This is a genomic window from Pseudomonas sp. WAC2, assembly GCF_030403525.1.
In the GTDB taxonomy this organism is placed as follows: domain Bacteria; phylum Pseudomonadota; class Gammaproteobacteria; order Pseudomonadales; family Pseudomonadaceae; genus Chryseomonas; species Chryseomonas luteola.
This window is the reverse complement of the sequence record NZ_JAUEPD010000011.1, coordinates 57,672-173,014: the sequence shown is the minus strand read 5'-3', so window position 1 is coordinate 173,014 and position 115,343 is coordinate 57,672. Positions and strand designations below refer to the sequence as shown.

Genomic DNA, 115,343 nt, shown 5'->3' with positions numbered 1-115,343 from the left:
GCAGGTTGCTCGAAATGACCTGCAGGACATTATTGAAGTCATGTGCAACGCCTCCGGTCAGTCCGCCAATCGCCTCCAGCTTTTGTGATTGCCGGAGCTGCTCTTCCGCCAACGAGCGGGCCTGCACTTCAGCAGCGACCCGCTGCTCCAGATTGCGCGTCAATTGATACAGAGCTTCTTCCGCCATTTTGCGTTCATGAATATCAATCAGGACGCCAGGGAAGCGAAACGGCTCTCCACGCTCGTCAAACTCGCACAGACCACTCGCCAAAACCCAGCGGAAAAGGCCGTTCGGGCGGCGGATACGACATTCAGCATTGAAAGCGCCGCCCTGATCAAAGGTCTGCCTGATATGCATCCGGATCTTTTCCAGGTCATCCGGATGAATGAAGCCACTGGCGATCTGAATGGGGATGCCTGCCGCCGCTTCGTCTACAGGATATGAAAAGGTTCGAGCGAAGCGCTCATCCCCGGTCAGGAACCGGGCTTTGATATCCCAGACGAACAGCCCCAAGAGCGCGCCAGAGTTCAATGCCAGTTGTAGTCGCTCATTCGTTGCCCGGAAGGAACGCTCAGCCTCCTGACGTCGCCGCTCCGACAGTACGTGTTGAGTGGTTTCGATAACGATGGCCATGACGCCGGCCGGCACGCCGTCATCCTCGGGCACCGGGCTGTAGTAAAGGTCCATCGAGACGTCTTCCGGGCGCCCATTACGAAACAACACGAGTTCTTTGTTTCGATAAGAGAGCGTACCGCCAGCCAGACAGGTATCAACTACATTCCGATTGAATTCGGCAACTTCCGGCCAACCGATCTCGACTGGCGAGCCGAGAAGAAAAGGATGACGCCCTCCCGCAAACACGGCATAGGCATCGTTATAAATCATATAACCAGGCCGTCCCCACAACATGACGAGGGGTACGGGAGAGGCCAGTAGAAACTGGACGGCAGCGCTCAGACTTTTGGACCACTGTTCAATAGGGCCGAGATCCGTACGGGACCAGTCGAAAGACCGGATACGCTCGGCCATTTCACCGCTCCAGCCCAAGCAACCATGATCGTCTCTTAGGAAAAGGGCCTGTTCAGTATGTTGGTGTCCAGATACGACCACAGCAACCAACAACAATTCTAAACAAACGAAGCGGCGGCCAGGTCGGTCTATCCGGCAACGATAGCAGCCTTTTCAAGTAGACATCCGTTCACGGTGAAAAACCGTCAAGTAAAACACACCGGTAAGCGCTACCCTCTATAGGTCCTGGGCGCGGCCAAGCAAGTGGCAATGCGCTACACGGGTAATCAATAACAAAAGCTATAAGGAGATTACATGTCCGTTCATATTGAAGAGCGATTTTCTGCTCGTCTGGCGTTACGTTGTGCGCAATGGGCCGAGCGCTGGTTTCCTGATTCATGGGTCTTTGCCGCTGTCGCCGTGGTGGTGGTGGCGCTCGCCGCTACCCTGCTCGGCACGCCGGCTTCAGGGACAGCCAAGGCATTTGGCGACGGTTTCTGGAGCCTGATTCCCTTCACCATGCAAATGGCGTTTGTAGTGATCGGCGGCTACGTCGTGGCCAGCTCAGCGCCTGCGGCCCGTCTGATCGACTGGCTGGCTCGCATCCCACGCAATGGTCGGTCGGCTGTCTGCTGGGTAGCGCTTATTTCGATGCTGGCTTCTCTGCTCAACTGGGGGCTCAGCCTGGTTTTTGGAGGGCTCCTGGTAAGAGCCCTTGCCCGACGTGCCGATTTGAAAATGGATTACCGGGCCGCAGGTGCAGCGGCCTATCTCGGGCTGGGCGCCGTATGGGCCTTGGGTCTGTCGTCCTCAGCGGCCCAGTTGCAGGCAAATCCGGGGAGCCTGCCCCCGTCTGTTCTGGCGATTACCGGTGTCATCCCCTTTACGGAAACCATTTTCCTCTGGCAGTCAGGCATCATGCTGCTTGCGCTGATCGTGCTGTCGCTGATCATTGCATATGCTACTGCGCCTGGAGAATTGACTGCTCGTACTGCGCGTGAGTGTGGAGTCGACCCCGTACTGGAAACACCGGCTCGGCTAGTGCGAACACGCCCAGGCGAATGGCTGGAGCATAGCCCGCTTCTGACCATTATCATTGTGCTGCTAGCGCTGGGGTGGCTTTGGCAGGAGTTTGCTTCCAAGCCTGCCATTGAGGCCATTTCAGGACTCAACACCTACAACCTGTTATTTCTGACGCTTGGTGCGCTTCTGCATTGGCGTCCTCGTCATTTTCTCGATGCAGTGGCGCGTGCTGTGCCGACCACTACTGGTGTCCTGATCCAGTTTCCCCTCTATGGCTCCATTGCTGCGATCATGACAAAGGCGACAGGAAGTGATGGTCAGACGCTTGCCCACCATATTTCCGCCTTTTTCGTTCAACTGGCCTCACACGATACATTTGCGGTCCTGATGGGCGTCTATTCAGCTATCCTGGGTTTCTTTATTCCTTCAGGCGGGGGTAAATGGATCATCGAGGCGCCTTACGTCATGCAGGTTGCCAATGACTTGCACTACCACCTGGGCTGGGCAGTCCAGATCTACAACGCAGCTGAAGCGCTACCCAATTTGATAAACCCCTTTTATATGCTGCCTTTACTAGGCGTTCTGGGGCTCAAGGCGCGCGACCTTATCGGTTTTACCTTCATGCAGATGCTGGCGCATATTCCGTTGGTGCTGATTCTTTTATGGGCATTGGGGGCCACCCTGACGTATCTGCCACCAGTCATGCCTTGAAGAATCCACCACAGATGATGAACGGTCGTTTGAACAGACGAGACAGCTGTACAGATTAAGTCCACCAATGTCATATTGATATCAAGTTTGCTAGCCACTTCTCATTTTGTGGCTAGCCCCCCCTTACGCTCAAGAGCGCTATCTTCAAGTAGGTCCAGCTCTGGCTCCAGCATGTCTTTTAGAGGTAAATAAGGTTGTTGTACTGCCTCGGCCTATTCTTCACGGCAGTGGGTGTAATGTGTCTGCTTTACAAGCCCAATGACACGATGCTCCAGTTCGAAGGATACGGTCTCATCATCGTTTCTGTGTTTATTCTTCGAGAAGCCTTCCTGAGCAAAAAGCCTCCCAAGAATTGAGCTTGTCATAACGCCTCTGCCCGTCTGGCGCTTGCATGACACACTTGTAAACGCTTACCCCAAAGTCCATGCGACTTTTGAGCCTTTGAGCTTTGCTGCCGCCATTGATATCATCACGACATCAGTCATAGGGGCCAGGCGCGGTCGTTGCGCAGCATGAACCTACCCATAACCGATACGGAATGAGTCTGGTCACGCGTGAGGTTACTGTTACTCACCATGCCGGAATAGGAATGGCTTTCTCTTCGCCTTTTAGAAAGCAAAAAGCAGGATGCTGGATATGGACTTCTTTACTAACCTCACCACCCTTTGTACAACTCAGGTGTTAACGCCGGGCCGCCCTATTGCCTGCCTGGCCATAATAGGCCTCGTGGCTACAGGGGTTGCGATTCACACTGAGCTTAGACGGCATAAGGATGAATAATCTGATCGCTTCCGTCCTGAATGCTTCATCCAGCTACCTACGTCCCAACGACGACCACTAGCATGAGTGAATGGGATCCTGTGGACCTGCTGCTGATGGCTATTAGCGGATTTTGCCTTCTGTCAGCGTTTGGCTTGATGGTGTTCTGGCACTGATGATCTGGCACGCCGGTTGCTGCAGGCAACAGTGTAATGACCGTTGCGTCAAATAATCTGTCAGCCTGGAAACCACGATGAATGCTCTTCAAGTACTCGACGCCTCCATCCATATATTGGATACCCGTGAGGACGTCACCAATCTGGCCAAATGCTTTGATTTGCAAGGGTTGCAGTATCTTGAAATCCAGGCTGTACAAAACTTCCAGTTAGCTATGGCACATTGGCCATTGTTGATGGAAACCCTTCAGCCGTCGCTAGTCGGTTACGAGACGATCATCAATCCGCTTCCAGTCTATCTTTCACAAGGCTGAAGCGGATCCGCATGGCATAGAAAAGAGCAGTACGGTGGATACATCGGCAGGAATAGCCTCTTCTGGATATTATTCAGAAGGCGTTAGCAAGTGAGTGGCCTGAAGTCTTCAGGCCACTCCCAAGGAAAGGTCAGAGCAGTTTGTACCCGATCACCATCAGCATGACGGCAAGGCACGGACGCAATATTCCATCGGGAATTCGACCGGAAAGGTGACTGCCTATAAAGATGCCTGGCAGTGAGCCCATCAGTAGATAGCCTAGAATAGGCCAATCCATGTTGCCCATGCTGGCATGGCCCAGTCCTGCAATCAGCGTCAAAGGTACGGCATGTGCGATCTCTGTACCTACCAGGCGTCGGGTAGCCAGGAAGGGATACAGCATGAATAGCGCCACGGTACCTAAAGCGCCTGCGCCAATGGACGTCAGCGTCACCATGGCGCCAAGCACAACACCTGTGATGAATGTCAGCGTATTGAGCTTTTTCGGGCTCAAGTGAAAGCTGTCATTGGCATGCCGGCCTACAAAGGCAAACAGCTGTTTCTTAAAAAGAATGGCAAAGGCTGTCATGAACAGAACAATACCCAAACCATGCTTGATGATCGCATTTAGCGCCTGCGGATCGGAGTGCAAGCGACTCAACAACCACAGTGTGAATGCAGCAGCCGGCAGACTTCCCAGCGCCAGCCAGCCTGTCACAGACCAGTCGATATTTTTGTTGCGCTGATGCACCCAGACACCGCCCGCCTTTGTTACCGCGGCATACAGCAGGTCGGTTCCTACGGCAGCGGCCGGATTGATGCCAAACCACAATAGGATAGGAGTCATCAGGGAACCACCGCCTACGCCTGTCATCCCAACAATAAAGCCGACCACCAAGCCTGCGACAACAAAACCTCCAGCGCCGAAATCCATCATCACTTCCTAAAGACACATGTTCTGCAAAAACTGGCACGCAGCATAACGACTTATAAAGAGCTCGCTTATATAAATATGATCTTGCTTATAACCATTTAATTTAAAAAAAGCCCAGCCATCCTCCATTAATCGCACGGAACGTCCATTTTCCTACGTAGTCATACACGTTAGTATATGGAACATATACATTTCATATAGGGTGAGTGGATGGGTATTGTCAAAGTCTCGGAAGGTATGCATGAGAACCTGCGTATCGCCAGTAATGCACTTTGCCGCTCCATCAATGCTCAGGCGGAGCACTGGCTACGGGTAGGCATGCTGGCGGAACTCTATCCTGAGCTGAACCATCGGGATATCTGCAAGCTGCTGATCAGTCTGGAGCAACAAGGCGGTTTTGACCTGAACTGCCTGAGCGCGATGGAAGATGCCCCACACGTCCAAGCAACGATCAAACAGGCGGGAGCCGGACGATGAGAAAAGCGGTTTCGATAAAGACACCTGAAGAAATTGCCATGGCGCGCAAGGCAGGCAAGCTGGCAGCCGATGTGCTAGCGATGATTGCCGAGCATGTGAAACCTGGCGTAACGACCGAAGAACTAGACCGCTTGTGTCATGACTACATCGTCAATGTACAAAAAGCCGTTCCGGCCAATATTGGTTATCATGGATTTCCGAAAACGGTCTGCACCTCAGTCAATCATGTGATCTGCCACGGTATTCCTTCTTCTGAGGCGCTGAAGGATGGCGATATCGTCAATATCGATGTAGCGGTCATCAAGGATGGCTGGTACGGCGATACCAGTCGCATGTACTTTGTAGGGGAGCCCTCTGCTCAGGCACGCCGCCTAGTGGAAACGACTTACGAAGCCATGTGTGCAGGTATTCGTGAGGTCAAGCCCGGCGCAACGTTGGGAGACATCGGTCATGCGATCCAGACCGTCGCGCACCGTGACGGCTTTAGTGTCGTTCGTGAATACTGCGGGCACGGGATCGGTAAGGTTTATCACGACGAGCCTCAGGTGTTGCATTTTGGCAACCGTGGCGAAGGAATGAAGTTGCGCACAGGAATGATGTTTACCATCGAGCCTATGCTCAATGCCGGCAAGCACCAGACCAAGACACTCGGTGATGGCTGGACGGTCATTACTAAGGATCGTTCGCTCTCGGCACAATGGGAGCATATGGTTGTCGTGACAGAGAGCGGGTTTGAAGTGCTAACGCCATGGCCAGATAGCCCCAGCGGTTATACCCCCATCGTCTAATCGGCGATGACACGGTCGGCAGGGCTGCGATGGGCGCCCTGCCAAGATGATTATTGTGCCTGGGTACGGGTTGCTTTGTCTGGATGTGTCGAGCCTACCGCTGACTCATTAGACAACGCCGCATCTGCCTTCTGCTGATCTTCAACCGCTTCTTGCTTCTGCTCCTGCGCAGCGTTGGTATGTGTCTGTCGCTCGGCAGGATTCTCAGCTGCTGCTGCTTTTTCCTGATGTTCCTGGGCATTCTGCGTATGCTGGGCAGCGTCCTGTGCCTTCTGCTCGGAAGGTTTGTCACAGCCCGCCAAGGGAAGTAGAAGGGCAGTCATTACGGCAACGGATAGATACTTCAACATGGATAACTCAACTTATCAGCTAAAACGTCATCCGCTTGGAATACCGATCAATCGTTGAGTTTCTTCCTAACCGTAACAATTTATTGATTAGCTAACTAATTTCCTTACAGGCGAAACCGCTGGACCGTCCGGTTAAGCTCCGAGGCCAATGCAAGCAACTCTATACTGGAGTGACTGGTTTGCATTGCACCTGTCGCCGTCTGGGTAGACAACGTTCGAATACTGGCCAGGGCGCTATCGACAATATGCGCAATCTGAACCTGCTCATTAGCGCCTGCTGCAATGGTTCTATTCTGCTCACGAATAGCCTCGCTGGCAGTCGTAATCTCAAGCAGTGCCCGGTCAGTCGCTTCCGCCTGCTGCAAGGTATGACAGGCGTGCTCTGCAGAGGATTGAAGACTGGCAACGTTCTGTTGAGTACCTTGATTCACGTCATGGACCAACGCTTCGATTTCGTTGGTGGAGGCTCGCGTACGTAGTGCCAGGGCACGCACTTCATCGGCTACCACAGCAAAGCCTCTGCCCTGCTCACCGGCGCGTGCAGCCTCAATGGCCGCGTTCAATGCAAGCAGGTTGGTCTGTTCCGAAACAGATCGAATGACATCCAGTATTCGGGTAACGCTCTGCGTCTTTTCAGCCAGCCCGGCCGCCTGCTCGGAAGCCCCTAATACACTGCCTGCCAATTGCTTGATGGAGGCAATGGTGTCGGTAAGCTCGCGTTTGCCCAATATAGCGGCCTCGCTGGAGGCAAGCGAATTCTGTGAGGTATTGGCAGCGCTAAGCGCAACCTCTTCTACAGCCTGGCTCATTTGCGCCATAGCCTCAACGGCCTGGCTTACCTCATGGTTTTGCTGTTGCAGATGACAAGCGCTGCTTTCCATGACAGCACTCATCTCATGCGCGGCAGTAGTAAGCTGTGAAGACGCCGATTCGATATGTGACAGCGTCTCGTGCAGACTACCCTGCATGCGCGCCAGTGCCTGCAACAGCCGAGCCGCCTCGTCTTTACCTTGCGACTGAATAGACTGACTCAGATCTCCCTCAGCGATGACTTCGGTGATCGCCACAGCCTGTCGCAAGGGCACCAGTATGCTGACACTCAGCCGCCAGGCCAAGATCATCATGAGTACCAGCACTGTCCCAATAGTGACAAGGGCAATCAAGCGCGTCTGTTGATAATGCGCCTGTGCCGAGGTGATGGATTGGGCAGCACTCTGCTTATTCAACTCTCTCAACAACTGCACCTGCATATCCATCAGATCGCCCTGCATGCTCAAGGTCGTATCAGAAAGCATATGCGCATCCTGGGCCCTGCCCTGTTCAATCAGCCCCATCTCATCTCGCAGACCCGAAAGAAAAACCTGGTAGGCGTCCTGAAGCGCCTTGATCGAGTCGCGCTGGGTAGCATCCGAAGCCTGCTGCGAATAGAGTTGGAAGTTCTGCTCAAGTTGTCCCGTTAGCTGCTCGACAGCAATTTTCCCATTGATCAATACCGATGGATCTTCCGTACTGGTCAGAAATCGCTGGGATTCTGTGCGTAGTTTGCCCAGATCAATTGCAATGGCATCCGCCAGTGCAATGTTGGCAAGCGCTCCGCTTTCGATCATCTCGCCCTGCTGACGAACCTCGTGCATCTGTATAAGACAGAAGCTGCCCAACCCTACGAACAACGCGGCCGTAACCCCAAAGCAGACAATCAGGCGATTCCTAATGCCCATACGGCGCAGAAGTGGAAGGGATGCAGAAGACTTGAAAAAGCGCAGGACACTTAATGGCATGTTCACGGAACAACGACAACCATGGCAATAAAGACTGCCCCGCTTATATCAGCCGATCATGATAGCTTAATGACAGCCCATCTCCCTGCCTGGCTGTCGTCGGCCTGCCTATAATAAAGAAAGCCTACAGACCTGCACTGCCAGGCCTTTCAACCCAGCAATGCTGGCAGAGAGCAAATGCTTGAACCCTTCCTGATCAGTGTTGGGTCAACGTAGCTGTATTGCTCAGCCCGGTCTGCATCAAGGTTGCCTGATTACCCTGCCCGGTGCGCTCTAACGTAACAGACAGGCCTGACCCTTGCTGGGTTAGCTGGAAGTTGTCATTGATGGTCTGGCGTTGTGTGAGGCTCATGTAGTTGTCATCGCCTATCTGCGATACATCCAGGGAGCTATTCTCAACGCCGGCCTGCACCAGATCCATGGTGTTTCCATTGCCATCTTGTGTAGCAATGATGCTGTTTGAACCGCTGGTGGCAGATTGGCTGACCGTCATGATGTTGTCATCACCCAACTGATTGGTAGTCAGGCTTGCACCGGCGGAACCAAAGTAAATACTAGCACGCCCTCCCTGATCAACCGTGACGCTATTATTATTACCGTTCTGGGTAAGCCGTGCTGTAGCGTTCAGAGACTGCTCGACTGTCGCCGTGTTGCCGTCGCCATACTGAGTTACCCGCGCAAAAATACTGCCCACATCAACATCTTTGGGACTGACGCCATACTGCTGGAGCTGGACACTGTTTGCGTTGCCTTGCTGTTCGACAGCACTGGATACATTCATATCTCGCTGTATAGCGGTGATCTGGTTAGTATCACCCGTCTGGGTAGCAGTAAATCCACTCAGGAAGCCATCCGTCCCCTGCTCCAGGTTAATGATATTGTTGTTACCAATGGACGTTGTGTTAATTGTTGCAGCACCAGAGGTGGTACGTGTCAAGGTATGAATGTTCCCTGTACCATTTTGCTCTCCTGTCACAGAGCCGCTGCCATAATACGTTGTATCATTTAACGTGTACTGGTTAGCACTGCCCGCTTGCGTCAGGGTTACTTCGTTCTCACCGCTTTGGTAGATGTTGGCAACCTGGTTATCTCCTCCTTGCGTTACTGTTACTCTAGCATCCTCAGTCGCTTCGTCCTGATAGACCGTGGCGGAATGGCCGGTCCCATCCTGTTCGATACGCTGATAGCTGTTGTTACCCAACTGAGTTTGCTGCGCCTGATGGGACGTACCGGTTTGAACCAGCTCTGCCGTATTGCCATCACCAGCCTGGTTAATTTCCGATACATGCATTTGAGCAACAGCAGAGGCAGAGATAAAGGCCATGGAAATGGCCGCAAGCATGTTGAAACGACGCATATCGAATTCCTTATAAGCATGCCCAGTTAGATCGACCTCTCTTTATAGAGAGGTCGGCGACCAAACGAAACAACAGGCTTTCCGTTTGCTCTTTAGCTTTCCAGTAAATACTGGTAGTACAAGCGTAGCTGTCGGTAAGTCTATTACCATACAGCCCGACGAAAGGATTTACTTAGCACTTTAGCAATCTTTTTTATTTGCCTTACTGTTGCACAAAGGCGGCTTGAATATAGCCAGCTGTTGGAATAATGAACTTAGGTCTGCCCGCTGGCGGGCTCCTTGCTGCAGCGCGAAACCTGATTAAACCTGGCTTTAAGCACAGGAGTTGGCCATATGGCTCCTGCTGCACTAGGGATCACTCAAATGAACCCATATTATCCAACATACTTATTTCTAATGTCAGCGCTAAATTGGTCAATCAGCTAAAAATAACGATAATTCAGAGCAGCAGTGGCGTTAACTTTATTAACTAACAACAACAGCTATCAGTTATGCTTAGGCATTAACATGTCATTTCATCAACAGACTGAAACAATCAAACACGGTCATCCCGGGTGATAACCCAGTCATCTTTAGCCGCTCTGAACCTAGTATTTAACAGGTGCTTAATACCCGTCAATTAACAATTGACTTATAAGTAATAATGAGTTCAATGCACAAGGCATGTATAAATCGCATTGCTCTATATTAAATGAGCGGACGTTTTTATTAAGCCAGGCTTTTCCAAGATTGATGAAGTAGAGAACTATAATTATATGAGCAACCCATGAGTTTTACCTTGAGTGCAAGGCGATTCACGAGCAAGCAGGCAGGAGGGAATTCAACTCAAGCGAAAGCCTTTCTTGCAGGCATGAAAAAAGGGCTTGTATTTCTACAAGCCCTTTTAGGAGATGGCGCGCTCGAGAGGATTCGAACCTCTGACCGCTCGGTTCGTAGCCGAGTACTCTATCCAGCTGAGCTACGAGCGCGCTGTGGGTGCCAGTATAGGGATATTTCTATAGTTGTAAAGCTATTTTTTCAATAAAATCAGCGAGATAGAAAATAGCATCTCCAAAAGAGGCATATGCATAGGCCTATTGCCCCTTTCCTCTCCAGCAAACCAAACCTGATAAGCGGCTGTGACGCGCCTGGCTCCACGCTGCTGGCCAGCGTTCTTCTAACGCTTATCTGGTGTATTTAGGCGAAGGAACCGCCCATTCGTTGGCTGATCGCCTCGGCGGTTTCAAGCAACCGTTGTGCAGCCAAACTACCGGGCTCGGCAGAAAAGCTTTGTGCCGCCCCTACGATGGTCAATACACCTACAAGCCGATTCCTCGCGGCAAACACCGGTGCCGAAAGCGCATTGACTCCCTCCATGAGCAGGCCATGAATTGAGTGCAGTCGATGAGCACGGATAGACGCCATAGTGTCAGCCAGCACTTTTTGAGTGGGTGCGCCTGCCTGACGTAGCGCCTGCTTTCTTAACGGAGCCGTTTCGCTATCCGGCAGGAACGCATTAAAGACCAGCCCCGTAGAAGAACTCAGCAATGGAAGTACGGAGCCCACCTGCGTTACCAACGTTACTGCACGGACGGCCTGCTCCACATGCACCACTGCCGGACCGTGGTTGCCCCACACCGCTAGAAAGCATGTTTCGTTGACAGCATCACGCAGTGTGGCCAGCCTTGGAACACTTACTTTCACGACATCCAGACGCCCCAGGGCTGCCATGCCAACGTACAACGCCGCCGGGCCGAGACCATAATGATTGGTAGCCTCGTCCTGCTCGGCAAACCCACTGGCAATCAGTGCCTGCAAGTAGCGGTGCACCTTGCTGGCGGGCATCTCAAGATGCTCTGCGAGTTTGGATAACGATGTCGCTGGCGCCAGATCAGCCAGACCCTTGAGAATATCGGTGCCGACTTCAGCCGACTGAACCTTTTGGCGTCGGGACGACTCAGGAGCCTTCGATTCGTTTGCCATGTCTACAACCGCTACTGTGGGGAGGCGGTGTTATAGCGTGACCGCCTTCAGGATTCAATTTGCAAGCAAGCAACGCTTACAGAATCCTTGATGTACAAGGCAATCCTTTGGTCATGAATGTCTGCCTGGCTTGACAAGCCACAAGGTCTTGGCGCACATTCCACTAAACGTAACTGATTTACGCATTATAAAAGACTCATAGGAGTCGCTAATAAAAGCGGTGTAAGTCATGGATCTCTTTACCTATTACCGTTCCACTTCGTCCTATCGCGTGCGCATTGCCCTGGCGCTCAAGGGGCTGCCTTACGAGGCGATACCGGTAAACCTCATCAAGGATGGCGGTGAACATCGGCGTTCGGACTACCTTGCGCTCAATCCACAAGGTCGTGTCCCGCTGCTGCGCACGGATGAAGACACACTGATTCCTCAATCGCCCGCTATCCTGGAATACCTGGAAGAGCGCTACCCTGAAACGCCTCTGCTGCCAGAAGACATACTCGCACGCGCCCGACATCGGAGCGTAGCGGCCATTATTGGCTGCGATATCCATCCCCTGCATAACGTGTCGGTACTGAACCGCCTGCGCCAGTTGAACATTGCCGAGGCAGACGTATCCGCCTGGATTGCGCATTGGATCAGTGAGGGACTTAGCGCTGTAGAGGCGTTGATAGGCGATGAAGGCTTCTGCTTTGGTGAAGTAGGCCTTGCCGATGTATATCTGCTGCCACAGCTTTATGCTGCGCACCGTTTCAACGTGGCGCTGGAATCGTTGCCTCGAATTGCCCGGATTGAACGCCTGGCGTTAGAACATCCGGCGTTCCAGCAGGCTCACCCCGACGCTCAGGCGGATCGACCGCTATGAAATCCTTTGGCTTCAAGCTTCTGATGGGCGACCACCTGGCTCGCAGCACCCGTGGCCTTTCCTGCGCGCCGCCATGGTCTGGGTACTGATTTTCCTTACCTAATCCATTTGTTTATGCAGGAGCCTGTCATGGCCGATCTATTTGAAAACCCCATGGGCCTCATGGGTTTCGAGTTCATTGAATTCGCCTCCCCGACCCCTAATGTCATCGAGCCTGTACTGGAAAGTATTGGTTTTACCCACGTAGCCAACCACCGTTCCAAGGACGTTGCGCTGTATCGTCAGGGTGATATCAATGCCATTGTCAACCGTGAACCCAAAAGCCATGCGGCCTATTTTGCTGCTGAACATGGCCCTTCCGTGTGCGGTATGGCCTTTCGTGTGCGTGATGCTCACCAGGCTTACTACAAGGCACTGGAAATCGGCGCTCAAGCCGTAGACATTCCTACCGGTCCGATGGAGCTTCGCTTGCCAGCCATCAAGGGCATCGGTGGCGCACCGCTGTACCTGATCGATCGTTTCGAGGAGGGCAGTTCAATCTATGACATCGACTTCGTTTTCCTCGACGGTGTTGATCGCAAGCCGGTCGGGGCTGGTTTAAAGATCATCGACCACCTAACCCATAACGTGTATCGGGGCCGTATGGCCTATTGGGCAGACTTCTACGAGAAGCTGTTCAACTTCCGCGAGATTCGTTACTTCGACATCAAGGGTGAATACACGGGTCTGACCTCCAAGGCCATGACTGCGCCAGACGGCATGGTACGGATTCCGCTGAACGAGGAATCTTCCAAGGGGGCGGGTCAGATCGAGGAGTTTCTCATGCAGTTCAACGGCGAAGGTATCCAGCATGTTGCCTTTCTGACCGATGATCTCATCAAGACCTGGGATGCGCTCAAGGCCTGCGGCACCCGCTTCATGACAGCACCACCAGAGACCTACTACGAGATGCTTGAAGGCCGCGTGCCCAACCATGGCGAGCCAACTGAAGAGCTTCGCTCGCGGGGCATCCTACTGGATGGTACCTCCGAAGGGGGTGAGCGTCGCCTGCTGCTGCAGATCTTCTCCGAGACCCTGCTGGGTCCGGTGTTCTTCGAATTTATCCAGCGCAAGGGTGACAGTGGTTTTGGCGAGGGCAATTTCAAGGCACTGTTCGAATCGATCGAGCGCGACCAGATCCGCCGTGGCGTGCTAGCCACCGAGTAAGGTCACGGGCGGCCGGTACGCCGGCTGCCCTGTCGGACATGCCCAGAATGAGAATCAAGCCATGAACGTACATGCACAGGGCCTGGATACCCTTCCCTATCAGTCCGGCTTTGGAAACGAATTTGCCAGCGAAGCGCTTCCAGGAGCACTGCCGGTTGGGCAGAACTCACCTCAAAAGGTCCCGTACGGTCTTTATACCGAACTGTTGTCAGGAACTGCCTTTACCGTTCCGCGCACGGAAGCCCGGCGTACCTGGCTCTACCGGATTCGCCCGTCGGCTAACCATTCAAAATACAAGCGCCTTGACCGGCAGCTGGCGCATGGCGGCCTCGGTGAAGTAACACCCAATCGCCTACGCTGGAATCCAATCACCCAGCCGCAGATCCAGACCGATTTCATCGACGGGCTGGAATGCCTGACGGCTACTCACGATGCGGTGCAGACTACGGGCGTAAGCGTCTACCGCTATGCAGCCAACAGCTCAATGTCCCGGGTCTTCTTCAATGCCGATGGCGAGTGGTTGGTGGTTCCCCAGGCCGGGCGACTGCGCCTGGCAACCGAGCTGGGCATTCTACAGATCGGACCGCTGGAGATTGCGGTTATACCTCGGGGCATGCGCTTTCGCGTCGAACTGCTCGATGGCGCGGCCAGCGGGTATGTCTGTGAAAACCATGGGCAGGCGCTTCGTCTGCCGGACCTGGGGCCTATTGGCAGTAATGGTCTGGCCAATCCACGCGATTTTATGGCTCCAGTCGCCTCTTACGAAGAACGTGATGAGGCAACCGAACTGGTACAGAAATACCTGGGCGAACTGTGGTCGACCACGCTGGATCACTCACCTCTGGACGTTGTGGCTTGGCACGGCAACAACGTACCCTACAAGTATGATCTACGCCGCTTCAATACCATCGGTACCGTCAGTTTCGATCACCCCGATCCGTCCATTTTTACAGTCCTGACCTCACCGAGCAGCACTCACGGAATGGCAAATATCGATTTCGTGATTTTCCCGCCACGCTGGATGGTGGCCGAAAACACCTTCCGGCCACCCTGGTTCCATCGCAACCTGATGAATGAACTCATGGGACTTATCCAGGGTGCCTATGATGCAAAGGCCGACGGCTTCTCACCAGGCGGAGCCTCCTTGCACAGCTGCATGAGTGCTCATGGGCCGGATCATGTATCGACGACCCAGGCGATCAACGCCGAGCTGAAGCCACACAAAATCGATAACACCATGGCCTTCATGTTTGAGACCGGGCCGGTATTAAGACCCACCCGCCATGCTCTGGAAACCGCAACCTTACAGGCTGACTATGACGCGTGCTGGTCAGGGTTGGGCAAGACGTTTCACCGGGAGGACCCTCTATGAGAACCGAGAATCCACGTCTGAGTTGGGTAGCCTCTGCCAACAGCCATATCGATTTTCCCTTGCAGAATCTGCCCCACGGCGTGTTCAGCCCTCTTGGCGAGACGCCCAGGGGCGGTGTCGCGATTGGGGACTATATTCTGGACATGCGTGTTGCCTGCGAGGCGGGTCTATTCAGCAGCGCGGCGCAGTGTGCCGCCGAATACGCAGCAGGTACCACGCTAAACGCCTTTTTCGCGTTGGATGCAACCGAGCGCCGTGCTTTACGCGAAGAGCTACTGGCATTACTGGACGAATCGAGCCTGCACCGCACGCGCATGCACGCGCTGGGCGATACGTTATTGCACCCGATGAAGAGCTGCCAGTTGCATATGCCAGCCAAGGTCGGTGACTACACCGATTTTTATGTAGGAATCCATCACGCCACGAACGTGGGCAAACTGTTTCGTCCGGACAATCCACTGCTCCCCAATTACAAATATGTTCCCATCGGCTATCACGGGCGGGCATCCACCATTGACGTATCCGGAGCGCCGGTCATAAGGCCGAAAGGACAAACACTTCCACCAGGGCAGAGCGAGCCGGTGTTCGGTCCCTGCAAGCGCCTGGACTACGAGTTGGAGCTCGGCGTCTGGATAGGCCGAGGCAATGCTCGGGGCGAGGCCATCTCAATTAGCAATGCCAAGAACCATATTGCCGGGCTATGCCTGCTCAATGACTGGTCGGCTCGTGATATCCAGGCGTGGGAATACCAACCGCTGGGCCCGTTCCTGTCCAAAAGTTTTGCTACGACGGTTTCCCCCTGGGTGGTTACCGCCGAAGCCCTGGATCCGTTCCGCTGCGCGCAACCGCCCCGGCCAGCTGGTGATCCTCAGCCGCTTTCCTATCTGCTTGATCCAACCGACCAGGAAACGGGCGCGCTGAACATTGAGCTGGAAGTATTACTGCGTACAGCAGCCATGCGTGAGCAGAATCTACCGGCTCAGCGTGTGGCCTTGAGCAATAGCCTGAACATGTACTGGACCCTGTCGCAGCTTGTTACTCACCATACCGTAAATGGATGTAGCTTGCAGCCGGGGGATCTTTTCGGTTCCGGTACCCTTTCAGGGGAACATCCAGACAGCTATGGAAGCCTGCTGGAAACAACCGTAGGAGGCAAGCAGCCGCTAACGCTACCCAACGGTGAAACCCGCACGTTCTTGGAGGATGGTGACGAGGTTATCCTGCGGGCCCGTTGCCACCGTGAAGGTTATGCCTCGATCGGATTTGGCGAGTGCTCCGGTATCATTCAACCGGCATGCTGAGACCAAAGGGCACTATACGGTGCCCTTCTTTTCCTAAAGCAGAGAATCCATCAGGGCCTTCAGCGCCTCGATTCGCATCGGACGAGCAAGGTAGTAACCCTGCGCCTGGTTACACTTCAACCGGGCCAGTACGTCCATCTGCCGTTGGGTTTCCACCCCCTCAGCCGTGACAGTCAATGACAATGCACGACCCAATCCGATAATGGCCTCGATAACCGCTTCCCCATTTGACGAGGTATCCAACCCGGCGATAAAGCTGCGGTCGATCTTGATTCCATCGAAGGGATAGGTATGCAGATAGCTCAGGGATGAATAGCCGGTTCCAAAGTCATCCATGGCCAGGCGAACACCCAGGGCCTTGAGTCGATGCATGACTTCGCGCGCCGAATTGGCATTATCCAAGACGACGCCTTCGGTGATTTCCAGCTCAAGCTGATGAGGCGGCAGCCCCGTTTCCTTCAGAACGGCCATAACCCGGGCGACCACATCGCTGCGCTTGAACTCCAGGGGAGAAAGATTCACCGAGACAAATGTATCCGGCGCCCACTCCAGTGCCTCAAGGCAGGCTTTGCGCATCACCCAGTCACTCAAGAAGACAATCAGGCCGGTCTCCTCCGCAACAGTAATGAAATGGTAAGGCCCCAGGTAGCCCCGAATGGGATGTTCCCAACGCACCAGAGCCTCAGCTCCAACCATGCGCTTTTGCGCCGTGTCGAAGCGGGGCTGAAACTCCAGGCGTAGCTCATCCCGTTGCAAAGCCAGCTTCAGATCACTTTCTATTCGGCGGCGGGCCAGAATACGGGTATTCATCTCCTCGGAATAGAATTGCCAGGTGTTCCGGCCGGCAGCCTTGGCTTCATACAAGGCGATATCGCCAAGCCTGAGCAGTTCATCGGTCCGTTGACCATCCTGTGGCGCGCACACGATACCGATACTGCTGCCGATGATGACCTCCTGATCGCCAATCTGCACAGGCTCGATAATAGCGGCCAGAATTCTTTCACAGAGCTGCTCGATAGCGGAGCGTCCGGTCACTCCTCGCAGGAGGATAACGAACTCATCTCCTCCCATGCGCGCAACGAATGTTTCACGTCCCAGACTGCTCTTTAATCGATGCGCGATTTCCATAAGGACCCGATCACCGGCCGCATGACCCAGCGTGTCGTTTACCGGCTTGAAATTATCAAGGTCCATGCAGAGCAGTAAGAGGGGATTGGCCAGCGTAGGCTTGGCGCCAAGCTGACTTTTCAATCGTTTGTACAAGGCACGCCGGTTTGGTAGCCCCGTCAGGCTGTCCTCCAGCGCTTCGCGTTCCCGGCGCTCCTGCTCGGCTCGGCGTTCAGAGATGTCATGCAGAAAAGCGCTGTAAAGCTTATGGTCTAGAGCATCAACAGCTGTCACCTTGAGCTCTACAGGGATACGTGCGCCGTTACGGTGGTGCACCATGATTTCAAGTGCAGCCCCCTCGCCCAGGTCCATTTCCCCCGAAAGATAACGGCTAAGACCGGCTTGGTAGTGATCACCGATGGATGAGGTCATGATGAGCCGGTCTACCGGCTGCCCGACGGCATCCTCACGGCTCCAGCCGAACAGTGCCTCCGCCTTGCGGTTCCAGTCTACGATACGGCCGGCTTCGTTCATGCTGACATAGGCATCACTGCTATTCTCAAGCACTGCACTCAGCTCGGCTTCACGCTTGCGAAGGGCCTGCTCGGACTGCTCCCTCTGTTCGAGTGTTTCGGTCAGTCGCTCATTGGCCTGCTGAAGATCCTGGGTTCGGACATTGATACGCTGCTCCAGATCATGGTGCAGTGCCGCCAGCGACAACTCAGCCTCCTTGCGGGCTTGAATATCCTGTCCAACACGGACGTAATAATCCAGCTCACCCTGCTCATTGACATGCCGGGTACATGTTAACCGTACCCAACGGTGCTCTCCGTTCTTGTGCCGGTAACGCTTCTCGATTTCGTACCGGTCGATCTCTCCGTTACGCAACTGATTCAGCAGCTCAAGGTCTTGAGCCATGTCATCAGCATGGCTGAGCTCGGCAAAATTCATGCTCAGCACTTCATCACGCTGGAATCCCAGCATGGCGCAAAACGTCTCGTTGATATCGAGCCACTGCCCTGTCGGCGTCAATAGCGAGATCCCCACGCCTGCCCGCTCGAAGATCGTGCGAAACCTGGCCTCGCTGGCCTTGAGTTGGGCAGTAGACTGCTGTAGTTGCTGCCAGGTCTGAACAGCCGTTTCACGCCGCTGAATTTCTCGACTGATGACTCCGGCCAGGGCCTCAAGGGTTTCCAGCTGCTGGTCCGTCAAGACTCGCGGATAGGTATCAATCGCGCAGAGCGTACCCAGTGGATGACCGTCGATACTGTTGACCGGAACGCCTGCATAGAACCGAATATAAGGCTCTCCGATGACCAGGGGATTGTGGGAAAAGCGAGGATCTTCCAGCGCATTGTTTACAACAAGCGGGCCGCGCCGCTGGATGGCATAGGAGCAAAAGGCCCTCTCGCGAGGCATTTCGTTAATGGAAACGCCCAGCTTGGATTTGAACCATAGCCGCTCCGCATCTACCAGCGAAACAAGCGTAATGGGCAGATCAAGCGCATCAGAGAGCAGCTGCGTTACCTGATCGAATACAGCTTCGGCCTCGGTATCGAGTATTCCAAGCGCTTTGAGAACGGCGATTCGCTCAGCCTCGGCCATCAAGTCGCTGGTGTATAAATCACTCATGAGCCAATTACTCTCATCAGACGGCAAGCTCGTAGTCAGCAGCAACAGCGGCGCATTGAGCCGGAGGTATTGCTAGCGAAGTCACCACTTGGCGGTACAAATAGAAGATAGGATTGCGTCAGGTTATCGACCGCCACCGTGATAGCTTTATGCCATTCGTCCGCAAACGTCCGGCTTCTATCCATACAGGGGGTTATGACCGTGAACTTATGCCTTAAGTCCAACACAGGCGACAGATTGCAGCCACTCTAATTTAATTATCGCGATAATAGTAAATTGAGATAAGGTTCACGTATTAGTAGGTGCAATAAGTACTGGGACAATCATAGGCTATAGCAAAGCGCATCCTAAAGCTCTTCTATAGGGGCTTTGCATGGTATGGCTTGACCAGCAGTCTGATCGCACTGAGATCAGATCAGCTCACTGTTATGCTCATGAAAGCGGCTCTAAGGATATGGCTCGCTCACGTAGCGCTTTATCCCGCTCTCCTTACCACCGATCTTTCTTTGCGTGTTTTTCACATACAACGTGTCAAATTAAACGTTTGTTTTAGGAGGCTCTCGTCTGTGAGTGAGTCGTACCAGTCCGTATCCGAGGGTATGGATCTAAGCGTCTGTGAACGTGAACCTATCCATATCCCTGGCTCTATTCAGCCACATGGATTTCTTTTGGGATGCAGCCTGCCGGATTGGAAAATCATTCAGGCCTCAGCCAATACGGCTGACTACCTCAAAGGATACTCACCCGACTACCTGCTCGGGCTTGATCTTGAGCAGGTACTGCCCCTGGAAGCCGTTCACTCGCTACGTAATCTTCTGCAGACGACGATGCTGTCTGGCACGGCAGAGCGCCTTAATCGCATATCGCTTGACAACAGCGACGTACCTTACGATATGGCCGTTCATGTCTCGGGCGGGATAGCCATCATCGAGGGCACGCCAAGTCTAGATAACACCGCGGCGGCTGACCCTGTCACGCTCGTCAAAGGCCTGATCGGGCGGCTCAAACGCGCTCCGACCCTTGACCGCTTCCTGAAACAGGCGGCTCAGCAGATCAGGGCATTCACCGGCTACGACCGGGTCATGATCTACAAGTTTTTACACGATAACTCCGGCCAGGTCATTGCCGAGGCGGTAAGGCCCGGCATGGATGCTTTTCTCGGGCTGCATTATCCCGCCTCGGATATTCCGGCTCAGGCCCGAGCGCTCTACAAGCGTCAATGGCTACGTGTAATTACCGATACAGCTTATGTACCTGTTCCATTGGTACCAGGCTTCGGGCCGGATGGCCTGCCCCTGGACCTCAGCCTTGCTACCTTGCGTAGCGTCTCGCCCGTACACGTCGAGTATCTGCACAACATGAACGTGCGAGCCACGATGACCGTTTCCATTATGCGGGGGGAAGAGCTATGGGGCTTGATTGCCTGCCACCATAACGAGCCTTATCGCTTGAGCGGTCCCATGAGCGCTGCCGCGGAACTGTTTGGGCAGGTGCTGTCGCTTCAGCTGGAAGCGAGGGAGCATCAGGATGAGCTGCGCCTGGTCAGCAGCGCGCATGAGGCGCATGACCGGCTGATCGCCAGCATGTCACCCCGTGAGACCTTATTCGATAATCTGGCTGCCTATGCCGGAAACTTGAATGACATCATCCCCTGTGACGGCATCGGGGTATGGTCGGACAGCCGTTTCACCGGCTTTGGTATCACGCCTCCACCTGAGATGGTAGAGCCGCTGATTCAGTTTCTGAGTATGGGCAGTTCCAATGCGGTACTCGCCACCCACGAACTAAGCAAACTTTTTCCTCCCGCACGGGCTTATGCGCAGGCCGTCAGCGGGGTACTGGCGATACCCTTCTCTCGCTCCCCCCGAGACTATTTGCTGTTTTTCCGTCGTGAATTCGTGCAGACCATCACCTGGGGTGGCAATCCAGACAAACTGGTTACGCCGGGCGAGCGCATCAGCCCACGTAAAAGCTTTGAGGCATGGAAACAAACAGTTGGGGGGCAGTCACTACCCTGGCGCTCCGATGAAAAACAGATTGCCGAGACCTTGCGCATCTCGCTTCTGGAAGTGATTCTTCGGCGTGCCGAATTGATTGCGCAGGAGCGGCAGGTTGCCCAGGAAAGCCAATCGCTGCTCATTGCCGAGCTCAACCATCGGGTCAAGAATATTCTTAGCCTGATTCGGGCAGTGGTCCGTCAGAGTGGTCAGCAGACCACATCCGTCAAAGACTTTACTGCAGATCTTGAGCATCGCATCAACGCCCTCGCTCAGGCGCATGACCAGATGAATCAGGTCGGTTGGGCCTCGGCGCCATTGCTCCACTTGGTGGAAGCCGAAGCACAGGCTTGGGCTTACGGTGCGCAGGATCGTGTGATGTTTTCCGGTCCCTCGGTCATCCTGGATGCACGGGCCTATCAGACGCTGGCACTGGTTTTCCATGAAATGATGACCAATGCGGTCAAGTATGGCGCCTTAAGCCGCCCGACCGGGCATTTGCTGGTGTCCTGGTTCCTGGTAAGTGATCAGGATCTTCGGATCGAGTGGTGTGAAAGCGGAGGGCCGATAGTAAGCGCGCCTTCCCGCCGAGGATTTGGATCGGTCGTTATCGAGCGGACTATTCCCTTCGAGCTGCAAGGTGAGGCCCGGATCGAATACCGAATCGAAGGTGTCCAGGGCAGTTTTTTGATCCCGGCACGCCATGTGAGTGTGGGGAATGTTACTGAGCTGAAAACGGCGCCTACGCTAGTCACGGCTCAATCGTTGGCAGAGAAAAAACTGTTGCTGGTAGAAGACAGTATGATGATCGCGCTGGATGCACAGGCAATGCTCCAGGAAGCTGGCGCTGATGTTGAGATTGCCGGAACGGTCAACGAAGCACGCCGCGCCTTGGGCTTTACTCATTTCGACGTAGTCGTACTGGATGTGAATCTATCGGGGGAGACCAGTCTGGCCATTGCAGACGAGTTGGCTGATGCCAAACATCCCTTCATTTTCGCGACAGGCTATGGCGAAAACACGGTAATTCCTGATCGCTTCAAGGATATCCCCCTCATTTCCAAGCCTTACAGCGCCGGGTCGCTTACCCATGCGATCAATCGGTTTGATATCACCCCAGAGCTTGATCGCTTGTAATGACCAGCGCTGCGTAAGCAGGCCCCAACGTTACGGAGCCTGCTTACATCATTTAGTGATGCGGCCTGGTTGCGCTTGCAGTCAAAGCGGTTTCGATCAGATCCACCTCCCTTACCAGCTTTTGTAGCGTACTGTCATTGATATGGTGACGGCTACGCAGCTTGTAGTATTCAGTGCGCTCCGCCTTGAGCGCCTGCAGACGCGTTTCCCGCTCAAGATCGCGTCGCGCTTCGAGAAGCGGGGTCGGCAGCTCGTGGTTATTGATCTCCATGCGTTTGTGGTAGTAGTCCATCAGATGGAGGGTGATCTCGTTGAACGCGACGATAATCTCTTCATCCCCTTGGTGGTCCGCCAGTACCTTCGCTTTTTCTTGGTGATAGTTTTCAATGTGCCGGATTGCCGCCTCGGCCCCACGAATACGCGCATGGCGCTCCTCTTCATATTCGCGGCTGTCTTCAGGCAGATCCAGCCCGCGCAACACCAGAGGAAGACCTACGCTTCCGGTAATCAAGGTGAACAGAATGACGCCGGTCGCCAGGAAGATCAGCAATTCACGGGCCGGAAACGGTGTACCGTCATTCAGCACTTCAGGCAGCGATAGGGCAGCGGCCAAGGTGATGGTGCCTCGAATACCGGCCAGTGTCCCGGCCAACAAGACGCGGGCGGAGACAGACCGTGCTGGCTTGCGCCGCAACAGCCGAGGCATATGTACAGCGCTGAAGATCCAGAGAAACCGCATTCCCAGAAGCGCAATCGAAATCAACGCCACGAAGCCTAGCAACTCAATAAACGGTAGCGTGGTGCCTGCACTGGTCGTCGCATTAAGCGCACCGCCAATGATTTCGGGCAATTGGAAACCGAGCAGTAGAAAGACCAATGCGTTAAGCACAAACTCCAGCATTTCCCAGACACTGCGCGTCTGGATACGGGACGTAGTCTGATCCTGGCGCTTGAGGTCAAGCCGGTTGATGACCATACCCGCTGACACAGCGGAGAGAATACCGGACAGATGAAAATGCTCCGCCAGCAGAAACGCCGCAAAGGGTAGCAGCAGGAGCAGCAGCACGATCTGAATCGTCGAAGCTTCGCCAAGGTGCCGCTCGATCAGACGGGTCCGCACCACATTAAAGGCCAGCGCCAGTAAGGCGCCCACCAGTAGCCCACCCAGGGAAATCAGCAGAAATCCTACTGTTGCCTGTGCCAGAGAAAACGCACCGGTCAGGGCTGCGGCTACCGCGAACTTGAATGCCACAAGACCGGACGCATCATTCATGAGCGACTCGCCCTCAAGAATGTGCATCAGCCTCGGTGGTACAGGAAGTCGACCGGAAATAGCCGATACCGCGACGGCATCTGTAGGTGAAAGAATCGCCGTCAGTGCAAAGCAGACAGGCAAAGGCAAACCGGGGAATAACCAGTGAACCACATATCCCACACCAATTACGGTTACCAGTACAAGGCCCAGCGCCAATGCCAGAATAGGCCCACGAAGCAGCATAAATTCGCGCTGCGGGAACCGTCGCGCATCGGCAAATAGAAGCGGGGCAATGAATAGGAGCATGAACAGCTCAGGCTGAAGCTCCACATGCAGCCCGCTGGCAGGCCAGGCCAGTAGCGCGCCAAAAGCAATCTGTACCAGCGGTGTGGGCAATGATGGTAGAAAGCGAGCCGCCACCCCAGTAGCCGAGGCGACAAGTAAAAGCATTAAAACAAGATAAACCGTATCCATGAATCTTTAGAAAAATCCCTGTCAATGAAGAACCATAAAGCGCTTGGCGCTATGGAATAAGCGTTGCCGACCCCCTCAGGCGTGTCTTCCGATGTTCCTCGGATAATCGTGTTGATTTAGCTTCTGAGGCATTTTCAGCGTAGGTGATATGAGAGTTGGCACCCGTGGCATAATCGCGACCAAGCGCTGTTACAGCGGTGCACTCAGTCATCAACCTATCTGCCTGAGTCAACCTGAAAGCATGAAGAATTCGAGCACAGGCTTGAATTACCAACATGTGTAAAAATGTTTCTGAAAAGACTGGGAAATCAGCAGAAGCAGTTAGCCCTCCATGCAGTTTGATAGAAAATGCTTTATGTGCCATTCGTCTTATTAAAGCCGATTGTTTTTCTTACGACTGGATCATCTCTAGCACGGTAAGCCATTACAAAGCTAAGTGACTCTAAATGATCACTTATAGTGACAAGGCACCCATGTTGTCAGCCATAGGCTTTTTACCAAGTTACAGCGATAGCGATGCCCATTTGTAAACAAGCTGTTCTTGGCTGGCGCTACGAACCTTTTCCTGGCGACCCTGACTGTTATAAGTCCCTGTTGTGTCTTGAAACGTGGTGCAGTCCTCTTTTCCGGTCATTCATTGGCAGTTGACCGAACTATCACGCTCCGTGCGTCGTCCATTCTGCGTCGAGGCAAAACGCCATGCTCTGAACGAGCGAGCCGGTCATGCATCGGATCAAGCGCAGCAGTCTGCCTCTCTATGGGCTGACCGTTGATGAGCACCTTGCGTATGTCCAGTTGAACTCGTCGTGGCTGCCATACTGAGCGCTGTAAATGACCTTCTGAGAGAAGTCATCCCGTAATCGATTGCCGATTACCTCAGCTCAGGTCGCTCTTGCAGTAAGACGACCATTATTTCCCCAGCTGAGCAAACGGCGTGACCACGGGTGCCTTTTTTCACATCCATCTGGGCTAAGCACATGGTTGAGTTACTGCCCGAGCGATTTTCCGATAAGTACTCTAAAGTAGTCCTGTAACTATAGTCCGCTCTCCATTAGCCCTGATTTATCCCCCGCCTGCACTCAACAAGGAGAACATGCATGGCCCGTCTTACCGCAAAAGATTTCGCGCCCGAACTGCTTGAGCTGTATGACTATTACGTGCATGGGCGAATCAATCGTCGAGAGTTTCTCGACCGTGCAGGTAAGTTCGCCGTAGGCGGATTGGCCGCCACGACACTCCTTGCTGCCTTGAGCCCAGATTACGCTCTGGCGCAGCAAGTCGAATTTACCGATCCTGAAATCGTCCCTGAATACATTTCCTACCCCTCGCCTAAAGGGCATGGGCACGTGCGTGGCTATCTCGTACGACCTGCGCAGGCCAAGGGAAAGGTTCCGGGTATTGTCGTCGCTCATGAAAACCGTGGACTCAACCCCTACATTGAGGACGTTGCGCGACGCTTGGCAAAGGCTGGATTCGTGGCGCTGGCCCCTGATGGCTTGAGTTCCGTAGGCGGCTACCCGGGAAATGACGACAAAGGGCGCGAGCTTCAGCAAACCGTTAATCCCGAAAAGCTGATGAACGATTTTTTTGCTGCCGTCGAATGGCTCATGGGGCATGAGCTTACAACTGGCAAGGTAGGAATCACCGGTTTCTGCTATGGCGGAGGCGTAGCCAATGCGGCAGCTGTCGCCTATCCTGAACTCGGCGCGGCCGTACCGTTTTATGGCCGGCAACCCAGAGTCGAAGACGTCCCACGCATCAAGGCACCGTTACTCATTCATTATGCCGAGCGGGATGAGCGTATCAATGAAGGTTGGCCTGCCTATGAGAGCGCCTTGAAAGCCGCTGGCAAAACCTATGAAGCCTATATCTATCCCGGCACCAACCACGGATTTCATAATGACTCAACGCCACGTTATGACGAGGCCGCCGCAACGCTGGCCTGGGAGCGAACACTGAGCTGGTTCCGCCGTTATCTGGCCTGAGTGCAGAGCTATTGAAATAGCCTATGCAAGGCACCATCTCAATCCTAGGTGAATGTGCTGCAAGCCATCTTAACCAGGATCAGGTCACGGATGGCTTGTTTATGTCCATTACTACGGAGTGCATTCCTGAAGGCCCAACCACCGGACCTCACGAGAGCAAGGGGTATACTCGCCAAGCGTATGACCCATAACGATATTTGCAACCTCTGGCCGCAGAAGCGCTGATCAAAATAGCGTAGAGTAAGCACAAACCAATCGTTACGTGTTCCGCACAGGTTTGATCAGCCAGTCATCCCAACACCATGCTTTAGGAGAATTTTATGGCGACCGAATACATGACCGTTGCAGGAGGCTGCTTCTGGTGCGTAGAGGCAGTATTCAAGGATGTCATCGGAGTCGTTTCCGTCGAGAGTGGCTACACCGGCGGCAAAACAGTCAACCCTACGTATGAGCAGGTCTGTGAAGGTAATACCGACCATGCCGAAGCCATCCGTATTGGTTACGACCCTGACGTGATCAGCTATGGCGAGTTGCTCGATATTCACTTTGCAACCCATGACCCGACCCAGCTCAACCGGCAGGGTAACGACATGGGTACGCAGTACCGTACTGCTCTGTTCCCGGCAAACCCCGAACAGGAAGCCGAGGCCAGAGCAGCGATTGCACGTGCACAGGAAGGTCTCTCAGCGCCCATCGTGACCACGATCGAGCCACTGGGGCCTTGGTATCCGGCAGAAGGATATCATCAGAACTATTGGGAAGAGCGCGGGCGCGCCAACCAGTACTGCATGGCGGTAATCCCACCCAAGCTTCAAAAGCTGCGCAAGAGCTTTGCCCAACGGTCTAAAACCCCGACTGAGGGCTGAGTTGTCCGGGGTAGCCCTTCTTGGGGCTACCTTCTCCTTCTCTGCGCTGGATTTTCTGCACCCAAGCCACTACTATCCGTTTTTCTTTCTGTCTTGCAAGGAGCCTGATCATGCGACGCGCTTTCACTCTTTGCAGGTCCTGCCAGGCATAAACGCTTTCCTGCGCACTTAGCGCCGCTTTGCCCGGCTCCGGCCTGCCTTTCCCTGAATTATTGTTTACCCATCAGGAATTGGTTATGGGCAATTGCATTCGTACTCTATCGGAACGCGTCAACCTTATCGCATCCGATAATCTCTGGATCGAAGGTACTGCGATACAGCAGTTGGAAACTACCGCCAGATTGACTGGTATGGTCCGGGTCTCCGGCATGCCGGACCTTCACCCAGGCCGTGGCTACCCAGTAGGCGCCGCGTTCTTATCTGAAAACGTTATCTATCCAGCCTTGGTTGGAAATGATATCGGCTGCGGCATGGCGCTCTGGCAGACTGATATCCGAGCCGGCAAGCTGAACCTCGACAAACTCGAACGGCGCCTGGGCAGTATCGACGGGCCACTGGACAACAGTTGGGCCGAAGACGTAAAGGCCTTTTCTCTTTCCAGGACAGGCCATGAAGCCTCTCTGGGCACGATTGGCGGCGGCAATCACTTTGCCGAGCTTCAAGCCATCGATACCGTTCATGACGAAACGCTGGTCGCTTCACTGGGACTGGATCGAAAAACCCTGCTTCTGCTTGTGCACAGCGGATCGCGAGGCTATGGCGAGTCGGTTTTGCGCAGGCATGTCGAGGTGTTTGGGCACGCCGGTCTCGATCCCAAGTCGCCCGAAGGGCTCGAGTATCTGGCACTGCACGACCAAGGTCTGCGCTATGCCGAGGCCAATCGCCAGCTCATCGCCAGACGACTCCTGGCGAATCTGCGTGCGGAGAGCCGTCAGGTACTGGATATCAACCATAACCTTGTGTCCTCAGCCACTTTCAAGGACATGCAGGGCTGGCTGCATCGCAAGGGCGCCACTCCGGCCGACGCGGGACCTGTCATCATTCCGGGCTCTCGTGGGTCCTATAGTTGGCTGGTCAAACCGATTCCTTCGGAAGTCAGTCTATTTTCCCTTGCCCATGGTGCCGGCAGAAAATGGCTCAGGACAGAATGCCGTGATCGGTTATCCAACCGCTTCTCGTTCGATCAGTTGAAGCGCACGTCCTTGGGCAGCCGGGTAATCTGCGAGGACAAGGCGTTGATGTACGAGGAAGCGCCAGAAGCTTACAAGGACATCGACAGCATCATCGAAACCCTGCAAGGTGCTTCACTGGTCACGGTCATAGCCCGGCTTAAACCGGTGCTGACCTACAAGCGACGGGGGTGCTGCCCGTGAGACTCCTGCAACTCTCATCGGCTCAAGGCCCGGCTGAGTGCGAGCTGGCCGTGACCAAGGCACTTCGTCTCCTGGAGACAGAAGCCGAACGCGAGGATGTGCTGCTGTCAGTGGTTGAGCAGTCGGATGGCGAGCACCGCGGCACCGTTAGCTCTGCACTTCTGGTATTGGAAGGCGAGCGCAGCGAGCCACTGGCCAGCCGATGGAACGGCAGTCTACTCTGGATATGCCAAAGTCCTTACCGGCCCCAGCATGGCAGAAAGAACTGGTATTTTGGCGCCAGGGTATTTATGCCGCCTGCGTCAGCCTCCTCGGGATCGATACGCTTCGAGTACGTGCGGGCCTCAGGGCCCGGCGGTCAGCACGTGAACAAGACGGACTCTGCCGTTCGGGCTACTCATGTGCAGAGCGGGCTTTCGGTCAAGGTGCAAAGCGAGCGCAGCCAGCATGCCAACAAGCGCCTGGCAATGGCATTGATTGAGCAAAAACTTGCGCAGTACGCCGAGGACGCCCAGGCAGCTCAGCGACTGGATAGACGCTTGTTTCACCATGATATTGAGCGCGGTAACCCGGTTCGTACATTTCGCGGAATGCGTTTTACTGAAAAATGAGGTCTTCAGCGGCAAGCGTATAGCTTGCCGCTCTTGTATGAGCCCTCAAATCAAACGCTAGCCCGCAACAGCATATCGGACCTTGGCTGAATTTCGCCTCATCCGAACAATGGCCCATCATTATCAGTTAGAGCGCAGAGGGATGCGCTGCTGAAGGGTAACGGCTCAGCAATAGCTCTGATTACACGCGAGAACGCATACAAGAAAAGCGCAAGCCGTTAAGATGGCGCTCTGCTTCATTGTTGGCCTCAAAGGTAATGGCAAGAAAATCATCGAAAACCGCCTCCGGGCCCTCTTCTGGTACTCCCGCCCTGACCTTGATCGATGTCGCCAAGGTGGCGGGTGTCTCACCCATTACGGTTTCCCGAGCACTCCACCGCCCAGAGATCGTAAGCGAGGCCGCTCGGGAAAAGGTCTTAGCCGCCGTCAAAGCCACAGGATATGTTCCCAACATGTTGGCGGGAGGCCTGGCTTCGAATAAAAGTCGGCTGGTCGCCATCTTCCTGCCGACAATTGCACACTCCATTTTTGCCGACACGGTACAGGCCTTGATCGATCAGCTGACAGCGTCTGGTTACCAGACGATGATAGGTCTGACCGGCTACTCTCCCGAACAGGAAGAGCAGCTTCTGGCAGCCGTGCTCGGTAGGCGGCCCGATGGAATCGTACTGACAGGTACGCTTCACACCGAAGAGAGCCGTGACCGGCTGTCACGCTCATCTATTCCGGTAGTTGAAGCATGGGAGCTGGGCACCGAGCCAATCGACATGCAAATCGGCTTTTCCCATGAAGCCGTTGGGCGCGCTATGGCCGATTATCTCTATGGCAAAGGGTATCGTCAGTTTGGACTAGTTTCGGTCGACGACATACGAGCTCTAAAGCGTGGACGTGCCCTGCTGGACCAATTGGCGTCGTTAGGCATTACGGATGTACCTGTCGAGATCATGCAAACGCCTGCCACGCTGTTAAGTGGTCGTGAAGGTTTGCGCCAGCTCAAGGGGCGTGGCTCGCTTCCTGAAGTGGTGGTATGCAGTTCCGATACAGTCGCCCAGGGCATTCTGGCAGAAGCGGCCAGTCAGGGGATCAAGGTGCCTGAAGAACTGGCCGTTCTAGGATTTGGCGACCTATCCAGCGCGGCTCATGTATACCCTGCACTCTCGACTGTGAATGTTGATGGTGCCCGAATGGGCAAGCTCATTGCGAAGGCCCTGCTGGCGCGCTTTCAAAATCCTGACCAACATACCGAGCCGGTACAGTTGGACACTGGGTTCACAATTGTGGAACGGTCCACAACCTGATTCAACGGCAGGCGACTATTCGTCAGCCTCTTACACTTTAATGATTGCGCAATCACATCAAGATCGGTTATCAATAGACACAACCGATTGGTGTGATAGTGCCTTTAATGATTGCGCAATCAGACAAAGCACCATCTGATCACTATAAAAAGGACAACAACCGTGAAACATATCGAACCGCGTACTCAGTTCCCCCTTCCCTCTCGCTTATTGCCTGTTACCCACTCAGGCGCATAGCTCCAGCTCGCTTCCTTTCTGCCACACCGCTCTACGGGGTGAGGCTAATCATCGACAACAATAAATATCGAGGTGAACGTTATGGGCGATACACGGCAAACCCGGGTCCGCTATCTGATTCTCCTGATGCTGTTCCTGGTAACAACGATCAACTATGCGGATAGAGCCACCATTTCGATTGGCGGCTCCAGTATGCAAAAGGATTTGGGAATCGATGCCGTCACGCTCGGCTATATTTTCTCTGCCTTCGGTTGGGCTTATGTGCTGGGTCAGATCCCCGGGGGCTGGCTACTTGACCGCTTCGGTTCAAAACGCGTTTATGCCACGGGTATTTTCATCTGGTCACTGTTTACTCTGCTTCAGGGCTTTGTTGGCATGATGCCTGTGGCCTGGGCCGTGGTTACGCTGTTCGTTCTACGTTTTCTGGTGGGATTTGCCGAAGCGCCTTCATTTCCGGGTAACGCCCGCATCGTTGCAGCCTGGTTCCCGACCGCAGAGCGCGGTACCGCCTCAGCCGTGTTCAACTCTGCACAATACTTCGCAACGGCATTGTTTGCACCGCTGATGGGCTGGATTGTTTACAGCTTCGGCTGGGAACATGTGTTTGTTGTCATGGGTGTATTGGGCATCATTTTCTCCGGCATCTGGATGAAAACGATCTATAACCCCAAGGATCATCCACGGGCGAATGCGGCGGAAATTGCACACATCGAAAAGAACGGTGGTCTGGTCGACATGGACCAGGCACGTGGCACCAACAACGGCCCCAAATGGCACTACATCAGCCAACTGCTGACCAATCGCATGATGCTGGGCGTTTACCTTGGCCAGTATTGCATCAATGCCATCACCTACTTCTTCCTGACCTGGTTCCCGGTCTATCTTGTCCAGGAGCGTGGGATGACCATCCTAAAGGCTGGTTTTATTGCCTCCTTGCCGGCAATCTGCGGTTTTATCGGAGGTGTACTGGGCGGCATCATTTCCGACTGGCTGCTGCGTCGCGGTAATACACTGACCTTCTCCCGTAAACTGCCGATCGTGTGCGGGCTACTGCTATCCACCTCAATGGTGTTCTGTAACTATGTGGATGCCGAATGGATGGTAGTTGGCTTCATGACGCTGGCTTTCTTCGGAAAGGGATTGGGTGCACTGGGTTGGGCAGTTGTATCGGACACGTCACCCAAGCAGATCGCAGGCCTTTCAGGCGGTATCTTCAACACGTTCGGCAACATCGCTTCTATTACCACGCCCATTATCATTGGCTACATCATTGCGGTAACGGGCTCGTTCCGCTGGGCGTTGGTGTATGTAGGTGCCAACGCGCTAGTCGCAGTCTTTAGCTACCTGTTCATCGTTGGCAAGATACAGCGTGTCGAGCTGCGCGATGAGAATGGCAAGCAATTGGCGGATACGTCGGTTCCTGCACCCGCCTCGGCGTGATCCAACAAGGACCGGCTAATACATCAGCCGGTCCTCCAATCAGATTGCTACATAGGCAAAGGGCGCCGTTGGGCGCCCTTTGCTGTCTTTGTTACTTATGCCGCTTCGTCATTCAATGCAGGACGCGCTTCACTGGCAATGGTAATGCGCTTTGGCTTTGCTTCTTCCGGCACCCGGCGAACCAGATCAATATTGAGCAAGCCATTGCTTAGGCTGGCGCCTTTGACCTCAATGTGCTCATCGAGCCGGAAGGACAGCCTGAAGGCACGCTGGGCAATACCTTGGTGCAGGTAGGTCACACCTTCAGCGGTGTGCTCACGCCGATCGGCACCTATTGTCAGTACACCACGCTCGACCTGAATATCCAGATCGTCTTCATGCAGGCCCGCTGCCGCAATCACGATGCGATAGTCGTTTTCGCCGTGCTTCTCGACATTGTAAGGCGGATAGCCTGGTACCGAATCACGCAGCGCCGACTCAAATAGATCATTGAAACGATCAAAGCCAACAGTGCTACGGAACAAAGGTGCAAGGGATAAACCAGTCATGATGAATCTCCTGAAGATCAGCAAGTTTCGATAACCCGGGACCCGATTTCGGCATCCCGCATGACCCTACATAAGGATAGTGAAAATACTTTCAAGCGGTCTGCCGACGAACGGAAAACCCAGTAAACCGTTGTTTTTCAATTACTTATTTTTATCGCCCCATTGATGTCGCAGGTTTCAGCAAGGTCGAGCTACCCTTGGGTTTGCGAAATACCAGGATGTTGCCCAGCAGTACCAGCGCCAGCCCAAACAGTGCAGGCCATGTCCATTGGTATCCTTCCATCCATGCCGAGATGTTAAGGGCAACCACCGGAAACAGGACGGTGCAATAGGCCGCCCGCTCAGCACCCAGACGGCCAACCAGGGTCAGGTAGGCGGTAAATCCGATCACTGAGCCAGGAACGGCCAAATAAACCAGCGAACTGATGTAGCGCGTACTAAGGTCGACTGTAAAAGGCACCCCCTGTACAAGGCAGATCACCAATAGAATCAAGGCGCCGTACAACATGCCCCAGGCATTGCTCGTCAACGGGCGGATACCCACGCGCTGTTGCAGACTCGAAATCATGTTGCCCGCTGAAAAGCACAATGTTCCTAACAAGGAGAGCCCAAGCCCTAGCCAAGTCTCATGGCTTGCCGTGTGGCTGCCCAGTTCCGGCCAGAACAACAGGGCGAGCCCCAGCAAACCCAATGCGCCCCCGGCCAAAACGTTGGCCGCGATGGTTTGCTTGAACCACAGGCGTGCGTTGAGGGCATTCCAGAGTGTGGCGGTTGAGAACACTACGGCAATCAGCCCACTGGCTATGTACTGGCTGGCCGAGTAAAAGCAGATGAAGTTCAGGCAGAACAGGCAAACACCTTGAGCCATGCAGAACAGCTGGCCGCGTTGATCCAATGGCTGTAGGCGACGGGTCGGTATCAGGATTAGAAACAGGACCAGCGCTGCAAGGGCGAAGCGATAGGCAATCGAAAGCGGAATGGCTACGGATTCGATCTGAAACTTGATGGCAATCCAGGTGGTGCCCCAGATCAGAACAGTCAACAGATAAAGCGTAAGATTCATGGTGGTCTCCAGCGGTCAGGAAACCAGTGTGGTGAGTAAGTCCGTTGAAGGGTTGCACATTCTTGCGCTTTTTATTCTGGCATGCGGTTCGCGCCTCTCATAAGCCTTATGATGTGAAACCAGGAGACGTGATCATGCAGCAAGCCGACGACTTTCAAGTGTTTCGTACCTTAGACCAGGCCTCCAATGCACACCGTCTACGTCATACTGCGCTGGGCAATGGCATGGCGTTGGCGCAGTGGTATCGCAGCGATGCCGACGTGCTGGGCTACAGCAGCCCGGATCATCACACTTTGTCGCTTTATCTGGAAGGTGGTTGGCAAACGTTTCGCCTTGACCAGCCGGGCCACTACGGGGCGCCTGACCGATTCTGTGTTCTGCCAGCCGGACACGACTCTGACTGGTCAGTTACGCAAGGGCTGGGTTTCATGCATCTGTACGTCACCCCTGAGCAGTTGATGCTGGAAACCGTCCGGGTTCTGGACAAGGAACCCCGGGCGATCCATCTGCAGGAACGCACATACATGGAGGATCCTGCCCTCGTTGCCATCTGCCGTGCGCTGGAACGCAGTGACTGGCAGGAACCTGGAGAGCGCCTGCTGTGCTCGAGCCTGGCGCACGAAGCGGTCAGCCATCTGCTGCTCAATGGGTGCGGGCCGCGCCAGGAGGTCCACTGGCGCGGCGGCCTTTCACCATCGGTCAGACGACGCATCCGCGACTATATTGACACCCACCTGGATAAACCGCTTGAGCTGTCGACACTGGCTGAAGAAGCGGCCTTGTCGACCTTTCACTTCAGCCGCATGTTCACGCTTTCATTCGGTATGCCGCCTCATCGTTATGTATTGGCACGACGATTAGCCAAGGCTCGAGAGCTGCTGGTGAATACTACATTGCCGCTTGCTCAGATTACGCTGGATTGTGGCTTTTCCAGCGCCAGTCACCTGAGTCGCCGGTTTGCTCAGGTACATGGCGCAACACCGGGACAATACCGTACCGTCCTCTCACGCACAGGTTGAAGTGCTAGAGGTCAGCCGTCCTGCCCAAAGACTGATCTCAAAGCCGCTCTGGCAGGCGGTCCTCTATAAAGCAGCTATGCTTTAAGTAAACCTCAACTGGGTTACGTCAAATGGATGTACATAATGCTGAAACATCACAGCGTTACCCCCCCATTGCGCTTGTAGCGGAAGATGAGGTCATGCTTCGTGAGCTAATGATCGACGTGTTACAAAACGAAGGTTTTGAGGTGGCAGCGTTTGGTACAGCTGATGAGGCCCTGAGCTTTCTAGAGGACAAAGCGCTTTTGGTAAGCGTGGTTGTATCGAATGTGAGAATGCCCGGACACATCAACGGCATCGACCTGGCACATATCGTTTCAAAACGCTGGCCCTTTCTTCCAATCGTCTTGATGTCTGGCTATACCGGTCTGGAAATACAACTACCTAAGGATGTGCCCTTTCTACGCAAGCCATGGACAATCGACCAACTGGCCACTGCAGTCAAAGAGATGAGGCGCTAAACAGCGCTTTTTGATTACAGTTTTTCTCTGATCAATGTAACGCCTTCTTCATTGCTAAATATTGTTGTTATCTGGCATTCATCGTAGCTATGGATGCTTGATCCTCCCCTCCTCGGGTGACGCAACTTCTGCCTAGCTAGCCTTAAGATAGCTTTGTTAGCTTGGTCAGCACTGAGCTTACCGCGCAGGTACTAGAAGAACCCTTCTAACCTCCTGTCCTCATATATAGCTGTCTGCTACTCATACCTCAGAAAGGGCCGAACGAAAAGGAAAACACCCAGTAACAGCAGGCCGATGAAAAAGAGCCTTCGAAAAAGCGTCTCACTCAATCTGGTACGTAGTTTTTGCCCTGCAAGCAAGCCAGCAAGCGCAGGTAGGAGCATAAGCAAAGAGGTTTTGACATCATCAATCACCAGAGCGCCCTGCCATGACAGGCCTGCGCCAAGCGTCAACGTCGAAACGGTAAAGGAAAGCCCAAGCGCTTGAATCAGTCGCTCCCTGCCAAGATTCATCGCTTGAAGATACGGCACGGCAGGGACTACAAAAACGCTGGTAGCTCCCGTGATCAAACCAGTAACAAAGCCCACTGCGCCTGAAACAAAACCGCCGCTCTCCGATACGGTAGGTAGGCGGTACGCGCACAACCCCATGCAGCCATACACTATCAATATCAGGCCCAGCATGGCAGGTATGAAGACGTTTTCTGATTCAGTCAGCCAGCGCACGGTCAGTAGTGTTCCCAGGCACAGCATTACCATCATCAACCAGAGCCGGCTGATCAGTTGACCTAATGCGGGCCCGCCGTACAACTGCCAGAGGTTGGTAACCAACGAAGGGATCAACAACAGCGCTGACGCTTCCCCAGGCGTCATGACCAGGACAAGCAGGGCAACGGCTACCGTTGGCAGCCCCATTCCCAAAACACCTTTGATAATACCGGCGAGCAGGAAGACCAGGCTGCAAAACAGGATAGTCATTAGTCATACCTTCCGTTGAGTGATCTGATGAGCATGCGGCGTCAGCGGCCCATTTAAAATCTGCATTTCCCTGATTCTGGGTTAGGCTGGGACGAAGCCAGATAAGCATCGATGGAAGCCCGCCCCATGAGATATGATCTTGTTGATCTCAAGCTCTTCATACATATCATCGAGACGCAAAGCATTACAGCAGGGGCCGCCAAGAGTCATTTATCCCTCGCCTCAGCCAGCGCCCGCATAAAGGGTATGGAAGAGACGCTCGGAACCGCTCTGCTTGAGCGCCACCGGAGAGGCACTGTGCCTACGCCGGCTGGCAGAACCCTTGCCCATCACGCTCAGGCTGTCCTCCACCAACTGGAGGTAATGAACGGCGAGCTTGGCAATCACGCCTCGGGATCAAGATGCCGAATTCGCCTGCTATGCAATACCGCTGCGCTAACAGAGCATCTGCCCGACCTCCTGAGTCATTTTCTGTTGCGGCATCCCCAGCTTGATTTGGATATAGAGGAGCGTTCCAGCTATCAAATTGTGGAATCGCTTACCAGACGTCAGTCAGAGCTAGGCTTGCTTGCCGATCACACAGCGTTTAACGCACTCGAATCTCGCCCGTTTCGAACAGATCGTCTGGTAGTCATAGCTGCCAAGCATTCGCCATTTTTTGTTGGTAGAAAGGTCATTCAGTTTGAGGAGCTACTCACCCAGCCCTTTGTGGGGCTGACCTCTACCAATGCTCTTCAACAGCATCTGGAAGAAAAGGCAAAGCAAGCCGGCAAATGGTTAGCTCTTCGGGTGCGGGTGGCTACCTTGGACGCTCTATGCAGTCTGGTAATGCAAGGCATAGGAATAGCCATCGTACCTGAGGCAACGTATCGCCGGAGTCAGCTGAAAAAGAGGCTCTCAATGGTCAGACTTCAAGATACTTGGGCGACCCGGTTATTGTATTTATGTACCTACTGCTTTAATGCCCTCTCACCATACGCAGCCGAGCTGGCTGAGCACATTCTGGCCCGCTCTGACCTTGACGCCCCAGGGAATGAGTCAGTGCGTTAACTGTCTGCATAGCAACAAGCATGAGTTAATTAACGTGTATATAGGCTAGCTGACCACCGTCCCGAAAAAGCAGGGACTAAGTTTCCTGCACTATAATCAGCGCTACTTTGTGTTTATCCAACGACTCTGCGTCCTGTCTATTTTGACAGGCTAGAGCCTAACTGACGGGGGCGCGTTTAATTTCTTACTCGGTTGGAGGCTAGGACTATAAAATTCATGCTAATCATCAAATAAGTTACCTTTAATGATTACTTATAGAGCATTCTAGCCTTAGCATTCTTCTCAGGATAGCCACAGTGGCCTTTTAAATCTCGTGCTGCCATCAGGCATAACCTCACAGGTTCTTTCCAGTAAATGAAAATCAGCAGATTCAGAGGGTATGAAAACCAAGGGACTGCTCCTCAAGCGCTTGGCTTTTCATCCTGCATTCTGGCCTTTTTTTGCCCTTTTGCTGAGAAAATAACCTGCACTGCCAACACCGCTCCCATCAGCACGGTCATGATTCCTAATGCCTCATTCCAGGACGGTAAGCGGCGCTCAAATGCTAGAGCCAGCACGGCTGCAAACAAGGACTCTAAGGCAATCAGCTGACCTGAAAGCACCATTGGTAAATCACGACAGGCCCTGTTCCATGCCCAGGCTCCAAGTAAAGAAGAGAAAACTCCAATCAGGAAGGCCCAGCCGTAAAGGGTACCTGCACTGGCAAAGTCGTATCCTTGGTGAGGAAAGTGAAAAAGACCAAAGGCCTGTGCCAAGGGCATTAGGACTAATAGAGCCAATGCACTTCCCACCATCATGAGGCCAGTCCAGACGCCTGTCGCGCCGGGAGAAATCTTTTCCAATGAGCTTTGGTTTAAAAAACTAAACACTAGCCAGAGCATCACTGCCGCAACCGAAAACGCAATTCCAGTCGACACCGATGCGCTCTCGTTCAGTGGATGCTGAAGACTGGTCAGATTGATCAACAGCAACCCAAAGGCAAGAACACACAAGGGCTGGGCCAGTCGACGCCATGCCAATACTTTGGAGTGCACATTGCCTAACAATGCCAGTAATACCGGGACCATTCCGATAAAGGCAGGGGTTAAAACCGGACCTCCAAACTGAACACCTGAAGCAATAAGGGTGCTGTAACCGAAATAGCCCATGGCACCCAATCCGGCGGCCATGTATCGCAACGGCCATGACAGCATGGAAAGATGGGCGCGGTTGATAGCAATTAATACAATGCCAATTACCCCTACGATCAGAAATCGAGTGGCAAGGAAATCAAATATGGTATAGCTCCCTGTGATATAGGGAACGATAAAATTCAGTGCCCAACACAGGGTCGCGAATATCGCAAAGGCGATCCCAGTCACGAGCCGAGAGGTAAGCCCTTTCATTAAAATCCTTGAACCAGATTATGACTGGCTTATGTATCTAAAGGCCGCTATCAACGCTTAGGTGGATCTACACATGGAGCCGGTGGCGCTCAGCAATAGTTGGTCTCTAAATGCATCATCAAGCACTTGGGCACCAGACAGGTAACATCCACCAAGCCCTCCTAGCGATTCACGTTGACGACAAGCCGCCCGCGTATCTTGCCCTGAAGCAAATCAGTGGACGCAGTAATAGCCTCCCCTAGCGTAATTTCGCGTGTTATTTCAGACAGCATAGATAAATCGAGATCTGTCTGCAGGCGGTTCCAGGCCTCCACACGCCGCTCGTAGACCTGGGTGACGCTATTGATACCTAGCAGACTTACCCCGCGAAGAATGAAAGGCGCTACGGTTGCGGGCAGATCCATACCTTGTGCTAGACCACAGGCGGCTACCGCTCCTTCTGCCCGAGTGGCAGCACAGACATTTGCAAGCGTATGGCTACCCACCGAATCAATAGCTCCAGCCCAGCGCTCTTTGGAAAGCGGACGGCCCGGCTCAGACAGTTCGTTGCGGTTGATAACCGATTGGGCGCCAAGCTTTTTAAGGTACTCGGACTCCTCGGGCCTCCCTGTGGCAGCAATGACCGAATAACCGTTACGAGCGAGCAGAGAAACGGCGAAACTACCAACGCCACCATTAGCACCTGTTACCAGGATGTCTCCTTTATCAGGTGTGATTCCATGTCGCTCCAGCGCCATCAGGCAAAGCATGGCAGTGTATCCGGCAGTACCGATTGCCATGGCCTGGTGTTCGTCGAGCCCGGACGGTAGCGGGATCAGCCAATCACCCTGTACGCTGGCCTTTTGAGCCAGTCCACCCCAATGGCTTTCACCAACGCCCCAGCCATTGAGCAGCACTCGGTCTCCAGCCTTGTACCGTGGATGGGTACTTTCCTCAACGATCCCGGCAAAATCTATTCCAGGCACCATGGGAAATTTGCGTACTACAGGGCTATTCCCTGTTATAGCCAGTCCATCCTTGAAATTCAGCGTGCTATAGGAAACACGCACCGTCACATTCCCTTCAGGAAGCTGATCTTCACTCATGTCAGCCAGCCGAGCGTTGTAGGTTGATGCATTTTTGTCGATGAGAATTGCTTTAAACATCATGTCTCCTATTTAGACCGATCGTTTTTAATCAGGCAGCAGCAGTTATGCTTTGATGCCATTCAGAAAACCCTCGATAAAACAGTCGAGAGGCTGCACCGTCTGAGACAGTCGTGCACGTAGCACAGCGCCTTCCCAGCCAATCCAGAAGTAAGCAGCCCAATCATCACAATGACATCCAGACCGCAGCTGTCCCCTCTTTGCTGCCTCACGAAGGCAGTCAGCTAAACGCCGTTGCCAATCAAGCAAGGTCGCTTCTAGCTGGGAGCGAAAACTATCCGGCAGAACGAGTACTTCCTGTCCAAGATTGCCAACCAAACAGCCTCGTCGAAACTCGTACCTGGCCATACCGACTTTGGCATCCTCTACAAAGTTCTTTAGCCGCTGTATGGGATCAACGCTTTCATCCAATAACCAGCGGTCAAGCTTACGCGCGAAGTAAGCTGCGTAGCGCCTGAGCACTGCCTGCCCAAAGGCTTCCTTGCTATCGAAATAATGATAAAACGAGCCTTTAGGCACCTGTATTCGTTTAAGGACTAAGTCAATGCCTGTGGCGGCAAAGCCTTGCTCGGTAAAGATTTCCATACCCGCATGGATCAAAGCGTCACGCGTATCGGCGTGCTCTCGGGGAATCTTAGGTGGCCGACCTCGGCGGGCCGGTAAGGTACTGGTAGTCATGCTCCCATATTAGACCGGTCGTCTTTAAAGTCAATTTAGACTACTGGGAAGTTATTTGCGCTTATGAAATAAGGCAGACGCCTATTCAATGGCTTTGCATGCTATGGCTATCCGTGCACCTGTATCGTTTTAACTTTATTCATCAGGGATGTACCTAAGACTATAGGGGCCGAGGCTTAGGTATGTAAAAACGGCAGGGGCGCGGCGATAAGCATGACGTTGATAAAGCGTTGTGCTGACGTTGTCAGCAGTCTCAAAGAAAGCAAACTTCTTTAGATCCGAACACATACTTTTATGCCAGCGCGGCAGTTACATAGGCCATTGCCACGAGACGGCTACTTCCCTTGCACAGCTACACTCAAAAAATACACGGCCGACCTGGTACGATCTGTTTAAGCTTTAAAGCCTTAATGTATGGGTACCACAGTCAATATCGAAAGGATGAGCTCATGAGTGCGCGTATCGAGATTGCAATTAACCCAAAAGAAAATGAGCGCTCGGCTATCCTTAAACCCTTACGGGCTCATAATCATTCTAAAGCGGGTGATCCGAAACCAGAGTCAATCGCGCTACTAGTCCGCGATGAGAACACCAATGAAGTCATTGGAGGGCTCTATGGGGAAATATACTATCGTTGGCTATTCATCGAGTTGCTAGCCATACCTGAGGAAACAAGGGGCCAAGGCATAGGTTCACGCCTGGTGAACATGGCCGAAGACGTTGCGCGTGAAAGAGGTTGCGTCGGAATCTGGCTCGATACTTTTGACTTTCAGGCACCGGGTTTCTACCAAAAACATGGCTTCACTGAATTTGGTCACCTTGATAGTTTTCCACCGGAGCATACGCGCTTCTTTTTTCAAAAAAGATTGTCCTAACGTGCTCATTTTTTCCTTGAAGCAAGCACACCGAATAAAGATTCTGTCCAACCTTGCTGATGGCAAAGTGTCGGTATTGCTGACATTTGCAGCAGTCACTATATTCAAGACATGCATATAACTCAGCTCACCTCGACCGCTACCACCACGACCGCTATAGGCGGGCCGTGCAAGGTGTCGTGAGCAAGAGATAGCGAGCGAATCCAAAGGCCCCGCCAGCGATGGTAGGGGCTTTTTATTTGTCCTTACGTCACTGGCCAACGTAAGGACATAATCCATGCACGCACTCTTGATCCTCGATATGCAGGTAGGCCTGTTTCAAGGTCCAGACAAACCCTGGCTTGGTGATCGTCTACTTTCCACTCTAAATGACCTTATCTATCGAGCTCAAAAAGCGGGCTCTCCCGTTTTCCTTGCGAGGCATACAGGCCCTGCTGGTAGTTCGATTGAGCCGGGTAGCCCTCTCACTCAATTGGTAAATGCACTGGCTCTTGAAGGCTCCGAAATTATTTTCGATAAAACCAGGCCCAATGCGTTTGCTCTTACCAATCTGGCCGAACAGCTCCGATCAAAAGGCGTTGATACTGTTGTAATTGCGGGCATGAAGACTCAGTACTGTATCGACAGTACCTGCCGCGCAGCACGGGACCTAGGATTCGAGGCTATCCTTATAGAGGATGGACATACCTGCTCAGATACGTCAGTGATGAGCGCTAACGCTATTATTGACCATCATAACGCGACACTCGTGGGTGCCTTTTGCCAGGTCATGAAAGCCACAGAATGCGAGTTCAAATAAGCAATCTGTCCATTTGGATAGGGTTGCAGCGGGTTTATACGGCTCGCTGCAATGCTCCAGTGCCTGTCGTCACTGGGGTATACCTCTGAGGCTGCACACTTGGCTGAGCTGCATTTACGGTAATACCTCTTAAGCGAGGCTGATAGGGCCGCGTACTTTGATGTTCCTCGGAGTGCTTTCTAGAATCTGTTACTTACCCCTTATCCTATAAAAAGGGTATACCCAACTTTTAAGGAACTCCGTACAGCCTTTTCCCTTCCGATCTCTTGAAGGGTGATTGTTCCGATCAGCCAGGCAAGTCCTAACCATTGTGGAGAAAGACATGACAGCTAAAAACGACAATCCAGGTAACTTCGCTAACGACCGTGAGAAAGCCTCTGAAGCAGGCAAGAAAGGCGGTCAAAACAGCGGTGGCAACTTTGCCAATGATCGCGAGAAAGCCTCTGAAGCGGGCAAGAAAGGTGGCGAGCATAGCCATGGCGGCGGTCGTCAGTAAGAGATGACACGAGCGGGGGCATAAGCTCCCGTTCTGTTATGAATCTATCCGTCCCCTGCTCTCGGCTCAATAAAGCCTGCCTTTCTTAGTCTTACCGCTTAAATGCCTTTAAAGCCTTTTGCTCTCGCTTTTTTCCGGCAGGAATTTGCTCATGCTGTCTCGCAAGCCGTTATCAGGATCTGAGATGGAAGAAGAGGCTGGGCTTGTATCTGAGCTATTTGGCCGAAATCCGATGTGCATGCTCGCTGAGTTGAGTGTTCGTAAAATGAGCAAGGCTTAGGTTGTTGCGCACGGCAGGCCAACTCTCTGGTCCTAACCCTTATGTCCCAGCAAGGAATAAGGCCGATGAAATTGGATGCCGATATACGTAACATCGTAGTGATTGGGGCCTCCGCTGGAGGGGTCCAGGCATTGACCACACTATTCTAGAGTCTTCCTCCTGTCCTTCCTGCCGCGTTCCTGGTAGTTCTTCATATACCCGCTTATGCACCCAGCGTGCTACCCGAGGTTCTTTCTCGCGTGACACAGATGCGGGTTGTGCCTGCCGATGACAGTCAGCCGCTCGAAGCTGGGAGCGTCTATGTGGCTACGTCAGATCGTCACCTGATGCTTGAAGAAGAAGGGCTACGTGTTACACGAGGCCCGAAGGAATGCCGGGTACGCCCAGCGATAGACGTTCTATTTCGCTCAGCCGCGGTCAGTCATGGTGCACGTGTAATCGGTGTCATTCTTACAGGGGCGCTTGACGATGGAACCGCAGGTCTCTGGGCGATTAAAGACAGAGAGGGCTTGGCTTTGGTACAGGATCCATCCGAGGCGATGCACGAATCAATGCCTGAAAGCGCCATAAAGCATGTGAAGGTTGATTTCATAGGCCCTATCGAGGCACTGGCTCAGCAGATAGTTAGGGCTGTGGGCACGCAGATAGATAGGCAGCATGCCCGTCCCGCCAGGGAAGGACACGTGATTGAGAAGCTGATTGAACTCAAGGGCAACGGCCTCGAAGCGGGTGTAATGTCCCTGGGTGCAGTATCAAAATATACTTGTCCCGAGTGTCATGGCGTCCTGGTACAGATCGAAGAAGGTTCTATTATCAGGTTTCGATGTCATACCGGACACGCCTTTTCGATGAAAACACTCATTGCTGAGGTTAACGAGGCCATTGATAACGGGCTCTGGGACACCTTGCGTGCGGTTGAAGAACGCATCGTCCTGCTCAGGCAAATGGCCGAGCTTGCAGACCGCGCAGGCTCGCACGATGAGGCTGCGCAGTGCCGCTATCAGGCAGACGAATCGGAGAAGCGGCTACAGCCGCTACGTGAGCGGGTACTGGACTCAGGCTTTTTCGGCCATGACCAGATGGGGTAAAGATAGCAAAACGACTCTGTATAGAGCTGGTCGCATGAGAGCCAAAGCCTGCTTAACGTTATGGGCAGCGATGTACAAACTGCCAAGCCATCTTTTGGTCAGTGTCAGCTTATGGGGCCTTCAAAATTTCCTTGATTTTGCTGGCAAGTGCTTCGATTGCAAAAGGCTTGGTAATAATTTCCATGTTGGGTGCAAGATAACCGCTCACATTGGAGCCTTCCGCATAACCGGTCGCAAAGAGAACCTTCAGGTTCGGTCGGCTTAGGCGAGCAAAGTCAGCAAGCTGACGTCCATTCATGCCTGGTAGCCCTACATCAGAAATCATCAGATCAATGCGCTGATGGCTTTCTAAAAGAGGGATAGCCTCTTGAGCATCTGCAGCTTGAAGCGCCCGATAGCCTAACTCATCCAGTACCTCTACGATGAGCGAGCGAACCACTGCCTCATCTTCAACGACCAGTACGATCTCACCACTTCCTAACGGTGCCACCCTGTTTTTCTCTGCCGGCAACGTATTTGCGTCACCTTTATGGCAGGGCATATACAAGTGAACACTGGCTCCATTTCCAGGCTTAGAGAGAATCTGAACAGACCCTTTGGCCTGTTTCAGATAGCCATACACCATGGACAACCCTAGCCCTGTCCCTTGACCGATAGGTTTGGTGGTGTAAAAGGGCTCGAAGACCTTAGCTAACACATCAGGCGCCATTCCCATACCGGTATCCGTTACCGTCAACTGTATGTATTGGCCCTCCTTGAGCTCAGCCCATCTGGCCTCCTGGTCACTCTCTACGTCGAAAGCGGCAGTCGAAATGGTGATAGTGCCGCCGTGCGGCATAGCATCCCGTGCATTGATCACGAGGTTAATCAAGGCGCTCTCGAGTTGATTGGCATCCATACAGGCCAGAGGAAGGCCTGCGCTTAGCGCTGTTACGACCTTGATATTTTCCCCAGTCGTACGATTAAGCAGGTCCTCTAACGAGGCTACCAGCTGGTTGACGTCAATCGCCTTAAGATCCAGTGTCTGACGCCGAGAAAAAGCCAGAAGGCGCTGAGTGAGCGCTGCCGCCCGTTGGGCCGAGGTTACGGCTGCGTTTATATAGCGCTCATCATCCTTCGAACTGCCGGCACTGTGGCGCCGTTGCATCAGCTCCAGGCTACCAATGATCCCTGTGAGCAGATTATTGAAGTCATGGGCAATACCGCCGGTGAGTTGCCCCACTGCTTCCATTTTTTGGGCCTGATGGAGTGTTTCTTCCACACGGGTACGCTCGGCTACCTCGGAGGCAACACGCGCTTCCAGTGTTTCATTGAGCTCACGCAAGGCGTTCTCAGCGTGCTTTCGAGCACTAATATCCACGCACGTACCTGTTACATACGATGGATTGCCTGCGGCATCCCTGAAAACATTACCTTTACAGACCAACCATCTTTCGTCCTGGTTACGCTGTAGCCGAAACTCAACTGTAAAATTGCCACCTTGCATACATTGAGCAAAGGATAGGCGTACCTGCGCCTGGTCCTCTGGATGTACATAGCCTAGAAAGCGCTCTATAGCATTATGGGTAAGGGTATCCGGCAGTTTGAACAGCTGTTGCAGCGCGCTATCAAAGTAGAGCCTGTCTTCATCGATATACCAGTCAAAGATACCGGCTTCAGATGCCAGCAGGGCAGCACGAAAACGCTCATCAACAACCTTGAGGTTTGAATTGGAGCGTTGTTGTTCGACAACCTGCTCCGTCACATCCTCGGTCTGATGGATGATGTAGATGACCTCGCCCTTTTCATCCAGCACAGGCGTATTAAGCGGACTCCAGTAGCGTACTTCAAAGCCCCCACCCTGCGCTGCTGGCCGAGGAATATCATACTTGGTGATTGCCATGCGATCAGGCGCTCGGGTCTGTACCACACGCTCTAGCGAGGCGCGTAATACGCCTGCACCAAATTCTGTCCGCTCTTCGGGATTTCTTCCGAATACCTCAAATACCGACCGCCCTATGCAGTCCTCACGCCGCGTATTGGTTCCCCGCAGCCGCCCTTCGTTAGCAGCCAGCATGATGAACTCCGGACCTCTAGACAGGACCAGTACAAGGTGCGGAAGCGCTTCGAATAATGTCTGAAAATTTAGCTCTTGTTTCATCAAGACTCGCACTTGTGCAGAGATGAGCCAAGTAATGCGCCTGGATTTAGGCATTGCATTAATCAACCCGGTGTACTTGGCTGACCTTTAGAACGTTGCTTGTCAGGCCTTTAACTATCGATAGGGAAATCAGCGGTCAGTTCATTCATGCCGATAGCTGCACGAAGAAGCAGACAGGGCTAAGGAAGACATGACATCGGCACCTCTTGATGACGGGAGGAGCACCAGGTCTATCGCCACCTGCAAACGTTCCGTTGATAAAGAGCTTGTCATCCAGGATCTCGCCTGTATTGAAATCTCGCTCCTTGCCTTTAAAGAATCGGCTCTCATGGGTCTTAACAAACCTGACTCCGCTGCATCTGCCCCCGTAGGAGCCATTTGGGTTGAAGCCGATGGAGTCGTCCACTGCTATCTTTATGAATGATTAAGCTCTAGATATTAGAGAAGAGCAAAAAACCTAAAATCGTTTATTGAACAGCGTAACGACAAAGATAGCCTAGCCGTTTCTAATGATTGCTTAGAACTATCCTTGATCTGTAGATAGGTTGCTGTTCTTATAGGTATATCTTATTGTTTACTCTGGAAAAATTATTATGAATAAGGCATCAGGAGTAAGCGTCGAGGAAACAAAAAGCCTATCAAATGATTATGCTTACAACTAGAGTGGCAATTTATAAGGCTGATGCCACATGAGTGACATCAGCCTTCGTGTGTTACTGCTGAATAACAGAAGCAATATTACCTGTACCGTTTTGCGTAACAGTAGCTAAGTTATTTGCTATAAACGCGTCTGTAGGCCAATGCTGCGAAACTGAGGCTTGGTTTGAGGAGCCAATTTGAGTAATGCTGCTAGTGTTATAGATGCCATTCTGACTGATCTTAGCTAAGTTACTGTCCCCTTCTTGTGCTAGGTCAGTCCTAGAGCTATCACCAGACTGAGCTATATCTACTATGTTGTCATTACCAATGGAATAACCATTAGCCCTGCCAGCACGAGTCTCCTGGTAAATGCTCAGCTTATTATTGTTGCCCTGTTGGGAGAAGCCTGTGCTGCTTGATCCACCACTATGATTAATTGTCGCTGTGTTGGCATGGCCCTCTTGCGACAGTGATGTAAATCCAGCCGCATCTCCACTAGTGCCTCCCTGGTTAACAGTAGCAACATTCTGATTGCCGTCCTGAGAGACATGGACCGACCCGGGCATGTAACCCCCGCCTTGATTGACAACAAGTATATTGTCGTCGCCCGTTTGAAAGAGCTGGGCATCTACTGCTGAGCCCTGCTGAACAGTCAGCTGGTTATTGTTACCAACCGTACGCGCTTCCAGGTTACCGCCTGTAAGAGCATCGCGTTGCTCAATGTTATATGTGTTGTTATTACCTTCCTGATATAGCGTGGCGTGATGATAACTGTCCTGGCTTAACGTTAGTGTATTCGCTTCGCCGAGCTGCGTGACAGTAGCACTTTGATCGTCATACTCCCCACCCTGTTGATAGACAGAGGCCGTATTACCGCTACCGGTCTGGCTGAGGTCTATGGAATTGTTAAACCCTTGCTGAATGGTCTCGGCAACGTTTGCGTTACCGTCCTGAAGGACAGCTGATCGGTTATTGTCGCCCGTCTGATTCTGAGTAGCTTTATTGTTCTCACCACGCTGATCGAGTGTTACCTCGTTGTTGTTTCCATCCTGTAATTGCGTAGCACTATTATTAGCTGCGACTGCAGTACCACCTAGTGAAACCAGAACGATAAAGGCGAGAGGTTTGAGCTTGAACATGACAACTTTCCTTGTGAGGCCATAGGGAGTTAGCTAAGTACGAGACATAGCTAGAAAGCTATAGACCACTTCTGAAAGAAGCGCCAAGCCCTGGTGCGCTGGTAGCCCCTTATGCGTTGCTCATACATAAAGGCCTATACTGCCTTGATTCAATGGCTCCTTCACCTCCATCGCGGCCAAAGACTATAACGGCAGAATCTAAGTTCTAAGTGTAGTCGCTGGGTATACCCTAATGACCCTATAAAAAATCATTGCCAACGAACCACAAGGTAGGTTCTTAGAAAATAGAGGAACTGATAAAGATCTATGGTTGAGCCGATAGCGGCGGCTCATACATGCTGTAAAGCTGATGCCACTTATGTGGCATCAGCTTAGATGCGTTACCGTTGAGTAATAGAGACTATATTGCCCATACCCGCTTGCGTAACAACAGTCGTATTTCCTTGGCCGCCTGGGTTGTATTCCTGAGTTTGACTGATACTAACTCTGTTACCCTCACCGTTTTGTCTGACCGTAGCGGAATGATCTGCTGGGTCAAATGTAAGATGGCCGCTTTGTAACAGAGTAATCTCGTTAGCGCTGCCAAACTGGTTAACATCGGCATAATTATTACTGTCAGCCTGATCGATAGAGAGCAGGTTGCTGTCACCTTCCTGAACATATGCAACGGTTGAGCCTTCGCCACGGTGATCTATATCGACAGCGTTGTTATTACCAACGGAACGCCCATAAAGCTGGCCACCTATCCCTTGCGAAACAATTGCATTATTGCCATTGCCTTGCTGACTGAGGTTTGCGGAGTTAAGACCTCCCTGGCTAATTGAAGCCGAGTTAGCATCGCCTTTTTGATAAAGGGCGACACTGTTCTGCCCGTAACGGCCCCCACCATTAATCACATCAGCCAAGTTATTGTTGCCATTTTGACTGATAGTGGAATCTGCTCCGCCCGCTCCCCCAAAGCTCTGCCCCAGAGTTATCTGGTTACTGTTGCCCGTCTGCTCTACTTGCGCGGTTACGTAGTCAGTCTGAGAAACCGTCAGCTGATTATTATTACCCGTTGTAGTAGCAGTCAGAGTGTTATCACCATATACGCTTCCCTGATGAATATCATAGGTATTGTTGTTTCCTTCCTGATATAGCGTAGCGTTATTTGTGTAAAAACTTCCTTGCTGCTCAAGCTTTACAGTATTGCTGTCCCCTGATTGAGTTACTGATGCAGTGTGGCCTGCTTGCAGCTCAATATAATCGGGATGTTGATAGACAGAGGCAAGATTCCCATTACCGCTTTGATTAACATTGACCTCACTGCCATAGCCCTCCTGAAGAGTTTCTACGGAATTATTGTTCCCGCTCTGCACAACGGCAGACCGATGTGCATCACCCGTCTGGGTCTGTGTTGCCGTATTGCCTTCCCCGCTCTGTTCGAGCGTGACTTCATTATTATTTCCATTCTGTGTCTGGGTTGCGGTGTGGCTAGCAGCCAGTGTGGTACCCGAGATAGCGAAAAGGACAGCTAGTGCCAGAGGCTTTAGCATAAACATGAGGTACTTTCCTTGTGAGACCAAAGATTTCGATTCGCTAAGTCGAAAGACGAAGCTAGAAATCTATAGACCAGCCTTATCAGGTCAGCAAATGGATGAATACCCATTCAACTAACGGGCGGTGATGCATGGTCATTACGTGTAGTCGCTGAGGCATACCCCAGCGACTACAGATCTTTAACTGGCTAGCATTCGTTATTGGTTGATTGGACTAGCTAGATTACGATTACTCGCCTTAGGTGCTGTAACGTCATCCTCTTCCTGGGACCAGCTGAGACAAAACTCATGCAAATTGCCAACATACCTTTTGGAACAACTGACTGGTCTACGATTGAGCCGACAACCCATCCTGGCGAAACCGGCTCGGCTTACTGGCGTACCCAAACCTATGGTTCCATCCGAGTACGAATGGTTGAGTATAGTGCTGGCTACCTAGCAGACCATTGGTGCTCGAAAGGTCACATACTGTTTTGTCTTGAAGGTGAACTACAGACTGAGCTTGACGATGGTCGTCAATTCACTCTTAAGCCAGGCATGAGCTATCAGGTCGCAGATAATGCTGAGGCACACCGCTCTTACACGGCTAGCGGAGCAAAGCTCTTCGTGGTCGACTGATGAATGCTCATAAGATGTAACGAAGCCAGGACGATAGCTATTCATCATTAGGGTGTACCCGAGCAGTAACAGCTGCTGGCTATCGTCCAGGTGTAGCAATAAATGGCAGACTGACTTAACGACTACATCGCTTATTTGCAACACCTAACCACTACACTTGATATGCTAAGCAATTACCTACTCCTGCCTTGGAGCTAGCGCCAATAATTTAGCCGTCAACCGGTCTCAAAAGTCGCACCTGCTGTCTTTCACGACTAATCGAGATGGTGGATCGCAGCCTTTTACATCATGCTTTTCGTACAGATAGCAAAAACTGCCAGAGCATCTAGTGCTCAATAATTAAGGTGTGAATACCAGTCTCTAACCAGTACCAGAACAACAAGGAGTAACCATTAAAAGGCACTTAACGTATTGATAGCGATAACGGCATAACAGAAGCTATAAGCTATCGACAGAAAGGATGACGCATTTAATATTCCCTTCAAGTAATGGTCTGGAAATGACAGGTCTCCATAACTGCCTGCAAGCAAGAAGCCTTTGTGAAAGGCCTCTTGCTATACACCCCTGTTACTTGAGCCAATCCAGATTGACGGCATTAGCCATTGCAAGGAAGCCAGTCTCGTTGGGGTGAATATGGTCGCCCGAGTCGAACAAGGGGTTCAATCGGGTCGGTCTTTTCGGGTCACGCATGGTTTTGTCAAAATCGATAACCGCATCATAGGCCCCGCTTTCACGAATCCACTTGTTTACTTCCTGACGCTTGGCCTCGCCCTGCCGGGTGTAATAGCTGCCCCCTTCATACGGTAGAAGCGTGGCACCAATTACCTTTAGACCATGGGTTTTCGCACGGGCAATCAGCTGCTTGTAACCTGCAATGATCTGCTTGGCGCTTACCTTTTCCCGAGAACCGGGCAAATCCGAATAGCCAATGTCGTTGATGCCTTCGAGTAATATCAGATGCGTAACGCCAGGCTGCGCGATGACATCTCGATCGAAGCGTGACAGTGCGCTTGGCCCCACCTGCTCGTGCAGGATGCGGTTGCCGCTAATGCCGAGATTAAGAACACCCTTGGTATTGATATCGGACCGGTTCAGCAGGCGGCGAGCCAGATAGTCAGTCCAACGGTTGTTTGTATCTACCGCGGCATTGAGACCATCTGTAATCGAGTCGCCAAATGCGACAACAGCTGTGGTGTCCTTATGGGTCAGAATATCTACACCCGTTAGGAAGTACCATGAAGTGCTGGTCGACTTTGTTTGTAACGCGCGCGCTTTCGTATGGTTGCCGGACGTAGAAATATAGTTGGTCTGCTTGCCCAACGTATGTACGGTTTTAGCTTCGGTCTGCTCTGGTAGATAAAGGCTGATAGCCAGATCGGCTTGTGAAGAGAACCGCATGTCTACAGGATCGCTGTACATCACCGCTCCAGGCGGGATTGTCGTCGAGGATATTCCTCCAAACGTCAAGGGCCGGTCTGTATCAGGGTTGATGGTGTTCTTACCAGCACTCAATGCAACCCGAGCCTCGCCAATCACCAGCGGAGTCTTGCCCAAGGCATTGGATAAGCGAACTCGAAACTTATAGCCTCCAATAGAGGTATGAACGATCTGGCGTATCGTCTGATTGTTCACCCTGACAACAGTCTCTTTTGAGCCGGCAGAAGCACCGTTGGCTTGCGGAGCCGCGGCCCAGCTTCCAACCCAATGAGGACTTTGCGGCTGAGCCGCCAGCGAATAATTACTCGCCATCAGAAGCGCTGCCGCCAGGGTGGACATTGACCACCGTTTTAGGGATTTCCTGTGAGGGGCTGCAAAAATATTAGCGTTATTTTTAGTATGGAATTCAACCACGTTTCGTTTCCTGCTTTTCTATAAACCCGACCAACGCTAGACGCTAAACCCGCTCCTGTCCAAAAACGCGGCTGCGCTTGTTCAATAAAGTAGTGCTATTTCAATAAATTAGCTTCGGTTTACCTGAAGCAGGCAGCTCATGCTGGATAAATTGATTAATCGGCTGGCTGTACAGAGTTAATGCTGGTCGTGGCAGAAAACGATAGTTAGCATGAGTCAACCTACAAAACACTGATAGGTTACTTTTTTTCGCAACATCATGATGACCGATGCGAATGCGTGTCTTTGTGTCTCTCTTAACCTAGCGCCACGACAAAGAATTATGCGGTAGGTTGAATAGAACACTTCCCTCTGGAATGTCCTACTGAAGCGACACCTAATCTAATGCACTGATCAAACAGGTACAACGTCGCTCCAGATAGGCTACTTAAGGCTTTATAGGGCCTGACTACTTCTGTTCCTAATACTGAACACCCTGGGTCAAACCTCCATCCACGAGTAGGTTGGTACCCGTCGTAAAGCTTGCAGCGCGGCTGGCCAGGAAGACCGTGGCCTTGGCTACTTCTTCTGGCGTAGCCATACGCCCCATCGGGTTGGCAGCCAGGCACTTCGCAAATGTTTCAGGAGCATCACGCTCAATGCTGCCCCAAACGCCCTCTTCAAAATAGACGTTGCCTGGCGAAACGGTATTTACACGGATTCCATCAGAAGCATGTCGTGCTGAAAGGGTTTTTCCATAGTGAATCAAGGCTGCCTTCAATACACCGTAGGGCTCGGCAAACATGTCCACTTCTCGGCCCGAGACACTAGAAATCAATACTACGGCAGCAGCGTCGGAGATCTTTAGATAGGGCAAGGCTGCGTTGAAGAAACTTACAGACCCCAGCAAATCCGTTTCGAATGCCTGCCTCCAGACACTAAGCTCTCCGCCGCCAGCAAGAGCACTCACATTCGGCACGATGATGTCCAGGCCGCCCATTCGCTCTGCTGACTCAGTGACCCAGCGCGCTACTTGATCTGAGTCGGTAACATCCACCACGCGCCCAAATACCTGATCACCCAGTGCTGCCTCTGTCTGTGAGACACCGGCTTCGCTTCTGGCACAAAAGCCAACCCGGGCACCCTCTGCAACGAAGCACTCGACAATGGCCCGACCGATGCCACGAGATCCGCCACTGACTAATACTTTTGCGCCTTCGAGCTCAAGGTTCATAAGCTGTCCTTTTAGATAGTTGGGTTTAGGTTCGATTAAAAGCTGATGCCAGTATAAAGCGCCAGCTCAAGGTGAAGGGGAATACGGCTGCGCAGGACTATGCTTTGAATGATACGTGGCTATCAACGCTTTCGTACGTAAGCGATTCCCGTGACCACTAAAACATGCATAAAACACGAGTATACAAATATTATTTGCATGTTTATCCTTGTTTGCACACGATTGAAGCCTCGAACGATTACACAATCATGCCTATTCTTAAAGATATTCTTCCTCAAGAACGTCAGTCCGTGATTCTCCAGCGCCTGGATTCTCAAGGGCGGGTCATCGCAGCGGATCTGGCAAAAGAAATGAACGTCTCTGAAGACTCGATTCGCAGAGATCTACGCGAGCTGGCTCAAAGGGGACTGTGCCGTCGAGTGTATGGGGGCGCTTTGTCTGTTGCCCCTGACCCCGGCCCGTTAAATAAACGTATTCAAAACAGCACACCTATCCTCTCGGTGCTGGCCGAAGCAGCGGCAGCATTGGTCGGTCCAGGCCAGACGATTTTTCTGGATGCAGGCTCAACCAACCGGGCAATTGCATTGGCCCTTCCTTCACAGACCAACCTCACAGTCATCACCAACGCGCCCGCTATTGGCGAAGCGCTACTGAGCAGGCCTGGGATAGAGACGATCCTGATCGGGGGCCGCCTCAATTCAAAAGCTGGTGGCAGCCTAGGGGCAAAAGCACTGAGGGAAATTCAGGCTATTCACGCAGACATTTACTTCATGGGGACCTGCGCGCTCAGCTTTGAAACGGGCGTGACGGCATTCAACTTCGAGGAAGCGGAGCTCAAGCGCGCCCTGGTGAATGCGGCCAACGCTACGGTTATTACCCTGTCTGCCGATAAGTTCGACACCCTGGCGCCCTATCAGGTGATCCCCAGCGAGGCGATCGATCATTTGGTGATTGAGACAAACAACCAGGTCGAGCCGCGCCTGAAGGCATTTCGAAAATCAGGCTGCTCGGTACAGACCGTACACACTGAGGAGGCGCTATGAAGATTGCACACGTTGCCCTATGGACACTTGATCTTGAACGGGCCGCCGATTTCTGGCATCAGACGTTTAGCGCCCGCATCGGTCAGCCTTACCACAGCCAGACCAACAAAGGCTTCATTTCTCGCTTCGTCACTCTGAAGGACGGACCGACTATCGAGCTGATGACGCATCCGAGACTGAGCCAAGCCACCATTTCTTCAGACACGCCTCTAACAGGCTGGGCCCATATCGCCATCTCGCTGGGATCGGAAGACGCCGTCAGGAAACTTGCTGAGCATATGGACGGCGAGCAAGCGCTAGTATCCGCGCCACGCTGGACGGGCGATGGCTTCTTCGAAGCGGTAATCCGGGATCCCGATGGCAATCTAATCGAAATAACGGCCTGATCGTTTGATCTTCTTGGCCGTGCTGCTGAATATCAACAATACCGCTAGCTTATGGCTTACACATTCGGCCTCGTTTCTTTAAACAGCGAGGCCGGTTTCCAGAAGCCGTCTCAAGAACCTAAGCACCTCAGGATCTCTCACACCGGGTAGCCTCGATGCTTTACACAGTGGCACGTATCAACTAACAACCATCCTTTAAAAGCAAAAATAAAAATAGTTAAGCCTTGGCGCGTAAACCGTATTCCTGCCACGGTCAGTCGGAGTATGATCCGCGCCCCGACCTGTTAATGGAACTAACATGCGCCTCAAAGGGATATTACTCAGCGCGATTCTGTGCCTGCTTGCCGCCTGCGACGCCTCTCAGGATGCGCCAACGGGATCTACATCCAAGACCGCGCCTGAATCATCCGGATCGCCTGCATCTGCGGCTATTGATGCTAAAACAGCCGAATCGGCACCGGTATCAAAAACTCAGGACATTGCCCAGACCGCCGAGCGATACGCTGGCCGAGCATTGACTGTGGTTGACGCCTCTGAGATTCAGCTGGACGGTGCCAGCACATTGTCGGTTACGTTTTCAGTCCCCTTGCAACGCGAACAGGCATTTCATCAGTACCTTCATCTGGTAGACAAGACCGCCGGCCCGGTTGATGGCGCCTGGGAACTGTCGGATAACCAGATGGAGCTGCGGCTGCGCCATTTGCAGCCCAAGCGTGAGCTTACTCTGACCATCGATGCGGGCCTCAAAGCCATCAATGGCAACGCGCTGAATGCCCCTTACACCACTTCACTCAACACGCGAAACATTACCCCAAGCGTTGGCTTCGCCAGTCGTGGCTCACTCCTGCCAACACGACTGGCCGAGGGGCTTCCGGTCATTGCCCTGAACGTCGATAAAATCAATGTCGACTTTTTTCGCATCAAGCCCGATGCGCTGCCAGCCTTCCTTGCCAGGTGGGGTAATCGAGCCACAATGGGGTATTGGGAGTCGAGCGAAATACTGCCAATGGCAGAGCTGGTCTATACCGGCCGATTCAACCTGTCACCCAAGTTGAATACCCGGGAAACCGTACTGCTGCCCCTGACTGGGATAGAGCCCCTCAAAGAAAGCGGCGTTTATTTGGCCGTGATGCAACAGGCCGGCAAATACGACTATCAACAGTCGACTACGCTGCTGACGTTGAGCGATATCGGCTTATCGGCCCATCGCTATAGGGATCGGATCGATGTCTTCACTCAAGCTCTAAATGGCGGACAGCCACTGGGCAAGATTGCCATTCGGGTACTGGATAAAGACAGTGCAGTTCTGGCTGAAACCCAGACCGATGCCCAAGGACATGCGCAGCTTACCGTCAACGGTAACGCACGCGTACTACTGGCTCAGCATGACGGGCAAACCAGCCTGCTGCGACTGGATAACCCCGCATTGGATCTGGCTGAATACAAGATCGATGGCCCACGGCAACAGCCTCAACAGTTCTTCGTGTTCGGGCCTCGTGACCTATATCGACCCGGTGAGACCGTGCTGCTGAACGCACTGTTACGCGACGGAGACGGACATGCGCTGCCACCACACCCGGTCCCGGTCGAGGTTCGTCGCCCGGATAACCAGACGAGCCGTCGCTTCGTCTGGAAGCCTGATGCAAATGGTCTTTACCAATATGAACTGCAACTGGGCGAAGAAGCACCCACCGGCCGCTGGCAATTGGTCATGCAGGTAGACGGGGCTACGTCTCAACTGTATGAGTTTTCCGTCGAAGATTTCCTTCCAGAGCGCATGGCGCTTGAGCTCAAGGGTGAAGACGCGCCGCTGGCTCCCGATGAACCATTTGAAGTCAGCGTGACCGGCCGCTACCTGTACGGAGCACCCGCGAATGGCAATACCCTCTCCAGCCAGCTGTATGTCAGACCACTTCGCGAAGCCGTGGCAACCCTGCCGGGTTATCAGTTCGGCTCCATTACCGAGGCCGACCTCAGCCAGGACCTTGACCTGGATGACCTGACGCTGGATACCAAAGGACGCGGACTTCTTTCCCAAGATACCCGTTGGAGCGAAGCACGCTCGCCCCTGCAGTTGCTTTTGCAGTCCAGCCTGCAGGAATCAGGCGGCAGACCGGTGACACGTCGTCTTGTCCAACCGGTCTGGCCCGCTCAACACCTTCCCGGAATTCGCCCTCTATTCAATGACGGCGAGGTCGATGCAGATAGCCAGGCGGGCTTTGAGATCGTTATGGCCAACGCGCAGGGTAAGAAACTACAGGCCAGCCAGCTACGGGTCCGTTTGGTCCGTGAACGAAGGGACTATTACTGGGGTTTTTCTGATGATGAAGGCTGGAGTAGTCGCTACAACGAAAAAGCAATCACCATGTCTGAAGAGACAATTGATGTTGCGGCAAACGACTCAGCGAAAGTCAGTTTTCCTGTGGAATGGGGTCCTTACCGGGTCGAAGTAGAAGACTCCGAGACCGGCCTGATAAGCAGTGTTCGGTTCTGGGCAGGCTATCGGTGGCAGGACAACACCGATAACGGCAGCGTACGGCCTGACCAGGTCAAGCTTTCGCTCGACCGCCCAGCCTACACCTCAGGCGATCAGGCCCATATCACTGTTACGCCTCCTACGACAGGCAATGGTTATCTGCTCGTGGAGTCCGCCGAGGGCCCGCTCTGGTGGCAGCCTATCGACGTTCCAGAAGGCGGCAAGACGTTTGATGTGCCCATTGCCAAAGACTGGTCTCGTCATGATCTGTATGTCACGGCGTTGGTTATACGCCCGGGTGAAGCCAAGACAGGTGTTACCCCCAAGCGTGCGGTAGGCCTGCTCCATCTCCCGCTGGACCGTGAGGCTCGTCGCCTGAACCTGACGGTGAATACACCTGAACGCATGGAGCCAGGCCAGCCGCTAAAGGTCCGCCTGCAGGCACGCAACGCCGATGGGTCGATTCCTCAACAGGCGCGCGTTCTGGTATCGGCTGTGGACACCGGTGTTTTGAGCATCACTCGATACACTACCCCGGACCCCTTCTCAGCCTTTTTTGGCCGTAAGGCCTACACGGCCGATCAGTTCGATGTGTATGGCCAGCTGATCGAGGCAGGCCGTGGCCGCCTGGCAGCCCTGGCTTTTGGTGGTGACGCGGACCTGTCGGCCGGTGGCAAGAGGCCCCCTACCAAGGTGAAAATTCTCTCTGAGCAGAGTCAGGCAGTAACCTTCGATGCAGAAGGTAATGCCGAGGTAAGCCTGCCGGTCGAGGATTTCAACGGTGAGCTGCGCGTCATGGCTCAGGCCTGGACAGAAGATCGGTTCGGGGCGGGTGAAAGCAAGGTCACTGTTGCGGCACCTCTGGTGGCTGAGTTGGCTGCACCTCGCTTTCTTGCAAGCGGTGACGAAACGGCATTGGCCCTGGATGTGACAAACCTTTCTGGACGCGCTCAGCAGCTAACGGTCAAAACCGAGGTATCAGGACGCCTGACTTTGCAGGAAACCGTCGACAAACCTCTGGCCTTAAAAGAAGGGCAACGCGTAACACTCAAGGTACCGGTAAAAGCGCTTGGGGGTTACGGAACAGGCAAGGTTACCGTGCGGATCACGGGGCTGGTTATGCCAGAGGGTAGCTCGTCGCTGTCTCGCGACTGGACGCTAGGTGTTCGCCCGGCCTATCCGGCACGCCGTGACCAATTCTCTGTCGCGCTGGACGGCAGCACACCCTCCTGGAGCTTACCGGCATCAGTGCTTGAAGCCTATGCTCCGGAAACTCGGGAAGCCATGCTGGCAGTATCCAGCCAGCCGCCGCTTAATCTGGCCGAGCATATCAAGGCACTTGAGGCCTACCCATACGGCTGTCTCGAACAGACCACTAGTGGGCTTTACCCCTCTCTTTATGCGGACGCCGAGTCACTCAAGCGCCTCGGCATTCAGGGTGAGCAGGAGAGCGACCGCCGCCGCAAGATCGAGGTGGGAATCGATCGACTGCTGGGAATGCAGCGATACTCGGGCGGCTTCGGTCTCTGGAGCGCAGAAAGTTCAGAAGAGTACTGGCTGACAGCGTATGTCACTGACTTCCTGCTACGGGCTCGGGAGCGAGGCTTTGCTGTACCCACCGAACCTCTGAACAAGGCAACACAACGGTTGCTGCGCTATCTGCAAGACCCTAATCAGATCGATGTAGGGTATAGCGAAAACACCACACATGACCGCTTTGCCGTTCAGGCCTATGCGGCTTATGTACTGGCACGCAGCAAACAGGCACCGCTTGGCGCACTGCGTAGCCTGTTTGATCGCCGTGAAGCTGCAGCGTCCGGCCTGCCCTTGGTCCATCTTGCCATTGCCCTGCAGCGCATGGGTGATAATGATCGGGCAATGCAAGCGTTGACGGCTGGACTTGCACAGGTTCGCGCCTCAAAGGCCTGGTTCCATGACTACGGTAGTGTCTTGCGTGACGAGGCGCAGATTCTGGCACTGCTCGAAGAAAATGACCTGGCGGCAAACCAACGTACCCAGCGCCTATTCGCGCTGGCGGAGGAATTGTCCACTCATCGGTGGTTGTCGACGCAAGAGCGAAACTGGCTGTATCTCGCGGGTCGCTCGATCATGAGTAAACCGGCCCAGCCCTGGAAAGTCGAATTGACCCTGGCGGGAGCCCCGCGCGAACTGGCCGATAACCGTGACGTGACACAGCACATCGATGGTGCCGAGCTCAATACACCGCTTTCGGTACGCAACACGGGTGATGCAGTGGTGTATCAACACCTGACTGTGACGGGTTATGGGATGCAGGCGCCGGCGCCTACCAGCGAAAACCTGAGCATTGAGCGCAGCTATCTGGGGATGGATGGCCGTCCGGTCAACCTGTCTCAACTCCATAGTGGCGAACTTGTGCTTGTGCACCTTGCCGTACGGGCTCATCAACGTGTACCCGATGCGCTGGTGGTCGACCTGCTACCGGCAGGACTTGAGCTGGAAAACCAGAACCTGGCACAAAGCGCAGCCAGCCTGGAAGACGCCGGCAGCAACGTTCGTGAATGGGTAAAGGCGATGCAGAACGGTACGCTCAAGCATCAGGAGTACCGGGATGATCGTTATGTTGCTGCCGTAGATGTCAACGGCTATGGCACCACGCATCTGGTATACCTGGCGCGGGCCGTTACACCAGGACGCTACCTCGTGCCGCCACCCCAGGTGGAGTCCATGTATCGCCCTGCCTGGCAAGCGCTGGGTGCTACCCCTGATCAACTGGTTGTTCTGCCGCGTTAAGCGGCAGACCTCCCGAGCTGTGTAGCCATGAAAAAAGGCCTGCACGCCGCAAAGTACTGGTCTCGTCTCGCGCTGAGCCTTTTTTCAGTGCTTGCTGCAATGTTATGGCTGGCTGACCAGCTTTGGCCACTACCTGTACCTGACGATGGGCTTGCCCATGTCATTCTGGCCGAAGACGGCGAGCCGCTCTACCGGTTCGCTGATGGGCAAGGTATCTGGCGCTATCCCGCTACGCCAGATACCGTTTCGCCTTACTACCTCGACGCCTTGTTGGCATATGAAGACCGTTGGTTCTATCAGCACCCCGGTATCAACCCGGCTGCGCTCGCACGTGCCGCTTGGCTGAATCTCTCAAGCGGACGGGTCGTCTCGGGGGGTAGTACGCTATCGATGCAGGTTGCCCGCTTGCTGGAGCCACATTCGCGGACTCTCGCCGGAAAACTTCGCCAGCTGCTTCGGACCGCTCAGCTTGAGTGGCATCTGTCCAAACGGGAAATCCTCACGCTGTACCTCAACCGCGCGCCCTTCGGCGGCACATTGGAAGGGGTTGCCGCAGCCAGCTGGACCTATCTTGGCAAGTCACCTGTTAACCTTACTCGTGCCGAAGCAGCACTACTTGCGGTATTGCCACAAGCGCCCAGTCGTTTGAGGCCGGATCGCTTTCCCGAACGAGCACAGGCGGCGCGAGACAAAGTGCTCGCTCGACTGGACAGCGAAGGGGTATGGCCTGCCAAAGCGGTAAAAGAGGCGATGGAAGAACCTGTGTGGCTGGCGCCCCGGCAATCGCCTGACCAGGCACCGCTGCTGGCTCGTCGGCTGAATACGCCAGGAGAGTCGCCAGCGATCCACACGACCATCGACATTGCCTTGCAACGGCGCCTCGAATCGCTGCTCCTTGATTGGCGGGCCCGTCTACCGGAGCGCACTTCAGCTGCAATTATTGTGGTTGATACCGGGAGCATGACGGTAAAGGCATACCTGGGCTCTGTCGATATCACGGATGATCGTCGGTTTGGCCATGTCGACATGGTGTCAGCCATACGATCACCCGGCTCCACGCTCAAGCCCTTCCTGTATGCCCAGGCGCTGGACGCAGGTCTGATCCACTCGGAATCCTTGCTGCAAGATGTCCCTCGACGCTTTGGCGATTACCGGCCCGGGAATTTCTCTTCAGGCTTCAGTGGCCCTGTCGCTGCAAGCGAGGCGTTACATCGGTCGCTCAATCTCCCTGCGGTGCAATTGCTCGAGGCCTATGGCTCCAAGCGGTTTTCCGGTGAACTGCGTAGTGCAGGCGTCCCGCTCTTTTATCCTCGAGGCGCTGAGCCCAATCTCTCATTGATACTGGGCGGTGTCGGCGCGCGACTGGAAGACCTGGTCAGCGGCTATAGCGCCTTCGCGCGCGAGGGAAAGGTAGCCCGCCTGCGGTTTCGTCCAGAAGAGCCTGTGATGGAAAGACGGTTGATGTCGCCCGGTGCTGCCTGGATCGTTCGGCGTATGCTGGCCGACCGCTCAGATCCCCTCTTGGATGAAGCCCAACTGCCTCCAGCGCTGGCTTACAAGACGGGAACCAGCTATGGCTTTCGGGATGCTTGGTCGATCGGCATTACGCCAGGCTATGTGATTGGCGTGTGGATCGGTCGCCCTGACGGCACACCGGTAGCAGGTCAGTTTGGCCTTGCTTCAGCCGCCCCGCTGCTGTTTCAGGTCAACGATATATTGCTCAATCGGGATACTCAGCGAGGACGTCTCTCCCCCATACAGACCAGACCTGCAAGCGTCAGGGTAGAATCCATCTGTTGGCCTGGGGGGCAACCGCTTCCGGCCGATGATGAAAACTGTCGAGTCCGACGTTGGGCTTTCACGCTGGACAAACAGACGCCCCCCACAATGCAAGCCCCTGACCAGCCCTTGGGTCAGGGGCTGGATGAGACCTATTGGGTCAATGAGGCAGGCAAGCAGGTGGCGCCATCATGTTCTGGCGCACGCCCGGTACGTTTCCTGGCTTGGCCTGCGTCCCTCGAACCTTGGCTGGCCGCGCGCGAGCGCCGCACGTCCCGTCTGCCATCAATCGATTCGAACTGTGCGCCTACCCTTGGCACTGCAGCCAGTCCGTTACAGATTACCGGGCTACGTGATGGTGCACGATTACAGGCGCCTGCCGGACAATCCGAGCCCGTTTCCATCACCGTAACCGCGCAGGGTGGTGAAGGTTCACGCTGGTGGTTCGTCAACGGCGAACCGGTGGCAGAGCAATCGGAACAATTGAGTTACACGTTTCCCAGGCCGGGAGCTTACGAGATCAGCGTACTGGATGATTCCGGGCAGACCGAGCATGTGAATGTAACTGTAGTGCGGTAGCGGCTTTATGCCTTACGCATTATGCCTCTCATGCATGAAAGCGTTTACGGTATTCGGCCGGAGTAATGCCCACGTGTTTCATGAAGGCTCGGCGCAACGTATCGGTGCTGGCAAAGCCGACCTTGGTAGCGACTTGTTTGGGCACATCGCCCTGCTCTTCCAAAAGCAAACGAGCAGCGCTTATGCGCGCACGCTCTACCCATACCGCAGGCGTTTCACCGATTTCAGCTGAAAACAATCGCGCAAAATGTCGGGAACTCATACCTGCATGAGCCGCTAACGCGTCGACTGACAACGGTGACGACAGGTTTGCCATGGCCCACCGTTGTGTTTCCTGCAGAACAGACCGACCGCCGACACTGGACTGTCCATGCCTGCTGAGCGAAGGGCAAATGGAGCCGGGCATGGCGGTGCTGACCAAGCCTTTCGCCATGGACATAATGGCTACACGCATTCGTACCATGATCGAGTCATGAGGACGCCTTACGTTTTGTCCGCTCGGACGACCAACAGGATTCCTCCTGCAGAAACAGCGGCACCTACCAACATAAGCCACGAGAGCGGTTCGCCGAACATCATCCATGCCCATACCAGCGTAACCGCTGGGCTCAGGTAGAGCACACTGGCTACCCGTGTGGGTGATGAGCGCCGCAGGCACACCCAATACAGACCATAGCCGCCAAGGGTGGAAATTGCCGCGGTCCAAAAGACACTCAATGCAAAACCTGCCGTTGGAATGGGCCAGAGGCTACCCTGCCAGCCTGCAAGCACAGCGAATACCACTGCAGATACCGCACACTGCAGCCACATTGTTGGCAGCAATCCAAGTGGATGAGAAAGCCTGCAATGCTTCTGCCATAACGTAGCCACCGCGAGGGACAGCATGCCCAATATGGGCAGCCCATACGCCCATAAAGGCGCATCCCCCCACGCCAGGGCGTCATAGGTAACCAGTAGCACTCCGCCAAGACCAATGGCCAGCCCCAGCCATACCTTGCCCGAAAGCCGTTGACCCAGAACGGTAACGCTAAGCAGTGCCGTACCGATAGGCAGTAGATCGGCAAGCAATGCAGCCAGACCTGTCGGAACACCCAGCGCAATGCCCTGGACAACACCGATCAGATAACCCGCCATGGCCAGTAGACCTATACCCGCATGCTGCAGGAGCACGGCGGGGTGAACACATCGAAGCGTTTTTATTACGAACGGCAACAGGAAAAGCGTGACCACTACACACCGCCAGAACACAACCAGCAGCGCCGGTGCGTAATCGATTGAAAAACGGGCACCCACAAAGCCCGAACTCCACGTAATGACCATCATTGCTTCAAGCAGGAGTAAAGGCGCTCTGCTGAGAGCTAGAACGCCTGAGAGAGCGCTGATAAGGGGCCGGGTCGTTCGAGTGGTCTGATTCATCACCCGACCTTACGAAAACCAGCTAATCTAATAAATCAAAACTTTATCACTTAATGGTTTACAAATATTAAATGATGAACGCAACCCTTGATATCGAGCTGCTTCGAACCTTCGATACCGTAGCTCGGATGGGAAAATTCAGGCTGGCGGCCGAGCATCTTCATAAAAGCCCTGCGGCTATCAGCGTGCATATTCAGCGGCTGGAGACCATTGCTGGAGGGCGCCTGCTTGAGCGTGATAACCAGTCGGTATCCCTGACAGCGCTTGGGCAGCGACTGCTTATGTCTGCCGCCGAGCTGCTCCGAACCCATGATAGGGTCATGGGCGAGTTACATGGTCCGCACGTGATTGGATGTGTTCAGCTGGGTATGCCTGATGAATATGCCGCCCATGTCATTGGTGACATCCTGCCCATTTTCACAGCCTCCTGGCCAAATGTAGTGCTGGAGGTAACCACCGCACCGAGTTTTACGCTACGCGATCATCTCCAACAGGGAAAGCTTGATCTGGCATTGCTGACCCAACCTCGCGCGGCTGGCTCCGACGCACTGGTACTCACCTCCACGACTCCGGTCTGGGTAGGAAGCGCAGTGCTACCCGCCACGTTGAACGATCCTGTACCACTGGCGCTTTACGCAGCGGATTGCCCTTACCGCGAAGCCATGATAAGCACCCTCACAACGGCAGGAAGGCCATGGCGGGTAGTGTTGGACAGTGCCTCCAGCCAGGCGATAAGGGCCTGTGTCGAGGCCGGGCTTGCCGTTACGCTCATGGATCGTGCACGGGTAACCGAAAGAATGGTTATACGCGAGGACTTACCCATCATGCCTGACCACGAAGTGGTACTGGTCCGCCCACCGGCCAGGGAAAGCAATGAAGCTGTAGAGCTGCTGATAGATGCTATCCAGCGATACTTCCGCCTATAGCTGGCAGAGCCACAGGGTCGCTGCAAACTGTCCTGCGTGAGATTAGGCTTTTACCTTTGAAACGGGCGACGCGGTGTGCTTGTTTCAGATCATTGCACTGGCGCCTATCGACCAGGAGGCTCCTCGTCGGTTGACTTGATACACTTGTCACCTATCAGCCACTCGGTGTGCGCAGAGCGACCAAACACGTGTGCGAGCAGAAGCTTCTGGTTCCAGCGTCTGCCGTATCTGTTATTTGACCAGGATCCTTATGAGAATTGACTCTAACCTACATGATGTTCTTGAGCCTCATACCCAGAGGAAAAATGCCAAGCCTCTAGATTACCACTCTCACATCACCTTTACCCATCCAGTGGTGGCAGCATGATTGAAGTAACCGAGGTTTCCATTGCCGCGCTACGTGAGGCGCTTGAGTCAGGCCGTACCACAGCGGTTGGGCTGGTTCATGCCTACCTTGCCCGGATCAAAGCCTATGATGGTCTTGATACGCCCACGGCCCTGAATGCTGTCGTGGTCAGTAACCCTGATGCCCTCAAGGAAGCGGAAGCATCCGATGCCCGTCGCGCCCGAGGCGAAACACTTGGTCCATTGGATGGGATCCCCTATACGGCAAAAGACAGTTATCTGGTGAAAGGGCTGACTGCCGCCTCGGGCAGCCCTGCCTTCAAGGATCTGGTGGCGTACCGCGATGCGTTCACGATCGAGCGTCTGCGGGCGGCAGGTGCGATCTGCCTGGGCAAGACCAATATGCCCCCCATGGCGAATGGTGGTATGCAGCGCGGCGTTTATGGTCGCGCGGAAAGTCCATATAACGGTGATTACCTGACCGCACCTTTCGCCTCTGGCTCCTCCAACGGTGCAGGTACAGCTACCGCAGCAAGCTTTGCCGCGTTCGGCCTTGCAGAAGAAACATGGTCGAGCGGACGAGGCCCTGCTTCGAATAATGGTTTGTGCGCCTATACCCCCTCACGGGGGGTAATCTCGGTACGCGGGAACTGGCCGCTGACCCCGACGATGGATGTAGTCGTGCCCTTTGCCAGAACCATGGAAGACCTGCTGGAAGTGCTGGATGTGATCGTGGCGGATGACCCGGAAACACGTGGCGATCTATGGCGGATGCAGCCCTGGGTACCAATCCCGAGCGCCTCTTCGGTGCGGCCCGCCACGTATAGGGAGCTTGCCGCAAAACCTGATGCCCTTGCTGGCAAGCGGTTTGGTGTTCCACGCATGTACATAAATGCAGACCCCGAGGCAGGGACCAGTAAAAACCCGGGTATCGGCGGTCCGACTGGGCAACGAATCCATACCCGACCTTCAGTCATCGCACTGTGGGAGCAGGCTCGACAAGCCCTTGAGGCCGCGGGTGCCGAAGTGGTCGAGGTTGACTTCCCGATGGTTTCCAATTGCGAAGGCGACCGTCCCGGCGCGCCAACGGTATACAACCGTGGACTGGTCTCGAAAGAGTTTCTTCATGACGAACTGTGGGAGCTGACGGCCTGGGCGTTCGATGATTTTCTTCAGGCCAATGGGGATCCCAAACTGAACCGTCTGGTGGACGTCGATGGCCCGCAAATCTTTCCCCATGACCCGGGCACCTTACCCAACCGGGAGGGTGACCTTGCGGCCGGTATGGACGAGTATGTGAACATGGCCGAGCGCGGCATCACGCCATGGGACAAGATCGCCACGTTACCTGAGGGGCTGAAAGGGCTTGAAAAGACGCGCCGGATCGATCTGGAAGACTGGATGACCCAGTTGGGATTGGATGCCGTCATCTTCCCGACCGTTGCAGACGTAGCGCCAGCCGATGCTGACGTGAATCCCGAGTCGGCCGATATCGCCTGGAGCAATGGCGTCTGGGTCGCCAATGGCAACCTTGCGATTCGTCACTTAGGCGTACCTACCGTAACGGTGCCCATGGGCATCATGGCCGATATCGGTATGCCGGTAGGCCTGACCTTTGCCGGACGTGCCTACGATGATTCCTCCCTGCTGCGTTTTGCAGCGGCTTTCGAATCAACCGGATCGCGCCGCATGATTCCCCCGCGTACTCCGCCGTTACAAACGAGCTGACCAAGAGCTGGGCGAGACTGAAGAGCTGTAACCAATCCCGCTCAGTTGCCGATACATTCAGGGACTTACCTTCGCCTTTTGCAGGTTTGTCCCTGTGTTGCTAAAAGCAACCTCAGCCCTTACCTAAGACGCGCTTTAACCCGGCGTTACCAATAGCAAGTGCCAAGCTGTCTTCGGCGAGCCCCAAGGCTGCGTTGATGACTGCACCGGAGCTGCCGTAACGCTTGCGCAGGCGAATGGCGATTTTTGCCGAGATGCAGGCAGCGGTTGCGCCGATCAAAGCGGGGACCAAAGCAGGCTGCCGCTGCGCCCCAGCCAGTGCTGCCGCGGTCACACCTCCTGACAGCGCCCGTACCATCATTGACGGTGCGATTGTCCGATCGGGGGCAAATGGAAGTTTGTCGCCCACCAACTCACTTGCGGCAAGCGGTATCAAGAGCTGGCGTGCTCTGGACTTAACCAGTGTACGGGTCAAGGAGTCTGCGTTGGTAGCAGCCGAACGCCTGGCAAGCGCCTCACTGACCATTGCAGGAGCCAGCATGCTACGCATACCTGTTACGACGCCTAGCGCTAAAGCGCCACATAAAAGACGGTTCGATCTTGTCATGCTCATACCTCCAGTCGTTAAGCATGTCGACCGGCCGTAGCTGGAGGCAGTTCAGGCTGCCAGCAAGATTAAAGCTGTATCGCTTCCTGATAGAGCGGCTTGTCATGAGCTACCATTTTGCTACCAATAAAGGCAACATATGACAAGCCGTTTTCTAGATGCCTATGACTACTTTTTGCTTTAGAACCGAGGCTTTAATGCTTTCCAGTCGGGGTCATATTTCTGCATTTGCCGGACGTCATCACGTTGGCGAATACCGCAGGTAAGATATTGGTCGTTGAGTTTGGCCAGTTGGTCATAATCCAGCTCAACGCCCAGTCCGGGTGCGTCCGTAATCGCAACGCACCCATTGCGAATCGGTAGCTTGCCACCTTTGATAACCTCTTCATCGGCCTCCTGCCAGGGATAATGTGTGTCGCAAGCATAGGAGAGATTGGGTACAGCAGCCGCTACATGCGTCATTGCCATAAGACTGATGCCCAAGTGCGAATTGGAATGCATCGAAACGCCCAACCCAAAGGTTTCACACATACGGGAAAGGATTTGGGTATCACGCAGGCCACCCCAATAGTGATGGTCCGCCAACACAATCTGTACGCTGTTCAGCGCGATGCTGCGGCGGAACTCATCAAAATCCGTCACGACCATGTTGGTCGCCAGTGGAAGGCCTGTGCGCCGATGCAGCTCAGCCATCCCTTCAAGGCCTGGACACGGATCTTCATAGTATTGAAGATCATCGCCTAACAGCTCCGCCATGCGAATCGAAGTCTCGAGTGACCAGTTGCCGTTTGGATCGATGCGCAGAGGTATGCCAGGAAAAGCCTGCTTGAGCGCTTTCATACAGGCAACCTCATGCTCGGGGCCCAGTAGGGTTCCCGCCTTAAGCTTGATGCTTTGGAATCCGTTCTCCTCGATCATGGTACGCGCCTGGGCGACTACCTGCTCCGGACTGATCGCCTCGCCCCACCGGTCTGGCTTATAGGGTGACTGAATATGCTCGGCATATTTCAGAAACAGATAGGCGCTGAAGGGGACCTCCCGACGTACGGCGCCGCCCAGAAGATCTACCAGCGGCACCCCTATCGAACGGGCTTGTAGGTCCAGGAAGGCAACCTCGAACGCCGAATACGCATTTGCCACTTGTTTACTAGGGTGTGAACCCGGCGCCAACTCTGCTCCGGGATTGGCACCCGGTTGAAGACGGGCCACTGTCTGGATGACCTGGGCGCGCAACCCGTTGAGATCGAAAGGATCCAGGCCGAGCAGGCTTTCCTGCATGGCCTGCAGCACGCTAAGCACCGGTGCATCACCGTAGCTTTCGCCCAAGCCTATAAAACCGTTATCACTCTCCACCTCAATGATCGAACGCAGCGCATAAGGCTCATGGATACCACTGGCGTTAAGCAGTGGCGCATCCTTGAAGGCAATCGGGGTTACACGGATGTGTTTGATCTTCATGATAGAACTCCTGAACACTAGAGAGGGCCTCCGGGGCTGCCCGGCAGGCCCGTCCTTTACTCAAGCAGGCACAGCGGCCACCTTGGCTTTGATACCGTCGCTAGGACCTCTTCTCGTCTTGGTCATGAAGACCAAGATGCCGGCAATCAAGGAGACCGTGGCAAGACCAATGAGGCCGCCCTCAATCGAGCCGGTTCGTTCCTCCAGAAAGCCAAACGTGGCAGGCGCAACGAAACCGCCCAGGCTACCTACCGAATTGATCAGTGCGATGACTGCCGCCGAGATACGTGCATCCAGATAAGACTGGGGGATCGGCCAGAACAGTGATGACGCTGCCTTGAAGCCGATAGCGGCGAAGCAGATAGCCAGAAACGCAAACACCGTCCCCCCCATCGTCGAGGCGAACAGCCCAATGGCTGCAATGATGAAGGCTGACGAAGCCCAGGCCTGCTGCCACTTGAAGCGGGACGCCAGACTGGCGAACAGGTACATGGCCACGACGGAAATGATCCACGGAATGGAATTGAAAAGACCAATCTCGAAGTCGCCCAGCCCGCCCATGGAGCGAATGATGCTCGGCAGCCAGAAAGTGCAGCCGTAGATCGTCAGCGAGATCGAAAAATACAGAAAGCAGAACAGCGCAATTTGCGGATCACGCAACAACTTGAACGCTGAAGGATGAGCCTTGCTCTCGCCTACTGCCAATTCGCGCTGGCGTTGCTCCTCATCGATACAGTCAGTCAGTGCATTGCGCTCTTCCGTGCTCAGCCATTTGGCATCCTTGGGCAGGGAATCCAGCCAGAACCAGACAAAACCGCACAGTACGACGGAGAACAAGCCTTCAATCAGGAACATCCATTGCCAGCCGGACATCCCCAGCCCGGTTATTCCCAGCAGGGCGCCAGACAACGGACCAGAGAGGATAGAGGCAATGGCTGAACCACTCAGAAAAATTGCCATGGCCTTGCCACGTTCATCAGCAGGCAGCCATTTGGTGAAGTAGTAAACCACCCCAGGGAAGAACCCCGCCTCGGCAACGCCAAGCAGAAATCGCAGGATATAGAACCAGGTTTCATTAGGTACGAACGCCATGGCCGTTGCGACAATACCCCAGGTGAACATGATGCGCGTCAGCCATGCCTTGGCACCGAACCGCTGCAAGAGCATGTTGGACGGGACCTCGAATAGCGCATAGCCAATGAAGAATAGGCCGGCACCCAAACCATAGGCAGCGGCACCAATCCCGAGATCGGTCTCGAGATGGCTACGTACAAAGCCGATATTGACCCGGTCGATGTAGTTGACGATGAACATGACGACAAATAACGGCAAGACATGCCGCTTCACCTTGGAGACCGCACGGGTTAGCACCGTGGAGTCCACGGAAGACTGGACATTACTCATGGGCGACTCCCCGCTCATTGTTTTTGTAGGAGAGCGTCGATAATGGAGGCCGATATTGTTACTGTCTAATCTATATTAGGTCTTGATTGATACCGAGATTAGATCAATGTTTGAACTCGCTCAGCTCCGCTGCTTCACCACGGTGGCTACAGAACTCAACTTTCGCCGTGCGGCAGAGCGGCTGAACATGACGCAGCCGCCGTTAAGTCGGCAGATTCAGTTACTTGAGCATAGCCTGGGCGTAGAACTTTTTTCTCGAAATACGCGCAGCGTAGCCCTAACTGCGGCAGGAAGAGCTTTTTTCATCGAAGCCCAGGCACTTCTGGAGCGAGCACAACAGGCTGCAATTGCCGCGCGACGTTTTGCCGAAGGCGACATCGGCTCGGTTACCATCAGCTTCGTTGGCAGCGCCGTTTATGAGTTTCTTCCCAAGGTCATTGCCGAAGCCCGTCTTAGTCAGCCCAACGTCAAGGTTGCCCTGACGGAGATGAATACGTTTCAGCAACACGAAGCGCTACGGGCACGCCGTATCGACCTGGGTATCGTCCGTGCACCACTCCTGCAGCCGGGCTATGAAACCGAATGCCTGGTTCGTGAGCCGTTCGTGCTTGCTGTACCCGCCAGCCATCCCTTGGCTCATGCACCTGTGATAACCGTGCAGGACCTTCATGGGATGCCCTTTCTCATGTATTCGCACTCGGCTTACCCCCCCTTTAACGAGCTGCTGACCGGTATGTTCCGCTCCGCCAGCGTCGAGCCGGAATACATTCAATGGCTAAGCTCATCGCTCACCATTCTGGCGTTGGTCAACGCGGGGATGGGATTGGCGTTTGTACCTCGCTGCGCCACCAATGTCGTCTTCAAGGAGGTGGTCTTTAGGGAAATCGATCTGGGCGACGGCATACAAAGCGAATTGCATCTGGTATGGCGTACAGATAATGACAATCCCGCCTGCAAGATGCTGCTGGAAGCCATCCGCTCTGCGATCAAGGCGGAGCGTTAGCAGAACCCGCTAGGTCTCTATCAGGAACCCTTATTGGTTCACTCTGCCAGATTGATGAGGATGCTGTAGTCCAACGCTTTGCCGAGGCAGGAAGAGAGCTAGCCAGCGGACCGAGTGGTCACAGGCCAGGAAAAAGCCCGTAATCACTTTCGATTTGGACGTACACCTTGGGACACCCTGATCAAATTTCTCAGCCTTCCCTATCCGCTTCGTTACGACGAGGGCCACGCTGGACCCCAGCGTAAATCCAAACGCGATCAACCCGGTTGCCTGGAGAAGTAGGCGTACCATTGTTTAGCAAAACGGTATCGTCTTCTCCGCCAGCACTAGCATGAAGGGTCGGTATCATTCAGTGGATACCGACACAATGGCAACATCTTCTCAAGACTCTTTGACTAACGCCCTATGAACCCCGATAGGTGCTGAAACCATAAGGGCTGAGCAGCAGTGGGATGTGATAGTGCTGGTCCGTTTGTTTTACTTCAAAGATCACAGGTATTTCAGGAAAAAAGGTTTCGTGGCCGGTTTTCTTGTAATAATCGCCGGTCTTGAAAACAACTCGATATTCGCCTTTTTGCAGAGGTGTACTGCTGGGGTAAAGCTCGGCGATGCGACCTTGCTCGTTGGTAGTGCCTTGGGCCAGCGGCTGCCAAGTCTCTCCGATGTGACGCTCAAGCGTTACATTTACACCGGATGAGGGTACGCCGGTCTCAATATTGAGCACATGTACGCTAAGCGGATTATTGGCAGCGACAGCCATGCCGGACATTGCCGTCATACCTAGTGCCAGTATCAGAGTCTTCATGGTGGTTCTCCTTCAAGGGTTAGTTTTCAAACCTATCGCCGAGGCAGCCTCGGTCGCACATTGCTCATCCTGGGCAGCGCCGCCAGCACCTGCTACGCCAAAAGCACCTACCAGCGCGTCGCCTTCATAGAGGGGCACACCGCCTCCAAGCAGCAATAGCTCAGGCAAGGTATTGAGGTTGGCAGCCTCCGGATTCTGACGGGCCTTTTCAGCCAGCAGGCGTGTCGCTGTCTTGGTAGACAATGCGGTATAGGCCTTGCGGCGGGCAGCATCTGCGTTATGAGGGCCCACCTGGGTATCGCGCTGAATAAGAATAGGGTTCCCGCCGCGATCAAGCGCTGCCATTGCAGCATGACAGGGCGCAGCGTCCAGCAAGCGACGGGCTGTGGCCAAGTCCAGCTCCGCCTGTTTGGGTAAGGCGGCGTCTGCGTTTACGACTGCCAGCATGAGCAATGTGAATGTAACGATTCTGTCCATGACAGGGCTCCTTGGTTGGATCGATATACCCTAACCAAGCCACACGGTCAGAAACGGGTCATTGCGATGACATTTTTGTCAGAAACCGCGTGATGCATGTATGACATACCGATTTAACTAGACACCGGGTGTAGTGCTAGGCTTTCCCAACGTACTGCTCAAGGACCATCTTCAATGGAAGTGAAACCACCTGCGTATCGCCCTGGCGCCATCGTTATCGGTGCATCCTCCGGAATGGGTGAGGCACTGGCGCGCCGTTTGGTAACAGAAGGCTGGCGGGTCGGTTTGGCTGCGCGAAGAGCTGAACGCCTTCAAGCACTCGCCCAGGAACTAGGTGATCACGCCATCATTTGCCCACTGGACCTGATGGAAATAGACGAAGCCCGGATAGCTCTCAAAGGCTTTATCCAGCAGGTAGGTCACGTTGAGCTGGTAGTCATCAGTGCGGGGACAGGGTCACCTGGTAGGAATTTCATCCATTGCCAAGCTCCGCGCCAACGGGGGCGCTACCGCCTATTGTGCCTCGAAGGCCTTCGTCTCGACATACCTGGATGGCCTGCGCGACCTGGCACGTCACCATAAACTGCTTGTGACAGTAACCGAGGCGTGTCCCGGCTTTGTCAACACCGACATGTTGAAAGTTGATAAACCTTTCTGGGTGGCCACGCCTGAAAAAGCCGCCGATTGTATATATGCCGCCATCAGGACGCGTACCAAGCACGTCTATGTCACCAGGCGCTGGGGCTTGATTGGTCGTCTGCTGCGTCTGTTGCCTTCGCCCGGTTGATGGTAGCTTCAGGCACTCGGGACGGGCACTTCTTAAGCGAGCTGTCCGTGATAACAGGTATACGGCAAGTTCATCGTATGCGTCTTTAAATACAGTGGATTGCCAAGGCGCGGCCCAATCGATGATTGCTTTATAACTGCACGGATGGCCCTTAAGGTCTGATAGGGTCAAGCCGGTTTCTTGACAGGATATCCGCTACGTATAACGGTCTATACCTCGCTGTGACTTCAATAACAGGCCATGACTCTAATTTTGCTGGAAGACGTTTATTAAAGATAAACGAAGATTAATCTTTAATAGCATTTAAAGACTTCCTCATGTCTATCTTTCCTGTTTTATATTGGCGCTTTAAAGGCGTGCCTATATGTATACCAGCGTAAGAAAAGGGTAGTAAGTGCGGTAGAGCAATTTGCCAATCAGCTGGGAAGCTGATTCATAAAACGCTGAAAATGACATCCACCCCGTAAAGCTGAGCGGATGTCGACCAATAAGGACTATCAAGAGACTTGTATTGATACGGCCGCTAAACCTGAGCTGAAAACTTTTCCACCAGCTTGGTGGTGCCTGCTACGATCAAGAAATCACCTTCATGTATCTGTGTGTCTGCTTTGGCATACACGAAGTCTGTCTTGGGCCGCTTGAGGCCGATCACGGTCACGCCGTAGCGTGTACGAATAGCCGATTCGGCTAGCGTTTTTCCATGGGCTTCCTGTGGTGCTCCGGTTTTGGCAATAGCGAAACCATCCTCAAACTCGATGAATTCGAACATCTTGCCTGTCACCAGATGAGCCACGCGCTCTCCCATGGCGGCCTCTGGATAGACAACATGATGAGCACCGATTCGCTCAAGAATCTGCCCATGCTTTGCACTCATGGCTTTGGCCCAGATGTCTTTCACGCCCAGCTCCTGAAGTGCCAGGACGGTTAGAACACTGGCCTCAAGGTCGCTACCAATGCCAACAACAGCGTGTATGAATTCATCAACGCCCAACTGGCGCAAAGCTTCGATATTGGTGCTGTCGGTTTGAGCGACATGGGTCAGCCGGTCGGACCAGTTCTGGACGAGGCTTGCATCCTCGTCCAGCCCTAGTACTTCATGCCCCATGTCGATTAGCGATTCGGCAACAGAGGCACCAAAGCGGCCCAGACCGATAACGACCACGCTGTCACTGCGGGTCGACGAGAACAGTTTATCCAACAATGGGGCGTTCCTCAGGATAGCGATAAGGTTTGTTTCGGCTACGCAAGGCCAGAGCAGTTGCCACGGTAATCGTCCCGACGCGGCCTACAAACATCAGGACAATGATAACGACCTGCCCTACGGGAGGAAGATCAGCGGTGATTCCCGTGGAAAGACCTACCGTGGCAAAGGCAGAAATTGTTTCGAACGCGATTTTTTCAAGAGGAAACGAGGTCACACTGATCAGAATGAGTGTTGCACTCGCGACCATGGCAGTTCCCAAAAGAACAACAACCAGTGCCTGGCGTTGCGTTTCCGAAGCGATCCGTCGGTTAAAGACTGCGGTATCCGTGTTACCCCGGATCTCTGCCCAAACCACAAAGAACAGTAAAAAGAAGGTAGTAACCTTTATACCTCCAGCGGTACCCGCGCTACCGCCCCCGATAAACATCAGAATGTAATGGATAGCCAAGGTCTCTGTGGTGAATTGCCCGACGTCTAAACTATTAAACCCAGCCGTACGCGCGGCAGCAGAGTGGAAAAAGGCGGCCAACAGCTTGGCCCCTGTGTCGAGTGGACCAAGTGTGCCGGCGTTATTCCATTCATATCCCAGCATGGCTACTGTACCGATGATCAACAGGAGCGCCGAGCCCAGCAAGGTAATACGCGTATGAACAGACCATGGCCGGTTTTTCCGGCGCATGTGCCTGAGCTCATACAGTACGGGAGAGCCGATGCCGCCTATGATCAGTGCAGCAGTGATGGGGAGAATTACGATAGGGTCTGCGACGAACCCCATCAGATTATCTGAGTAAGTAGAAAATCCGGCGTTGTTGAACGCCGAAATCGCGTGGAAAATACCATTCCATGCGGCATTCTCCCATGGCTCCTGATAAGCAAAATGCAGATGGAAAGCGAGCAGTACAGCTATCGTCAACTCGACTGTGAGCGTAACGGCCAACACCAATCGCAGCACCTCAACGACATCACCCAACCCAAGCAAGCGGGTTTCACTCTGGGCCAATAATCGGCTGCTCAGTTGCAAGCGTCGATTAACCAGAAGACCCAACAAGGTTGCACCACTCATGATGCCGATTCCACCAATCTGGAACAGAACAAGAATGATGACCTGACCGAAGCCGCTCCAATACGTAGCAGTGTCTACGGTGACAAGACCGGTCACGCAGGTTGCCGAAACCGCAGTAAACAAGGCCGTCAAAAAGGGAGCGCTCGCTTCACCGGCTCGCGCCACTGGCAACATGAGTAATGATGTGCCTATCAATATGGTGATCAGGAAGGCCAACGGCACCAGCCGGGCAGGATGTTTTATGGTATTTCGCAGCAAGGGCCTGTTCTCGAGTCATTGTTTTGTATGGCATTTACATTATGGCAAGACGCAACGATATGCGCGTCTATGAGACCACAGTGAGAAAACGGCGTCCTCAAAAACTCTTATGATTGGCAACCTAATAAATAGCCTTACTATTGTTGGCATCCTTCCAAAGCCGTTCCTATACTCAAGCTGCTTTACGCACCGGTTGGGTGCCATGTTGACTCATTTGAGTGTTGGTTAGGGAAGACCAGAATTCTTGCCTGCCCGTTCTGATGCGCTTTTACATGGCTCCAAGCCATTTGCTGATAGATACCCGCAGGCCAGATGCCTATGCAGTTGTGGGTGAGCCGTCATCAGTTGATAACGATTTCAGCGGTCTCATGACTTTGACATAGGGAGATTTTTCAATGCCTGCGCTCAAACCCCTCGCCCTTGCCGTACTGGCTACCCTCACCCTGCACGCTCATGCAGAAAACAACACGGTAGATCTTAATCAGAACGGCGAAAACAACACCTCCACGATCGAACAGAGCGGTACGTCCAATAACTTTACGCAAACGCAGACAGGGCAAAACGGTTACGGATTCATTGAGCAGTCCGGTACTGAAAACAGCGGCACGGTTTACCAAGAGGGCGTTGGCAACAGGACGCAATTTATCCAGGAAGGCGGAAGCCTCAACGTTGGGCAGATTTACCAGTCGGGCAATGAAAATACGGCTTATATCACTCAAAGTAACTACGAACATCGCGGTATGGGGGTTCGTGGCAAGGCCGATCAAGATACCGCAATCATTGAGCAAAACGGCACGGCAAACAACGCTGGCATCAACCAGACCCTATCGTCTTACAGCAATGCCTCCATACGCCAGAATGGCGACAATAACGATGCCAACAGTGAGCACTACAGCTCCAACTACGGAACTCAAACGACAGTTCAGGAAGGCAGCGGTAACAGGAGTGACATCTTCCAGTCCTTCAGCGAGTACCCAATCGCCTCGGTTTATCAGTACGGTGATAACAACGATGCGCGGGTTTCTCAGCTGATCGATAACAGCGTCGCGCTTGCTACCCAGGACGGAAATGGAAATAGCATCAGGCTGACGCAGAACAGCATCTTTGGAGAACCCTCTGCAAATAATGCTACTGCACGTGTCGATCAGTCCGGCGACCTCAATAAAGTCGATATCACGCAGGGCGGGACCTACAACGAAGTCAATGTATCGCAAACAGGTAACAGCAACGTTGTAGGCGTGGCAGGAGAGACGTCCTACGACGTGGCCCAGACAGGTAACCGCAACTTCCTGTCATCGGTTCAGGACGGAACGGGTAACGAGCTGTACTTCAACCAGAACGGCGATGACAACGAACTGTATGTATCGCAGTCGGGTGATGCCAACACGATTACGGCTACGCAAACCGGCGTAGGCTATTCGGCCATTCTCTCTCAGAATGGCTCAGCCAACAGCATGAACGTAACCCAATCTTCTCAGGGCGATATAGCGACCATTAGCCAGAGCGGTACGGGTAACACTGCGACACTGACACAGCGTTAACCGCTGACGCTGGCCAGGTTCAGGCGCCTTGCGAAAGGCCTCTGAACCGGGCTCTTATCCTTAAATACAGGTTCCCACAGGGTCTACCGGCGGCGTATTGTCATCCTCCGCAGGCATCTCGTCCGGGTGAGTCTCGTCTGGAACACCGTCATCGAAATGACGATGAGGATCGTTGTCCATCAGCTGTACTCCGGGTCAGTCGGATTCTTTTGAGGAAGACGCTCATCGGGGGCATGCTCACGCTGATCATCACCGATTGGCTCATCCTGTGGTGAAGGGGTTGGATCGATTTCTGGGTCGTCCGGTGCCTTTTGGAATTCAACCATCAGTCTTCTCCTGTGCAGTAGGTGCCCTTTTTGTTGGGCAAGTCTATGGCCACTTTGTTCAGGCTGGCTGAGCGCTTAGGGTTATTGCAGCAGGGATTGAAGATAAGGATCCGCACTTTACTGGACTATTACACGTCTCCTGCCCCAGCGAGCCGACGTCTGACCACTAGCGACTTGGCAAAGCTTTTCTATGCTTTGGAATATACCGTTCAGGCATCAAGGATGCCTTCATGAATATCGACACCCTGTTCAATGAGATTCACAACCTGCCCAGCGTGCCCAAGGTCGCCCAGGATCTCATCCAGCAATTCGATAACCCATCCTCCAGCCTGGACAGTGTTGCGCGTAACGTGGAACGCGATCCTGTTATTGCCGCCAAGGTATTACGTCTCGCCAACTCGGCCCGGTTCAAGGGTGCTCGTGATTCGACCAGCATCGAAGATGCCACCATGCGCCTGGGCTTCAATACGCTTCGTACGTTGGTTCTGGCGTCCGCCATGACAGGCGCGTTCAAGGTGGACTCAGGCTATAACCTGAAAGCGTTCTGGACTCACAGTTTTCGGGTAGCCAGTATCTGTCGACTCCTGGCAAAGCAGCTGGGCAAAGACCCGGACACAGCCTTTACCTGTGGCATGATGCATAACATTGGTGAGCTGCTGATTCAGGCGGGTGCGCCTGACTATGCAGCCAAGCTGAACAAGCAACCTAAAAAGGATGCTACGGGACGAGCAGCGGATGAGACCGTGCAATTGGGCTTTGGCTATCCAGAAGTAGGGGCAGAGCTGGCAAAGCGTTGGCAATTACCCAAGGTCATTCAACAAGCGATCGCTTATCAAGGTCGTCCCACCCAGGCACCTGCCGAGGCGGACGATTATCCACGCATTGTGGCGCAAGCAGTAGCGATCAGCGATGTCTACGAAGCCCATGGTGCCACGCCTGAGGCACAGCAGCATCTGACCGGCCCCCTGTTCAACGGACTAGATACAGACAAGCTGTTTGCTGCCTTACCCGACGTGCTTGAAGCCGACAAGGCGTTTGCTGAACTGATCGGCTAACTCCTGCCCGGCAGCCATGTGCTGCCGGGTATCACCTCAGCTTAACGGTCAGGTCGCCGGAACGACAAGATCGCCGCCGGGCCGGCGAAAGCCCAGCATGTTGCCATAACGCATGACCCCCCAGGTTTCCACGACCGGACCGGAGCGCAGCATCATGCGGACTTTGACTTCACTCTGGTAACTGGGAATGACGGTACAGGCCTTGGCCTGCTCGCCAGGGATATGGAAGGTGTTCTGTGGATCCAGAGCGGCCTGCGGGCAACGGTCAAAGCCGAAGACCGGCACTTCTGCGCCATTCACCACGATCTTGAAGCCGGGGCCCATCGTGATCACAGGAGGCAGATCAGCCCATGCAAGACCACTTGTTACACCAAGGGCCACGGTTGCCGCCAACATACGGATTGCCTTCATAGACTGGCTCTCCTCTACCTATAAAGCACTACCACTTAAGACTAGAACCGCTAATCACGGAGGGGTTCCCCTAAGTCTTGTAGAGCAGGCCCAACGGTCCTGACGATACGGCGTTCATGTTTCAACTAATCGTGTTACCGGTCGAAACCCAAACGCCGCCTTGCGGATAAAGGCTTTGCTCATTAACTAGACGCTGGATTGAGCTATAGGAGGCACAGGAAAAAAGCCTTTTTTCAGTAAACCTTGCATGCGATTGAAAGGCGATATGACGTATGGAGAAAGGAACAGAACGTGAGAATAGCGCGCTCCGTTTTGAATAGGCGGCAGGCTGAACGGATCGTGCACATGTCTACAGCTTTGAGCGCCCAGATAATTACTGAAAAATTCGCTCAAAATGACAGTACTGACATTGGGAATTGCTCTGCAGTGCTTTTAGCAATATCCACTCTAGTCTGATCCCTATGTATGGGCTCTGGATACTAGCCCAATCGGCTAAGTCCATAAGCTTGGATAAGTGACGCCAGGTTTATCTCAAGTCGCTAATTATTCCGCATAAATGAACAATCAGATCATTATTAGATTGGAATAGATGCTTGAAACTCGTGTCTATCAACATGCATCTTCTTCTTGAGGACGACCGTATGGATGGGCACGAAAAGTATGAAGCACTGACGGGCAAGTCGTGGACGGCAGCTGTGACAGAGTGGAATCAACTTGAGCAACGGGTACAAGAAGCAGCCACTCAATATCTCAAATGCGCAGCACCTCATCAATCGGATGAACGGAAACAGCTCGAAACGGCCTTGGGATCACGACACAGCGAAGCGGACGCGTACTGGAAAAAGATGTGGGAAGATCTTGATCGCTGTTAGCAAAAAACCCGGTCATATAACCGGGCTTTTATTCGAGTATTCGACTACAAGGGACGATTTACATCGTCATCATCCAAAGTATCGTCTGGCATAGCGGGATCAACCACATCGCCACCAATACCTGTATCGTCTGGTTTAAGCGGATCAGGGCTTTGCGCTGTTAGTGGAGCGTGCTCATACGTAGCCATGGTGCATCTCCTTTCTTATAAGGCCAAAGCGGCCTTATAACTTGGAGTCGTCAAACCAAGAAGTGTTCGCACCACCGTTTCCGTTCGTCTAATTAGCTGAACAATAAAAAGCTCGGCATAAAACCGAGCGTTCATCTACGCAGATTAGTCCAGCAGGCTATAGGTAATCGTCGCTAAACATAAAAAGGTCAGAATCCCAATTCCCAGCGCTATTGGCATACACATCATGCCAAAGGACAGGTATTCAAGAACCCAACCCATAATGCCAAATAAAAGAAAAAGAACAGCTGCGCCTACCGCTAATGCGGTTCCTTGTCTTACCAAGAAACCACCGCCTGACCTGACCATAATGATGCCTCTGCAGGAGCAGCGATTGCTGCTGCGCAGAGATATCATGTTGTGACAGGATTCACATCAAATACTGTATTAACAATCCGACCGTTAATCTGATACCTCAAGCCTTGCATTGGCAGGACTTGAGGTAACCCGCTATCAGATGCCACCTTCTTCATCGGCCTCGTCAGGTGCCTGGTCAGGGTCCAGTGGTGCCATCTCGTCATCGTTCGCACCTACTTCATCACCCGGACCTAATGGATCAGAGCCCTGCATCCGCCATGTGTCGATTGGTTGAGTATTCATATACACCTCGAGTGGGGTCCTAAATGACCCTATCGTTGGACAGCACTTGTAGGGCTTCATTGAATGCGTGAAACGCTTTGAATCAAACGGTCTTTATGAATACCCAAGCCTTGGCGACCTTAATGCTCTGGTTCCGCTACTGGTTGATCCAAAGTATCTAGCGATGCAAAGACCTCTCGGGCTGCGAACAGTCCGTTCAATGCCGCTGGGAAGCCTGCATAGACCGCCATCTGCATGATGGTTTCAATGACTTCTTCACGCGAAACACCTACATTCAGCGCGCCCTGGATATGTACTCTGAGTTGAGGCGCTGCATTCCCCATAGCCGTGAGCGCCGCCACCACTGCAATTTCTCGACTTTTAAGGTCAAGACCGGGACGAGAGTAGATGTCTCCAAACGGAAACTCGATTAGATAGCGTGCAAAGTCCGGAGCGATGTCAGCAAGACTGGCGACGACGCGCTCGCCTATCTCACCATCGATTTCCTTTAACTTCTCAAGTCCGCGTTCATAGCGCGTTGCAGTGTTCATCAGGCGTCTCTCCATGGTAGCTAAGGGTTATGTCAGGAATGCTCCAGCGCCTGGTAGTGCTCGACCTTGGCTTGCAGGGCATCGGCAGACTTTTTCATGGCCTCGATCTGGGCAAGTACCTCCGCCAGGTGATCCTCCAGCAAGCGACGGCGCTCGGATACGGTTGAGTCTCCAACAGCACGCAACTTTGCGAAGGTCAGCATTTTTCCGATAGGCATCTGGGTGGTACGCAGCCTTAAAAGAAAACTGATCCAGGCCATGTCTGATGCTGCGTAACGCCGTTGGCCGCCAGGGGCTCGGCCAACAGGCGCAATCAACCCGATACGCTCGTAGTAGCGCAACGTGTGAGCCGTCAGACCAGTACGCTTGGCAACTTCATCTATCGTTAAAATCGAGTCCATGGAGAGGATCCTAGAGGTTAGAGTGCGCTCTAAGTCAAACACTTTTTTCCGCTCGCCGACACCTCTTCATGTTATGCCGCAATCGTCTAGAGACCGCTTGCTACAGACGCGGCTGCCCTATTTCTCGAAGGACTTGCGGGGCCATTCACTTGAGCTGATCACGGGAGCTGTCGTAGGAGGCGCTGCCGGCCATGTTGCCGGACATCACGACAGTGCAGGTGCGGCGGCAGGATGCGCGGTTGGCCATCATGAGGCCAATAAGAAGGACAAAGCTAAAGATACCTAGTCGGAACAAGGGATCCGATGCCGCGCAGTCAGGCTCCTCTCAGGCGGCACCGGCTGATAAATAAACAAGGTCGCCATAAGAGCACTGCCGGTACAGTAACCGGCAGGCAGCTGATTGTCTTTTGAAGGTAACGTCTTTGATACCCGCCTGTTGAGCCTGAACGTCTGTCTTTGACAAACGTTCAGATGACTCAGACACTAGCCAGATCGGCTAATAACGATAACCAAGCGTAGCTCAGCAAAACGAGTCAATCGATTACACGTGCGGTTTACACCAACCTGAACCGACCTACCAGCTTTTGCTGGTGCTCAGCCAGACGCGCCAGCTCCAGACTGGTTGCGGCAGTCTGCTCGGCACCTGCGCTGACTTGGATAGCTACATCGTTGATCTCCACGATATTGCGATTGATGTCCTCCGCTACGGCGCTTTGCTCTTCCGCAGCCGCAGCAATCTGCAGGTTTCTATCGTTGATACTGGCTACGCCCTCGGCAATCCTGGTGAGCATATCACCGGCCCGCTCAATGTTGGAGGCGCCTGCGCGAGCCTTGCCTACAGTCTCCTGCATCGATTGAGTAGCGCGATCAGAGCCTGTCTGCAGGTTTGCAATCATCTGCTGAATATTGCCAGTAGACTCTTGTGTCTTTTGGGCCAGCATACGTACCTCGGAAGCCACCACTGCAAAGCCCCGACCGTGGTCGCCGGCCCGTGCCGCCTCGATGGCCGCATTGAGCGCCAGCAAATTGGTCTGGTCCGCAATGCCGCGGATCACATCAAGCACCGTGGAAATGGAGTCGCTTTCTCGCTTCAGGTCGCTGATGATGGCTGCGGTCTGATCGGCCTGCGCAGACAGTTCGCGTATGACACTGATCGTGCTTTCCACTTCACGTCGCCCCTGGCTTGTGCTCTGGTTGACCTCTTGTGACATGCTGGCGGCATCGCTGGTGCTCTGAGCCACCTCCCGCACGGTCGCGCTCATCTGGTTGATCGCAGTGACAACAAGCTCAGTACCCTGGCGCTGGCGCTCAATGCTCTTGCTGGTCTGAAGCGTGACCGCTGAGGATTCTTCCGCGGCCGTCGCCACCTGCGTGGTGGCGTTACCAATCTCCTGAATCACCTGGCCCAACTCGTCAGCCATACGATTGAGGTTATGAGTAATCTCGCCAAATTCGTCCTTGCCCTTGTAATCGGATCGCGCAGTAAGATCGCGTTGCGAAAGTGCCAGCAGCGCCTTGTTTACCGCTTTAACGGCAACGCTGATGTTGCGAATGATCAGATAGGACAACACCGAGACGACCAACAGCGCAAGCACTGCGGCACCCAGCGTTGTCCACAGAGCGGCTGACGCATGATGTTGCGCCTTGGCCGCCAGGGCGCCCACCTGCTGTCCCAACTCTTCCTCTACTTCGCCCATCAGATCGATTCGGCTCGTCGAGGTTTTGAACCATCCTTCGGCAGACACACCCAGTGACTGGCCGATCGGCGTCTCGAACGCCAGACGCTGCAGACGTGCGACCTCAAGCGCGCTGGGCTGCTGCATTTTTTCATCAAGCTTTCGCACAAGCGCCTCAGACGCGTTACGTCTGAAGGCCTCGGAGTAGGCGGAAAACTCACCCAGGTTACGGCTGAAAGCCGATAGCAGATCAGAGTCGAACCGATCCTGGTTGAACACGACACCTAGCATGGCCCGCTCACGACCTGCCCGCTCCTTCATCTCGATGAATTCATTAAGCGAGGATAACGCTCGGGCAAGCGATGGCTCATTCACACTGCGCTCCAATGAGTGAGTGAATCCAATCAGCGTTTGAATAATTTTGGTAAACCGCGAGCCTGATTCACGGTTGGTGATGCCCAGCGTATCGATCTGGTCACGGGTGGCTTTCAGACCATCCAATGCAGCCATAGCGTCGCGAATCTCACTGGCGCTTCCAGAAAGCGCGCGCAAGGCCGCCATAGCCTCATCCGTCTGCTGGCGCATGCGAGGCAGCATATCCCGCATTGCATTTCCCTTACTACCCAGATAAACACCGCTTGCGCCGCGCTCACGCTGCAGCACGGTAATTAACTGACTTACCTTCTGGGCAACCGTGCTCGCTTCCACCGTTCGATTCATCTCCTGCAAGGTCTGGTAGCTATCAACCACCTTTGCCGTCGCGAGCCATAGGAAGCCGAGAAGTGGGCATATGAGAATCAGCAGAAGCTTGAAACCCAACGGGATGTTTCGGAGCACGATGTTCACCTCAGAGTCTGCTTCGATATCAATGGTACGAAGCTCAGTCGATTACCTACCATCGTGCTTTTATGGCTGCACGTTAAGCAGGATGAGCGCAGCCAGAAGCTGCCCTTGCAAGGCATCACACTCTCTATCGGACCGATAGAAAAAATCTTTAAAAAGGACGCATGTCCAAGCCCTATAACGCTCGATGTCTGTATCGGCGGATAGATTGCGCGTCTGGCTCGTGCGCCATAGCCTTCAGCCGGAGCTTGCATTGATGATCGGGAAACGATTTGCCCTGCCTGATTGCAGACGAGATGACTGACCTGTTTCCCTGGAGTAAACCACCGACGATGTCGAAAGCCAGGAAAGTACTGTTGTTGCTCATGATTGTGAGCGCTGCCCTGGGTTATCTCGGGCTTCGTGCCGCTTCAACTCCGCACGAGGCTCAAGTAGGAAGCACTGATGTCGCTCAGCGGCAGCAGCAACTGATTCATGCACTGGTCTCAAACAAGAAAAGCCCTATCAAGGAAGCCCGCTGGGTTACACCGTCCCTGCTCCAGGTAAGTGTTGTCGATGATCATACCTTGCAGTTCCGGCTGGCCGAATCCGTTTGCCTGAGTGCCAAACAGTACGGTACGCCCGCAAGGCTCGTCAGAGTGGTGGATGCAGTAAAACTGAGGCAAGGTGGAAAGCTGGTAGAGCTTGGGCAGGCCGCTTGTCAGTAGATAGTCTCGTGAAGGTCGTATAGACGAGAAAACCAACTCTCAAGCGCGCCCCTATTGTCACAATCGGGGCAAGGCGAATCTGGAATGATGAGCCGTTTAATGTAGCCGTTAATCGGCCTGGTGCCTTCCGGTTGATGGGAGAGATGCCACCTTAATTAACGGTTGATCAGCCCGTGTTTACGGAGCTTGCGGTACAACGTATTGCGACTGATACCGAGCCGCTCAGCCACATGCCCCCGATGCCAGTGCTCAGCCTGCAAGGCTGCAACCAGGGCATCACGCTCCGCTGTCCCCAAAGGGTTACATGCATTTTCTGCAGGTGTCTCCAGCGGCAGAACGGCTGCCACATCCCTGAGGCCGATCCAGCACCCTTCGCTCAAGGCTACAAGCGTTCTTAACAGGTTTCTCAGCTGACGAATATTGCCGGGCCATGGCTGCGCCAGTAGCGCCTGCCTGGCTGCCGGTTCCACTCGAATTTCTTTGCCACAAGCCTCCTCTCGGAGCAGATGATCGATCAGCTCAGCCTTGTCGCTTCGTTCTCGCAAAGGCGTCAGGGTGACTTGCAGGCCAGTCAGGCGGTAATAGAGATCTTCCCGAAACTGACCCGCCGCCACCAGCGCCTTGAGGTCTCGATGGCTGGCACTGATCAGGCGAATATCAAGCGGCTGTGGTACGGTACTTCCCAACGGAACGACATGACGCTCCTCTAGAACACGCAGCAGCCGGGTTTGAAGGGCAAGCGGCATATCGCCAATTTCATCAAGGAACAGGACGCCGCCATTGGCATGCTGGAGCTTGCCTGCCATGCCCTCTTTACGTGCACCGGTAAATGTTCCGCCGCAATAACCAAACAGCTCGCTCTCGATCAGCGCCTCGGGAATGGCCGCACAGTTGAGTGCGATAAATGGCTTGCCTGCACGTGAACTGGCACGGTGCAGCGCAGTAGCGAAAGCCTCCTTGCCAGTCCCGGTCTCCCCATAGAGAAGAACCGGCACATCATGCTCCAACACCTTGAGCGCCCGATCGAACGCCGCATGTAGTGCATGATCGGCGAGACATAGCCCCTCGATCTTTGTGCGGCGAACCGGCGGAGGCGTTACAACTGTACGCAGCTGTATGCCCCGTACCTGTGCATGGAGCAACACGCCGCTCAAGGTGCATATCGACCAATAGGCACTGGGTTGCGGCTGCGCATAGGCCAGGAGTTCATCGAGTCTGATGTCGAGCACGCCTTCCAGCGACTGACCCAGCAACGCCTCACGGCGGGTGGCCAGTAGGTTCAGGGCCGGCTCGTTAACTGCGGTAATCCGGCCCCCTCCATCGAATGCCAGGAGCCCCTCGCTAAGCAGACCGAGAAATTCGGGCTGGGTATGGAAGCGCAGCAGGTAGTCCTGCTTACAATGCTGCAGGAAAAAGCCATTTTCGATCAGTTTTGCCGAAAGTGTCGTGAGCGCCATCGTATGAAACTGGCTCTGCCGCGATTGCTGCTCGCGAACCGTAGAAACATTGAGTACCGCCTGGAGGTTTCCGGCCGGATCAAAGACGGGCATCGCCGAGCAAGTCAAACCCGTGTGGCGACTGCGAAAATGTTCCTCCCGAAAAATCGTGATGGGTTGGCGCTCAACCAGACAGGTACCCACCCCGTTGGTCCCCTCGATATCTTCGTTCCATACCGCACCAAGCCACAGGCCAGCACGCTCGAGCAGAGTTTGCTCTGCCTCATGGAAGACGCTTTCAATCACCACCCCCTGGGCATCGGTCAACAAGATCGTGTGTCCTGCCCCGCCCAGCTGCTGGTAAAGGGTGTTCATCTGCCCACGGGCCAAGCCAAGGAGGTTACACAGCGGCTCTCGGTGATCAATCAGGCGCGGCTGCTCTATGACGCAAGGTGCCTGGGGACTGGCAGGATCCAGCTGGTAGTGCTCAAGGCAGCGCTGCCAGGAGCGTACGACAACCGGGTCTGTAGAGCCTGAAGGCAAGCTGTCTAGTGCTTTTGAAAAAGGAGGTATTGAAGTATGAGGCCTTTGGGACATTCTTGTTGTTCTCCCTATGCAGGCGGCAAGGTGCAATGTTTAGTGTAGGTCATTCAAGCCTCCAAGGCCGGTAGGCCAGAAGCGGTACAAAATGTCACCTTCTTAGGCCAGGACCGATACACGAGCTGACCAGGGATAGCCGCAACCGTATCGGCAACACCGCAGCAGGTAAGCGTTTTCCAAACCTGGCCTTATCCTTGCTCCACTCTCCTATGTATTCCCCTGCACAACAACAACGATCAGGAGAGTCCATTCATGCGTTACGCCTTTTTCTGCACCAGGAACGTTTGCGCCCTGCCATACGGTACGCCAAGGCCATCCATTATCGATTCAAGGGAGCAGCACGCTACGCCCGCTGAACAATCCCTCCTACGCCAGCGTGCCTGGTACCGGGAAGCCCTGACCCTCTTGCCCGTTGCACGGCCTAACTAACCCCGTCACAACAGACCTGTTTGAGCCGACGCGGACTTGCCGACCCGGGGCGGGCTGCGCACAACAACAATTAGTCCGGGAGGAGACACCTATGAATATTCATGTTGATCCTACAGCCGTATCGCAAGCGCAATCCCCGACAGCCCAGCTCTCCAATTGGGTAGAGCGCTTCGGCAGCCGCCTTGCTGCACGAGACATCGATGGCACACTTGAGCTGTTTGCCGATGACTGCTACTGGCGTGATCTGGTGCTGTTCAGCTGGAACCTGATTACGCTGGAGGGCAAAACCGCGATTCGTGAAATGCTTGAGGAGCGCCTCGAACAGACCCAACCTGATCACTGGACACTGGAGGGCGAGGCGACTCTAACCGACGATGTACTCGAAGGCTGGATCCGTCTGGAAACAGACGTTGCCCGTGGTAAAGGTTATGTGCGACTCAAAGACGGGCTGTGCTGGACACTCCTCACCACCATGCGTGAACTCAAAGGGTTCGAGGAGCCTTCCGGGCGGCGTCGCCCCATGGGTGCAACGCATGGACATGGTCATGCCGACAAGCGCAACTGGCTGGAAAAACGCCATGACGAGGAGGCGGCCTTGGGTATCACCGAACAACCCTATTGTCTGATCATCGGGGGTGGGCAAGGTGGTCTGGGGCTTGCCGCACGGCTCAAGCGCCTTGGCGTTCCTACCTTGATCGTCGACAAGGCTGAACGACCGGGTGATCAATGGCGTGGTCGCTACAAGTCGCTTTGCCTGCATGATCCCGTCTGGTACGACCACATGCCCTACCTGCCTTTTCCTGAGCACTGGCCCGTCTTTACGCCCAAAGATCAGATCGGCGACTGGCTGGAGATGTATTCCAAAGTCATGGAGCTCAATTACTGGGCAAAGACCGAATGCGTCAAAGCCTCTTATGACGAGACTGCGCGGCAATGGACCGTAGAGGTGGTACGTGACGGCAAACCGATTACGCTTAAACCTACCCAGCTGATTCTGGCGACCGGTATGTCGGGTGTACCCAATGTTCCCGTTTACCCCGGCGCTGAGACGTTTGCCGGGCAGCAGTATCATTCCAGCCAACATCCAGGAGGCGATGCCTGGCGTGGCAAACGAGCAGTCGTTATTGGGGCCAACAACTCGGCCCATGACATCTGCGCCGATCTTGTGGAAAACGGTGCGGACGTCACCATGGTGCAGCGCTCCAGCACCCATATCGTACGCTCCGATTCGTTGATGGAAATCGTCTTCGGCCCCCTCTACTCCGAGGATGCCCTTGAGCAGGGAATCACGGCAGACAAGGCCGACATGCTATTCGCTTCCCTGCCCTACCGTGTGTTGCCTGAATTCCATCGCAAGGCCTTCGACCGCGTGAAGGAACGAGACAAGGACTTCTATGAGCGGTTAAGCGCAGCCGGTTTCATGTTGGACTTCGGGGACGATGAGTCCGGCCTCTTCCTCAAATATGTTCGCCGCGGCTCAGGCTATTACATTGATGTTGGGGCGTCGGAGCTCATCGCCAATGGCACTATCAAGCTCAAGAGCGGGAAAGGACTGGGCGTCGATCATATCGAGCCAGACGCCGTAGTCCTGACCGATGGCAGCCGATTACCGGCTGATCTTATCGTTTACGCCACCGGCTACGGCTCGATGAATGGATGGGCCGCCAAGCTGATCTCACAGGAAGTGGCTGACAAAGTAGGCCGGTGCTGGGGGCTTGGGTCAGGTACCACCAAGGACCCAGGCCCATACGAGGGAGAGCTGCGTAATATGTGGAAGCCTACCCAGCAAGACAACCTCTGGTTCCATGGGGGCAATCTCCATCAGTCCCGACATTATTCTCTGTATTTGGCTCTCCAACTCAAGGCACGCTTCGAGGGGCTGAATACCTCGGTCTACAAACTTGCGCCAAGCTACCACAAGGGCTGATCGGCTTGCGCCAATCGTTCAACATTGCGGTCTTGCATGCCTTCTCCAGGCAATGTGCAAGACCGTCTCACGATACGCCGGATATCCGTAAGGCGCTTGAAAATCCAGATCAATGCAGGTGTCCCTGTCATGCTCTTGACTAGCAGCTTGTCCGGACTGGTCGGTACCACTTATATAGGGGTAGATGATCAGGCCGCAGGGCATAACGCCGCTACAGGCGGGCGTCAAGTAAGACAGGCAGCAAGACGGGCCTTTCCCTGGCCCGCCTTGCTGTTTTGCTATGAGTCGCAGCTCAGTCCTTGATTCGATTCATCGCTATTCGCTTACGCCAGTTGTGTATCGAGGTTGGCACCATCCCCCTTGTAATCTTCATGCTCGACGTCGTCGAAACCGGGCGACGGCAAATGCCCTCCGTCTGCAAAGAACTCATATTCCTCTTCACGGTACTCGAAGATACTTAGATCTTCCGGTGCGTCACGCTGGCCGTAGTTGTACATATATTCATCCAGAAACTCGAAGCGCTGTTTGCCATCGGCGGTGAGCAGGTTCTGATCATTCAGATCGTTGATCAGGCTTTGCAAATCTTCGCGATGAGCATCCATGCGGTTGTTGTGCTTGATGTCCTCGACGATCAGGAAGGGCGTCAGCGCCACCGTCAATGCTGCGCCAACCCATAGGAGCGGCCCCGCCAGGGCACGAGCGGCGTTGGCTCCCATGACCGCGGCCATTTGTGCGCCGCCACCGGCAAAGTTGAAGGCGCCCGCAGCAACAGTAATAGCACCCTGCGCCACAGCGACCTTGTCGTTGCTGTTAAGACCTGACTTGATCTTCAAGCCACCCAGCACAATGTCAGCGACCCCGGTGAAGGTATTAGCGCCTGCATCCATGACCCGCAGGAATGCCGAAACGCCACGGCTGGTAGGGGTGCTGCCCTTAAGCCCCGGATTTTTGGCAAAACCGTCACGGAAGCCTTCGTTCAGCGTTGTCCACTGCTCCGGCGTCAGATCCATCTTTGCTGCCAGCTTCTGCTGATCGGGAACAGGGGCAGCATCAATCGCTGCGTTGAAGCCTTCATAGATCTTTTTCAGATCACCCTCCACAAGGCTCAGGTTTCTGCCAGAACCTTCCGGTACATCCTTACCAAAGATCTGCGGCAAGGACTTGTCCAACCCCATCATCTGGTTGATCTTGGTCCCCCAGATGCTATCGACGATATTACTGCCCAGGTTCACAAAGTGCTGCCCTGCGCCCAAGACACTGACAAAGTCTTTTGCAATCGCCAGGCGCTCCTCTGGAGTATCCGCCAGCGTGCCGCCCTTGCCTGCAATCTGGTAAATCCCGGAAGCCAGGGAAATCAGACCGCCTGCAGACCCCAACGCACCGTTGCTGTTGAGCTCGGTAATGGTCTTGAGCATGCTGCCATGGGCGCCCTCACCCAAGGTCTTGTAGACGTCTTTGCTCATAACCTTGTTGATGTCATCCGCCGTCACGACCCCGTTCTTGCTAAAGGTCGCCCCCAATTCCTTGAGTGCTTCGCCAAATGCTTTTGCAGTCTGCTTGTTACCCAGGAACTCCTGTACGAAGCGCTCGGTTTCCACGGTGCGCCGCGAGATGTCGATACCGCCTTTTTTCAGCGCGGTCAGGAGCGTCTTGATGGTGTCCTGGGTAGCTAGAACTGTGTTTTCGTCGTTGATTCCCGAGGGATCGGCCAGCAGCTTGTCGAGATCAATTGTCGTGGCGTCGATCATCATGTGCTGGGAAAACTGCGCAGCCTTGTCTGGGTCGAAGGCCGCCAGCGAAGCGTAGGTCTTGCCGATGTCAGCCTCCGCCAGTTCATCCTTGCCATTCTTCTTGAGCTCGGCGATATAACGCGAGTACTCCTCGGAGAAAGCCATGGTCTCGAGTTTTTCGCGCACCGCGTCCTTGTTCGGCAGTGCGTCCAGGGCCTTACTTTGTTGAGCCTGGAAATCCTTCTGTACGCTTTCCGAGCCGAAGAGCTTGCCGACCTGTTCGTCCACCTTGGCCTTATCAATGATGGAAGACAGGTCTTTACCGCTCACCTTGGCTGTACCCTGCCCCATCGACATGTCCAGCACGACCATGTCCAACCCGTTCTCGCTGGCGCTCTGAGCACGCAAGGCGTTATAGAGCTTGGCGCGGTCATCGTCCTTGGCAATGCTGCCGTTGTCGATTCCCTTTTTCCAATCGGCGAGCAGGTTCTGCCACGTCAGTTCGCTCACTGTAAGTTTGCGGTTCTTGTCCGCTGGATCAGTTGTGGTAGTTTCCAGGTTGGCGACATCCGTTTCGGTATCCGGTGGCAGACCTGCACTTTCGCGTGCAAAATCGATTTTCCCTTCTTCGGTAAGCTCTGGCCCCTTGAGATTGGAGAAACCGTACTTGCCAAAATCCTGAAGTCGGCCGGCCTCAGTGCCATTTTCTGCTTCGCCGCCCTTGGTGATGCCATTGATCTTGCCATCGCCAATATCGCTACCAGAAAGAACCTTGCCTTCACCGTCGTAGCGCTCGATGTGTTCGAGCACCTGTGAAGCCCGGTAGGCTGCATCGGCATCTTTTTCAAAATCGCCGACTCGCTCCTTGAGCATATCCTTGATGCCACTCTGGTTTCCCAGATTCTTGAGTAGCGGATCGCTGTCGATAATATCCTGGGCCGAGCGCTTATCGTTCGGAGGCAGCTCCCATACGATGCCCAGCTTCTCGGCCTGCTCACGGGCCTGCTTGTCACCCGCTACCGCTGCAGGGTCCTTGAGCTCACCTTTCAGGCTAGAAAAGCCGTACTTACCAAAATCCTGCAGCCGACCGGCTTCAGTGCCGTGCTTCGCCTCACCACTCTTGGTAAAGCCGTTGATACTGCCATTACCCACGTCTTTTCCGGCAATCTTCTCACCAGAGGCGTCCAACGTTTCTACATGCTCCAACACTTGTGCAGCCCGGTAGGCCGCATCGGCGTCCTTTTCAAAATCACCTACCTGCTCCTTGAGCATGTCCTTCACGTTGCTCTGGTTGCCTAGGTTCTTGAGCAAGGGATTGGAATCAATAATGTCTTGCGCGGAGCGATCATCACCTTCCGGCCGCTCCCAGCGGATACCCAGTGCTTCTGCCTGCTCGCGAGCCTTGTCGTTATTACCAGCTAAAGAGACCTGATGGAGCTCGCCCTTCAAAAAAGAGAACCCATACTTGCCAAAGTCTTGTAGGCGGCCAGCTTCAGTACCGTGCTTTGCATCGCCCCCTTTGGTGAATCCATCGATTCGATCATTATCGACATTGCTGTCACCGATGATGCGATTGCCGTTTTCATCGATCTTCACTACGTGCTCAAGCACCTGGACAGCCCGGTATGCGGCGTCAGCGTCCTTCTCGAAATCGCCCACCCGCTCCTTGAGTTTGTCCTTCACCCCGCTCTGGTTGCCCAGATGTTTGAGTAGCGGACTGTCGTCGATGATTTCCTGCGCCGAACGCGTATCGTCCTTAGGGCGTTCCCAGCGGATGCCGACCTCCTTGGCATCTTCCACTGCCTGATTCCAGGCTTTGTCTGACTCCGAGCCTGCTGGCGGGTTATCGTTATTACTTACAGCCTTGACGGTCATTGCCTATTCCTTCTTGTGGTGGACCAGACAAGTCAGTGACTACATGAGCTTACGTAAACAGGCCGCAAAACTCCCTACTGGTTAGACTGGGCATGGATGAGGTATGGCTATAGGGTTCGGCCTCTCACCAGGATGCTATCGTCAATACATAACGAAGCACCCCGAACCAGATGCCGACTCCGACAAACCTCGCCTATCAAAAACCTTCACGATGAAAATACAATGACACTGCTGATTGCCAAGCACAGGCAATACCGCAGATAACGGCTAAGTTCCGTCGCTTAGAGAGGATTTTTAGAAGCAGGCCTGTAGGCTGAGCGCCGCAGACAGAGATATAACAAGCAAATGATGGCCGGGTACTAACAGGCTTATCCTGCGTAACATCTGGATGGAGCCATAAAGAAGGTTCAGTGCGACACCAGCAAGCGGCGCAGTCAGTGCCACGCCGGGTGGGTTATAGCCGCTATCAACCCAATACCACGTGCGGTAAAAACCGGCTGGAGTCCTTGGTAATAAGGCTGTCATCTTCTCTGATGCCGATACCCGAAGCCACATCGGCAATCACCCAGGAGCCGATCAGGGTGTAACTGTCACCAAAGCGTGGGAGCGGTGAAAAAGCCTGGAGTATGTACGGCGCGTCCGTATAAGGACCATCCTCCCTGACAACCTGATCCTCATCGGTGCGGATTTCAATGTTGGCACCCTCCCGCGAAAAGAAGGGTTTGCGCACCCAACCTTTGGGAACCGGCTTTGCTGGATCAGCATCGACCATGCACGGCAGCAGATTGGGGTGTCCCTCGTTGAATCGCCACAACAGCGGCAGAATACCCTTGTTGCTAATCAAAGACTTCCAGGCGGGCTCCACGAACTGCGTATCACATCGTGGTACGGCTTTGCCAAACTCTTCGTTGAAGATATGCTCCCAGGCATGGAGCTTGAAGAGCCGCTCGATCCAGCGTCCTTCAAGGTCCACGAACCGCCCCTCAGCCGTCAGCCCGATATCCTCCACATTGATATGCCGCGCATCGATTCCAGCGTGTGCCGCCATTCGACGCAAGAAATCTGTCGTACCGCGGTCCTCGACCGAGCCCGACATGGCCGAAAAATAGAAAGCCCCACCGACAGGAAATGCAGCAAAGGCACGTACCAGGTCTTCGGCGATGGTATTGAACTGATTTGCCTCAGGCGGCAACACGCCACGGGCGATCTGATCTTCAAGCCATAACAGCTGCACGGATCCTGCTTCAAGCAACGAGGTAGGCGTATCCATGTTGGCTTCCAGCAGTTTGGCAGGCCCGCTTCCGTCGTAGGCAAAATCGAATCGCCCATACAAATGCGGGTGGCCTTCCTTCCATGAGCTGCGGACTAGATCGAAAAAGGTCGGGGGAATGGCGAGACCTTCGAGCAGCTCTTCGCTGTCGACAACCCGGTCGACAACATCCAGGCACATCTCATGCAGTTCCCGGGTCGGCTGCTCCAGATCGCGGGTGATCTGGGCCTCGGTGAACTGGTAGTAACCACGTTCATCCCAGTAGCGCTCGCCATCGATCGTGTGAAAGTTGAAGCCTTCACGCTCCAGGGTCTCGCGCCAATCCGGGCGCTCTTCGATGCTGATCTTTTTCATGCTCAAATGTCCTTAGCTACTGCTGTACCCACCGCTGCTCTTGCCACCCCAGCCGCTACGGGCGGTGGCCTGACTGCCAAAGCCTCCGCGAGAGATGGTGGAAGATACGGCTGATCCGGATGTTCCCGAATTTCGACTCAGGCTTCTGCCCAAAGTAGATGAGGTATAGCTGTTGGTAGGACTGGTCCTGGCCTGCGTCGAACGGCTGAATGTCTTACCTTGCTCAATCTGGCGCGAAAGCGTCGAGTTGTAATAGTTGCCGCGGTTGTCCCGCGCCTGGTAAATCGGCTGCGAATAGTAGTGGTTGTTACCCGAGCCACTAAGCATGTTGCCGATCAGGAGGCCCATGAGCAGACCGTTAAGGTGACTGCCCCCACCTCCGCCGCCGCTTTGATTGTTCGCCTGCTCGACAGCCTGCTTGGACAGGTCTCCGGACATGGCCAGTTCAAAGCCCCCCAGCTTGGGCATGTACTTGCCATCGGATGTCGCCTGGCAATAACCGGGTACGAAGTCGGCATCGCATGACGCCTGATCGTCGTAGGTCGGCGCGATGCGCTTGTGATCAGCCATCGCCTGCATATAGGCATCCGAACAGATATCGACCGGAACCTTGGCCTCAACGCACTGCTGCACGGAGCTGAAGTTCTGACTGGCATTGTAAGTGGCAGTGTTCTGCGACTTGCCACAGGCGACCAGCGCCAGCGGCAGGGTACTGGCCAATACCAGCTTGACGGAACTGCGTTTTCTCATCGGTTATTCCTCCTGGCTCAGACCGACGGCGTCATGCAGGCGGAATTGATAAAACCGATACTGATTGCGACAGAGGCTGAATACACTGCCGCAGCCGTTTCACCTCGCCCGATACGAGCAGAAAGGTCCTTCACCACCAGGCTGGTGCCAAGGAAGGTCAACAGCTGAACGACCGCAGCGATGACGACCCAAACCACAAAGTCCAGAACGCTTACGCTATAAGCAATGATATTGCTCGCCGGCAGGGCAAAGCCGATCAGCGAGCCACCCAAGGCAATGGCAGCCGCAGTGTTGCCCTCGCGAATGAGCGCAAATTCCTTGTGTGGTGTGAGACGGGTATAAATCAGCTGGAACAAGGCGAACAGGATAGCGGCAACAACAATATAAATGATGAAGCCCATTACCGCGCCGGCGTTCAGGGATAGACGAAGTGCTTCAAGCATGGAGATTTCCTTATCAGAGGACCTGAAGGTCTGTAGGTTGTAGCGTTACGCCAACGGCCATCGACAGCGAGATGACACCCTCATCATCTTCCTCGACCGACAGGAGCAGAAACTCCCGACGATTCACCAGGCCGATTTCACGTGCGTAGAGCATGCAATTATGCCGGATTCGATAAGACTGCTCTGGACTTTTGACGTACTCAAGGAGCGGCGTCAGCTCCGTCTGGCCGTCTTCCGTTCCCCATTGGCGTTCATACTCCTCGCCGTCGAGCTCATAGAGTGGCATACCCAGCTTTGCGCCCGGCCCCGAGAGGCTTAGCAACTCGGCCTTGCTGTTGATCGTGGTGACGCTGTGATAGCCAAAAAGAATGATGTCCTGGATGTCATCATTGCTAGGGCCGTTCATGACTATCTGGAGGAAATAATCCTCATCGTCCAGATAGAAACGCAGCAGTCGCATGGACTGGCCAAGGTCGATATTACCCACCGCCCAGACCTTTTCATCCCCTGGTAGGGTAACGTGCGAGTGCCCGTCGAGCAGCAGCTTCAGGGATTTGTCCAGGCATATCATCCGCTCCCGGGTCAGCCCCAGCGGGCTGGCGTTGGTGATAGGTGCAGAACCTGCCCTTTCCTTGGGGAGCGGCGCCTCCATGCCTAGCGCCCTTTTGATCCAACTCATAAAGCACCTCCTGTTTCCTTATTGTAGAGATTATCTGGCATCGGCCAGCAATGTCTTCGAATGCATGATCCACCCGACCACTATGCCTGCAACGGCACCGGCGATGTGGGACTCGAACGAAATACCCGGCACGGGTAGAAAACCAAAGACCAGCCCGCCATAACCCAGCAAGGCGGCTGCGGCAATCAACAGACTCAAAAGGCTCCGCTGAAACCACGCGCGGGCCAGGACATAGGACCACAGACCGAAGATCAGCCCACTGGCTCCTACGTGAATACTAGGCCGACCCAGCAGCCAGACCAGCAGTCCGCCCAACACGGCAATCAGCACGAGTACCCGAACATAGCGCTCGAGGCCTTCGTTGGAAATAAGCCAGCTGAGCACTACAAAGGGCGCGAGGTTACTGAGCAGATGCCGGATGGAGCCGTGTAGAAACGGGGCAAACAGGAGCCCCTGCAAGCCGCTGGTTGTACGAGGGATGATTCCGTGGTGTACCAGGCTGTTCGCCGTCAAGGTGTTCACCAGTTGAACCAGCACCATGATCCCGGCCAACATGAGGATAACCGGCAGGCATTTTCCTGTACGCATTGACATCTCTCATGACACAGAAGGGCAGCCGGAAGGATTCGGCTGCCCTTCTGTAACGCTTATTGTGCAGAGCCCGAGGACTGCTTGGCCTTCAGGCGAGCCAGGACATCAGCACCGCCGCCCGACTTGGAACCAATCCCGGCTTCTTGTAGACGGCGCTCCAGATCACCGCCGTTGGAAGCGCTGGCGAGCTCTTCAGCTGCCTGCAGGCGAGCATCCTGCTCGTCCTGACGGGCCTTGATCCGGGCCAGCGAATCTACAGCCGTTTCCAGGGAACCATTGGCACCACCTGTAGCGGCAGCTGTTGCCACTCGTGCCTTCTGAACGGTTTCCCGCGCCTTGGCCATCTCGACTTGCTGCTTGAGCCCCTTGATCTGCGCTTCGGCCTTGATGACCTGAGCATGCAGGGCTTCTGTCTGCTTGCCGAACTGATCCGCCAGCACCTGCTCCTGATCACGCTGGGCCTCGATCTCGGCTACCTTGTTTGCACACTCAGTCGCCAGACCTTCCTCGCCTTTCTCCAGCGCAGCCATCGCCTTGCCTTCCCAGTTCTGAATGTCCCCCTTGAAGGCATCCAGACGTTGCAGCGAGAGCTTGTGCTTGGCCTTAATATCGACCAAGCCGTTACGAGCCCGCAGCAAGGCGGCTTCGGCATCACGGATTTCCTGGTCAAGAATACGGATTGCCTGCTGATCGACAATTGCTTCGCCCACTTCAGAGGCGCCACCGCGAAGCGCGGTTACTACTTTTTTCCAAATGCTCATCTGTGTACTCCAATGCGAATAAAGGGTCAGGCCTTGATATGGTCTTCGAATGCTTCAGCAGCACGAATCACGTTTTCCGCCAGGGTGTAGATCTCCTGAACGATGACCGTCAGGGACGAGGCCGCGCTCAAGGCACCAAACATGCAATAAATCTCTGTACCGTCTACCGATTCGATACCTACCGAGGACAGGGGGAACATGTCCCGGCTACGCAGCAGCAGGCTGTTGAACTCAACGGTATCCTTGACTTTGCCTGCCTCGAACAGCGTGGCGTCGACTAACACCTGATCACCGGAGACCGCCAGGTAAATCGGCAAGTCGCCATACTCAGTCATGGTAAGTTTCATGCTGGGCACCGCACCTTCGGCAATGGTCAGAACAATCTCGCCCTTCTCAACCGCTTCAAGCTCGGCCAGGGCCTTGTGCAGCGAGCTGATACTCCAGTTGGTGTTCTCGGTCATAAAGTCCTCCAGTTTGACTTTCTCGCCCAAAAAGGGCTGCCGTAGCGCTTTTTCTATACCCCGAAGGGCGTTGACGTTTTCAGGAAGAATCCAGAACTCACGCTTTACCAGACCTGCCTCACGTAATCGTGTCCGCATTTCGCGCACATAATCAGCAGTCGTTTTACCCTTGCCGGAGCCTGCCTTGGCCATAGCATCATCCGATAGTTTCTTGCGAGGCATCTGACCTCCCAGACTCATTACATGTAAGGAAATTTACGCCTGAATCCAGGGCAGCGCAATACTTACATGTAAGTATTTTTAACCATTACATGTAATATTATTTTGCTTGAATATTTTCAGGCACTTCCTGACCTACTCGGTTAGAAGGGACGCTACGGGACTGGCACCACGGGTACTTTGGTTGGTCTACCAGCCCTCAGAACTGAAAGGTGTGCGGCAGTCCTTGCAAGACAAGCACTGCCCAGTACGACGTATTTCAAGGAAATCACCCGGGCAGGCATAGATCAGCTTAGTCAGACAAGTAGCTTATTGCTGAATAATCGTTGCGGTATTTCCAGCGCCCATCTGAGTGATCGCAGCAGAATGGCCGGCAACGCTTGCTTCAGCAATCTGCTGGGTAATGGTGACTATGTTTGCAGTGCCATTTTGCTGAACGGTCGCTGCGTTGCCATTGCTGAAAATTTCGCCTAAATCACTTTGTGACAAGGTGATTTCATTGGAGGTACCGAGCTGCGTAAGATCAGCATGGCTGAGATTGCCCGTCTGGCTGACCGTTACGATGTTGGCGTCCCCTTCTTGGGCATAATCTGTACGAGTCTGATAGTCCCCTTGCCTAATATCCACGACGTTGGCGTTGCCTATAGAGCGCCCAACAATAGAGCCTGATATCGCACTCTGGTCGGCAAACAGCTCGTTGTTATTACCGTTCTGCGTAACCTCCATGGAGTTAAGACCGCCTTCCTGAGTAACCGTGGCCGCGTTACCCATACCGTCCTGAGCTAAGGTCAATTGGTACTGCTCATAGCGACTTCCGGACCACTGCTCTACGGCAGCAACGTTTTGATCGCCTGCCTGTGAAATCGAAACTGAGGCACCGTAGGGTCCGTTCTGCTGATTGAGAACGATCTGATTGGCGTCACCCAATTGGGTCAGCTCGGCTGATTTTCCTGTCGCTTGCACCACATTAATAATATTGTCGTTCCCCGTAGTGCGGGCTGTTAACGTGTTGTCGGCACGCTCTTGCTGATCGACAAGCTGAGTATTGTTGTTTCCTTCCTGATAAAGGGTCGCGGTGTTGGAGCCATAGGTACTTAGCTGATTAAGGATCGCTGTATTGGCGTCACCACGTTGTGTAACGGATGCCGTAGCCGCCTCACCGAGCGTGCTCTGATAGATGGACGCCGTGTTTGCATCACCCGTCTGGCTAACCTCTACCCAGTGTCCCGTTCCGTCCTGAGTTGTTTCGGCCTGATTGCCATTACCCGCCTGCAGAATAGCGGAGCGATTCATATCACCTGTCTGAAGCTGCGTAGCCGCATTGTTTTCTCCGCTCTGCTCGAGCGTCACGTCGTTATTGTTTCCTTCCTGGGTTTGTGTAGCGCTGTGGTTGGCAGCCATTGCGTGCCCAGTGAGCGTAACAAGTACAGCAAGTGCAAGAGGCTTTAGCATGAACATAATTTACCTTCCTTGTGGAGTCATTGATCTCTCTTGCCAAGTCATGGACAAGGCTAAAGAGCTATAGACCAGCCCTCTGAAAGTGGCAAATGTTCATATTCGCGCTTAACTGTCACGATGATTACTAATCAATATCAAAGTGCATCTATTAACATTAGCTGCTTGTAATCCTGTCTACCCGCTCTCTTATAAAAGGCAAGGCCATCATATTGTTGTGAGTTTGCTAAGTGAGCGATAAAGCAGGCTCAGGCTTTTTCCTGCCTTGGGAAAGGCATCCTTTAACTGTTAGCCTTATTTGCTTGTTTGCTAAATCATTGTTTGTACGGCTATATGTGGATGACTGTCCAGACGCTCCCATTCGTCCATAAAAACAAATCCTTGTTTTAAATAAAATTGACCGCTCTCGTATTAGTTGAAGAAACTCCAAAGAATACTTGCATGTATTCTTTTTCTATCGCACGGGCTTTAACTGTCTCAACAAGCCGGACAGCCACACCGGTAGGCACACACTTCACACCGTGCTTCTGTGACGTGTACGCCTCTGCCCTTTCTTCCGAACTTGAACAGTGGTTTAACCGCTAGGCCGCCTGTACACCACAAATAGGCAGATATGCTTATGATAGGTGTCCCCTTTCAGGAAGACGGTCATGACGCAAAAGACATTATTGTTGACGGGCGCGAGCCGTGGCATCGGCCATGCCACGGTCAAGCACTTCAATGCAGCGGGCTGGCGCGTATTTACCGCTTCACGCCAGAATTGGGCGGCAGACTGCCCTTGGTCCGAAGGATTGATGAACCATATCCATCTCGACCTCGAAGACATCGATAGCGTTGAGCAGAACTTGGCGCTGATTCACGACAAACTAGGTGGTCGTCTTGACGCGTTAGTGAATAATGCTGGCATCTCACCCAAAAGCGAGACCGGTTCACGGCTGGGTGTGTTAGAAATGGGCTACGCCGATTGGATCAAGGTATTCAACGTCAACTTATTTTCTACCGCCCTGCTGGCAAAAGGGTTGTTCAATGAGCTCAAGGCCGCCAAGGGCTGCGTCATCAACGTTACCTCCATTGCTGGGTCGCGAGTTCATCCATTCGCCGGCGTAGCCTATGCAACGTCCAAAGCGGCCCTTTCGGCGCTGACCCGGGAAATGGCCTACGATTTCGGCCCGCATGGCATCAGGGTAAATGCCATTGCTCCAGGTGAAATCGATACCTCGATTCTTTCACCCGGAACGGAAGAAATCGTTCAACGCGATATTCCACTTCATCGCCTGGGTAAGCCTGAGGAAGTGGCCTCCTTGATCTACTTTTTATGTACAGGAGGCGCGTCGTACATCAATGGCTCTGAAATCCATGTCAATGGCGGCCAGCATGTATGACGCACAGAAAGACCGGATAAAAGTTGCTACGGCTTTTCTCTGAATCAACCAAGTCGGCTCAACTGAGTGGATCGTTTACCCGAGCGCTCCTTTGGAATGCCTGAAGGGAACAGAGCTGCTGGCCGTCCTCGCTAAAGTTGGCCGGGTCTAACCATCCCATAAACGCGTTACGCAGTACCGGCCATTCAGTGTCAATGATCGAAAACCAGGTCGTATCCCGGCTCCGTCCTTTGTAGACTAGAGCCTGCCGGAATACACCTTCAAACTGAAACCCTAAGCGAAGCGCAGCCTGGCGTGAGGGCTCGTTCAGGCTATCGCATTTCCACTCGTAACGCCGATAGCCCAGGTCCTCGAAGGCATGATACATAAGCAGATAATGTGCTTCGGTTGAAAGTATCGAGCGCTTCATGAGTGAGGAGAAAGCAACATGCCCAACCTCCATAACGCCATTGGCAGGGTCTATCCGCATCAGGGACAACGTCCCAACCGCGCGACCGCTTCGTAGATCGACCACCGCAAAGTGCATCGGGTCCTCACTCGCAGCAGCCTGCTCGGCAAACCGATGATAGTCCGCTTCATGAGTGAAAGGGCCGGACAGCATATAGGTCCAGTCTCTGCCCTCTTCTGCATGACCATACGCCTCGTACAGGTCGGCTGCGTGGATCTCAGCATTGAGTGGCTCAAGGCGACAATAGCGACCCTCCTTTACCGTACGAGACGGCCGTGAACGCTCTGTCCACTCTGCCAGAGGCTGCCCTATGGGTTGTTGGTACGCGTTCCGTATTTCTTCCCGATTCATCATCTACCTGACCGACAGTTGGATGAGCTATAACGGTATTCAGGATATGGCTCTGCCAAAAGAGCCACATTTGAGCTTTTTTATAGAGCCACACACTTAGCTGATGAATACGATACGTGAAACCCTGTTGCTGTTTGACACACCACTCTCTCGAGCCCCATCAGCGGCGTCTTTGCAGGCACAGCTCTATGAACGACTTCAATCAGCTATTTTGAAGGGACAGCTAGCGGCAGCCACTCGGCTGCCCGGCTCACGTGAACTGGCCAGTGCGTTATCAATTTCACGCAACACGGTTATTGCCGTGTATGAGCAACTTTCCACCGAAGGGTATGTTCATGCGAGCCCTGCCGGTACCCGAGTCGCGAGATTGTCCGAGAGGCCTGTATCCGCTGTAGATGATATGCCATGTACGGCCGGACTGGCCCGACGCATTGAGCAGATAGGGGATGCCTCAGCGCTCGCCGAATCCAGTGGTGCACTCCGGCCTGGTATCCCAGCACTCTCCTACTTCCCGCTCTCTACCTGGCGACGGGTGTTGGATCAGGAGATCAGCCGTGCGGGCTCTTCGGGTCTGGGCTATGGAGATCCGTTGGGTGATCCACGTTTACGCGCCTCGCTAGCACGTTATCTCTCGCTTTCACGCGGGGTTAACTGCACGGCAGAGCAGATCATCATTACCGAAGGAACCCAGGAAGCCCTGGCGCTATCTGTTCGCCTGCTGACCAATCCAGGCGATACGGCCTGGATTGAAGATCCCGGCTACCGGGGTATAAAGACTGCAATGCGTGCAGGTGATCTACATATCGTTCCCAAACGGGTCGATACAGAAGGGTTGGCAGTAGCAGCCGCTGACTGGGTTACTGCTCCACCTCGCCTGATCTACACCACTCCCTCTCATCAATATCCCATGGGGTCAGTGCTTAGCGTAAGCCGGCGTCTGGCATTGATTGAGCAGGCACGAGCGCATGGCGCCTGGATCATTGAAGATGATTATGACAGCGAGTTTCGCCATTTCGGTGAGCCTGTAAAAGCCATGCAAGGCCTCGTCCTGAATGCGCCGGTGGTGTATATCGGCAGCCTCAGCAAAACCATGTTTCCAGCGCTTCGCCTGGGTTTCATGGTACTGCCTCACTCACTGATGGTAGCGACCCGCGCCTCTCTGGCAGAAATGCTGCGTGGAGGACATCGTCATGAGCAGCTGGCGATGGCGTCCTTTATCGAGAAGGGACATTTCAGCCGTCATCTAGGCCGTATGCGGCGTCTGTACCGTGAGCGCCAACAGATCTTGCGCACCGCGCTCCAGCAGTGCATCCCTATGCCCTATGAACTCATGGGTGGAAATGCGGGAATGCATCTGACGTTACGTCTACCCGCACATTGTTGTGATCAGAAGGTAGTTGAAGCGGCTAGTCGCTACAATATGGCTCCAGCGGCTCTGTCACGTTATACCTTGTCGCCGCTGCCCGAGGACAACGGCTTGGTAATTGGATATGGCAATACGGCGACGGAACTGTTCGCTCCGCTGGCCAGCAGACTTGGGCAACTTCTTAAAAGCGCTTGATTACTAACATTGCTGAAGGGTTTTAGTCACAGCTCAGGCTTAACGTTATCTCTCCCGTATCCACGTAGATCTACCGTATGAACTTGAAAGAGCCCCTTGCACCCTTAAAGACAATCTAAGGCTGGCTATAAATTGCCTCACTTCACTAACATCCGGTCAGGCTAAGGCGTCAGCATGTAGCTATTGCGCCAAACCACTACATTTCGTCTGTTCCGCCTCGCTTTTTTTTGCAAAAAAATGAATTTTTTTACTGAATTTGTCCTTCTACGGCCCATGCGGCATGGACAAATCACTATCAGCATTGCACCCTTGGGTCGGAGCTTCTCTAACCGCCCTACCTGAAGGAAAAAGTGATGGCCAAGGCCTCTGATTTGATCGTACGTTGTCTGGAAAACGAAGGTGTGGAATACATCTTTGGTATTCCTGGGGAAGAAAACCTGGACCTGCTGGACTCGCTCTCCCGTTCCAGCCAGATCAAACTGATCCTGACACGTCACGAACAATCCGCCGGATTCATGGCGGCGACCTATGGTCGTCTGACCGGTAAGACCGGCGTGTGTCTGTCGACGTTAGGCCCAGGCGCCACAAACCTTGTGACTGCAGGCGCCTATGCCTACCTGGGCGGCATGCCGATGATGATGATCACCGGGCAGAAGCCGATCAAGAAGTCCAAGCAGGGCCGTTTCCAGATTATCGATGTCTGCGGCATGATGGACCCGATTACCAAGTACACACACCAGCTGGCTTCTGCCGACAATATCCCTTCGCGTATTCGTGAAGCGATCCGTCTGGCTGAAGAAGAAAAGCCCGGTTCGGTTCACTTGGAACTTCCAGAAGACATCGCGGCTGAGCAGACTGAAAGCACCCCGATTCCACCCAGCCTGACCCGCCGTCCCATCGCTGAATACAAGTCCATCCAGGCGGCCATATCCAAGCTGGAAGGCGCACGCAGTCCAGTCCTGGTCATCGGTGCGGGGGCCAATCGCAAGATGACGGCGCGCGTGCTGCGTCAGTTGATTGAAAAGACGGGTATTCCGTTCATTACCACCCAGATGGGTAAAGGGGTGGTGGATGAGCGTCATCCCCGTTTCCTAGGTAACGCGGCGCTGTCGGCCGGTGACTTCGTGCACCGTGCGCTGGAGTCGGCTGATCTGATCGTCAACATTGGCCACGATGTCATCGAGAAGCCACCGTTCTTCATGGTGCGTGGAGGTACGGAGGTCATCCACATCAACTTCCGTTCGGCCGAAGTCGATCCGGTGTATTTCCCTCAGGTAGAAGTGGTAGGCGATATCGCCAATGCCATCTGGCAAATCAAGGAAGCCATTGAAGTTCAACCAACCTGGGACTTCGACCGCCTGTTGACCATTCGTGAAGCCAACGAGGCTCATGTCTCCGAAGGTTCTACAGATGACCGCTTCCCGATGTACCCGCAGCGTATGGTTGCAGACCTGCGCAAGGTGCTGCCGTCGGATGGTATCGTGGCGCTGGATAACGGTATCTACAAGATCTGGTTTGCCCGTAACTACAAGGCCTACATGCCCAATACCGTGCTGCTGGATAACGCTCTGGCAACCATGGGTGCGGGACTGCCTTCTGCCATGGCGGCACGCCTGGTTCATCCACAGACGCCTATCGTTGCTGTATGCGGTGATGGTGGCTTCATGATGAACAGTCAAGAGCTGGAAACTGCAGTACGTCTGAAGATGAACCTTGTGGTCATCATCCTGCGTGATGACGGATACGGCATGATCCGCTGGAAGCAGGCACAGATGGGCTTTGAAGATTATGGTCTGGACTACGGTAACCCGGACTTTGTCCGTTATGCCGAAAGCTATGGCGCTCAGGGCCATCGGGTGGAAAGCGCCGCGGAATTCGCCTCATTGGTTGAGCGCTGCGTGAACACACCAGGCGTACATGTAATCGATTGCCCAGTCGACTACTCTGAGAATGACCGTATCCTGCACCAGGAAATCAAGGAGCGCAGCGCTCAGGTCTAAACAGCACTACTGAACCTGATAAAACCAAACGCCCCCGTACTAACGGGGGCGTTTGGTTTGAGAGTCTGGAAGGATGGGTATGGTCCCCACCTTTTCACCCTATCGCGTCGGCGCCTCATGAATCAAAGCGATCCGGTTACTGCTGGCCACTGCTCGAGCCCTAACTGATCAAAAAATGATCAACTCTGTCCAGCCCTTGCCGTATATGGGCTAGCCATAATTATCCACAAGCATATTCACTTTATAAGTGGAAAACCTATCAGGCTGAAACACTGAAAAGCTGCAGCCCGGCCTGTTAGCTCACCCCAACATCGACGCCTTATTGATTCGGATCAACGTCCTGCACGGCAAAACGCTGAACTTCTGGTCACAAGCGGGTTACTAAATCGTAACCGAAGGACAATGTTATCGATCCCTCTAGAAAGGAGTGCTGATTTGAGCCAGTTAGAGAATGTCCCAAAGCGTAAACGCATTACGGCTACGTATGTCATAACGCTTGCGATCCTGGGAATCCTGTTTGCCATCGTGGTCAACAAGTTCATTCTGCCCAAGTCCGAGACCTTTGATGGCGATGCCGTCAAGCCCAGACCTTCAGTCAGCGAGTACATTACCCAGGCCCAGCCGGACGTCTGTAAAGATGAGGCAGCAGATGCGCCAAGTCCGAAATGCGTATCAGACCTTGCCCTTAAGGCCAAAGAGCAGGGCTATGACTTTAATGAAGTGGATACTTACCTGAAGCAGCGCTTCCCTAACGTTCAGCGTTAACGAAGCAGCCTGGAAGCGCCAGTCCTTCTTAAGAACACTTCCCAGAACAACAGAGCGCCTGCAGACATCTACCGCAGGCGCTCTGGTTTTAAAACATGAAACAGGACGTAATTGATCAACGATTACGGACGGCACCCAGCCGGATCAGCCGGTTACTGCGGTCAGATGCTCATGCAGAATGACCGAGCCGATACCGATTAGCACTACCCCACCAATGATCTCGGCCCGCTTGCCGATGACAGCCCCCATCACGCGCCCCAACATGACGCCGATAGTCACCATGATCATGGTCGCTAAGCCGATGGCCAGCGCCGCGCCAATGATATTGACGTTAATGAAAGCAAGCCCCACGCCGACCGCCAGGGCATCGATACTGGTGGCTACCGCCGTAATGGCGAGCAACCAGAACGAGTGCTGAGTGGGCTTTTCCTCGACCTCTTCTGCTTCTCTCACGCCAGACCAGATCATGCGCAGACCCAGACCCAACAGGAGCGTAAAGGCAATCCAGTGATCCCACTCTTGTACAAACTGAGCAGCTGCAAGGCCAGCAGCCCAGCCAATGACAGGTGTGATGGCCTCAATGGTGCCAAAGATCGCACCGGTGCGCAGCGCTTCTCGCAGACAAGGCTTATGCAGGCTGGCACCTTTGCCCACCGCAGCGGCGAACGCATCCGTGGACATGGCTAAGGCAAGTAAGACGAGAGCAGCTGGATTCACGATTTCCGTACCGATCGGGCTAACGTCCAATGACATATCCACGCGCCCGATCCTGAACGCGGATATATCAATGGTCTCGCCAACCGGGTGGTCGTTTATGCCACGGCATGCATGCCGAGAATGTTGACATAAACACTTTCGAAGCATTCGAAAGCAGGCTACTCCCCAAAGAAGCCGCCACAATACACAAAGAAATTTATCAAGTCTATCAGATAGATAGAGCTAATCTTTTTAGCCATGGCTATGTTTTGCCGCCACCTTATAGGCTCGAAAGGGCCTCAGGCACATTGAGCTTGTATAACCTCAGCGTATACCTTTCCTACTGACACAGGCGTCAACGTACCGCCAGCTGTGCGGCTCGGTGCCATATGCCTGACACACTTGCGCCGTATTGTGCTCAACACCACTGGAGCAGCTGCCATGGGCTTGCGACCGGTGCACTCACTTCCTGGACGGAGAAGATAACAATGAAAAAAGTACGGCCTCTCTGGGTCGCGCTGGCGGCTGCGCTGTCCACCCATGCGCTGGCGTCTCCCAATAATACGCTGGTAGGCTGGGCTGTCATGTCACCTGATACGTTTTCCGATGGGCCTACTTCTGGCCAGTTCATCAGTCCAAATTCGTATGGCACCTTTCTGCCGCCTTATCAGGGCCGCCAGCCCGTACAGGGGTTTTCCGCGGTGTTGCCAGGCGCTGATGAAAACAGTTTTCTGTTCCTGACAGACAATGGCTTCGGCACTCAGGCCAACTCTGCCGATGCCCTACTGCGTCTGTATAGCGCACGGGTTGATTTCAAGACCCGCCGCGGCGGTACTGGTACGATTACCGCAAGCAACGCTTTGACCGGCATGCCTCTGGCTCGCTTTACCGAGCCGTCGCGAATCACGCTCAACGATGTCAACCGTAAACTGACCATGCCTATCCAGGCGGATTACGCTCACTACTACAACAAGAGCACCAATCCCGAAGTGGATCCCGCTATTCAGTTCTCTCGCCTGATCACTGGTGCTGATCTGGACGTCGAGTCCGTGCGTCGAGACAAGAACTGTGCATTGTGGTTTGGCGATGAGTTCGGACCTTATCTGGTCAAGACAGACGGCTCAGGAACCGTATTGCGGAGCGAAATCCCACTCCCGGGCGTTTACGCGCCGGAAAACAAGGACGTTGTGGCAGGAAAGGCCACGGCCAACCTGGGCGGCTCGGGTGGGTTTGAGGGTATGGCTATCAACCCCCGTGGTGAAAAATTGTATGCCCTACTGGAAAAACCGGTGACAGGTGATCCGGCTAACCAGCTGCGTATCAACGAATTCGACATCGATCATGAGCGCTTCACTGGCGTTACCTATTTTTATCGTACCCAAGCTGCTGGCAATGCTATTGGGGACATGACAGCCATCGACGATAATCGCTTTCTGGTCATCGAGCGTAACGGCGGCACAGCCACCAATGGCGTCCCGTTCAAGCGGATCTACCTGATCGACACCCGTGCCGTGCCTAATGGCGGTGTGGTACGCAAGACCGAACTGGTCGATCTGATGCGCCTGGACGACCCAGACGACCTGAACGGCGATGGCTCAAATGTATTCACGTTCCCCTATGTCACCATCGAAGACGTGCTGCCGCTGGACGAGCGCACTCTGCTGGTGGTGAACGACAACAACTTTCCGGGCGGTGGTGGTCGCGAGCGGGCAGCAGACGCGACCGAGTTTCTGAAAATCCGTCTGGCCCAGCCTATTCCAGGCATGTGGCCGCCACACTTGTTACAACGCACCAGTAATGCACGGTGCGGTCTGCCCTTGAAAATGGCCAGAAACGGCTAGTAAACCAGAAGCGCTCCGAAGCATTCCTCAGAGCGCTTCTACCAGACTTACAGCTCCGTGTTTCCAGACGAACCACGGGGCCGTTCACGGCAGCTGAAACTTGCCGCCGATTCGATATCGCCCGTGCCGTTGTACAGAGCAATATGCGGATAAGGACACAGTGGACGTGTCCGTGCAGGTGACCAGTCCGCCGGAACGTCGGCATTCACTCCGCCTGCATTACCTACGCCGCGTGCGGTAGCAATGATCTCTTCTGGCGCCCTGCCCTTTTCAACCCAGTTGACCAAAGGCGTCAACATGTCGAATTGATCGGTGGACGGTCCGCCCTGGCAATGCCCCATGGCCGGTACGGTATAAAGGCGGGCAAACCGCTCTGCCTGTCCTCGGTTGGCCTTCTGAAGGCCCTCATACCAAGCTACAGTATCGTCAACCGAGAAAATGGGATCGCTAACGCCGTGATACACCATGACCTTGGCTCCCCGCTGTCTCAGTAACTCAAGATGGGTAGGATCCGGAGGTGTCATGAATCGCATGGCGGATTCGGTGTAGATCGCATTGGAACGCGTGATTCGTGCGAGCAGATCATCAATGGAGCTGTTGAGGGCCAGCGACTTGCCATCGAACGTCGCCGGGCTTACCGGCGGTACGCCAAATACAATACCCACGGCCAATGAGTCACGGCTGATAGGCGACTCGAACTCCCAGGAAGCTACATCCTTGGTCGCAAGTCCGCTGTCATAGGGGAAACTCGAATAGAATCGCTTGCCCACCCGCGTTGTAGCTCCCTTGAAAATAGGGTCTATGGCACGCTTCTGCGCAATGCTCAGGCACTGACCGTTGCGCTCACCCCGACAGGTGGGGACATCTCGCCACAGGCTGAACGTACGCTGGCAGCGCGGGTAATCCTGCACAAGCCCATCGGTAGCACCATCCAAGGCATCGCAACGTGCCAGGACGCGTTTTGCAACCAGGGCACGTTCCTGGGCAGTGAATGCAGTAGACAGGTCATTGGGATCCGTGGCGACCTTGGCATACTGCTGCGCCCCAAAGATACTGGCTACCGCTGCCAGGGGAAGCCGATAGCCCGGTGCACCGGCCAGGAAGCCATCGTAGTCGTTCGCCAGCCGATTCATGGCTACAAAGGTATGCCGACCGCCATTGGAGCATCCACCGAAGTAGGAGTGGTCAGGCCGCCTGCCATAGGCTACCTGTAACGCCTGCTTGGCCATGGGCGTCAGTCTCAAGGCCGCCTGATAGCCATAGTCGAGACGGGCCTGCGGGTCGATGCCAAATGTCATGTTCTGTTGCGCCGTATGACCGGCATCGGAGCTCAGAACGGCAAAGCCTTTATCGAGGGCATTAGTGACCGGCCCTCCGCCCAGCCCGCCTGTAGCGGTAACTACATTGCCATCCAGCCCGCCATTGGCCTGATAGAAGAACCGTCCGTTCCAGGCCAGGGGCAAGCGCATCTCAAAGCCAACGGCATAATGGGCGCCATCGATACCAGTTCGAGGATTCATGCGCCCCTGAATCAGGCAGTGGGCCGCAATATCATGCCCGCCGACCTTGAGCTCACCGGCATCAATCCGCGTGGCTGTGTCAATCAAGGTGTTATCAAGCGTGGCAAGCTTGCGTGCCAGCGAGGTGCAACTACCTTGCAACGAGAGGGTGGAGTCAGCACTGGCGAGGGGAATAACAAAAGCTAAAGCACTCACGCAGCCGGCAACGGCCAGCGTCTTGTGGGTAATGGTTCGCTTCATGGTGCGTCCTTCTTGTGTTTATTGTCGGAGCAGTCAAAGAGCAATCACAGAGGCGACACCGGATGACAGCAGCGGTTACCTCTGTCTAATAGTTAATATAATTAACTATTAGACGCAAGCGAATCCGCGTAGACAAATGCATTCAGCCATTGACGATCAACCTGATCACCCGCAGAACATCTTCACGGCTCGTCGGCTCTTGCTCAACGGAGCGATGTATGGTGAGCCCTTCGATCAGAGCATCTAGCGTTCTGGCAGTGCGTGCATCGAAATGCTGCGCCAGTGCCCGCTGACTGCGAAACATCCAGTCCTGCATGATCGACTTCATTGCGGGGTTGCGACTCGCGTAGGCGTAGAGTTCGTAGGAAAGCGTCATCACGCGGCCATTGTCTTCCTGCCAGAAATCGCCACAGATCACATCCGCCACCGCGTCGAGGGCTTGCTCGGGTGTCTTGGCTGCGCCCAGGAGATCATCGAAGCGGGCAGAAATGGACCAGGCAAAACGGGTGAACGCTTCCTTGAGCAAGTGCTCGATGCCGTCAAAGTGGTAGGTCATGGAGCCCAGTGGCACATCAGCTACGGCTGCGATGCGGCGGTGGGTAGCGCCTGACACGCCATCACGCGCGATGACCTCCAGAGTGGCATCAATGATGCGACTCCTTCGCTCAGGATCCAGACGTCGTTCAGAGGGCATGCCGTGTCAGTCTCCGAAACAATGCAACGTAACCGTATAGGTCGGGTAGACGGATGGAACGAACAGGCTACCATGTGTACGAACGTACACATAAGCCCTGATTTTGTTTTACCTAGGATGGAATAAATCCGTGACTCCCGCGATTCGGCGTAGACGTACCGCCCTGTTTGTACTGTTTTTGATCCCTGGACTCCTGTTGGCGTCATGGGTAACCCGGACCCCTGATATCCGCGACCTGTTGAGTGCCTCGACCAGTGAGATGGGCATGATCCTGTTCGGCCTGTCACTGGGAGCCATGCTCGGCGTGCTTGCCTCGGGCCGCCTGGTAAGCCGGGTGGGTACCCGACCCGTCATCGGTGGCGGGCTGGTATTGGTATACCTGGGGTTTCTGGCCATTGCTGGAGCCTCCACTGCCTCGCTGGCCATGGGCGTGTTTGCCGGGCTTTTTCTGTTCGGCCTAGGCCTGGGCCTTTCGGACATTGCCATCAATATCGAGGGCGCCGAACTTGAAACCACTACACGCAAACCGCTTCTGCCCGCGCTTCATGGCTGCTTCAGCCTTGGCACATTGGCAGGCTCGCTGATCAGCCTGGGACTGACTCATCTTTCGCTGCCGGTCTTCTGGCACCTTATTCTCATGGGCGCGGCAACCCTGCTTCCCTGCATCTGGGCGTGCCTCGCCATCCCCCCGGGTACCGGACAGACACATACCACAAGCAAGGCAGAGCAGCCGCCGGCCATGCCTTTCAGACCCTGGAAAGACAAGACGCTGATCATGATTGGTCTGATTGTACTGGCGCTTGCCCTGGCGGAAGGCTCCGCCACTGACTGGCTGCCGCTGTTGATGGTCGATGGACACGGTTTCGATCCTGCGTCCAGCGCACTCGTGTATGCCGGCTTTACCACGGCCATGACGATAGGGCGCTTTTCAGGAACCTATATCCTCCAGCGATTCAGCCGAGAGGCCGTCATACGGGCCAGTGCCCTGTCCGGTGCGTTGGGTATTGCCCTCGTGTCGTTCTCTGACAACCCCATCTTGGCGGCGGCCTCTGTACTCTTCTGGGGGCTTGGCGCATCGCTGGGTTTTCCGGTGGGGATCTCTGCTGCCGGCGACTCTGGCGAACAGTCGGCCAAGCGGGTAGCGGCCGTGGCAACCGTGGGCTATCTCGCCTTTCTGATCGGCCCGCCCTCGCTGGGCTTCATTGGACAAGCCTACGGGTTACGCATGGCCATGGTGGTCGTGCTGGTATTGGTGTCGGCCACGGTCCTGCTGGCACCTGCCGTACGGGACAGTCGATTGCATCCGGAACGTCGAATCAAGGAAGCCTGCCATGAATGAACGCGAAAAAGCGGCCGCCGGCCTGCTCTATGACGCCAACAATGATGCTGAACTTATCCAGCAGCGCCTGGAGGCCAAGGTTCAGGTTCATGCTTATAACCACCTTGATCCTCGGGATCTTGAAGGCAAAAAACGTATTTTGAAAACGCTGTTGGGCAAGACAGAAGAGCACGTCCACATCGAAGCGCCCTTTCATTGCGATTACGGCTATAACATCGAGTTGGGAGAAAACTTCTATTCCAATGTCAATCTAGTGATTCTGGACTGCGCCAAGGTCAGCATTGGCCGCAACGTATTCATAGCGCCCAACGTAGGTCTCTACACGGCTGGCCATCCGCTGGATGCAGAACGACGAAACCAGGGTCTGGAATATGCGCATCCCATTACCATCGGCGACAACGTCTGGATTGGCGGCGGCGTTACGGTGTTGCCAGGTGTGACGATTGGCGAAGGCGCTGTCATCGGCGCAGGTAGCGTCGTAACGAAAGATATCCCGGCCCATGTGGTGGCGGTAGGTAATCCCTGCCGGGTGCTGAGAACAATAGACAACGCCGATCGTACCAGCCCTCCTTCACACTGACCCCTGGAGCCCAGATCATGTGGAATCACTGCAAATGGTTGAACGAGCCCAGCCGCTGGGCACTTGAGAATGATCGCTTGCGCGTTACGACGGATGCGCGTACCGACTTCTGGCGCGAGACTTATTATGGCTTTATCAGAGACACCGGACATTGGTTTCACGTCGCCGCAGGAGGTGACTTCACGGCAACGGTGAAAGTGGAGGGTCGCTTCAGCGAACTCTACGATCAGGCAGGGCTCATGATCCGTATGAACAACACCACATGGTGTAAAGCGGGTATAGAGGTCAGTGATGGCCAGCGCCTCATCGGTAGTGTGTTGACGCTGGGCCACTCGGACTGGGCTGTAGGTGCACTGCCGGGCGAGCCTGATACCTTCTGGCTCAGGGCGACCCTCAAGGACAACGCCTTGAGAATTCAGTATTCGTTGGATGGGCAAGAGTGGCCATTGCTAAGGCTGGCCTATTTTCCAGGCTCCAGCGCCGTTGAAGTCGGACCGTTCTGCTGCACGCCCGAACGCGCTGGCCTGGAAATCGTATTCTCGGACTTTACCGTTGGGCCTGCACTGGACAAGCCGTTGCATGATTTGAGTTGAACGCCTTTATAAAGGGTCAGGCGTGCTTGGCTTCCACGAAGCGGCGAAAGATGTCCAATGTTTCGCTGCTGACATGGTGTTCGATACCTTCCGCGTCACGTCGGGCAACGCTTGGATCCACTCCCAGGGCCAGGAGGAAAGACTCGACAATGTGGTGCCGTTCACGGCTGGCTTGGGCGAGCGCTTCCCCTTCCGGCGTCAGGAAGATGCCCCGGTACGGCTTTTGGACGACATAGCCACAGGTAGCAAGACGCTTGAGCATTTTCGCGACCGTAGGCTGGGCGACGCCAATCCGGGTGGCGATATCAATCTGGCGCGCCTCGCCGTGGGCATGGATCAGGTCGGAAATCAGTTCGACGTAATCTTCAATGAGTTCCTGCCGATGCGCTTCACGCACCTGCTGAAAGCCTTCCATGTGTACGGAAGCCTCTACCAGGGGTTTCATCGATACCGCTTCTCCTCGAACTTTGCTCACCACACATTCTCCAGAATGAATCAAGCGCCCAATACACACTAGTAGGGCCGCCCTATTCTGACCGATCCCCTCTGCAACGCCAAAATGTTTAACCGTCAATCCTTGAAATAGATAAGTTTTATTGCCCGTGCTTGGAAACTTAGCCTAGGCTAAGTTTCATATGTATTACGTTGTACAATCCTTGCGAGCGTTCATTACATGAAAGAGTCGGCCACTTATGCAGCACTTTCCTGGGGTGACAGGGAAGAACCGCGCCCCAGCCTGGGACGAATGAACGCCAGCGTGCCTGTTCCTGCAACCGGGCACTGGCTGCGTCGTCTGATGGCTTTTATCGGTCCTGGCTACATGGTAGCCGTGGGCTATATGGATCCGGGCAACTGGGCAACCGACCTCGCGGGCGGCTCCAAGTTTGGCTATATGCTGCTGTCAGTGATCCTGCTGTCCAACCTCATGGCTATTCTGCTTCAGTCGCTGGCAGCGCGGCTGGGTATCGCATCGGGGTTGGATCTTGCGCAGGCCTGCCGCCATCAATACTCCAGGCCAGTCAATTTCCTTCTCTGGATCGCCTGCGAGGTGGCAATCATTGCCTGCGATCTGGCTGAGGTAATCGGCACCGCCATTGCCCTGAATCTACTGTTTGGTATTCCTTTGGTCTGGGGAGCCATCATTACCGCCGCCGATGTCTTCATCATTCTGCTTCTGATGCGCCGTGGTTTCCGCTGGCTGGAAGCCTTTGTCATCGCCCTTTTGACCATTATCTTCGCCTGCTTTGGCGTTCAGATGATGCTCGCACAACCCGCCGTGGGCGAGATTCTCCAAGGATTTTTGCCCCAGGCAGAAGTGGTGACGAATCCGGAAGCCCTTTACCTGGCCATCGGTATCATCGGTGCGACCGTGATGCCGCACAATCTGTATCTGCACTCCTCCATCGTGCAGACGCGTGCCTACCCCCGTACGGAAGAAGGTCGTCGTCAGGGTATTCGCTGGGCGGTAACGGACAGTACCATTGCCCTTATGCTGGCCCTGTTCGTCAATGCGGCCATTCTGATTACAGCAGCGGCTGTCTTTCATCAGGCAGGTCGTACAGACGTCGAGGAAATCGATCAGGCGTACCACCTGTTATCACCGATGCTGGGTGTAGGTATCGCCTCGATACTGTTTGCGGTAGCGCTACTGGCTTCAGGGATCAACTCCACTGTGACGGCCACCCTGGCGGGCCAGATTGTCATGGAAGGCTTTCTCAACCTGCGTCTGCCAGACTGGGCACGTCGCCTGATTACTCGTGGGCTGGCCATCATTCCAGTCGTGGCGGTTACCATCCTGTACGGGGAAAGCGGCACGGCAAAACTGCTGGTGCTGAGT

The 115,343-nt window shown here is 54.2% G+C and carries 93 protein-coding genes, 1 tRNA gene, 4 pseudogenes and 1 riboswitch (2 of these 99 cut by a window edge); of the genes and pseudogenes, 46 read left to right on the top strand and 52 right to left on the bottom strand.

Going from position 1 to position 115,343, the window contains the following annotated elements:
- Positions 1-1,030: pseudogene (locus tag QWJ10_RS21450) on the bottom strand (ATP-binding protein); it reaches 1,033 nt to the left of the window's first position.
- A gap of 294 nt (positions 1,031-1,324) precedes the next feature.
- Between QWJ10_RS21450 and QWJ10_RS21445 the strand changes: the two are divergent.
- Positions 1,325-2,743 (top strand): TIGR00366 family protein, encoded by a 1,419-nt coding sequence (locus tag QWJ10_RS21445; protein WP_197873286.1) that lies wholly within the window; start codon positions 1,325-1,327, stop codon positions 2,741-2,743.
- 1,012 nt (positions 2,744-3,755) lie between these two features.
- A complete protein-coding gene (bcsR, locus tag QWJ10_RS21440) occupies positions 3,756-3,992 on the top strand; it encodes a BcsR/BcsP family cellulose biosynthesis protein (protein ID WP_289929625.1) in 237 nt (78 codons plus the stop codon).
- 130 nt (positions 3,993-4,122) lie between these two features.
- On the opposite strand, the gene QWJ10_RS21435 is transcribed toward bcsR, so the two are convergent.
- Positions 4,123-4,905 carry a sulfite exporter TauE/SafE family protein gene (locus QWJ10_RS21435; protein WP_289929624.1) on the bottom strand — a complete coding sequence of 261 codons (783 nt, stop codon included), beginning with the start codon at positions 4,903-4,905 and terminating at the stop codon, positions 4,123-4,125.
- Positions 4,906-5,115: 210 nt separating this feature from the next.
- On the opposite strand from QWJ10_RS21435, the gene QWJ10_RS21430 reads away from it, so the two are divergent.
- Positions 5,116-5,382 carry a ParD-like family protein gene (locus QWJ10_RS21430; protein ID WP_010798714.1) on the top strand — a complete coding sequence of 89 codons (267 nt, stop codon included), beginning with the start codon at positions 5,116-5,118 and terminating at the stop codon, positions 5,380-5,382.
- The gene (map, locus tag QWJ10_RS21425) at positions 5,379-6,170 is read left to right on the top strand and encodes a type I methionyl aminopeptidase (RefSeq protein ID WP_289929623.1); all 792 of its coding nucleotides are present in this window, start codon (positions 5,379-5,381) and stop codon (positions 6,168-6,170) included. The genes QWJ10_RS21430 and map overlap by 4 nt, the downstream gene beginning before the upstream one ends.
- A gap of 50 nt (positions 6,171-6,220) precedes the next feature.
- Here the strand turns inward: map and QWJ10_RS21420 are convergent, their stop codons facing one another.
- From QWJ10_RS21420 to QWJ10_RS21400, 5 genes are all read right to left on the bottom strand, one after another.
- A complete protein-coding gene (locus QWJ10_RS21420) occupies positions 6,221-6,520 on the bottom strand; it encodes a hypothetical protein (protein ID WP_289929622.1) in 300 nt (99 codons plus the stop codon).
- Between the two features lie 104 nt (positions 6,521-6,624).
- Complete coding sequence (locus QWJ10_RS21415; protein ID WP_289929638.1) at positions 6,625-8,298, bottom strand: methyl-accepting chemotaxis protein; 1,674 nt, start codon at positions 8,296-8,298, stop codon at positions 6,625-6,627.
- Between the two features lie 196 nt (positions 8,299-8,494).
- Entirely contained in the window at positions 8,495-9,655 is a 1,161-nt protein-coding gene (locus tag QWJ10_RS21410) for a hypothetical protein (RefSeq protein WP_233432226.1), read from the bottom strand.
- 891 nt (positions 9,656-10,546) lie between these two features.
- Positions 10,547-10,623 (bottom strand) — tRNA-Arg (locus tag QWJ10_RS21405).
- Positions 10,624-10,831: 208 nt separating this feature from the next.
- The gene (locus QWJ10_RS21400) at positions 10,832-11,617 is read right to left on the bottom strand and encodes an IclR family transcriptional regulator (RefSeq protein WP_289929621.1); all 786 of its coding nucleotides are present in this window, start codon (positions 11,615-11,617) and stop codon (positions 10,832-10,834) included.
- A gap of 229 nt (positions 11,618-11,846) precedes the next feature.
- On the opposite strand from QWJ10_RS21400, the gene maiA reads away from it, so the two are divergent.
- The 4 genes from maiA to fahA all read left to right on the top strand — a co-directional run bounded on the left by maiA (position 11,847) and on the right by fahA (position 16,358).
- Positions 11,847-12,479 carry a maleylacetoacetate isomerase gene (gene maiA / locus QWJ10_RS21395; RefSeq protein WP_289929620.1) on the top strand — a complete coding sequence of 211 codons (633 nt, stop codon included), beginning with the start codon at positions 11,847-11,849 and terminating at the stop codon, positions 12,477-12,479.
- A gap of 129 nt (positions 12,480-12,608) precedes the next feature.
- The gene (gene hppD / locus QWJ10_RS21390) at positions 12,609-13,685 is read left to right on the top strand and encodes a 4-hydroxyphenylpyruvate dioxygenase (RefSeq protein WP_289929619.1); all 1,077 of its coding nucleotides are present in this window, start codon (positions 12,609-12,611) and stop codon (positions 13,683-13,685) included.
- A gap of 61 nt (positions 13,686-13,746) precedes the next feature.
- Positions 13,747-15,057 carry a homogentisate 1,2-dioxygenase gene (gene hmgA / locus QWJ10_RS21385; protein ID WP_289929618.1) on the top strand — a complete coding sequence of 437 codons (1,311 nt, stop codon included), beginning with the start codon at positions 13,747-13,749 and terminating at the stop codon, positions 15,055-15,057.
- Positions 15,054-16,358, top strand: a complete 1,305-nt coding sequence (fahA, locus tag QWJ10_RS21380) for a fumarylacetoacetase (protein ID WP_289929617.1) — start codon at positions 15,054-15,056, stop codon at positions 16,356-16,358. The genes hmgA and fahA overlap by 4 nt, the downstream gene beginning before the upstream one ends.
- Positions 16,359-16,391: 33 nt before the next feature.
- On the opposite strand, the gene QWJ10_RS21375 is transcribed toward fahA, so the two are convergent.
- A complete protein-coding gene (locus QWJ10_RS21375; RefSeq protein ID WP_289929616.1) occupies positions 16,392-19,097 on the bottom strand; it encodes an EAL domain-containing protein in 2,706 nt (901 codons plus the stop codon).
- 566 nt (positions 19,098-19,663) lie between these two features.
- Between QWJ10_RS21375 and QWJ10_RS21370 the strand changes: the two genes are divergently transcribed.
- On the top strand, positions 19,664-22,231 hold the full coding sequence (locus tag QWJ10_RS21370) for an HWE histidine kinase domain-containing protein (RefSeq protein ID WP_289929615.1): 2,568 nt from the start codon (positions 19,664-19,666) through the stop codon (positions 22,229-22,231).
- Positions 22,232-22,283: 52 nt separating this feature from the next.
- On the opposite strand, the gene QWJ10_RS21365 is transcribed toward QWJ10_RS21370, so the two are convergent.
- The gene (locus QWJ10_RS21365) at positions 22,284-23,960 is read right to left on the bottom strand and encodes a Na+/H+ antiporter (RefSeq protein ID WP_289929614.1); all 1,677 of its coding nucleotides are present in this window, start codon (positions 23,958-23,960) and stop codon (positions 22,284-22,286) included.
- A 1,097-nt stretch (positions 23,961-25,057) separates the two neighbouring features.
- Here QWJ10_RS21365 and yghX point away from each other — a divergent pair.
- The 6 genes from yghX (at position 25,058) to QWJ10_RS21335 (ending at position 31,770) form a co-directional block, all read left to right on the top strand.
- Positions 25,058-25,945 (top strand): YghX family hydrolase, encoded by an 888-nt coding sequence (yghX, locus tag QWJ10_RS21360; RefSeq protein ID WP_289929613.1) that lies wholly within the window; start codon positions 25,058-25,060, stop codon positions 25,943-25,945.
- Positions 25,946-26,265: 320 nt separating this feature from the next.
- A complete protein-coding gene (gene msrA, locus QWJ10_RS21355; RefSeq protein ID WP_019366126.1) occupies positions 26,266-26,811 on the top strand; it encodes a peptide-methionine (S)-S-oxide reductase MsrA in 546 nt (181 codons plus the stop codon).
- A 236-nt stretch (positions 26,812-27,047) separates the two neighbouring features.
- Positions 27,048-28,184, top strand: a complete 1,137-nt coding sequence (locus tag QWJ10_RS21350; RefSeq protein WP_289929612.1) for an RNA ligase RtcB family protein — start codon at positions 27,048-27,050, stop codon at positions 28,182-28,184.
- Positions 28,181-28,795: a peptide chain release factor H gene (gene prfH, locus QWJ10_RS21345; RefSeq protein WP_197873273.1), complete on the top strand. Its 615-nt coding sequence runs from the start codon at positions 28,181-28,183 to the stop codon at positions 28,793-28,795. The genes QWJ10_RS21350 and prfH overlap by 4 nt, the downstream gene beginning before the upstream one ends.
- Positions 28,796-29,052: 257 nt before the next feature.
- A complete protein-coding gene (locus QWJ10_RS21340) occupies positions 29,053-30,093 on the top strand; it encodes a LacI family DNA-binding transcriptional regulator (protein WP_150346311.1) in 1,041 nt (346 codons plus the stop codon).
- A 318-nt stretch (positions 30,094-30,411) separates the two neighbouring features.
- Complete coding sequence (locus tag QWJ10_RS21335; RefSeq protein ID WP_289929611.1) at positions 30,412-31,770, top strand: MFS transporter; 1,359 nt, start codon at positions 30,412-30,414, stop codon at positions 31,768-31,770.
- Positions 31,771-31,865: 95 nt separating this feature from the next.
- On the opposite strand, the gene QWJ10_RS21330 is transcribed toward QWJ10_RS21335, so the two are convergent.
- Both QWJ10_RS21330 and QWJ10_RS21325 read right to left on the bottom strand, forming a co-directional pair.
- Positions 31,866-32,318, bottom strand: a complete 453-nt coding sequence (locus QWJ10_RS21330; RefSeq protein WP_289929610.1) for an Hsp20 family protein — start codon at positions 32,316-32,318, stop codon at positions 31,866-31,868.
- Positions 32,319-32,469: 151 nt separating this feature from the next.
- Positions 32,470-33,381 carry a DMT family transporter gene (locus QWJ10_RS21325; protein ID WP_289929609.1) on the bottom strand — a complete coding sequence of 304 codons (912 nt, stop codon included), beginning with the start codon at positions 33,379-33,381 and terminating at the stop codon, positions 32,470-32,472.
- A gap of 134 nt (positions 33,382-33,515) precedes the next feature.
- Between QWJ10_RS21325 and QWJ10_RS21320 the strand changes: the two genes are divergently transcribed.
- Entirely contained in the window at positions 33,516-34,400 is an 885-nt protein-coding gene (locus QWJ10_RS21320; RefSeq protein ID WP_289929608.1) for an AraC family transcriptional regulator, read from the top strand.
- 110 nt (positions 34,401-34,510) lie between these two features.
- Positions 34,511-34,900: a response regulator gene (locus tag QWJ10_RS21315; protein WP_122044000.1), complete on the top strand. Its 390-nt coding sequence runs from the start codon at positions 34,511-34,513 to the stop codon at positions 34,898-34,900.
- 236 nt (positions 34,901-35,136) lie between these two features.
- On the opposite strand, the gene QWJ10_RS21310 is transcribed toward QWJ10_RS21315, so the two are convergent.
- A complete protein-coding gene (locus tag QWJ10_RS21310) occupies positions 35,137-35,877 on the bottom strand; it encodes a sulfite exporter TauE/SafE family protein (RefSeq protein ID WP_019366136.1) in 741 nt (246 codons plus the stop codon).
- Between the two features lie 111 nt (positions 35,878-35,988).
- On the opposite strand from QWJ10_RS21310, the pseudogene QWJ10_RS23205 reads away from it, so the two are divergent.
- A pseudogene (locus tag QWJ10_RS23205) lies at positions 35,989-36,135 on the top strand (LysR family transcriptional regulator); the annotation flags it as partial.
- Here the strand turns inward: QWJ10_RS23205 and QWJ10_RS21305 are convergent.
- On the bottom strand, positions 36,100-36,264 hold the full coding sequence (locus QWJ10_RS21305; protein ID WP_286788037.1) for a hypothetical protein: 165 nt from the start codon (positions 36,262-36,264) through the stop codon (positions 36,100-36,102). The pseudogene QWJ10_RS23205 and the gene QWJ10_RS21305 sit on opposite strands and share 36 nt — an antisense overlap.
- Here QWJ10_RS21305 and QWJ10_RS21300 point away from each other — a divergent pair.
- Positions 36,241-36,927: a LysR substrate-binding domain-containing protein gene (locus QWJ10_RS21300; protein WP_289929607.1), complete on the top strand. Its 687-nt coding sequence runs from the start codon at positions 36,241-36,243 to the stop codon at positions 36,925-36,927. The two genes, QWJ10_RS21305 and QWJ10_RS21300, sit on opposite strands and share 24 nt — an antisense overlap.
- 401 nt (positions 36,928-37,328) lie before the next feature.
- Here the strand turns inward: QWJ10_RS21300 and QWJ10_RS21295 are convergent, their stop codons facing one another.
- The 3 genes from QWJ10_RS21295 to QWJ10_RS21285 all read right to left on the bottom strand — a co-directional run bounded on the left by QWJ10_RS21295 (position 37,329) and on the right by QWJ10_RS21285 (position 40,135).
- Positions 37,329-38,312 carry a DMT family transporter gene (locus QWJ10_RS21295; RefSeq protein WP_289929606.1) on the bottom strand — a complete coding sequence of 328 codons (984 nt, stop codon included), beginning with the start codon at positions 38,310-38,312 and terminating at the stop codon, positions 37,329-37,331.
- A gap of 161 nt (positions 38,313-38,473) precedes the next feature.
- Entirely contained in the window at positions 38,474-39,457 is a 984-nt protein-coding gene (locus QWJ10_RS21290; RefSeq protein ID WP_289929605.1) for an MDR family oxidoreductase, read from the bottom strand.
- A 45-nt stretch (positions 39,458-39,502) separates the two neighbouring features.
- Positions 39,503-40,135: a TetR/AcrR family transcriptional regulator gene (locus tag QWJ10_RS21285; RefSeq protein WP_289929604.1), complete on the bottom strand. Its 633-nt coding sequence runs from the start codon at positions 40,133-40,135 to the stop codon at positions 39,503-39,505.
- 449 nt (positions 40,136-40,584) lie between these two features.
- Here QWJ10_RS21285 and QWJ10_RS21280 point away from each other — a divergent pair, with 449 nt between their 5' ends.
- The 4 genes and pseudogenes from QWJ10_RS21280 to QWJ10_RS21265 all read left to right on the top strand — a co-directional run bounded on the left by QWJ10_RS21280 (position 40,585) and on the right by QWJ10_RS21265 (position 43,673).
- Positions 40,585-41,010: a GNAT family N-acetyltransferase gene (locus QWJ10_RS21280; RefSeq protein WP_010798745.1), complete on the top strand. Its 426-nt coding sequence runs from the start codon at positions 40,585-40,587 to the stop codon at positions 41,008-41,010.
- A 277-nt stretch (positions 41,011-41,287) separates the two neighbouring features.
- On the top strand, positions 41,288-41,809 hold the full coding sequence (locus QWJ10_RS21275) for a cysteine hydrolase family protein (protein ID WP_289929603.1): 522 nt from the start codon (positions 41,288-41,290) through the stop codon (positions 41,807-41,809).
- A gap of 340 nt (positions 41,810-42,149) precedes the next feature.
- Positions 42,150-42,305: pseudogene (locus tag QWJ10_RS21270) on the top strand (general stress protein); the annotation flags it as partial.
- Between the two features lie 459 nt (positions 42,306-42,764).
- On the top strand, positions 42,765-43,673 hold the full coding sequence (locus QWJ10_RS21265) for a chemotaxis protein CheB (RefSeq protein ID WP_354669637.1): 909 nt from the start codon (positions 42,765-42,767) through the stop codon (positions 43,671-43,673).
- A 109-nt stretch (positions 43,674-43,782) separates the two neighbouring features.
- Here the strand turns inward: QWJ10_RS21265 and QWJ10_RS21260 are convergent, their stop codons facing one another.
- The 3 genes from QWJ10_RS21260 to QWJ10_RS21250 all read right to left on the bottom strand — a co-directional run bounded on the left by QWJ10_RS21260 (position 43,783) and on the right by QWJ10_RS21250 (position 49,132).
- Positions 43,783-45,813, bottom strand: a complete 2,031-nt coding sequence (locus tag QWJ10_RS21260; protein WP_289929602.1) for a hybrid sensor histidine kinase/response regulator — start codon at positions 45,811-45,813, stop codon at positions 43,783-43,785.
- 713 nt (positions 45,814-46,526) lie between these two features.
- Complete coding sequence (locus tag QWJ10_RS21255; protein WP_289929601.1) at positions 46,527-47,591, bottom strand: hypothetical protein; 1,065 nt, start codon at positions 47,589-47,591, stop codon at positions 46,527-46,529.
- A 380-nt stretch (positions 47,592-47,971) separates the two neighbouring features.
- Positions 47,972-49,132 (bottom strand): hypothetical protein, encoded by a 1,161-nt coding sequence (locus QWJ10_RS21250; RefSeq protein WP_289929600.1) that lies wholly within the window; start codon positions 49,130-49,132, stop codon positions 47,972-47,974.
- 285 nt (positions 49,133-49,417) lie between these two features.
- On the opposite strand from QWJ10_RS21250, the gene QWJ10_RS21245 reads away from it, so the two are divergent.
- A complete protein-coding gene (locus QWJ10_RS21245) occupies positions 49,418-49,747 on the top strand; it encodes a DHCW motif cupin fold protein (RefSeq protein WP_019364622.1) in 330 nt (109 codons plus the stop codon).
- 567 nt (positions 49,748-50,314) lie between these two features.
- Here the strand turns inward: QWJ10_RS21245 and QWJ10_RS21240 are convergent.
- Positions 50,315-51,523 carry an SGNH/GDSL hydrolase family protein gene (locus QWJ10_RS21240; protein ID WP_289929599.1) on the bottom strand — a complete coding sequence of 403 codons (1,209 nt, stop codon included), beginning with the start codon at positions 51,521-51,523 and terminating at the stop codon, positions 50,315-50,317.
- Positions 51,524-52,058: 535 nt separating this feature from the next.
- Positions 52,059-52,811: an SDR family oxidoreductase gene (locus QWJ10_RS21235; RefSeq protein WP_122043989.1), complete on the bottom strand. Its 753-nt coding sequence runs from the start codon at positions 52,809-52,811 to the stop codon at positions 52,059-52,061.
- Between the two features lie 248 nt (positions 52,812-53,059).
- Between QWJ10_RS21235 and QWJ10_RS21230 the strand changes: the two genes are divergently transcribed.
- From QWJ10_RS21230 to pbpC, 4 genes are all read left to right on the top strand, one after another.
- Positions 53,060-53,854: a DeoR/GlpR family DNA-binding transcription regulator gene (locus tag QWJ10_RS21230; protein WP_289929598.1), complete on the top strand. Its 795-nt coding sequence runs from the start codon at positions 53,060-53,062 to the stop codon at positions 53,852-53,854.
- Positions 53,851-54,240, top strand: a complete 390-nt coding sequence (locus QWJ10_RS21225; RefSeq protein WP_289929597.1) for a VOC family protein — start codon at positions 53,851-53,853, stop codon at positions 54,238-54,240. Before QWJ10_RS21230 ends, QWJ10_RS21225 begins: the two co-directional genes overlap by 4 nt.
- Positions 54,241-54,538: 298 nt before the next feature.
- On the top strand, positions 54,539-59,488 hold the full coding sequence (locus tag QWJ10_RS21220) for an alpha-2-macroglobulin (protein WP_289929596.1): 4,950 nt from the start codon (positions 54,539-54,541) through the stop codon (positions 59,486-59,488).
- Positions 59,489-59,515: 27 nt separating this feature from the next.
- On the top strand, positions 59,516-61,846 hold the full coding sequence (gene pbpC, locus QWJ10_RS21215) for a peptidoglycan glycosyltransferase PbpC (protein WP_289929595.1): 2,331 nt from the start codon (positions 59,516-59,518) through the stop codon (positions 61,844-61,846).
- A gap of 28 nt (positions 61,847-61,874) precedes the next feature.
- On the opposite strand, the gene QWJ10_RS21210 is transcribed toward pbpC, so the two are convergent.
- Entirely contained in the window at positions 61,875-62,309 is a 435-nt protein-coding gene (locus QWJ10_RS21210; RefSeq protein WP_289929594.1) for a helix-turn-helix domain-containing protein, read from the bottom strand.
- A gap of 20 nt (positions 62,310-62,329) precedes the next feature.
- Positions 62,330-63,181 (bottom strand): DMT family transporter, encoded by an 852-nt coding sequence (locus tag QWJ10_RS21205; RefSeq protein ID WP_354669636.1) that lies wholly within the window; start codon positions 63,179-63,181, stop codon positions 62,330-62,332.
- 155 nt (positions 63,182-63,336) lie between these two features.
- On the opposite strand from QWJ10_RS21205, the gene QWJ10_RS21200 reads away from it, so the two are divergent.
- Positions 63,337-64,188: a LysR substrate-binding domain-containing protein gene (locus tag QWJ10_RS21200; protein WP_150346293.1), complete on the top strand. Its 852-nt coding sequence runs from the start codon at positions 63,337-63,339 to the stop codon at positions 64,186-64,188.
- 363 nt (positions 64,189-64,551) lie between these two features.
- Entirely contained in the window at positions 64,552-66,261 is a 1,710-nt protein-coding gene (locus QWJ10_RS21195; RefSeq protein WP_289929593.1) for an amidase, read from the top strand.
- 112 nt (positions 66,262-66,373) lie between these two features.
- Here the strand turns inward: QWJ10_RS21195 and QWJ10_RS21190 are convergent, their stop codons facing one another.
- From QWJ10_RS21190 to QWJ10_RS21180, 3 genes are all read right to left on the bottom strand, one after another.
- On the bottom strand, positions 66,374-66,868 hold the full coding sequence (locus QWJ10_RS21190; protein ID WP_289929592.1) for a DUF4126 domain-containing protein: 495 nt from the start codon (positions 66,866-66,868) through the stop codon (positions 66,374-66,376).
- A 180-nt stretch (positions 66,869-67,048) separates the two neighbouring features.
- Entirely contained in the window at positions 67,049-68,326 is a 1,278-nt protein-coding gene (locus tag QWJ10_RS21185) for a glucarate dehydratase family protein (RefSeq protein WP_150346291.1), read from the bottom strand.
- Between the two features lie 60 nt (positions 68,327-68,386).
- Positions 68,387-69,730: an MFS transporter gene (locus tag QWJ10_RS21180; protein WP_010798769.1), complete on the bottom strand. Its 1,344-nt coding sequence runs from the start codon at positions 69,728-69,730 to the stop codon at positions 68,387-68,389.
- Between the two features lie 106 nt (positions 69,731-69,836).
- Here QWJ10_RS21180 and QWJ10_RS21175 point away from each other — a divergent pair, with 106 nt between their 5' ends.
- Positions 69,837-70,733, top strand: coding sequence for a LysR substrate-binding domain-containing protein (locus QWJ10_RS21175; RefSeq protein ID WP_010798770.1), 897 nt, complete (start codon positions 69,837-69,839; stop codon positions 70,731-70,733).
- A gap of 403 nt (positions 70,734-71,136) precedes the next feature.
- Here QWJ10_RS21175 and uraH read toward each other — a convergent pair whose 3' ends face one another.
- Both uraH and QWJ10_RS21165 read right to left on the bottom strand, forming a co-directional pair.
- Positions 71,137-71,538 (bottom strand): hydroxyisourate hydrolase, encoded by a 402-nt coding sequence (gene uraH, locus QWJ10_RS21170; protein ID WP_197873256.1) that lies wholly within the window; start codon positions 71,536-71,538, stop codon positions 71,137-71,139.
- Positions 71,539-71,550: 12 nt separating this feature from the next.
- On the bottom strand, positions 71,551-72,015 hold the full coding sequence (locus tag QWJ10_RS21165; RefSeq protein ID WP_289929591.1) for a heme-binding protein: 465 nt from the start codon (positions 72,013-72,015) through the stop codon (positions 71,551-71,553).
- A gap of 174 nt (positions 72,016-72,189) precedes the next feature.
- On the opposite strand from QWJ10_RS21165, the pseudogene QWJ10_RS23200 reads away from it, so the two are divergent.
- A pseudogene (locus QWJ10_RS23200) lies at positions 72,190-72,802 on the top strand (SDR family NAD(P)-dependent oxidoreductase).
- A gap of 523 nt (positions 72,803-73,325) precedes the next feature.
- On the opposite strand, the gene QWJ10_RS21155 reads toward QWJ10_RS23200, so the two are convergent.
- Together QWJ10_RS21155 and QWJ10_RS21150 are read right to left on the bottom strand one after the other, a co-directional pair.
- Complete coding sequence (locus QWJ10_RS21155) at positions 73,326-74,003, bottom strand: TrkA family potassium uptake protein (protein ID WP_010798775.1); 678 nt, start codon at positions 74,001-74,003, stop codon at positions 73,326-73,328.
- Positions 73,993-75,327, bottom strand: a complete 1,335-nt coding sequence (locus QWJ10_RS21150) for a TrkH family potassium uptake protein (protein ID WP_289929589.1) — start codon at positions 75,325-75,327, stop codon at positions 73,993-73,995. The genes QWJ10_RS21155 and QWJ10_RS21150 overlap by 11 nt, the downstream gene beginning before the upstream one ends.
- Before the next feature lie 395 nt (positions 75,328-75,722).
- Here QWJ10_RS21150 and QWJ10_RS21145 point away from each other — a divergent pair, with 395 nt between their 5' ends.
- A complete protein-coding gene (locus QWJ10_RS21145) occupies positions 75,723-76,868 on the top strand; it encodes a hypothetical protein (RefSeq protein WP_289929588.1) in 1,146 nt (381 codons plus the stop codon).
- A 179-nt stretch (positions 76,869-77,047) separates the two neighbouring features.
- On the opposite strand, the gene QWJ10_RS21140 is transcribed toward QWJ10_RS21145, so the two are convergent.
- Positions 77,048-77,194, bottom strand: coding sequence for a hypothetical protein (locus QWJ10_RS21140; protein WP_010798779.1), 147 nt, complete (start codon positions 77,192-77,194; stop codon positions 77,048-77,050).
- A gap of 230 nt (positions 77,195-77,424) precedes the next feature.
- On the opposite strand from QWJ10_RS21140, the gene QWJ10_RS21135 reads away from it, so the two are divergent.
- Positions 77,425-78,249 carry an HDOD domain-containing protein gene (locus QWJ10_RS21135; RefSeq protein ID WP_150346285.1) on the top strand — a complete coding sequence of 275 codons (825 nt, stop codon included), beginning with the start codon at positions 77,425-77,427 and terminating at the stop codon, positions 78,247-78,249.
- Between the two features lie 48 nt (positions 78,250-78,297).
- Here QWJ10_RS21135 and QWJ10_RS21130 read toward each other — a convergent pair whose 3' ends face one another.
- Positions 78,298-78,660, bottom strand: a complete 363-nt coding sequence (locus QWJ10_RS21130; RefSeq protein WP_010798781.1) for a hypothetical protein — start codon at positions 78,658-78,660, stop codon at positions 78,298-78,300.
- 593 nt (positions 78,661-79,253) lie between these two features.
- Between QWJ10_RS21130 and QWJ10_RS21125 the strand changes: the two genes are divergently transcribed.
- Complete coding sequence (locus tag QWJ10_RS21125) at positions 79,254-79,532, top strand: hypothetical protein (RefSeq protein WP_289929587.1); 279 nt, start codon at positions 79,254-79,256, stop codon at positions 79,530-79,532.
- A gap of 44 nt (positions 79,533-79,576) precedes the next feature.
- Here the strand turns inward: QWJ10_RS21125 and QWJ10_RS21120 are convergent, their stop codons facing one another.
- From QWJ10_RS21120 to QWJ10_RS21100, 5 genes are all read right to left on the bottom strand, one after another.
- Complete coding sequence (locus tag QWJ10_RS21120) at positions 79,577-79,720, bottom strand: hypothetical protein (protein WP_010798784.1); 144 nt, start codon at positions 79,718-79,720, stop codon at positions 79,577-79,579.
- Between the two features lie 492 nt (positions 79,721-80,212).
- Positions 80,213-80,359 (bottom strand): hypothetical protein, encoded by a 147-nt coding sequence (locus QWJ10_RS21115; protein ID WP_010798786.1) that lies wholly within the window; start codon positions 80,357-80,359, stop codon positions 80,213-80,215.
- 119 nt (positions 80,360-80,478) lie between these two features.
- A complete protein-coding gene (locus QWJ10_RS21110) occupies positions 80,479-80,889 on the bottom strand; it encodes a carboxymuconolactone decarboxylase family protein (protein ID WP_010798787.1) in 411 nt (136 codons plus the stop codon).
- Between the two features lie 32 nt (positions 80,890-80,921).
- A complete protein-coding gene (locus QWJ10_RS21105; RefSeq protein ID WP_122043972.1) occupies positions 80,922-81,290 on the bottom strand; it encodes a MerR family transcriptional regulator in 369 nt (122 codons plus the stop codon).
- Between the two features lie 554 nt (positions 81,291-81,844).
- A complete protein-coding gene (locus tag QWJ10_RS21100; protein ID WP_026003799.1) occupies positions 81,845-83,803 on the bottom strand; it encodes a methyl-accepting chemotaxis protein in 1,959 nt (652 codons plus the stop codon).
- Between the two features lie 278 nt (positions 83,804-84,081).
- Between QWJ10_RS21100 and QWJ10_RS21095 the strand changes: the two genes are divergently transcribed.
- A complete protein-coding gene (locus tag QWJ10_RS21095) occupies positions 84,082-84,516 on the top strand; it encodes a hypothetical protein (RefSeq protein ID WP_289929586.1) in 435 nt (144 codons plus the stop codon).
- A 155-nt stretch (positions 84,517-84,671) separates the two neighbouring features.
- Here QWJ10_RS21095 and QWJ10_RS21090 read toward each other — a convergent pair whose 3' ends face one another.
- On the bottom strand, positions 84,672-86,549 hold the full coding sequence (locus QWJ10_RS21090) for a sigma-54-dependent Fis family transcriptional regulator (RefSeq protein ID WP_289929585.1): 1,878 nt from the start codon (positions 86,547-86,549) through the stop codon (positions 84,672-84,674).
- 523 nt (positions 86,550-87,072) lie between these two features.
- Between QWJ10_RS21090 and QWJ10_RS21085 the strand changes: the two genes are divergently transcribed.
- The gene (locus tag QWJ10_RS21085; protein WP_289929584.1) at positions 87,073-88,908 is read left to right on the top strand and encodes an NAD(P)/FAD-dependent oxidoreductase; all 1,836 of its coding nucleotides are present in this window, start codon (positions 87,073-87,075) and stop codon (positions 88,906-88,908) included.
- 323 nt (positions 88,909-89,231) lie between these two features.
- On the opposite strand, the gene QWJ10_RS21080 is transcribed toward QWJ10_RS21085, so the two are convergent.
- The 9 genes from QWJ10_RS21080 to QWJ10_RS21040 form a co-directional block, all read right to left on the bottom strand.
- Positions 89,232-92,513: a hypothetical protein gene (locus QWJ10_RS21080; protein WP_197873246.1), complete on the bottom strand. Its 3,282-nt coding sequence runs from the start codon at positions 92,511-92,513 to the stop codon at positions 89,232-89,234.
- Between the two features lie 466 nt (positions 92,514-92,979).
- Positions 92,980-94,137: a glutathionylspermidine synthase family protein gene (locus QWJ10_RS21075; RefSeq protein ID WP_289929583.1), complete on the bottom strand. Its 1,158-nt coding sequence runs from the start codon at positions 94,135-94,137 to the stop codon at positions 92,980-92,982.
- Positions 94,138-94,149: 12 nt separating this feature from the next.
- Entirely contained in the window at positions 94,150-94,887 is a 738-nt protein-coding gene (locus QWJ10_RS21070; protein WP_289929582.1) for a DUF1190 domain-containing protein, read from the bottom strand.
- Positions 94,888-94,904: 17 nt separating this feature from the next.
- On the bottom strand, positions 94,905-95,330 hold the full coding sequence (locus QWJ10_RS21065) for a DUF350 domain-containing protein (RefSeq protein WP_019364662.1): 426 nt from the start codon (positions 95,328-95,330) through the stop codon (positions 94,905-94,907).
- Between the two features lie 13 nt (positions 95,331-95,343).
- Positions 95,344-96,009 (bottom strand): DUF2491 family protein, encoded by a 666-nt coding sequence (locus QWJ10_RS21060; protein ID WP_289929581.1) that lies wholly within the window; start codon positions 96,007-96,009, stop codon positions 95,344-95,346.
- Positions 96,010-96,039: 30 nt separating this feature from the next.
- Complete coding sequence (locus QWJ10_RS21055) at positions 96,040-96,597, bottom strand: rhomboid family intramembrane serine protease (protein ID WP_289929580.1); 558 nt, start codon at positions 96,595-96,597, stop codon at positions 96,040-96,042.
- 59 nt (positions 96,598-96,656) lie between these two features.
- A complete protein-coding gene (locus QWJ10_RS21050) occupies positions 96,657-97,361 on the bottom strand; it encodes a PspA/IM30 family protein (protein ID WP_010798800.1) in 705 nt (234 codons plus the stop codon).
- 26 nt (positions 97,362-97,387) lie between these two features.
- Positions 97,388-98,044, bottom strand: coding sequence for a YjfI family protein (locus QWJ10_RS21045; protein WP_289929579.1), 657 nt, complete (start codon positions 98,042-98,044; stop codon positions 97,388-97,390).
- Between the two features lie 306 nt (positions 98,045-98,350).
- Positions 98,351-99,499: a hypothetical protein gene (locus tag QWJ10_RS21040; protein ID WP_289929578.1), complete on the bottom strand. Its 1,149-nt coding sequence runs from the start codon at positions 99,497-99,499 to the stop codon at positions 98,351-98,353.
- A 647-nt stretch (positions 99,500-100,146) separates the two neighbouring features.
- Between QWJ10_RS21040 and QWJ10_RS21030 the strand changes: the two genes are divergently transcribed.
- Entirely contained in the window at positions 100,147-100,878 is a 732-nt protein-coding gene (locus QWJ10_RS21030) for an SDR family oxidoreductase (protein WP_074829093.1), read from the top strand.
- A 58-nt stretch (positions 100,879-100,936) separates the two neighbouring features.
- Here the strand turns inward: QWJ10_RS21030 and QWJ10_RS21025 are convergent, their stop codons facing one another.
- On the bottom strand, positions 100,937-101,680 hold the full coding sequence (locus tag QWJ10_RS21025) for a GNAT family protein (RefSeq protein WP_289929577.1): 744 nt from the start codon (positions 101,678-101,680) through the stop codon (positions 100,937-100,939).
- 100 nt (positions 101,681-101,780) lie between these two features.
- Here QWJ10_RS21025 and QWJ10_RS21020 point away from each other — a divergent pair, with 100 nt between their 5' ends.
- The 3 genes from QWJ10_RS21020 (at position 101,781) to QWJ10_RS21010 (ending at position 106,003) form a co-directional block, all read left to right on the top strand.
- On the top strand, positions 101,781-103,238 hold the full coding sequence (locus QWJ10_RS21020; protein ID WP_289929576.1) for a PLP-dependent aminotransferase family protein: 1,458 nt from the start codon (positions 101,781-101,783) through the stop codon (positions 103,236-103,238).
- A gap of 353 nt (positions 103,239-103,591) precedes the next feature.
- Positions 103,592-105,238 carry an acetolactate synthase large subunit gene (locus tag QWJ10_RS21015; protein WP_010798806.1) on the top strand — a complete coding sequence of 549 codons (1,647 nt, stop codon included), beginning with the start codon at positions 103,592-103,594 and terminating at the stop codon, positions 105,236-105,238.
- Between the two features lie 435 nt (positions 105,239-105,673).
- Complete coding sequence (locus QWJ10_RS21010; protein ID WP_010798807.1) at positions 105,674-106,003, top strand: hypothetical protein; 330 nt, start codon at positions 105,674-105,676, stop codon at positions 106,001-106,003.
- A gap of 144 nt (positions 106,004-106,147) precedes the next feature.
- Here the strand turns inward: QWJ10_RS21010 and mntP are convergent, their stop codons facing one another.
- The gene (gene mntP, locus QWJ10_RS21005) at positions 106,148-106,720 is read right to left on the bottom strand and encodes a manganese efflux pump MntP (protein ID WP_026003797.1); all 573 of its coding nucleotides are present in this window, start codon (positions 106,718-106,720) and stop codon (positions 106,148-106,150) included.
- Between the two features lie 9 nt (positions 106,721-106,729).
- Positions 106,730-106,894, bottom strand: a riboswitch (yybP-ykoY riboswitch).
- A gap of 293 nt (positions 106,895-107,187) precedes the next feature.
- Here mntP and QWJ10_RS21000 point away from each other — a divergent pair.
- Entirely contained in the window at positions 107,188-108,540 is a 1,353-nt protein-coding gene (locus QWJ10_RS21000) for an esterase-like activity of phytase family protein (protein WP_289929575.1), read from the top strand.
- A gap of 47 nt (positions 108,541-108,587) precedes the next feature.
- Here QWJ10_RS21000 and QWJ10_RS20995 read toward each other — a convergent pair whose 3' ends face one another.
- Both QWJ10_RS20995 and QWJ10_RS20990 read right to left on the bottom strand, forming a co-directional pair.
- Positions 108,588-110,300: a tannase/feruloyl esterase family alpha/beta hydrolase gene (locus tag QWJ10_RS20995; RefSeq protein WP_289929574.1), complete on the bottom strand. Its 1,713-nt coding sequence runs from the start codon at positions 110,298-110,300 to the stop codon at positions 108,588-108,590.
- A 142-nt stretch (positions 110,301-110,442) separates the two neighbouring features.
- Positions 110,443-110,994, bottom strand: a complete 552-nt coding sequence (locus QWJ10_RS20990) for a TetR family transcriptional regulator (protein ID WP_289929573.1) — start codon at positions 110,992-110,994, stop codon at positions 110,443-110,445.
- 130 nt (positions 110,995-111,124) lie between these two features.
- Here QWJ10_RS20990 and QWJ10_RS20985 point away from each other — a divergent pair, with 130 nt between their 5' ends.
- The 3 genes from QWJ10_RS20985 to QWJ10_RS20975 are packed head-to-tail and all read left to right on the top strand — an operon-like array spanning position 111,125 to position 113,506.
- Positions 111,125-112,333: an MFS transporter gene (locus QWJ10_RS20985; RefSeq protein WP_289929572.1), complete on the top strand. Its 1,209-nt coding sequence runs from the start codon at positions 111,125-111,127 to the stop codon at positions 112,331-112,333.
- Complete coding sequence (locus QWJ10_RS20980; protein ID WP_289929571.1) at positions 112,326-112,913, top strand: sugar O-acetyltransferase; 588 nt, start codon at positions 112,326-112,328, stop codon at positions 112,911-112,913. The genes QWJ10_RS20985 and QWJ10_RS20980 overlap by 8 nt, the downstream gene beginning before the upstream one ends.
- Positions 112,914-112,930: 17 nt before the next feature.
- The gene (locus QWJ10_RS20975; protein ID WP_289929570.1) at positions 112,931-113,506 is read left to right on the top strand and encodes a DUF1349 domain-containing protein; all 576 of its coding nucleotides are present in this window, start codon (positions 112,931-112,933) and stop codon (positions 113,504-113,506) included.
- A 16-nt stretch (positions 113,507-113,522) separates the two neighbouring features.
- Here QWJ10_RS20975 and mntR read toward each other — a convergent pair whose 3' ends face one another.
- Entirely contained in the window at positions 113,523-113,981 is a 459-nt protein-coding gene (mntR, locus tag QWJ10_RS20970; protein ID WP_233432230.1) for a manganese-binding transcriptional regulator MntR, read from the bottom strand.
- A gap of 198 nt (positions 113,982-114,179) precedes the next feature.
- On the opposite strand from mntR, the gene QWJ10_RS20965 reads away from it, so the two are divergent.
- Positions 114,180-115,343, top strand: partial view of an Nramp family divalent metal transporter gene (locus tag QWJ10_RS20965; protein WP_289929569.1) — the 5' portion only. The gene runs 198 nt beyond the window's last position; the window shows 1,164 of its 1,362 coding nt (coding positions 1-1,164); the start codon lies at positions 114,180-114,182; its stop codon lies beyond the right edge, outside the window.

Coding starts and splice junctions, on each gene's coding strand:
- QWJ10_RS21445 (WP_197873286.1), top strand. CDS start 1,325: ATGTCCGTTCATATTGAAGAGCGATTTTCTGCTCGTCTGGCGTTACGT.
- bcsR (WP_289929625.1), top strand. CDS start 3,756: ATGAATGCTCTTCAAGTACTCGACGCCTCCATCCATATATTGGATACC.
- QWJ10_RS21435 (WP_289929624.1), bottom strand. CDS start 4,905: ATGGATTTCGGCGCTGGAGGTTTTGTTGTCGCAGGCTTGGTGGTCGGC.
- QWJ10_RS21430 (WP_010798714.1), top strand. CDS start 5,116: ATGGGTATTGTCAAAGTCTCGGAAGGTATGCATGAGAACCTGCGTATC.
- map (WP_289929623.1), top strand. CDS start 5,379: ATGAGAAAAGCGGTTTCGATAAAGACACCTGAAGAAATTGCCATGGCG.
- QWJ10_RS21420 (WP_289929622.1), bottom strand. CDS start 6,520: ATGTTGAAGTATCTATCCGTTGCCGTAATGACTGCCCTTCTACTTCCC.
- QWJ10_RS21415 (WP_289929638.1), bottom strand. CDS start 8,298: ATGCCATTAAGTGTCCTGCGCTTTTTCAAGTCTTCTGCATCCCTTCCA.
- QWJ10_RS21410 (WP_233432226.1), bottom strand. CDS start 9,655: ATGCGTCGTTTCAACATGCTTGCGGCCATTTCCATGGCCTTTATCTCT.
- QWJ10_RS21400 (WP_289929621.1), bottom strand. CDS start 11,617: ATGGCAAACGAATCGAAGGCTCCTGAGTCGTCCCGACGCCAAAAGGTT.
- maiA (WP_289929620.1), top strand. CDS start 11,847: ATGGATCTCTTTACCTATTACCGTTCCACTTCGTCCTATCGCGTGCGC.
- hppD (WP_289929619.1), top strand. CDS start 12,609: ATGGCCGATCTATTTGAAAACCCCATGGGCCTCATGGGTTTCGAGTTC.
- hmgA (WP_289929618.1), top strand. CDS start 13,747: ATGAACGTACATGCACAGGGCCTGGATACCCTTCCCTATCAGTCCGGC.
- fahA (WP_289929617.1), top strand. CDS start 15,054: ATGAGAACCGAGAATCCACGTCTGAGTTGGGTAGCCTCTGCCAACAGC.
- QWJ10_RS21375 (WP_289929616.1), bottom strand. CDS start 19,097: ATGAGTGATTTATACACCAGCGACTTGATGGCCGAGGCTGAGCGAATC.
- QWJ10_RS21365 (WP_289929614.1), bottom strand. CDS start 23,960: ATGGATACGGTTTATCTTGTTTTAATGCTTTTACTTGTCGCCTCGGCT.
- yghX (WP_289929613.1), top strand. CDS start 25,058: ATGGCCCGTCTTACCGCAAAAGATTTCGCGCCCGAACTGCTTGAGCTG.
- msrA (WP_019366126.1), top strand. CDS start 26,266: ATGGCGACCGAATACATGACCGTTGCAGGAGGCTGCTTCTGGTGCGTA.
- QWJ10_RS21350 (WP_289929612.1), top strand. CDS start 27,048: ATGGGCAATTGCATTCGTACTCTATCGGAACGCGTCAACCTTATCGCA.
- QWJ10_RS21340 (WP_150346311.1), top strand. CDS start 29,053: ATGGCAAGAAAATCATCGAAAACCGCCTCCGGGCCCTCTTCTGGTACT.
- QWJ10_RS21335 (WP_289929611.1), top strand. CDS start 30,412: ATGGGCGATACACGGCAAACCCGGGTCCGCTATCTGATTCTCCTGATG.
- QWJ10_RS21330 (WP_289929610.1), bottom strand. CDS start 32,318: ATGACTGGTTTATCCCTTGCACCTTTGTTCCGTAGCACTGTTGGCTTT.
- QWJ10_RS21325 (WP_289929609.1), bottom strand. CDS start 33,381: ATGAATCTTACGCTTTATCTGTTGACTGTTCTGATCTGGGGCACCACC.
- QWJ10_RS21320 (WP_289929608.1), top strand. CDS start 33,516: ATGCAGCAAGCCGACGACTTTCAAGTGTTTCGTACCTTAGACCAGGCC.
- QWJ10_RS21315 (WP_122044000.1), top strand. CDS start 34,511: ATGGATGTACATAATGCTGAAACATCACAGCGTTACCCCCCCATTGCG.
- QWJ10_RS21310 (WP_019366136.1), bottom strand. CDS start 35,877: ATGACTATCCTGTTTTGCAGCCTGGTCTTCCTGCTCGCCGGTATTATC.
- QWJ10_RS21300 (WP_289929607.1), top strand. CDS start 36,241: ATGAACGGCGAGCTTGGCAATCACGCCTCGGGATCAAGATGCCGAATT.
- QWJ10_RS21295 (WP_289929606.1), bottom strand. CDS start 38,312: ATGAAAGGGCTTACCTCTCGGCTCGTGACTGGGATCGCCTTTGCGATA.
- QWJ10_RS21290 (WP_289929605.1), bottom strand. CDS start 39,457: ATGTTTAAAGCAATTCTCATCGACAAAAATGCATCAACCTACAACGCT.
- QWJ10_RS21285 (WP_289929604.1), bottom strand. CDS start 40,135: ATGACTACCAGTACCTTACCGGCCCGCCGAGGTCGGCCACCTAAGATT.
- QWJ10_RS21280 (WP_010798745.1), top strand. CDS start 40,585: ATGAGTGCGCGTATCGAGATTGCAATTAACCCAAAAGAAAATGAGCGC.
- QWJ10_RS21275 (WP_289929603.1), top strand. CDS start 41,288: ATGCACGCACTCTTGATCCTCGATATGCAGGTAGGCCTGTTTCAAGGT.
- QWJ10_RS21260 (WP_289929602.1), bottom strand. CDS start 45,813: ATGAAACAAGAGCTAAATTTTCAGACATTATTCGAAGCGCTTCCGCAC.
- QWJ10_RS21255 (WP_289929601.1), bottom strand. CDS start 47,591: ATGTTCAAGCTCAAACCTCTCGCCTTTATCGTTCTGGTTTCACTAGGT.
- QWJ10_RS21250 (WP_289929600.1), bottom strand. CDS start 49,132: ATGTTTATGCTAAAGCCTCTGGCACTAGCTGTCCTTTTCGCTATCTCG.
- QWJ10_RS21245 (WP_019364622.1), top strand. CDS start 49,418: ATGCAAATTGCCAACATACCTTTTGGAACAACTGACTGGTCTACGATT.
- QWJ10_RS21240 (WP_289929599.1), bottom strand. CDS start 51,523: ATGTCCACCCTGGCGGCAGCGCTTCTGATGGCGAGTAATTATTCGCTG.
- QWJ10_RS21235 (WP_122043989.1), bottom strand. CDS start 52,811: ATGAACCTTGAGCTCGAAGGCGCAAAAGTATTAGTCAGTGGCGGATCT.
- QWJ10_RS21230 (WP_289929598.1), top strand. CDS start 53,060: ATGCCTATTCTTAAAGATATTCTTCCTCAAGAACGTCAGTCCGTGATT.
- QWJ10_RS21225 (WP_289929597.1), top strand. CDS start 53,851: ATGAAGATTGCACACGTTGCCCTATGGACACTTGATCTTGAACGGGCC.
- QWJ10_RS21220 (WP_289929596.1), top strand. CDS start 54,539: ATGCGCCTCAAAGGGATATTACTCAGCGCGATTCTGTGCCTGCTTGCC.
- pbpC (WP_289929595.1), top strand. CDS start 59,516: ATGAAAAAAGGCCTGCACGCCGCAAAGTACTGGTCTCGTCTCGCGCTG.
- QWJ10_RS21210 (WP_289929594.1), bottom strand. CDS start 62,309: ATGGTACGAATGCGTGTAGCCATTATGTCCATGGCGAAAGGCTTGGTC.
- QWJ10_RS21200 (WP_150346293.1), top strand. CDS start 63,337: ATGAACGCAACCCTTGATATCGAGCTGCTTCGAACCTTCGATACCGTA.
- QWJ10_RS21195 (WP_289929593.1), top strand. CDS start 64,552: ATGATTGAAGTAACCGAGGTTTCCATTGCCGCGCTACGTGAGGCGCTT.
- QWJ10_RS21190 (WP_289929592.1), bottom strand. CDS start 66,868: ATGACAAGATCGAACCGTCTTTTATGTGGCGCTTTAGCGCTAGGCGTC.
- QWJ10_RS21185 (WP_150346291.1), bottom strand. CDS start 68,326: ATGAAGATCAAACACATCCGTGTAACCCCGATTGCCTTCAAGGATGCG.
- QWJ10_RS21180 (WP_010798769.1), bottom strand. CDS start 69,730: ATGAGTAATGTCCAGTCTTCCGTGGACTCCACGGTGCTAACCCGTGCG.
- QWJ10_RS21175 (WP_010798770.1), top strand. CDS start 69,837: ATGTTTGAACTCGCTCAGCTCCGCTGCTTCACCACGGTGGCTACAGAA.
- uraH (WP_197873256.1), bottom strand. CDS start 71,538: ATGAAGACTCTGATACTGGCACTAGGTATGACGGCAATGTCCGGCATG.
- QWJ10_RS21165 (WP_289929591.1), bottom strand. CDS start 72,015: ATGGACAGAATCGTTACATTCACATTGCTCATGCTGGCAGTCGTAAAC.
- QWJ10_RS21145 (WP_289929588.1), top strand. CDS start 75,723: ATGCCTGCGCTCAAACCCCTCGCCCTTGCCGTACTGGCTACCCTCACC.
- QWJ10_RS21140 (WP_010798779.1), bottom strand. CDS start 77,194: ATGGTTGAATTCCAAAAGGCACCGGACGACCCAGAAATCGATCCAACC.
- QWJ10_RS21135 (WP_150346285.1), top strand. CDS start 77,425: ATGAATATCGACACCCTGTTCAATGAGATTCACAACCTGCCCAGCGTG.
- QWJ10_RS21130 (WP_010798781.1), bottom strand. CDS start 78,660: ATGAAGGCAATCCGTATGTTGGCGGCAACCGTGGCCCTTGGTGTAACA.
- QWJ10_RS21120 (WP_010798784.1), bottom strand. CDS start 79,720: ATGGCTACGTATGAGCACGCTCCACTAACAGCGCAAAGCCCTGATCCG.
- QWJ10_RS21115 (WP_010798786.1), bottom strand. CDS start 80,359: ATGAATACTCAACCAATCGACACATGGCGGATGCAGGGCTCTGATCCA.
- QWJ10_RS21110 (WP_010798787.1), bottom strand. CDS start 80,889: ATGAACACTGCAACGCGCTATGAACGCGGACTTGAGAAGTTAAAGGAA.
- QWJ10_RS21105 (WP_122043972.1), bottom strand. CDS start 81,290: ATGGACTCGATTTTAACGATAGATGAAGTTGCCAAGCGTACTGGTCTG.
- QWJ10_RS21090 (WP_289929585.1), bottom strand. CDS start 86,549: ATGTCCCAAAGGCCTCATACTTCAATACCTCCTTTTTCAAAAGCACTA.
- QWJ10_RS21085 (WP_289929584.1), top strand. CDS start 87,073: ATGAATATTCATGTTGATCCTACAGCCGTATCGCAAGCGCAATCCCCG.
- QWJ10_RS21080 (WP_197873246.1), bottom strand. CDS start 92,513: ATGACCGTCAAGGCTGTAAGTAATAACGATAACCCGCCAGCAGGCTCG.
- QWJ10_RS21075 (WP_289929583.1), bottom strand. CDS start 94,137: ATGAAAAAGATCAGCATCGAAGAGCGCCCGGATTGGCGCGAGACCCTG.
- QWJ10_RS21070 (WP_289929582.1), bottom strand. CDS start 94,887: ATGAGAAAACGCAGTTCCGTCAAGCTGGTATTGGCCAGTACCCTGCCG.
- QWJ10_RS21065 (WP_019364662.1), bottom strand. CDS start 95,330: ATGCTTGAAGCACTTCGTCTATCCCTGAACGCCGGCGCGGTAATGGGC.
- QWJ10_RS21060 (WP_289929581.1), bottom strand. CDS start 96,009: ATGAGTTGGATCAAAAGGGCGCTAGGCATGGAGGCGCCGCTCCCCAAG.
- QWJ10_RS21055 (WP_289929580.1), bottom strand. CDS start 96,597: ATGCGTACAGGAAAATGCCTGCCGGTTATCCTCATGTTGGCCGGGATC.
- QWJ10_RS21050 (WP_010798800.1), bottom strand. CDS start 97,361: ATGAGCATTTGGAAAAAAGTAGTAACCGCGCTTCGCGGTGGCGCCTCT.
- QWJ10_RS21045 (WP_289929579.1), bottom strand. CDS start 98,044: ATGCCTCGCAAGAAACTATCGGATGATGCTATGGCCAAGGCAGGCTCC.
- QWJ10_RS21040 (WP_289929578.1), bottom strand. CDS start 99,499: ATGTTCATGCTAAAGCCTCTTGCACTTGCTGTACTTGTTACGCTCACT.
- QWJ10_RS21030 (WP_074829093.1), top strand. CDS start 100,147: ATGACGCAAAAGACATTATTGTTGACGGGCGCGAGCCGTGGCATCGGC.
- QWJ10_RS21025 (WP_289929577.1), bottom strand. CDS start 101,680: ATGATGAATCGGGAAGAAATACGGAACGCGTACCAACAACCCATAGGG.
- QWJ10_RS21020 (WP_289929576.1), top strand. CDS start 101,781: ATGAATACGATACGTGAAACCCTGTTGCTGTTTGACACACCACTCTCT.
- QWJ10_RS21015 (WP_010798806.1), top strand. CDS start 103,592: ATGGCCAAGGCCTCTGATTTGATCGTACGTTGTCTGGAAAACGAAGGT.
- QWJ10_RS21000 (WP_289929575.1), top strand. CDS start 107,188: ATGAAAAAAGTACGGCCTCTCTGGGTCGCGCTGGCGGCTGCGCTGTCC.
- QWJ10_RS20995 (WP_289929574.1), bottom strand. CDS start 110,300: ATGAAGCGAACCATTACCCACAAGACGCTGGCCGTTGCCGGCTGCGTG.
- QWJ10_RS20990 (WP_289929573.1), bottom strand. CDS start 110,994: ATGCCCTCTGAACGACGTCTGGATCCTGAGCGAAGGAGTCGCATCATT.
- QWJ10_RS20980 (WP_289929571.1), top strand. CDS start 112,326: ATGAATGAACGCGAAAAAGCGGCCGCCGGCCTGCTCTATGACGCCAAC.
- QWJ10_RS20975 (WP_289929570.1), top strand. CDS start 112,931: ATGTGGAATCACTGCAAATGGTTGAACGAGCCCAGCCGCTGGGCACTT.